This is a genomic window from Marinospirillum perlucidum, from assembly GCF_003336805.1.
GTDB classification, from domain to species: domain Bacteria; phylum Pseudomonadota; class Gammaproteobacteria; order Pseudomonadales; family Halomonadaceae; genus Marinospirillum; species Marinospirillum perlucidum.
In genome coordinates, this window is the sequence record NZ_QFWJ01000001.1 from 57546 (window position 1) to 169755 (window position 112210).

A 112210-nucleotide genomic window follows, 5' to 3' on the forward strand; every position below is an offset into this window, starting at 1 on the left:
GTAGCGCCGGTCAGCCAGGCGTTCATCCAGCCAGTCCAGCGCCTTGAAAAGCGGAACCACTGCCTCTTCATAAGCCGTCTGGGTGGTGGCAAAACCTGCCTTGTAAACCCCGTTATTGACCTCGTCATAGACCCGGGCATTGATGGCATCGATTTCCTCGCGCAGCGGCTCGGGGTAGTAGTCGCCTTCTTTGGCTCCCTGGCCATCAAACGCGGAATTGAACATGCGCAGTATCTCTGCCGATTCATTACTCACGGCTGTCTGTCGCTTTTTATCCCACAAGAGGGGCACGGTGACCCGACCGGTATATTGTGGGTCGGCTGCGGTATAGACCTGATGCAGAAAGCGGGCCTGATGCAGGGGATCGGGCTGCACACCAGGGCCTTCGGCAAAGGTCCAGCCATTTTCTCCCATAAACCAGTGGACCACAGAGAGATCAATCATCTGCTCCAGACCCTTGAGCTGGCGCAGGATCAGGGTGCGATGCGCCCAGGGGCAGGCCAGGGACACGTATAAATGGTAGCGGCCAGGTTCGGCTTCAAAACCGCCTTCCCCACTGGGGCCGGGGCGACCATCTGCGGTGACCCAGTTGCGGAACTGGCTTTCCGAACGCTGGAAGCGTCCACCGGTTGAGTCAGTGTCATACCACTGATCCTGCCATTGGCCTTCGACCAGAAGTCCCATGAGATCTCCTCTTGCTTGGGTTGTTTATTGGTCAGTATAGCGGATAGGCTGTCTGTGGACAGGATTGTAGCAGTAATGTATAAGAAACTCTCAACTCTTTGGATAGGAAACGGCTATGCCCAAGCAGGAACCCAAAGATCTGGATCACTTTCTGGGTGATTTGCGTCGTGCTCTCAAAGCTCAGGAACGCTATCTGCTCAATGTTTTTTTTCTTCTTCAGTTCCCTGAAGCCGAGGGGGGACTCGACCCTGGTTTTGATCCGCAAAGTGCTACGGGTTTTGTGCACTGGTTGGCCGATCACTATACCGAGGAGGTGCGCGATAATGTCTTTTTTCGTCGCCTTCTCTTGCAGCAGGAGGAGCTGGGGCGTCAGGCTAATCAACTCCTGCAAGCAGCCCGAGATCAGACCCTGCAAGCGGCTGACTATGCCAATTTCCTGCGCGCCATCCAGCGTTTCAATGAACTGGGTGACCAGTTGCGCACTGAAGTGACTTCCTCGCTGATTGAACTGGATGAATTGACCGGATTATTGAACCGCAATGTCATGGAGCGTGATCTGGGAGAAGAGCTCGAACATGTTCGCCGCAGTGGGCGTGATTTTTCAGTGGCCATGCTGGATCTGGATCATTTCAAGGCCGTTAATGACAACCATGGTCACACCTTTGGTGATTGTATCCTTTTGCAACTGGCAACAACGCTGGAAGCCAGCCTGCGGCCCTATGACCGTATTTATCGCTATGGGGGGGAGGAATTTCTGGTGCTCTTGCAGGATACTCCCTTGGATGAGGCCATGCCGGTTCTCGAGCGTCTGAGAGCGGAGGTGGCTGCCACACCGATGGGTGATAAGACGCAAAAAATCAATATCAGCATTTCCCTGGGCGTGGCGGCTGCCTCCAGCTTTTCACAGGTGCAGGATCTGGTTGAAGCGGCCGACCAGGCCCTTTATGCCGCCAAGGAGTCCGGACGCAACCGGGTCTGTCGGGCCAGCGAGTGATTCAGGCCGGAATGGCCATTTTAACCTGGTTACGGCCTGCCTGTTTGGCTTGGTAGAGCGCCTTGTCAGCCTGTTTAAGCAACTCCTTGCTGCTCTGGGCTGTTCCCGGCCAGCAAGCAATACCCAGGGAGATGGTGATCTGTCCCAGGTCTTCGCCCTGATACGCCAGAGGCCGGGCAGCGACCTTCTGCCTCAGTTCTTCAGCCCGGCGAGCGGCCGTTTCTGCGTTGGCTCCCGGCATGATGACAACAAACTCCTCACCGCCGAAACGGCAGGGGAGGTCGGTTTCGCGGAAATGCTCCAGAAGCACACTGGCCAGGGTTCTCAGGACCATATCACCGGCATCGTGACCAAAGTTATCGTTGAAGAATTTGAAGTGGTCAATATCGCAAATCAGGATCGACAGACTGGTTTTGTTACGCTTGGCCAGGGTTAGCTCCCTGTCCAGCGCATCATCCAGAAAACGCCGGTTTTTCAGGCCGGTTAGTGCATCCTCATAAGAGAGACGATGCAAATCCTGACGGATCTTGATGCCTGTCAGGGTCATGGCCAGGCGCTCACTGACCCGATTCATGAAGGCATCCAGTTGCTGTAACTGCTGCTGATCACTGAGCGAGGCATCTGGGTTGAGTTGCAGACGGGCAAAAGGACGCGCCCCCAGATTGAGATCTTCCAGAATCAGTGGCCATTGATAGGCGCTGCTGGTGTCACCCGTCAAGGAAGGACCAGGGTCATCCACTAGATGCAGGCTGACCTGATAGGGCTGGAAGAGCTGCGGCAACTTGTGAATCAGATAGTCGGTGGCTTCTTCCAGGGTGGTGGCTCCCTGTAACTGACTGACCAGACCTTCCAGTTCCTGGGAGTAACGATTTAGCAGCCCCAATTGGCTGGATCTCTGACGTTCCAGTTGGGCATAGGTTTGCAGGGTGCTGGTTCTTTCCTTGACTCTTTCTTCCAGGGTGGCATTGAGCTGCCGAATTCTGGCCTGGGTGTGCTGGTACTCGCGCAAGGCCAGCAGCATGACCGCCAGGGCAAAAATCAGGACGCCCACTGCCAGGGGGAAACGCCCCCAAGGCAGGAAGCCATGCGCTATGGCCATATCCACCAGCAGGAAGGCCGCCAGTATCCAGTAAGCCAGCATGACCAGCCGTTGATCGCTGTTAAGGCGACGGAAGTGGCGCCCGGTGATCAGTAGTAACCAGAGGAGACTGAGGGTGAAGAGTAAATCAAACACCGGATAGGTGATCGACAGTTGCACCAGTCCCAAAAGGGCTGCAGCCGGGGCCAGCAGGAGATAAACCAGGTGGACCCAGGCCAGATGTTGCAGGTGCTGGGTGAGTGGTGGTGGCAACCAGCAGGCCAGAAGGCGTGTAATGAACAGGGGCAAAGCAAAATAGGCGGTGGCTGCCAGATAGGTTTTCAGCAGGGGTGCCTGAATCACTAATTGCACGGCCTGATTTTCACCCAGTAGCAAAGCACCGGCCGAAAGAGTCAGCAGTCCCAGGTAGATGTAGGCTTGCCGATGCGGCTGCATGGCTGCAAAAGCAAAGGCTACCAGGGCCATCAGGCCGCAAAAACCGGCGACCAGTAAATCCAGCCAGGCGTTATCGAGGATCTCCAGAAGCAAATCGGATCTTTCCAGCAGCTTGACCTCACCCCAGAGACCGATATCCGTGTAGTCGGAGTAGACACGCACATATAGTTCCTTGCCGGAAAAATCGGCAGGCAGTTCGATCAGGTGCCAGGGCCAGCCCTGAAAAGAGCCGCCTTCCTCGGCATCCAGCTGCCCAAACTGATAGATCTTTTCTCCGTCGAGATAGAACTCTGCCAGCAGATCAATGCTGTAGATATAAATGACGGGGTCCTCCCAGGTATTATCCGGTAGCTGGGTGCGATACCAGACCCAGGTTTGGCCTTGACGCTGGGGCGGGTTGGAAGGGAAATCGATGGCCTGCCAGTCTTCAGGGTTAGCTGCTTGTGTCCATTCCGGTATGGCTGCGTTAAAGGGGGAATCTCCCCAGCGGTACTCCCAGCCCTTCAGGTGTTGGGGGGCATCAGCCAAGAGGGGTGAAGTCGAGAGCAACAATAATAAGAGCGCCGCTAAAAGACGCAAAACAACTGAAGGCAAGGTGAAGAGTCGGGACATGGCACATCCAAAGATTCTAATCTTTGACTGCTATTCTTCCTGATTTACTCTAGCTTTACCAGTCGTTTAGTGTTTTTTTGTAATCTTTTTTATTTGAAACAAAGTCAGACGCCTAGCCAGACGCGAATCTCGCGTAACCAGGGTAGATCAGCTGCTTTTTGCTTCAAGCGGATTTCCAGATCCTCGATCTCATCCAGGGGTAATTGTTCAGCCCGGTAAAAGAGGTCGACATCAATCTTCTGATCCAGATAATGCAGGGTGGTTTGATGGGGTTGTTCATAATGCTGATCCCCTTGCCAGCGCTTTTCCAGCAGTTCCAGAACATCCGGGCGCAGGGGCAGCATCTTGTCCGGATCCGGGTTGTCGGTTTCAGCATCGTCTTCCGGATCGATATGAAAAGTGATATCGGAGATGTGAGGAAAGGTTTCGCGCAGGCGATGGGCGACCCAAACCCCGATTTCATGGCCTTCAGAAACACTGGCGTGGGGAGCAACCTGCAAATGAATATCGAGCAGGCTGCGACTGCCCATGGTCCGGGTGCGCAGGTGGTGGAGGTCGCGTACGCCGGGTACGCTTTGCACGGTGGCCCGGATTTTGTTGACTTCTTCGGCAGGTAGGGCGGTATCCACCAGTTCCTTGAGGCTGTCCCAGATTAATTGCATGCCGATGTGTGCCACCATCAGGCCGACCAGGATGGCTGCAAACTGATCCAGCCAGGGAAAGCCGAGCAGAGCGCCGCCCACTCCGACAAACACCACGATCGAGGAAAGGGAGTCCGTACGGTGATGCCAGGCATTGGCTTCCAGGAGTTTGGAAGCAATACGCCGAGCAATTCTGCGGGTGTAGAAAAAGATCCATTCCTTGCTGAGGATGGAAATCAGGGCTGCAACCAGAGCCAGAACACCGGGAATAATGACTTCACCGGGTTCCAGCAGGCGGTTGATGCTATCCCAGATCAAGGCCCCGGCCACGGCAATCAAAAGCGTGCCCAGTATCAGCGTCGCCAGGGTTTCATAGCGGTCATGACCGTAGGGATGATCCTTGTCAGCACTTTGGCGTCCAAAATGCGAAGCAGCCAAGACTAGGATATCGCTGAGTAGATCTGACAGGGAGTGGATGCCATCAGCTACCAAGGAGTGGGAGTTGGCCCAGAAGCCAACGGCGATTTTGAAGGAGCCATTCAGGGCATTGACCAGGGCACCGATCAGGGTGACTTTTCTGGCGGCCTGAGCTTCCGTTTCCTTGGGCTTGGCTGTCATCAGAGGCGCTTCAGGTAGTTTTTAACCGGGTTGGCGTACATGGTCAGCCAGTGTTTACGGTATTCCGGCGGGCAGGCTGCCAAGTGTTCATTAAAGGCTGCCCGGGTGGCGGTGTCAAATTCCGGTAGCGCCATATCACCCAGTTCGTCCAGGGCTTCCAGAGCCAGATAATTGCTGGGAAAGAGGCGATAGAGCCGGCTGATCTGCGCATCGATGGCCTGGGCAGCGCTGGCCGGGGATTGCATTTCCTCATTGGTCAGGGGTTTGCCAAAGGCTACCTGTACCCGGCCCTTGTAACCGGCAATGCCCTGGGCAATGCTGGTGATGTCTTCAAACTCTGCCTTGGCATATTCGCCTTCTTCTTCCAGGGTGGCCAGTTCGCGTGCCTTCTGAACGCCCAGGGGATCATATTCGTAGCTGAGGGCGACGGGAATAATATTCAGGCTGCCCAGAATTTCAGCAAAAGACTTGTCCGATTTTTTCTCGGCCATGCAAAACATCTTGATAATGGCCGGATCGGTATGGTCGATACCATCCTTAGCGCGGCCTTCACGCTGGGCAATCCAGATGGATTGTTGTTCGTTTTTCAGGGTGTGGTGGATATATTCCGATAGCAGCTTGAAAGCGGCCATCATCTGGCGAACCCCCTTGGCCGAACGCTGGACCACAAAGCTTTTGTTCAGGCGCATCAGGTCGGTGACCCAGGGTTTTTGCAGCAGGTTGTCGCCAATGGCAATGCGGGCCGTGGTTTTTTCCCGGGTATGCAGGGCATAGTTGACCAGGGCGGGATCCATGGCAATATCGCGATGGTTACTGACAAACAGGTAGCTCTGGTCCTGATCCAATTCCTCCAGGCCATCAACGCTAAAGCCTTTGCTGGTGGTGGCCAGCATACGGGCCACATAACCGGCGACATAGAGTTGCAGATCATCAATCGAGTGGATCTTGGCCAGGCGCTTTTTCAGTACCCGACTCAGCAGCAATCTGAGCAAGGGGGCCACAAAAGACGTGGCTAGGCGGGGGAATTTAAAACGCAAAAGGGCGGTTAGCAGTTCCTGGTCTTCAGCCAGGCGCTCCAGCACCTCTTCAACTTCCTCGTCCCGGTAAGGGCGGATGGCATCAAAAGCCTCGGGTGAGGCATTCATCAGACGGGTTTCCATGGGTAAAGCTTAGCCTCGGATATTATTCTTGGTCAGCTGACTGCTGATCGTTCAAACCAGCGTGCAAGGACACCAGTTGGTCAACCAGACTGCTCAGGGTATTGCTCATCAGGATGAATTCAGCATCCAAAGCAATCAGGGGGTCCTGATCCGGATTGACATCTTCCGCTTCCTGTAACAGCTCATCAGCATACTTGAGGTTTTTAAGAAACAGACTATCAGTCAGAGTAAAGGTTAGCTGATCCTGCCAGTTGAGTCTGAGTTGAGTCACTCTTTTTCCGACGGTCAGATGCTGGGTGATTTCATCTCCGGTCAGGGGTTGGCCCTTGATACGGACCACAGCCTTGTCATCTTCGGGATCACGGAGTTCACACGCGTCCAGCAGTTCCAGGCTGGGTTCTGCTTCTTCCTGCAGCCAGGAGGTCATCACTTGGGTGGCTGGTTTCTGGGTACCCAGGGGAACAACCGGCAGACTGCCCAGCCCCTCGCGCAGCAGATTCAGGGCCTGTTCGCAAAGCTTGTCGGTGGTATTGTCGAGCAGTACCCGGTGATTCTGGCCATCCAGCCAGACCCAGAGATAGCGCGAACGGGTAAAGGCCCGCGGTAGAAGCTCAAAACGGATTTCTTCACTCAGGTTTTGACGTTCCTTGCGACCGGGTTTGCGGCCTTCCTGAGCTTCAATGGCTTCGGTTTTTTCCTGCAGGTGTTCACGAATAACGGTGGCAGGCAGGATTTTTTCTTCGATTTTTAGTTTCAGCAGCCAGTGATCCCCCTGGCTGTGTACCAGGGACTCAGTACCGCTGGGAGAGACCCAGCCGACCGAAACTTCTTCCTGGCTGGAGCAGTGGCGAAAAGGGCGACTGGCCAGGGCTTCCTGTAATTTTTCGGTACTCCAGGGTTGAGCGTTTCTGGCCTGGTAAATGCGTAAGGCTTTAAACCACATTAAAAAGTCCTTAAAGGAAATGGGCCGCGTATTATCCCTGATCCTGGCGCTTGAAGCCAATACAAAGCAAAAGACCCGTGCAGGGTAGCACGGGTCTGTCGGCGATTAACTTAACGGGTGGGATAAGTTCAGGAGGCGCCTGTCACCACAGCAGGGTTTTTGTGTATAGCCGATACGCCTCTCATGCCGGACCACATGTCTTCACGACCTTCGCGCCAACCATTCATCCAGTTGGTTCGCAGTTCGTCGGACTGAAGTGAGGGACATTTTTCTCTGGACTGGCCCTTCAGACCAGCCTGGTAGCCACGAGTGTAAACGCGTTGAGTACGATCTCGCTTCTGACTCTTCATAGATTACGGCCTCTCTTTTTCATGGCAGGGAATGCACGGCTTGCATCCAGCAGTCCCTTTTATTGTTAAGATACAGCGTTGGATCTACGGCAGGTCACCAGCCTGGCAAGTGCCTCATCTCTATTTGTAGGCTAGTTTGTCAGGGAAAGATAGCTTTTTTTATTTATCGTCTAGTGGGTTCTAATAACCCCATGCAATTGAGGCTCGGAAATCTTCATGGCTTTACTCAATCAGGTCTATACCCTTCACGCCACCTGTTCACGCGGACTGGAACAACTTCTGGCCGAAGAATTGTTGGAGTTGGGCTGGACTCAGGCGCGTCCAAGGGTCGGCCGGGTTCTGGGTGAAGCCACCTTGGCCCAGGCATACAAGGCGCTGATCTGGTCGCGTCTGGCTAATCGCTTGCATCTGCAACTGGCCGAAGCCAGCGTCACCTCGGCACGGGAATTACAAAGCTGGCTGGCTGCAATCGACTGGAGTGAGCACCTGCTGGCCGATGGCACACTGCTGGTGGATGCCAGTGGCACCACACCACAACTGCGCAATACCCATGACACCGCCTTGCGGGTCAAGGATGCGATTGTCGATTGGTTTCGCGAACGTGAAGGTACCCGCCCCAGTGTCGATCGAGTTCGCCCCGATGTACGCCTGCATCTGCGCCTGGAAAAGGGCAAGGCCCTGTTGAGCCTGGATCTTGGCGGTGGCAGCCTGCATCAGCGTGGTTACCGTCTGGAAACCGCCAAGGCACCCTTAAAGGAAAACCTCGCCGCCGGTCTTCTTTACCGGGCCGGTTGGCCGCAACTGGCTGCCCAGGGTTACAGTCTGCTCGATCCCTTCTGCGGTTCCGGCACTCTCTTGGCGGAAGCCGCCTTCATGGCGTTGGACATCGCACCCGGTCTCTTGCGTTCCTGGCATGGGGTGGAAAGCTGGCTGGGCCACCGCCCGCGCTGCTGGACCGAGGTTCTGGAGGAGGCCGAAGCCCGGCGAGATGCCGCAGCCGCACGGCAAATTGATATCCGTGGGCGCGATATCGATCCTCGAGTCATAGAAGTCGCTCGTGCCAACCTGCAGCGTGCCGGTCTGGCTGATCGCATCCAGGTCACCCAGGGAGCCATTAGTGATCTGCCTGCCGCCGATCAAGACAAGGGGCTGGTGATCACCAATCCACCCTACGGTGAACGCCTGGAGGATCTGCCCAGTCTCTTGCCGGTCTATTCAGAACTGGGGCAGCAGCTGCTCAGCAAGTATCCCGGCTGGCGCTTGGCACTCTATACCCTGAATAAAGAGCTGGCTTTCCGGATTCCCTGGAAACCCTACAAGACCTATGCCCTGCAGAATGCTTCTCTGGAGTGCCAACTGTATCTGTTTGATCTGCCCCAAGCCGGTGAGGCGGAACAGCAGGTCGCTGCAATAGAGCGTAAACAGCAGGAGCGCAGTGAAGCAGCGCAGCGCCCGCCGGTCTTGAGCGAAGGCGGCCAGATGTTTGCCAACCGCCTGCGCAAGAATCTGAAACACCTGGGGCGCTGGGTCAAACGTGAGGGAATCGAAGCCTATCGGGTTTATGATGCCGATCTACCGGAATATGCGCTGGCGGTCGACCTCTACGCTGATCAGGTGCACGTCCAGGAATATGCACCTCCGGCCAAAGTGGATCTGGACAAGGCTAATCAGCGCCTGGCCGATGCCCTCATGGCTTTACCCCAGGTGCTGGGGGTGTCGCCCCAAGCCATTCATCTCAAGCAGCGCCGACGCCAGACAGGTAAACAGCAGTATGAGAAGCTGGCCACCACTGGTGAGTTTTTTCCGGTTCGTGAGGGGCAGGCGCAAATCCTGGTCAACCTGACCGACTATCTGGATACCGGGCTTTTTCTGGATCATCGCCCCGTACGTCTGCGCATCTTTCAAGAGGCCCAAGGCAAGCGCTTTCTCAACCTCTTCTGCTATACCGGGGCCGCTACTCTTCAGGCTGCCCTGGGGGGGGGCCGGCGTACCACGAGTGTGGATCTGTCCAAAACCTACCTGGGGTGGCTGGAAAAAAACCTCAAGGAAAATAAAATCAACCCGCGCGCTCATCAGGTGATCCAGGCCGATTGCAGAGACTGGCTGAAGCAGGACCGGGAAGTTTACGATTTGATTTTCATGGACCCGCCGACTTTTTCTAACTCCAAGCGCATGCAGGGGACTCTGGATATTCAACGCGATCAGGTCGAACTGGTGGATTTGGCCATGCAGCGTTTAAGCAGTGAGGGGCTTTTGATCTTTTCTAATAATCTGCGAGGTTTTAAAATCAGCCCGGAACTGGAAGAGCGTTACGAAATCAAGGATATTACCCGCCAGACGCTGGACCCGGACTTTGAACGTAACCCACGCATTCACCAGTGTTTTGAAATCAGGAAACCTGCCCTATGACTCAGGAAACCCCGCAACTAACCCTTTACACCACGGCCGGTTGTCACCTCTGTGACCAGGCACTGGCGCTGCTGCAACCCTGGCTGGAGCGCGGCTTTGGTCTGGCCAAGGTGGATATTGCCGAAGATGACCTCCTGCTGGCGCGTTATGGCGAGCGTATTCCGGTTGTGGCCAGTCCCTGTGGTAGCGAAATCGGGTGGCCTTTTACCGCCGCAGAGCTGGAAGGCTGGATTAAACAGCTCAAGTGTTGATAAAGAAATGGCAGGGATCAGAGCCGGCTCCCTAGTCGTTGAAAGGCAGCTCACTTTTCATTTTGCTCTGTAATTCCGGCGGAATCTCATCCGGGTCTCTGGCTTCCAGGATTTTCTGGAAGCCCCGGCTTTCCTGGATATGGCGCACATCATCCACGAGAATGGCGGCTTCCTCGGGCGAGTTGACCAGAGTATGCTTGATCCCGCCGTACTGGGTGCCGGTCAGTCCCCAGACACGCGTCACCAGCCAGTCACCAAACATATCCTGGTGAACATGAACGAGATAATAATCCTGGCCTTTTTCCCAGCGAATAATCAAGATGACCTCTGAGTCATGTCAGTGAATAACTATCTGGATTGTATACTTTTTTTGACCCGGGTAAACAGTCCTTAAAAAAGGAGTCCCCGTCATGCAGCTGGTGCTCGATGAAAACCTGCCCTTTACAGAAGAATTCTTTGCCGATCAGGCCGAGTTGATCCGTCTGCCCGGCTCCGCGATTACCCCTGAGCAGCTCCAGTCAGCTGATGGCCTGCTGGTGCGTTCCGTGACTCGGGTGGATGCCGAGTTGCTGGCTGCTACTCCAGTGCGCTTTGTAGGCACTGCCACCATCGGTGTCGATCATATTGATCAGGCAAGCTTGCAGCAGGCCGGGATCGAATTTGCCAGTGCGCCTGGGTGCAATGCCGATTCCGTAGTGGACTATGTGCTTTCCAGCCTCTTGTGGCTGGCTCAGGAAGAAGGTTTTGCCCTGGCTGATCTGACGCTGGGGATCGTGGGTGTCGGCCAGGTAGGGGGACGCCTGGCCAAACGCCTGCAGGCTTATGGATGTCGGCTCTTGCTCAATGATCCGCCGCGCGAAGAGCAAGGGGATCAAGGTTTTCTGCCCCTGGAACAAGTGCTGGAACAAGCGGATCTGGTGTGTCTGCATCTACCACTGACCCGTAGAGGCCCTTTTGCCACGCAAAAACTGCTGGGTGAAAAGGAGTTGCGACTGCTGCAGGGCAAGCGCCTGCTTAATGCCGGTCGTGGTGATGTAATTGATCAGACCTCTCTGAAAAAGCTGTTGGCAGAGGGCCTGCAACTGACTTTATTGCTGGATGTTTTTGCCGGAGAGCCAGAACTGGATCGGGCGCTGCTGGGTTGGTGTCATCAGGCGACGCCGCACATCGCCGGTTACAGCCTGGAAGGTAAAAGCCGAGGAACCCAGGCGGTTTATCAAGCCTGGTGCCGGCATCTGGGCTTGCAGCCCGAAAAGAATCTGGATCACTTCCTGCCGCCACCACCGGTGAGTGAACTCCAGCTCAATCCGGGCTGGTCTGCAGAAGAGGCCTGTCGTCGGGCAGCCCTGCTGGTATACGACCCTCGCGCTGATGCAGCCCGCTTGCGTTTGGCTTTACAAGACTTGGCCCCAGCCGAAGCCTATCAACAACTGCGCAAAAACTATCCGCTGCGGCGTGAATTTTCTTCCCTGAAAATTCGAGGAGCCACCCCCGAACAGGCCCGCGCCCTGCAGGCCCTGGGGTTCAATCTGATCCAGTAGAAGCTGTCAGCCTCAAATCTTGAAGCGATGGATACGCTGGTTGAGTTCCTGGGCCAGTTGAGTCAATTCCTGGCCGGAGGAATAGGTTTGCTCGGTGGCGGCAGAGCTATCCTCACACAGGCCAACCAGATTGGTGACATTGCGATTGATTTCACTGGCCACGCTGGATTGTTGCTCGGCTGCCGTGGCAATCTGACAGTTCATGTCACGAATTTCTTCGGCCGCACGGGTAATGGAATCCAGTGCTGTTTCCGCCTGGCTGGAAGCTGAAATCGTCGATTCGGCTTCATCAATGCTGGCATCCATCATCCTTACCGCTTTTTGCGCACCTTCCTGCAAGAGGCTGATCATACGATGAATTTCCTCGGTACTCTGCTGAGTCCGGCTAGCCAGAGCCCTGACCTCATCAGCAACCACGGCAAAGCCACGTCCTGCTTCACCCGCTCGAGCAGCTTCGATCGCCGCATTCAGGGCCAGAAGATTGGTCTGCTCGGCAACATCCTGAATCACCTCCAGCACACTGCCGATATTGGTGGAGTCTTCGCGCAGTTGATGGATGACCTGGGTGGATTCCTTGATTTGTAACGCCAGATTGCTGATGGCCTGGCCCGCTTCATGAACGGCGGTGCGGCCCTGCACAACTTCATCATCGGCCGCAGTAGCCGCCTGCGAAGCTCGCTGGGCGTTATTGGCGACATCCAGAATCGTTTGGCTCATTTCGTGGATGGCTGTGGCCACCTGGTCGGTTTCCCGGGTTTGTTGATCCTGAGTGGTATAGCCCTGTTCCGCCACCTGGTTCAGGTCGCTGGCTGCGGCATTGAGGCGTCCCGAGACTTCACTGACACTGCGAACCATATCGGCCAGTTGCTTGACCATGGTGTTGACGGAACCCAGTACGCTATCGGGGCGGGCTTTCTGACCCAGGTTGATCTGGGTAAAGTCACCTTCAGCCACCCGGTTAACCAGTTGCCGGGCTTCGGCCACTTCACCGCCCAGTTGATTGAGCACCCAGCGGCGGATAAACATCGATAGGGCCCAAATTACGGTAATGACCGCCAGAGCCAGCAGGCCGATTTTCCAGGCCAGGGCCTGAAAGTGCTCGGTGATATCATCAACATAGATGCCGGAACCGATTACCCAGTTCCATTCGGGATCGAGTCGGATATAGGACAATTTAGTGAAACGCTCTTCAGTGACGCCACCTCCGGCTAGAGGTTTGGGCCACTGATACTCGACAAAGCCGGAACCAAAAGCTTTGACGGTTTGGGTGAAGGCCACGAAGATATTCTCGTTATCCAACTGGCGAACCTGGCTGCCTTCTTCATTACGCAGGAGCGTAGCGTAATTAAAACTGGGGCGATCCAAAGCCTGACCATTAAGTGCCGGAACCGTGGGGTGCATCAGCATGATCGGATAGGGCTCGGAGGTGTCATTGATCCAGACATATTCCACCTCTTCATACCTGAGGCTCTGGATGGCTTGCTGGGCAAGCCTTTTGGCTTCCTCGCTAGTGAGGACACCAGCGTCCGCCTGCTGTTGATAGTGGTCGACCAGGCCAGAGGCCATATCGATCACCGCCATGACCTTGGCTTCGCGATCCTCTTTCAAGGTGGTCTTGATTTCATTCAGGGCAACGCCTGCCAAAACAAGCAGTCCCAGCAGGGCGGCGGCAGGGAGTGCCAGCAAACGCCCACCAATAGTGGCCAGATTCAACATGATGATGCGGCTCCGTCTAGTTTGACTTCCCTGGAAATCCTCAAGCCTCTGGTACAGGAGTCAGAGTGCTTGGGGTTTCCTTGTCATGGATACTTCATAAAAAAGGGCTGGTATCACCAGCCCTGATTAACCTTTGCAAAGTTTATCCTAAAATTACTTATTTAGGCATAAGCCTTATTGCGTAGAGCCGCAATGCGCGCATCCAGAGGAGGATGGCTGGAGAAGAACTTCTGGATCATGCTGGTGGTCTGGCCCTTGTTAATACCAAAGGCAGTCAGGGTGTCCGGCATTTCATTGGGTAACTTTTGTTCAGCCTTGAGTCTTTCCAGAGCTGCAATCATGGCACCGGAGCCGGCCAGACGTGCACCTGCATCATCGGCACGGTACTCGCGGTAGCGGCTGAACCACATGACGATACCCGAGGCCAGAATGCCCAAAATTATTTCGGCAAAGATGGTGGTAACGTAAAAGGCAATGCCGTGGCCTTCCTCATTTTTGAATACGGCCTTGTCCACGGTATGGCCGATAATACGGGCAAAGAACATGACAAAGGTGTTCACCACGCCCTGAACCAGTGCCAGAGTAATCATGTCACCATTGGCCACGTGACCGATTTCATGGGCCAGAACAGCACGCACCTCATCACGGCTCATGCGCTGCAACAGACCCATGGAAACAGCGACCAGGGCGTTGTTGCGATTCCAGCCGGTGGCAAAGGCGTTGGATTGCTGGGCCGGGAAGATACCCACTTCGGGCATGCCGATGCCTGCCTTTTGCGAGAGCTCCTTGACGGTTTCCAGTAACCAGGCTTCATCCGCATTACGAGGCTGCTTGATGATCTGGGTGCGGGTGCCCATCTTGGCCAGCCATTTGGACATCAGCAGAGATACCACCGAGCCGGCCATACCAAAGACAAAACAGAAGATCAGCAGGCTGGTGAGATCCAGTCCGCCGGTCTGATTCAGATAGCTGCCCACCCCGAGCAAATTCAGGGTAATACTGGCAACAATGATGATGGCCAGGTTGGTGGCTAGAAACAAGCCAATTCGCATCATGGTGTTACTTCTCCTTTAAAGTGAACACTGTCTTAGATGGGGGCTGGAGCGTTTGGTTTCAATTCTACTGGCGATAGCGCGATAAAAAGCGTTCGATGCGGCCAATCGCATCTTCCAGTTGATCCACTCGGGGCAGAGTCACCAGGCGGAAGTGATCCGGTTGTCCCCAGTTGAAGGCTGTACCCTGCACCACCAGGAGTTTTTCCTGCTGGAGAAGATCCAGGGCAAACTTTTCGTCATCCTGAATATTGAACACCTTGGGGTCCAGGCGTGGGAACATGTAGAGAGCGCCCTTGGGTTTAACGCAGGACACACCGGGAATCTGGGTGATCAGCTCATAGGCCCGGTCGCGTTGAGCCAGAAGGCGGCCACCTGGAAGAATAAAGTCATTGATACTCTGGTAGCCACCCAGTGCCGTCTGGACAGCATGCTGGGCCGGTACATTGGCACAAAGGCGCATGGAAGCCAGCATATTCAGGCCTTCATTGAAATCCTGTGCCAAGTGCTTGGCACCGGAAAGAATCAGCCAGCCAGAGCGAAAACCGGCAACCCGGTAGCTTTTCGAGAGACCGTTAAAAGTACAGAAGAGGAGATCATCAGCCAGGCTAGCCAGAGAGATATGCTCGGTGCCGTCATAGAGAATCTTGTCGTAGATTTCGTCTGCAAAAATGACCAGCTGGTGTTCACGAGCCACTTCAATGATCTGTTCCAGCAATTCCTTGCTGTAGACCACACCGGTGGGGTTGTTGGGATTGATGATCACAATCGCGCGGGTGCGGTCGGTGATTTTCTTTTTGATATCATCAATATCCGGATACCAGTCACTCTGCTCGTCGCAAACATAATGCACGGCCTTGCCGCCGGCCAGGCGGGCAGCAGCGGTCCAGAGTGGATAATCCGGTGCTGGAATCAGGACTTCATCGTTGTCGTTGAGCAGGGCCTGCATGGCCATGACAATCAGCTCGCTGACACCATTACCCAGATAGATGTCTTCGATTTCGACATTGGCGATTTCCTTGCGCTGGCATTCCTGCATTACCGCCTTGCGCGCCGAATAGAGACCCTTGGAATCACAATAGCCCTGGGCCGTGGACAGGTTGCGCATGACGTCCTGAAGAATCTCATCCGGGGCCTCAAAACCAAAGGGAGCCGGATTACCGATATTCAGTTTGAGAACGCGATGGCCTTCTTCTTCCAGTCGCTTGGCTTCCTGAAGAACAGGGCCGCGGATGTCATAGCAGACATGATGAAGTTTGTTGGATTTGCGAATCGGTTGCATGCCAGGAATTCCAATAACAAAAAAACATGGCCTAGAGGGCGAGGCGAAAGATTAACAAGCCCCCAGCAGTTTGTCTGCCTTCGAATTGAAAAAAGTTGTCGCCCAACACTCAGGCGTAGGGATGAACCGGTGCATCCTGGGGCAAGTCCGCATCAATATAGCGATTGCGGCCCTGATTCTTGGCCATGTAAAGGCGGGAATCGACTCTTTGCAGAGCTGTTTCCAGCTTTTCATCCTGCCTGACTTCAGTGATGCCGATACTGGTGGTAAAAAAGACCTTCTGGCCATCGTGGGCCAGAACAAAAGCATGCTCACACTGCTTGCGGATACGTTCGGCTACTTCCAGTGAATCCTGCTTGGCCGTGCCGGGGAGAACCGCCATGAATTCCTCACCGCCATAGCGGGCAACCAGATCATTCTTGCGCAGTTCCGAGCGCAGTATCTGGGCAAAAACCTGCAGCGCCTGATCGCCCACCGAATGGCCGTAGGTGTCATTGACCTTCTTGAAGCGGTCGAGGTCGAACATCAGCAGGGTGATGGGGCTGGCTTCTTCCTTGTCTTCAACCTGCTTTTGGCGCTGCTCATACAGCTGATTCAATTGCTTCATCAGGATGCCGCGGTTCAACAGGCCGGTCAGGCTGTCCATACTGGCCTGGCGGTAGAGACGCAGGAGGGCACTAACCTGGGAATGGTTGGCCCAGAGGGAGATAATCAAAAGTGTGGCCAGTAGCCAGAGATCCTGCCAGCCATAGGCGGTGCTTAAACCTCCGGTAATGGATAGAGCCAGGAGTTCAACCACAAAAATCACCAGGCCGATGGCAGAGCTTTCCACCAGGGTCAGGGGGAAAACACTTAAAAAGGCAATCAACAACATGGGGATAAAGCTATAGCCCACCAGGGAGGAAAGCTGATCCCCGTAGGTGAGCACCAGATAGGCATAAAAAGCTGCCGGTGCCCAGAGAAGAAGGGCCAGAGCATTGCGTAATCGGTTGAGCTTATTAGGGTTGCGCCAGGCAGTGAAGAGCACCCCCACCAGCACCAGCATCAGCCCCAGGCGACCAATGATGATGGAATTGAGTAGCTCCTGAGGCAGCAGGAGATAGTCAACCAGCAGCCACAGGGGAGCCAGCAGAGTAAACACCAGGCCAACAAATAGTAAGCGGGTACGCAGGTACTCACTGCGTGCATAGTTGAAGTCACGCGAGTGGTAGCGGTTATTGATGGTGTCGCGCAAGCTGGCTGGCATCCATTGGGGTTCCCAGGGATTCTTCCAGCGGATGGCTAGTTGATGGCGGCGGCGCTCACCTTTTTCCACGTGTGACTCCAGGTTGGTAAAAGTTTACTGGCGGTAAAGAATAAAGGTCTTGTAAATAGATTGCATGTTTTTTTGTTTCTGAGTTTATTCCTGATCGTCAGTTTTCGCCATCATGCTTTCAATATCCCGAGGAGTTTCCAGGGTTAGGCGTCCCAGCTGGCCGCCACGCAAATCATGCAGCAGCACCTCGCAGGCGCGGTGATAATCAATGACACCGCCGGATCTTAATCCGCCTCTTTTTCTGGCGATGGCTTCCAGGAGTTGTTCGGCATTTTCAGGCTTTTCCTTGAGGCGGTAACGATCCAGCAGGGCCTGGGGGTAACGCCCCAACAAATCCTCGGCTGCCCAGAAGCCGACCTCTTCATAATCCAATGCCGTGTCACGGATGGCGCCGGAAGCGCCCAGGCGATAGGCAGATTCAGGGTTTTCAATGCGTGGCCAGAGAACGCCGGGAGTATCAATAATCTGCAGGCGATCACCGACCTGGATTTTTTGCTGGCGACGGGTCACGGCCGGTTCATTGCCAACCTTGGCAATTTTTTTTCCGGCCAGGGTGTTGATCAGCGTGGACTTGCCCACATTGGGGATTCCCATAACCAGAGCCTTGACCGAGCGGCTTTCGCGAACCTGGCTGGCCAGTTGCTGGCAGGTCTGGGCAATGGGTTTTAGTGTTTTGGGGTCCGTGGTCACCAGCGGCAGGGCACGTGTTAGTGCCGATTGCTCAAAATATTCTATCCATTCCTGGGTCAGGGTCGGGTCGGCCAGATCACTCTTTGACAGCAGCTTCAGGGTTGGCTTATGGCTGGCCAGCTTGCCCAGTACCGGATTGGCACTGGAAAAAGGCAGGCGGGCATCCAGCATTTCTATAACCACATCAATTTCCGGCAAGGCTTTTTTAATTTCCTTGCGGGCCTTGTGCATGTGGCCCGGATACCAATTAATCGTCATACAACTGCTTCTTCTTCCAGCTATCTTCTTCTTCCATCATTTCATCAACACTTTCAGCCAGCTCGTTGTTGCTCGATTCTGACTCCAGTGCAATGCGGTCTTCCAGTTCCTGAATGGTTTGGCGACATTCCAGCAGTGTCTGGTTGTGTACCCCGTTGGGATTGTTGCGGTTCAACTCACTCATGATGCGCTTGTAATGAACCACGGCAATACGCAGGTTGTTCTGGGCTTCAGCCTTGCGAGCCGAAGCACGAAAAACTTCAACCAGGGTTTGGGTAAAGCCTTGTTTGATCTCATTCAGATAGGTTTGGGCAATACGGTGAGCAATTTTTTTATCCTGATAAAGGCTGACGATCACCTTGTTCAACTGTTTGAGATTGCGGCGTACGCCATTGGCGACCTGAATATCCGTGACGGGTTCAGGGTCAGGCTGGTTGCTGCTGCGGATTTCATCAATCTTGTTTTGGGCGGCGGTCATTTCTTCCTTCAGTTTGGGATCGTTACTGCCCAGTTGCTGCTGTTCATGCAGAAGATCCAGCCACTGGCTGGCAACAAAAGCCCGCAAGTCCTGGGAAAGATAATGAGGGGGCAGTTCATCCAGGAGGATCTGCATTTGCCGACCACGGTCAGCGAGAATTCGGACGCGCCTTTGTGCCTCGATTTTTTTCTTTTCATTCTGCTGGCGGGCGAAGACAAAAAGCATCAGTCCCAGCGCGACGATAAAAATACCCACCAGAACAATCACTATAACCATTCTTAGCTCCTGCTTGGGATCCCTATTGAAAACCCTTGTTGACCCTTAAAGGGCTTAGTATCTAACAAAGCCTAGTCGACTGACAATAAAAGACTTATAAAGAAATTGGTTTTTTTACCCCCTGGCTCAGGAAAAATGAAATCGGGTGTTGACAGCTTTCAAATCGCTCATTAAGATACGCGCCATCCTGAACGGAGCAGCAGACACGTCCCATTCGTCTAGTGGTCCAGGACACCGCCCTTTCACGGCGGTAACAGGGGTTCGAACCCCCTATGGGACGCCACGCGGGAATAGCTCAGTGGTAGAGCACAACCTTGCCAAGGTTGGGGTCGCGAGTTCGAATCTCGTTTCCCGCTCCAGATTCTAAAAGCCAGCCTTCGGGCTGGCTTTTTTCGTTATAGATGAAAAAAACAAGGGCCTTTATCTAGAACTGAGAATCCAAATCTATCTTTTAAGCCTTTATCGACTCTTCTTCTGTTTGGCCTGTTATTCGGCCTTCTTTATGTCTGAAAAACATCAGCTACCACCACCGGAATCGCCAAAACCACCCCCCCCCTACGTCACCGCAACTCCCTCCACTATCACCAAAGCTATCGCAGTCTTCTTCATCAGGAGGTGCCAAAGTACTGCCTTGCTTGTCACCCTCTTGCGAATGATCCCGAACTAAAAGGTCATATAGATAGATATTGATAATAATCACCAGGCCCAAGCCGACTAAAAAAGGCTGGTCAGAAAAAATCATTGAATCGCTCCCCTCTAAAAACACTGTATAAAACCTACCCTAGGGGCTTCTCTTGTCCAGAACAAGCGATTCACCCAAGTTCAACCTCATCGAGATCATTAGCCTGATGCAGATCAATTATTCTTTGAAGTGTCTAGTTTTTCTGACAGTTGGAAGAATCAACTGTGATATAAAAGACAAGATTAAAAAATGCATCTACAACAGAAAACTTGAACTTACGAATCAAGACAGGGTCGTTACCAACCGGTAGGCATCACCTTGGGGCGGTAGCGTTCAAGGCGGATAAACAGGAAAGCAGCAATAGGCAAGGGGACTCACTTATGTTTTTTTTGTTTTGGTGTTTCTTTTGAAAAGCAATACTGTTTTTCCTAGATATGATTCCTGGCTAAAATCTTCTTTTTATTTTGTGTCGACGATGTTCTTTATTCATGTATTGAATTTTATTGGGAATGATGTTGTACGTCGTTTTTATGGTGATCCTAATGGGTTTGCTTTTGGTCAGTTTTTTAATGAGGTGTTATCGTTCACAGGGAGTTTTTCTTTTTATTTTTATTTTGTTGTGTTGTTTTTTGTTTGTGCTTCTTTTTTTTAATTATAAAAAAGATGAGAGTTGTTCTGTTAGTACTTGATTTTTCAACTTTATTGTCTTTGTTGTAAGTGTAAGAGCTAGGAAAACCATCATAAGAATATTAATAGACCTCTGTGTGACCAGATAAAGGCAATAAGAAAACAGGTACAGGAAATAATGGAGCGGGTTTGTGAGGAGTGAAAAAAGCTCTAAGAGGAGGTGAGTTTTTTCTGCAGAATTATATAAAATTAGTAATGGATAAGCTTGTTTTAATTGTTCGGGGTTCGTGTTTCAGATTGTGGGTTTTTTAATTTAAATTGAATTAACTATTGCTATGGATTTGTTTTATGAAAAAGTTTTTTTGTGTTGCTCTCTGTTTGTGTCTATTTTTTTTGTTCTCAAGTGTATGCTTCCAGATACAGTTTAGAAGTAAGGGTGGAACCAAAAGATGCACAAATAAGAATAATGAATATTGTGCCTAAGTATAGTTCGGGAATGATGTTGGAGGAAGGTGGGTATAATATAAGGGTCGATAAGCCAGGCTATAATACATATGATGAGTGGATTGAAGTTGATGGTAATACAATTCATAACGTAATCTTGGAAAGAGAGAGTGCAGATGATAAATATCCCAGTGAAATTTTAATTGATTCAGAAGAAGATTCTGTTAGCCAAACAATTCTGGCTGACCTTGATTTAACATATGATTATGAGTATTGGTTAACATCTGAAATCCCAAATACTGAGCAGGAAACAAAAGGACTTAATTTGGCAACATTTAAAATAGATTTTTCTAATGGAGGGTTGTCTCGGTGGTCTAGAGTATTGCCTAGCATTACATACAGGTGGACCCCTGATTCTAGCAGAGAGCAAAAAGAATTAATCAGAATATTAGAAGAAAATGAAAATAACGAAAATGAATTATTCAGCCTAAGAGGGGAGTCCAGGCTTCCAGTTGAATGGTATATCAATGGTATTGCTGAAGAAGACATTTTCTCTTCTGAAAATAATAATATGGCTTCTATTTACTTGGCATACCAAACCTCACATTTTTTTTACAATTTAAAGACCGAAGTTGATCGATATTATAATGATATACGTATAAAAGCAGGAGATGTTATATCCACAAGGGTGGATTTTGAGGAGTATACACTGGCTGGTGAGATTAAGAGTTATAAAGTATACGGGAATGAATATATAACAGATATGTATAGAGCAGGAATTTATTATGAGAAATATACTAAACCATGGACCGTGATGGCTCAGGGCGAAAATATCGACTCTTACAATTTATATGATTTTGACTTTGAAAACTTTGGTTTGATGATGGAGATGAGAAGCGGGTATAGTGATCATATTCAGTCAGTTTCTTTAAGACGATACCTCTCTTTACCTGTAAGTGGGAATATTGAAAATAAGACAGATGATGAATATTTTGAAAACATTGATTTGGGTTCGATAGCAGCCTTGACTTTGGGTTTTGATTTTAGCTATTACAGGGCTGTAATTCCTAGAGTGAAAGTGGGTGGTGGGTTTTCATATAAATTCACATACTTTTGGGAAAGAGTAGATAGTGATACGACTTACGGAGTTGAAAGTGAGCATATTTTTACTGTAAATGCAGGTGTTAATGTGATGTTGTAATTTTTTATTTAAAGATTTTTTCCGTCGAAAAGCATTCTGAAAACTGATACGAGTAAAAAATGAAAAAAACGACTCTCTACCTGTATTTTTGCCTGTTTATGTTTGTATTCGTTTCGAGCGGCTGTTCCTCGCAGCAAGCAGTTGATGAAGACTATCCTCTGGTCAAGCTTAATTCCACGAATGCCCCAGAGGTGTTTCAAGAGTTTTTGAGTTATGACCTGGGCGGCACGCTGGATGCTTTAGATCGTCATATCAACCAGCAAAAGGCGACCTTGGAGGACTCTTTTTTTGAGAGGCCAGTTAGTGAAGATGAGTGGATCAACAAACATCAATTCAGCTGCTCATCACAGGGTAGTCTTGCCTACACTTTTTCTCGAAATGCTGATGAAGAAGAGGTTTGGCAGTTTATCGACTGCAGTCCGGTTGAAGGGGTGGAGGGCAGTGTCACCGGGCGGATCAAGCTAGTGATGACTCGACCACAAGATGATGAGAATACTGAATCCAGAGAGGTTGACATCAAGGTCGAATCCGATCAAACGCAGGAGTTTATTCGTTTCTTAAACCAGTTTGAATGTGATCAGGATTCAAGCTATTGCGAGAGTCATTTTGAACTGGTTCAGCGTAAAACGAACCTTGAAGGTGATTTGCTACAAGGGTTTCATGGTGTCTTTACCGGTACGTTGAACCGCTTGGAGCAGTCGCCCAGCTTTGAAGATATTCAGGTCTATTTGCCGGATCACCAGGCCTGGCTGAAAGCTGAAATTCAGTCTCCTTCCACACTCAAGCTGGTGGGTCGCTCAGGTTGGATTAGCTTGGAGCCTGATAATGAAGGCTTGGTGGTAGATAGCTCCTGGTGTGATGAAGCCCAAATGACTCGTGAGGAATTTATGCAGGGAGCTTATTGCCCGGAATAATGCGGCATGAATGCCTTTGATTTAATCCCCCCTTTGCTGCGCTTGCTGATCAACCATCTCTTGCTACTCATCTGGTATTTGCAGTTGTTTCTGGCCTTTGCAGGCCAGTTGGATTGGCCGGTGGTGCCAACGCTTTTGCTGCCTTTGCTCCTGTTGGTTGGGGTGGGCTTCTGGATGAATTGGGCTTTTTACTACCCACGGCGTAAGCTGTTGTGGGTACACCTTGTCGGCTTTTTTGTGGGTGTTCTTGCACTGGCAGTTCATCCTGCCTGGGTTCCTGTGGCGTTACTGATCACCCTGGCGGCCATCGCCTACCCCTGTCACCAGTGCATTCGCTTGCAATTACCGGGTCATTTGCAAGAGGCCGATTCATGAGATCCCGGCTAGAGGTTTTGCACGCGCTGGATCGCCCGGAAGCGCTGATCACGGAAGCCAGCCAGCAGTTGGGGGAAGATCAGCAACAGGTAGAAGCCCAGTTTTATCTGTTGTTGGGTTTGATTGAGGCGCGGCGTTTTCAGGAAGCCGAAGAAAAGGCCAGGGCTTTTCAGAAAGACCTGGGTCTCAGCTCTTTTTTCTGGTTGCTGAAAGGTTATATTGCACTGGCCAGCGATGAGCTCAAAGCAGCGGAAGCGTCTTTTCTTGAGGGTTTAAAGCTGGATCCGCAGGATGCCGATCTGCTGGCCTATCTGGGCTTCGTACAGGGTTTTCTGGGTGATTTACGCGCCAGCCAGGCCCGTTTTGAAGCCTTACTGCGTCAAGATCCGCTGCACACTCAAGGTCTGTCTTTTATGGCGTTGGTGTATGGTGAAGTCTGTCACCGCCCAGATCTGGCGCGCCAGTTATTGCACCGCTGTTTGCAGATCAACCCGCAGGATGCGACGATCCTCTCCCTGCTGGCGGATTTTGAAGCGCTGCCTTGGCATAAAAGCCGCTTGTTACGCCAGGCTTTGGCGTTTAATCCCTTTGATCGTGATGCCCGCCAATCGTTGAAGCGCCTTGACTCTGCTTATCCTCGTCATGCCATTCTGGCCGGAGTGCAGCTTCTTCTGGCCATTCTCTTGCACCAACTCCCTTTGCCCACCACCTACTGGATGCCTGTTTTGCTGGGCAGTAGCTGCTTGCAAGCTGTTTTTCTCTTTCGCCATAACAAACACCTGCCGGGCTTTTTACTGGCTGGGTTATTGACCTTTATCTTCTTTCCCGTGCAGCAAATCGATCTGACGCGCTTCTTCATTGCTGGTGGGGCAGGTGCCTTGTTGGTGCTTCCCTGCTATGGTTTGCATCTGCTGTTGAGTCACTTTTTCACCGCCAAGGACAAGCCTTCATGACCCCTGAAAAGCCCCAGGCTCAGCCTGCTGAAACCCCCGGAGATTTCATCACCCGTTTTGAGCCCCTAGCGCCCAAAAACCGGATCACCTTTGAACAGGTCGGTGGGTTGGATGAACTCAAACGTCAGGCGCGGCTGAAGATCATCGAGCCTTTTCGTCACCCGGAGCTGTTCAAGAAATTCAAGAAACAAGCAGGTGGCGGGCTGTTGCTCTACGGGCCACCCGGCTGTGGTAAAACCTGGTTTGCCCGTGCGCTAGCCGGTGAGTGTGGCGCGGCTTTTTTTAATGTGGCCATCAGCGACATCCTGGATATGTGGATGGGCAACAGCGAAAAAAACCTGCAAGCTCTGTTTGCCACCGCCCGTGCCCATAAACCTGCAGTGATTTTTATAGATGAAATGGATGCGCTGGGGCGTAAACGCGAGCTGTTGCGCCATTCCAGCGGCATGAGCAATATGATTAACCAGTTTCTGGCCGAAATGGACGGCATCGACACCGACAACGAAAACCTGCTGGTGATCGGTGCTACCAATGCCCCCTGGGATGTCGATAGCGCTTTTCGCCGCCCCGGTCGTTTTGACCGCACCCTGCTGGTGCCGCCGCCCGACTTACCTGCCCGCAGCGGCATTTTGCAACAGCGTTTGCAGGAACTGCCCATTGCGCCACTGAATTATGCCGAACTGGCCGAAGCCACAGCGGGCTTTTCCGGTGCTGACCTGAAAGGGCTGGTGGATCGGGCATCAGAAACGGTGCTGGAAGCCATATTGGAAAACGGCAAGGATGAAAACATTACCCAGGCTTTGTTGCTGCAACTGACAAAAAGCATCCAGCCCAGCACCCTGGAGTGGCTGGACCTGGCACGCAATGTCGTGGAATACGCCAACCAGGGTGGGCAGTATCAGGAATTGGCTGACTTTCTTGAAACCCAGTCCAGCGGCAAAAAACGCCGTATGGGGTTCTTTTAGGTCGAGCCTATGTCTCTGGTCAGCCACAACACGCTTCATGCCATCCAGCTCAGTGTTGATGCTGCGCAACACAGCTTTATGCTGGCGGGTGAGTGCATCCCTTTTGATGAAGTCAAAAACTTTTATCAGAAATTCACTGAGGTCTATGTCAACCACATCTATATGGGCAAGCTGCTGGAAGTTGAACTTCATTTCCATACGGATCGAAAACCCTTCACTGCCTGCGTGGATACCCGCCACCCTTATGATTATGCTCGCTTGTATCAGCTGGCATATCACCTCAGTGAGTATCGTCAGCAGCAGCTTCAACACCACTATCAGCAGGGAGAAACCCAGCATTTCCCAGAGCGGGTCGGGCGTTACACCCTGAGTTTAAAAGGACCGCAACTGAGCCTGATCGACCAGCAAAATGAGGATGCCAGCAACCCACACGGCTGGATGGTCACTCAAGCCATTAAACTGCAGGGTAATCTGTTGGTGAAAGGTTCCAGCGGGCAAAAAGTGCATTTTAATCTACAGGCCTTTTCCGATGCCGAGGCGTTGCTATCCTTCCTGTCTAAGGTACCTGTATTTGAAGATGCCGACCGTCAGCTCACGCATAACAACCAGACCTTTGGCCGCCTCTCTCTTATAGGGCTACTGGTGTTCACCGCCTTTGCGGTCAATGGCTGGTTTGAACTCTGCTGCCTGGATAGTCTCTGGATCGAAGTGCCTTCACTGCTGGCACAAATCTTATTGCCGGTGACTTTAATGGTGCAACTGGTGCAATGGGCATGGCTGCAACCCAGCCAACGCAAACAAAAACAGCGCGAAGCGGAGCTGGAAGCCCAGGTGATCGCAGGACAACTGCCCCAACCACCCAACCCGAGCTGGTTTAAAAAGTGGCTTTGGCTGTGGATCAGCCTGGGGGCTGTTGGCTTGACTCTGGGGATGAGCCTTTGGGTGAGCCTATGAAACACCGACTTTACTTACTTCTACTATTCTTTCCGACCCTTGCTCTGGCGAACTCTGCCATGCTGGATCGCTTGATAAGCGAATCAGCTCACCGCTATGTACTTGAGACCGCCGTGGAGCCTCGACCACCGCGCTGGTATCCCTATAGCCTGCCGGATGAGATGCGTGATGCCGCCTATTCAGCTTACCCCTTTTCAATATGTGGGCTGGTTTATCACGGCGAGGAATCCGAAGAAAGATTCGCCTTTTTTTCACGAATGGCTAGCACGGCTTATCAGCTGGAATTGCGCTTGCAGGAAGATCTGACCTTTTCTCCCAGAACCTACCTGACCCATAAAATCAGGCTGGCCAGAAAGCGTCAATACGAGCAAAACGCCATTCTGGTGCCCATGATGGAGGCCCTGCTGGAAAAGACGCCACATAAATTGCAAATCAGCTATAGCCCCTGGATGCAGGCGCTGTTTCGGGAATCACTGGAACCCTACCAGCAGATGCGGACGGCTTATCAGGAAACCCTGCAGCAGGGCGTGGGTCTGCGGGAAGCTTGCCAGGCCAGCTGGGAATATCTGCCGGGTCGCAGCCGGCTGGTGATCTACCGGCACCCGAGCAGCCTGGAACAAGCGCTTAAAGGAACGGCGCGCGCTGATTTGATGGATGACTTTGAAGCCCGGCTGTTAAGAAGCCGCGTGGATGCCGCCTTGAAAAGACGTGACCTCAAGGCAGCACAAACGGCCTGGCAGCAGTTGATTCACTTTGAAGTGCACTACACCCGACGCCATCAACGCCTGTTTCCCAGCCTGCACGAATGGATGCTCTTTGTGGACACCTTTGAGCTGGATCGCCAGCAAACCAGCGAAATGATGCTGGAGACCCTGGAGGGTTTGTATATCAGCGACCAGAGCCATCTTCGCCTGCGGGAAAAAATGGAACAGAAACTCAGTACCTGGATGCAGTCTTCGCCACCCCTGGCACTGATGCCCTTGCCCCTGCAATGGCAAAACTGTTTTCAGGACCAAACAAACTGCAAGGAACTGCAATGGCCTTAAAACATAAAAAAGACTGGCGGGAATCGCAGACTGAAATCTTAACCACCACGGATGGCGACCCGCTCGCTTATCTGCCGGGAATGCCGTCGTTCCAGTGGGCGGGTCGTCATTATGATTTCAGTGAAGTCACGGCTTTTCAGGAGGAATAATGATTTACCGCTGCTCAGCCAGTTGCCTGAATTTTTGGAAAAAGAAGCCCCCGGCCTGACCAGGAAAAACCGCCTCTACTGGCTGCAAAGTTTTTTTCTGTATGCTGTGCTGCTCAACCAGATTTTCCGCTTTTATCCACCACCCAATGATGGGCTGATGGTGTTTTTTATGCTGCTGAGTCTCTGGGGCATCCTGCATATCTATGGCCAGATTATTCACCTGATTTTGAAGCCTTTAATGGACAGGTTTAACCAATGGACAGAAAAAAACTAAAACTCAGGCTGAAACAATTACCGGCCATGAAAGACGAGCCACTGCGTAAACTCTGGTCAGAAACCAGGGATTACTGCAATCAATGGGATCGGCCTCGGACTCTTTGGAAGGAAGAGGATACGCGGAATGTTGATTATTACCGGCTACGTCGGCTGGAAGCCGCCGCTCTTTTGTTGTTGCTGGGGCGGGGCGATTTGAAGCGTTTTTCCATGAGGGATGCAGCCCCACCCATTCTGGAATATTTCAAGCACGCGAATCAGGCTCCCATGAACGAAGGGGAGCCGCGAGAGTTACTGGAGTTTCTGCTGGCGTTCAAACAGGAGTATCCGGCACTGGAAAATGATGTGGATGGACTGCTGACCCGGATTGTCGATCAATGTCCCGATTTGCTCCAGCACAATTTCAAGGAAGACCCCCAGTGGTTTCGGTATTTTTTTGGTTTTGCCAAGGGCTTGCGCCATCGCAGCCAGGTTTATGCCCATGGCAAAATCATTCCCCAGTATCAACTGGTCGGAAAAATGCAAGACCTGTATTACGATTCCCTGGCCGAGTTATTGGAAGCCCTGGCAGCAGGTCTGGAAGAAGATGGCGAAGCGGATCGAGGCCGTCAACGCATCAAACTGGCTACTGCCCTGGAAGGGGCAGGTGGGCATCTGCGTCAAGCCGCCGAGTCGCTGAAGGAAGCCTGGCGTTATTGCGAACCCTATGTCGATAAAACACGCAAAAAGAGCCAGTTAGAACATATCTTTGACCCGGACGTGGTGCGAAATACCCGGATCAGTCACTGGGTTCATGGTTATCTGCTTGGCCTGCGAATGCAAGGCGAAACCTCAGATGTTCCCGTCGACCCTTTATCCCCTCTTCACGGTAAAAACTACCCGCAGGAAATAGCAAAAGATCCTGACTTTGAAGGCATGGTTGCCGCCTTGATTCCAGCTTTAAGCCTATGGACCGGGCAGGAAGAAAAAGAACTGGAGCAGGAAATCAATGCCCTGATCCAGCGTGATGTAGGGACCCATCGCCCAGGGAGTTTAAAATGACGACCTCAGCCCCCTCGTTTTTGCAGAAGATCAAAGTCCTGTTTTCCGGCAAGGCTCAGGATTCCTCTTTGCGGGATTCAGCGCCCCCATCCAAACAAGCCCCAGAGCCACCCGTATTGTTCCATTCGGGCATTCCGTTGCAGGAGGCTGCTTTTTCTGACCACCCCGCAGCCCAGTTTGAAAAGCAGTTGATGCACTTTTTGAGCGAACAAGGTTGGTTGGAAAACCTGATCGCCACTTCCGGCACCAACAGCCGTTACTGGATCGGGCTTTGCCCTGAACGCCAGGAATACCTGGAAATCAGCCTGGTTGCTGCGGGCTACAACACCGCAGCGAAGGTCAGTGAGAGTACCGCCTGGATGATCCGAATTGGGGAAAGTGCTAGCGAATTACTGGCCAAGCGTTTACAAGACCACTGGAACAAAAACTTCACCAGCCGTAGCCTGTCCGGCAAACAGCGCTGTCAGTTTGTATTCAAGCAGGAAGAAGCAGGGCAGCAGGGGTTTTGACTGGTATTTCTTGGCAGCTAAAAAGCTTATTAGGTTATAGTGAAAGAATGAAGTATTTTGAGGAGAAACGGCCATGGCGACTCATGCAAAAAAACAACCTCGGCTTTTGGCGTCATCAGATGCTGATATGAAAAAAGTACTGCAAACAGTGGCTGAGAAAGTCACTGCTTCTATGTCAGAGGCTAACCGCATCCACCGCGCCCGCTTACACAGGATTCATGCCTGCCATGCAGCCGAACAGCAATAAAAAGTCTGTTCTGGTGATATAAGATTCAAGTGTCTAGCTCTTTTCAAGGAAGCAAAGGGGGTGGCTCAACAAAGCCAACCAGCCACAGATTAACCCATGAGAACACTCAGCACCTGGCAGACCGCGCTGGCTTTTATTCCTCTGAGCCTGCTTCTTGGCTGGATTTTTCAGCAGCATGATGAGCGCTATCTGGTTTCAGGCCTCTTCTTTGCCGGTGCCCTGTTTTTCTACCTGTTCCTGGCTTGCCGCTGGTTTCGGTTTTCACCTTTCACCCTGGTACTGCTTTATGCTCTGACGCTGCTCAGCGCCTATGTTGGCTGGGCGCAGGAAAAAAACGCCGTCGTACTGGCTATTCTTGTCAGTTGGGCGGTTTTGCATTTTGGCCCCAAGCAACTGACTGCGCCAGGTGTTGCCTATGAAGCCAATCGAAAAAAACAGAGGCATCCATTCAGGGTGATTGCGGTGGTGGTTGCCGGGCTGCTGATATTGGGTATGACTGCTGGATGGCTGGACGCAAGGCTGCGTGAATGGACGCTGAGTGCGCGTTATGCTGAGAAAGGCTGCTCCCAGGTGGAGGTGTTGCGAGAAGCCTTGATTTGTCAGGATGCAGAAGGGGAAACGCAATGGATTGACGCCTTTTATGATTTCAAAGGTCGCCACATTCATTTTCGCATCTGGGGCATAGATCAGGATCGCGGCTTGATGGGCAGCGTCGATTATACCAGCGGTCGTTTATCGCACCGTAGTCAGGTGGATTTTGTGATCGAAGAGGGTTGGGTTTATACCCGTCGCAACGGCTACCAGGTTTATTTCGATGAAGAAGGTAAACCGGACCTAACCCGAGGAACCTGGGTTTTTGAAGATGACCAGTGGATGGGAACTGAAAAAGTGACCGAACAGCACCTAAAGGCGCTGCGTTTTGAGTAGCATCCACGAAGCAAGGGAACATCATGTCTGTCTGGGTTAATCAGTCCTTCCTGAACCTGCTGTTCTGGCTGCCAATAATTGCAGTCTTGTTTCTGTTTCTGGTGCCCAGAAAACACGCGGATGCCTACACCGACTTGCTGTTCAGCGTGGGTCGCTTCGTGGGGGCTCCTGCCTGGGCAGTGCGCCAGTTTGAGCAGGTTTACGATTTCAAAAGCAAGTGGCTTAACCCCGGCAGTTACCTTTGCATCTGGATGATGAATGCTTATCCAACCCTGCTATTGCTTTGGGTTATTAAGCTATTCGTCGCCTTTGGCTGGGTGCAGCCCCAGTGGAACCCACACAGCCCCTGGATGCTGGTGGAGTTGGCACGCTTTTGGCTGGAAGGCACCTGGGTGGTTTTTCTGTTTTTTGCTTTGATCCTGGATGTGGGGCGGGTGTTTCGCCCAGGCAGCAAACAAAACGCCAGGGTGATGGGTTTTATCCGCAGGAAGTTAAAGGCCGGTCAAACCCGAGAGCAGATCAAGACCGAACTGAATGAAAAGCTGCTTTATTACTGGCTGCAAACGCTACTGGCTCACTGGGTGGTGCTTCAGGTCTATGTGCTGATTTTTGGCTCCACCTACCTGATCAGTGATCAACCCCCGCTGGTGCTGGTTCCCCTGAGGTCAGTCACATGACTGAAAGGTCAGACGCCCCAGCTTGATCATTACTCGCTAAAAAAAGGATAAACCATGCGTAAGCGGAATAAGCGGAAAAAGAAGCAACAACAAAAGAAAGAAATCGAGTTACCGACGCCTCTTCCTGATACGCCCAAAGCTTTAGGCCGGTGTGTTTATGTTCAACCACGGAATGTTGAAAAAGAGTTGGCTTTCAAAAATATTAGCGTGGGTATGGAGATCTTCTTGTTCTTTCTTCTTCTGCTTTTTGGCCTATTTGGTATTTACAGCTGGCATGTAGACAATCTTGAAGAGTTTTATCTGTATCTTGGCATCCTATTGACTGGCTTGTCTGCTCTCTATTTGTGGGGTTCCTATCGGGAGATAAGCCGGGTCAGGGTTGGCTATGTGTGTGTCCAGGGTGTTGGCTTTTTCGAATTACGGGAAGATGGCAAGGTTGTGGGAGGGCAGGCCTATCGCTTCAACCCAGCAACCCGAATGTATGAGGTCAGCCGCACGGGTGGCACCATATCCAATCCACACAAGCATTGGCAACTGATGTTTCATGAGAGTGGGCAAATCATGTATACCATTGAATTTGGTGATATCGGACGCAGTGGTGAAGGAGGCTATGCCGCGGAGGACTCCCCCTTCAGGGCAGAGTTCCTGCATGCCAGAGCAGCCTTTAATCAATACCGGAAGACAACAAACCGATGAGGAAAAAGGTACAGGTGCATTGCAGGCGTGGCATAAAGGGTGCCTTTGAAGAGGTGGATTTGGGTAGAGGAAAGATTGCATGACCGCCTGGCCAAAGCCACCAGAGGATACACCAGAGATTCGTGATCGCCTTCATCAGGCTTTTTGTGAAACAGACAGTCAGCCTTATATTCTGAAACTGATTGAGCGGGGAGCTGATCCTTTTAAATGCAATGATGATGGCTTCAATGCTTTTGCGTTGGCAAGAAAACATGGCTACCCGGAAAGCTTTTGCGTTCAAATGGAAGAAGTTTTTTCCAGATGGCTGAGGCCTCTGAATGCTACTACCTCTATCTATATCACCCAGGATGCTCATTCTTTTATCGATACCCTGGAAGAGCAAGGCTGGCAGGTTTGGTGCAAAGGCACGGGCCAACTGGGCGCATTGCCCTGCCCGTGAAGAATGGAATCCAACTGACCACCTATTAGTGGAAGCTCTGCTGCCTATGTAGTAACCTACCTACATAAGTATTTGTGCAGGAGGTGTCACCATGACCATCACTACCTTATCCAGTCGAGAACTCAATCAGGATGTTGCCCGCGCAAAGAAGGCTGCTAAACAGGGGCCTGTGTTTGTCACGGATCGCGGCAAGCCTGCTCATGTGCTGTTGAGCTTTGAAGACTACCAGCGGCTGACAAAACAGCGTCGTAATCTTGCCGATGCTTTGGCAATGCCGGAGGCTGAGGACTTGGACTTCGAACCGCCGCGTGTGACCATCAATGCCCAACCAGCTGATTTTTCATGATGTTTGTTCTCGACACTAATGTCGTATCTGAACTGAGAAAAATTCGGGCCGGTAAGGCAGACCCCAACCTTGCAGCCTGGGTGCAAAGCGTTGATGCCAGTGAGCTTTTTGTCTCCACCATTACCATCATGGAATTAGAGCTGGGCGTCTTGTCGATTGAGCGTAAAGATGCCACTCAGGGTGCCCTGCTGCGCTCCTGGCTCGACCATCAGGTATTGCCTGAGTTCTCTGGGAGAACCCTGCCGGTGGATACGGCCGTGGCGCAACGCTGCGCCCGATTGCATGTCCCCGACAAGCGTGGTGAGCGGGACGCACTGATTGCAGCAACCGCCCTAGTCCACGGCATGACCGTAGCGACCCGCAATCGAGTCGATTTTGAGCCGACCGGTGTTCCTCTTATCAACCCTTGGGAAGCTAGAGGCTCCTGAACTGGTCAATGGAGCGGGTGACGGGATTCGAACCCGCACCACCGAGGGGGAACCTCGTTATCAGGCTCTGAAGGCCTGCGTGCTACCCTTACACTACACCCGCTGTTCACTGCCATATTCTAGTGTATCTCTTGGCTAGCGTTAAGTGCAGCAGCAGGCAAATGCTGCTTGAAGGGGTGTTTGACAAGCCTGCTTCAGCTGATATAAGTTAATGGCTTAATTTTCACCCCACACGCGATGCTTTGGGGTCTTGGCAGTAACACTACCCGCTTGTCCTTGGTGTTATAGGGCTCATCACCCTCACTGGCACCAAGGGGAGATCAAGCGGCAACCCGGTGGACAGCAAGTGAAGCGGTCAACGGCGGGTCAGGAAAAGGTGACGAGATTCGGTGCCCGGGGATAAGGCCTTGGGGAGGACACCGTCAATTAAGCGCCTTGGCTTGGTTTGCTTTGGATGGTGACCGTTCTCGGCAGGCGCACCGCAAGCTGCAGCGAGATAACGGCTCTGGTTGCACGGCAAGACACACCAACCCGCCTGTGGCTTTCACCTAAGAGATATGGCTATGCGTTGAAATTCCACCACTTGGCTCCAAAATGGCTGGCTAACAGCGGTTCAATCACCCGTGACCACTGCGTTTTTGGCGGTGTTTTTGGTTATTCTGACCTTATGAATCTCTGCCAGCCCTGTGCAGGCGATGGATTACGACCTCACTTACGACATTGAAGACGCTTGGCAAGCGCACCCAGACAACGCCGTCTATCAGCGCTTAAACGATGAAGGTCGTCATGAAGAAGCTCAAGCCCTGAAAAGGCAGGTGTTAATCCACCTGACGCGCACCGCTGTAAGAGATTTTATGCGCGATCAAGAGCGAAGACTCGATGATTATGTCATGAACAAAATCGATGAAGCCATCGCCCATACACGCGGATTTAATCTCCCTGAACCCACCCGCGAGCTCTTTAGGGAAGAGTACAAGCACCAACTCTATCTCTTTTTGATTGAATACTCGAATCGCAATGACAATAGGCTTCACCGTATGTACAGTGACTTGGGAGACAGAATCGGCAGCTGAGATCAGTTTTACGAACAAATCCACCAGTACACGACCTTGAATGCATCTTCCATAAGAACTAACTTAGGACAGATTGCTCGCAAGGCAGAGGATGAAGTCTTAACTCCAGAGGAGTTAGTAAAATACCGTGTAGCGATTATGGATTTCACTTAGGAGCTTCTAGCTCGATTAGAGTGAGAGTAACCCACCCAAACCCCATCTACCCATACACGCTCCGCCCCTGCGCCCTAAAAAAACCTCTATAGGCTTGCTGTCCCATCACTCTCTTGGTTAAGCCTGCTGATTTGACAAACCCTCACACTCGACCGTAATCTGCTGTGCTTATAACAATACTAGATGACTACACTATATAGAATGAATTTATAGATTTACTTAGGGGATATACGGCAATCTCGGCGGTAGATAATCCCTTCAAAACCCCGCAACCCCCGAGCTTAAACCAAGCTGTGTTATAATATCAAGTTCACACGGGGGCATGGTGTAACGGTAGCATACCAGACTCTAAGCCTGGGATAGGGGATTCCAACCCCCCTGGTAGAGGTTCGATTCCTCTTGTCCCCGCCAATTTTTCAGCGTAGCAGTTCAATCACTCGGAGTAGCAGTGATTCCAACAGCACCCTTAATGGTGGGAATTGATCCCAGCAGCGACATCACCGCCTTGTTAAACCTGGGTGTGCGCCAGTTTTTTGCTGGATACCTGCCCCCAGCTTGGCTGGAGTCCTATGGGGCGCAGTTGTCACCCAATCGCCGTTATCGCATCAAAGAACAGTTCACTGATGCGGCTGCTTTGCAAAGTATCATCAAGCAGATCCACCAAGCTGGCGGAGTGTTTAACCTCACCCTCAACACCCCCTGGAGCAATGCCCAGTTACAACCCGAGTTGTTGGTGCTGCTGGATCAGGCCGAAACCTTGGATGTGGATGGCGTGGTGGTCGGCAGCCTCTCCCTGCTGGAGCAGATTAAACAACGCGGGCTGCAAAGCCAGCTGATTCTCTCCAACCTCTTGGGGGTCTACTCTCTGCCTGCGGCTCAATTTCTGGCGGCGCGTTACCAGCCCAGCAAAATCGTGCTACCCCGCGACCTGAGCCTGGCTGAAATCACCCAAATCGCCAGCCAGACGCCGCAGATGCAATTTGAAGTGTTTTTGTTTGGTGATCATTGCCGCCTGAGCGAAGCCCAGTGTTTTGTGGAACATGGCTATGACTCGGTCGTCCAGCAGGACTTGTGCGGCTACGCCCAGCAAAAACGCCAGCACCACCGCCGCGCTCTGCCGGATTTCAAGCCCCGCCTGCTGGCCGACAAAGAACCCAGTGCCGAGTTAATGCAATCCCTGGCAGGGGAGAGCCTGGCCTTAACCGATCTGCTCGACCAGTTGGATCGGGCGCTGTTTGAACAAGACACCAGCCAACAGCAACGCCTGGTGGCGCGTATTCGCGTACAGGATACCCGCACACCCTTGTTGCGCAATCTTCTGCTGGGCTATCGCGCCCTCAACCTGCTGGCTCAAGTGCCAGCGGCAGCGGATCTGATCCCCCGTTTTCAGCAACAGCTTCAGCAAGTCGCCCCCGACCCGCAAACGGCCTACTTCAAACTCGACCGATCCGGTCTTCAGGCCGCGCTGGATACCTTTGCTGATCTGCCCAACATCACCTCCTACAAGGTGCCCATGCGCGGTCGCAAACTTCTGGAGGTGCTGCACGGCTTGCAGCACAGCGACCCTCAGGCCAGCGCCGATTTTCGTGCCCAGCTTTATGCTACGGAAGCCACCCCATGAAGCTCTATATCAAGCTCAACCAGCACCGCTTGTTTCGGCACTGGCAAGACCTATTGCCCAAAGGCTACTCCGATCTCCAGCCGTTGCTGAAAAGCCTGCAAGGCAGCCCTAATGCGCTGGATTATCACGCCAATGTGGAAGCCGGTGAGATCCTGACCCAACAAAGTGAGCGACTCTTTTACAAACAGGCACCGCTGAAGAAGCTGGTGACGGGGCTTTATTACGGTAACGACACCTGCGAACATCTGCTGCCCAGCCCTGAGCAGCTTACATCGGTGGTGGACGCTTGCCTGCAAGCCCACCTGCGCCTTGTGTTGGTGCTGCCGCCGCTGACTGCCCACAACCAGGCTGCGATGGAAGCCTTGTTTCCCTGCCTGCCCAGTGATGCCGAGGTGGTGGTCAATGACTGGGGTGCTTTGGCCTTGGTGCAAGCCCAAGAGGGCATTAAGCCCCTTGCCGGTCGGCTCTTTCATCGCGTGCAACGCTCGGCGTTTGTGGATGAACTCCAACCCACCGATGCCAGCCCTGAACAACTGGCACAGCAACAGCATTTGCGCCTGCTGCCGGAATACAGTGATCCCACCTTCAGAGCCGCCTTTAAGGAAATGGGGATTGGGCGGGTCGCTCTGGATAACGATAACCATCTGTTGGATTGGTGTGAAGAAGCGCCGCGCCTGCATCTGGATATCTACTATCCTTATCGCTACCTCTCACTGGCCCGCGCCTGCGACACCGCCGCTCACTATGATGCCCGCCACGGCCACTTCCCCCTCACCAGCTGCCCGCGCTATTGCGAAAAAACCGCGGTTTCCTTGCCTTCGGATACCCATCGCCACCTGCTGCAACGCAATAACGCCTTCTACAAGCTGGCTTTACCGCTGGATTTGCCCAGCGCCGTGACCCGCAACAAACGCAATCGTCTGATCTGGGAACCGATGTTGTAAGCAGGTTATAGCGCCTTGCAAAGCTATTCCCCCGCACGCCCCCAATGTCTTGACAGCCCATCACCGCCTGTCTTAGTCTGCTTTGAATGCAAACCCCGCACGCGATGCTTTGGGGTCTGGCAGTAACACTACCCGTTTGTCCTTGGTGTTATAGGGCTCATCACCCTCACTGGCACCAAGGGGAGATCAAGCGGCAACCCGGTGGACAGCAAGTGAAGCGGTCAACGGCGGGTCAAAAAAAGGTGACGAGCTTCGGTGCCTGAGGTTTACTCAGGATGGACACCGTCAATTAAGCGCCTTGGTTTGATTGGCTTTGGATGGTGATCGTTCTCGGCAGGCGCACCGCAAGCAGCAGCGAGATAACGGCTCTGGTTGTACGGCAAGACACACCAACCCGCTTGTGGCTTTCACCTAAGAGACATGGCTATGCGTTGTAACTCCACCAATCGGCTTCAGAATGGCTGGCTAACAGCGGTTCAATCACCCGTGACCACTGCGTTTTTGGCGGTGTTTTTGGTCATGCTGACCTTGTGAATCTCTGCCAGCCCTGTGCAGGCGATGGATTACGACCTCACTTACGACATTGAAGACGCCTGGGAAGTGCATCCAGACAAAGCCGTCTATCAGCGCTTAAACGATGAAGGTCGTCATGAAGAAGCTCAAGCCCTGAAAAGGCAGGTGTTAATCCACCTGACGCGCACCGCTGTAAGAGATTTTATGCGCGATCAAGAGCGAAGACTCGACGATTATGTCATGAACAAAATCGATGAAGCGATCGCCCATACACGCGGCTTTAATCTCCCTGAACCCACTCGCGAGCTCTTTAGAGAAGAGTACAAGCACCAACTCTATGTGTTTTTGATTGAATACTCGAATCGCAATGATAATGCACTGCACCGACTATACACTAGCTTCGGAAGGAGCCTATTAGAAGGTGACCGCTTCATTGAAGACATCCACCAGTACACGACCCGAAATGCCCACGGCATTAAAATAAACCTTGAGCAGATTGCCTACAAGGCGATGGATGAAGCCTTTAATAATGAGGAGCAAGAAGAATACTTTAACTCAGTATCACTTTTTAACCACGAGTTCATATCTCTTCTGATGTGACGATAAACTGATATGCTTTAATATCTTGAGCCACTACGCCTTTTGCTATTTAAAATAGAGCATCTCTACTTACATCTCCCTAAACCTACTCCACAAGGCGGCACTGAAGCCTAAATGGCTGTAAACTATCCCGCATGAGCAGAAAACTTCACCAGGTCGTTAATCCCATCAAACAGCAACTGGCGAGCAGTCAACGCCTGCGTCTGCCTGTTTCGCGTCAGGGCGAACTCTCCGCGCTCCTTCAGGTGCAGCTTCAACGCGGTGAGGCTTTGCTGGTACAGACCTTCTATGATTTTCTGGATCAGATCGGGCAGGTGAATCCAGAGGTGCAGCTTAAAGCCTGGCAGGAGATCCTTGCCAGCGGTAAACACCTCCTGGATCTTTCGCAACGCACGGGGTTAATCCAGTGGTTCGAGCATCCGCTAGACCCCATCCCCGAAAAAGCGGCTTATAAAAGCTGGTGCCTGCTGTTATTTCATTTGTATCAAAACCCGGATAGCGCAGCCTGGAAAGCAGCGACCGAGGGCTTTTACCGCCACTATTTTGCAGGGCTCTTCCCCAGCCAGCCTGTGCAAAAGACTTCCAGCCTGGATGACCTGAAAAAACAAGTCGCACGCCTGCTGCGCCAACGCTGGGGGCGAGGGGTCGAGCTTAAAGAGTCCTTCAAGGAAGAAGCTGACAAGGTAGCGTTTAGTTTAAGGTTTAAAACTCAGCACCATGCCTGGCAAACCCTGCTGACTCTGGAAGGTCGTCGCCTCAAACCGGTTCGCCTGCAAGCTTACAAGGAGCTCCTTGAGCAACTCCAGGCAGGCAAGGACCCCTCTGCCAAGGCGACTCCTCTGACACCGGTTGCCCCTAAAAGGAGGCATGTGTGGTGGTATCAGCAGCCGGAATGACCCGCTTGGAAACCCCAGATCCAGCTACAACTGATAAAAACGCAGCATCAGGTGCATCCAGCGATCATTCAATTCTTTGGCGGTTTGTAGTAGGCCAGGTTGAGGCCTTGCGTTAAGCGGAGTAATTATCTTGCCTCGTCAGCCTTCGGGCTGGCTTTTTTCGTTCTGGCCTCTTCTTTTAAGCGCCCTTATTTCTCTTGCAGTAACTCATAAGGCCTTCTTGCTGCTTCCATCACCTCGCCTAGAGAAAAAGCGCGGATAAATTGCGAGAAGAGCTGGCCTGCAAACCTGAGTTCAACCACCGGTAGTGAGAAGATGCTGTTGCTGGCACATAGCTGCAGGCTGGCACCCTGGCAGTCAAGGTAGGCAAGGGTCATGGCCGGGAACTCCTGCTTAAAGCTTGCTGCCAGTCGAGGTTTGATGGCCTGGCAGACACCACAGTTTTTGCCGCCATAGAGTACCAAGAGGGCAGGCTCTTCTGTCAGCAGGCGTTGGTAATCTTCCCGTGTGGTGATTTCCAGCATTTCGCGTTTCTTCCTAGGAAACCTCTGATTAACTACTGTGCTTGGTGATGCTGCGTTGAAATTGACCTCAAAATGCTCATTTACTTTATGTAAACTCCGCTTTCTCGGCCAATTTCGCTGGTGACCTACACGGATGTAGGAAGTGCTGGAATATATCAGGAATAAATTCAGCCCTGACCTGCGCTCGTGACGTTGATCAGAGGCTCCCTAGCTTGATTAGGAGGATTGTATTTTAGTGAGGTTGACCTCCTGTGTCAGCTTTTATCTGTCCCTGGGCGGTAGGGGGATCTTGTGTGGCCAGTCGTCGGGTACCAGAAAGCATCTGAGCCAGCCTTGATCCGCTTGCCTGATAGCCAGGAGCAGTGGTTGCTTTTCTTCCCTTATCTGCTGTTGCAGCTGTTTTTCCAGTTCTTGCAGAGGGATTAAATATTCATCACTGGGCGTCGCCAGCCAGTGGGGTTTTTGCAGGCGCTGGCCACGACTTCGGGGGTCTAGTTCTGCAAGCAAGTCTGCTAGCTGGTGGTGGTAAAGCCAGAGGCCTTGTTGGTGATCCAGGTTGCTGCCCTGAGGCGAGGGCAGGTGTTCCTGCCAGGGATAGAAAAGATAGCCGGGCAGGGCCAGATATTTTTCCACCGGCTCTTGGGGTGTCCATTGCAGCTCCTTCGGGCAGATGGCTTGAAGGGCCTCACGTGCCAAGGGGTGGTCACTCAAGGGCAGCTGGTGTTTGAGGGTGTGGCTGGCCTTATGGGCGAGGCTATCCATCCCGCCAGGTCCGATCCAGCGGCTGGCGGATGTCGCCTTGCCTGGCCCCAGGGGCAAACCCAGATAGAACTTGACGGCCACTTCCAGATGGTAAAGGCGGTGGGTTTGACGATCGGCAAAGACCAGATCCAGCTCGCCCAGGGTACGTTTGTTATGCCGGATTGGTAGGTTGTGTGCCAGCAACTCCACACCGGGCGAGGTTTGCAGTAAAAATTTCCAAAGGGCTTCATGGTAAGCACCCAAACGTGGACGGCTGAGTTGCCGGATCTTGGCTTCCAGAGCCTCTGGGTGTTGATCCAGCTGCTGAAGCCAGTCTTGCAGGCTGGTCTTCTCCCATCCTAGCAAGTCAGGCAGGGGCTTTTGCGGCCAGGGACTGGTGATTAGATCCGGCGTGGTCAGAATCCAGGCCAGGTCTCTAACCAGCGGGTGCTGATAGTCTTCCCAGAAGAAAACTTTTGGCTTAGGCATGATCAAACCTCAACTGATCTACGGGCTGGCAAACCCTCCTGCCTTGCAGGTGGGCTATGATAAAATGCGCGCTTTGATTGCATTTCGAGGTTAAGCCATGCTGGTTTCCGAAGCCAAGAAAGAGGCCATTTTTCAGGAGTTGAGTAAAACTCACGATCTGGATAGCAAGGCCACCATCTTTCGTATTGAAATGGTTCATGGCAACTGCACCATGCTGTGTCCGGGTGGCGTGCCGATACAAAAAGCCGTGGTCAGTGCCCTGAGTCGCTTTGGCGAAGAAAGAGTACTGCGCATCGAGCCTCAGTGAGAGTCTGCCGGCGGTTTGTCTTCTGCTTCTCTGGCCTGTTGGGCCCGGCCCAGTTTTTCCATCCGACTGATCATGCTGCGCAGTAATCCCAGTTCCTGAATATCCGGACGGGCACGACGAAAGAGGGTGCTGAGCCGATCCAGGGATTTATGCGAAGCCCCTCTTAACATGCCGCTGGCTTCCAGAGCTTTTTCCAGATGCCCTTCAAAGCCTCTCAAGGCTTCCAGAGTGGGGTAGTCGCGCTGTTCAGCGGCAGCTTGGGGCTGGGTGGTCTGGCTGGCCGTAAAAACTTCATAACAAAGCAGCTGAACGGCCTGGGCCAAATTGAGGATGGAGTAGTCAGGATTGCCGGGAATGCTCACCTGGTGGGTGCAGGAAGCCATTTCCTCGTTATGCAGGCCGGTGCGCTCGCGCCCAAACACCAGAGCGACTTCACCCTGCAGACTTGCCTTGCAGACCTCTTCACCCAGCTGTCGGGGCGTGACTTCCGTAAGTAGCTGGTTGCGCAGGCGCGCGCTGGCACCGATGACCATAGAACAGTCCTTGACGGCGTCATCCAGTTGCTCGCAGATGACTGCATTATCCAACAGGTCACTGGCTCCAGCTGCCATGCGGGTGGCTTCGGGGTCGGGGTAGCTGACCGGATTGACCAGATAGAGGCGTTCGACCCCCATGGTTTTCATGGCGCGGGCGGCAGAGCCGATATTGCCGGGATGAAAGGTCTGAACGAGAACGACGCGTAGCTTGGGAAACATCAAGGGGTATCACTTCCTAAAACAGTCGGGAAAGCTGCGGATTCTACCAGCATTTAGCCTTCGGGTTGGCGATTGTCGCCCTGTGCCAGTTGCAGCTGCTGGCGTTGCTGCTGTAGACGCCAGGCATAGACTTCACGAAAGGCCAGAATGCTTTTGACATAATTACGGGTTTCAGCATAGGTGATTTGCTCCACCCAGCGCGGGCTGGTGGTTTCACCCAGTTGTTGCTGCCAGAGGTTGGTGCGGGCCGGGCCTGCATTATAGGCCGCAGCCGCCAGGATAGGATTGTTCTCGTAGCGTTGCATCAACTGGCCCAGGTAGCTGATCCCCACGGGCAGGTTGTATTCCGGTCTCAAGAGGTCGCGTTCGGGTTGCAAGGGCAGCTGCAGTTGGCGTGATACCTGGGCACCGGTTTGTGGCATCACCTGCATCAGGCCTAAAGCACCTACGGCAGAGCGGGCCTGGGGATTGAACAGGCTTTCCTTGCGGATTAAAGCCAGGACCAGCGCCAGATCCAGTTCGGCCTCCTCGGCCAGTGGCTGAATCTGCTCCAGGTGGGCCAGCGGGAAGCGCAACTCCAGGGCATCGTCATCACCGGCTCGATGGACGGCATCGACACTGCGATCATGCCAGCCCCAGTGGCGGGCCAACCAGGCTGCCTGACGCCAACTGGTCGCATCGGCATCCCTGAGGGTGAAGTGCCATTCACGGCGGGCTTCTTCGATATAACCGGTCAGGTACAGTTCTCCGGCACGCTGGATACCCGGGCGGTCGGTGAGTTCCTGCATGGAGGCGGCGATCAGGGGGAGCGGCCGGGCATTCATTTGCGGTGGCTGCCCCAGCTCTTTGGCTGCCAAAAAGCCGTAGTAGCTGCGTACTTGAGCCAGTTGCCCGAGAAGATTTCTGGCGCGGAGGTTGTGGCCGTTTTCCAGAAGCGCGCGACCCAGCCAGTAGCGCCATTCATTGTCTTCCTGTAAAGCCGGTGGCAGGGCTTCTATCGCGGCAACCAGCGGAGCCCAGTTCCCCAGACGAACCAGGGTACGGGCATACCATTCACGCCCGCGACTGGAGCGATGCTCTACCGGCAGGCGTTGAAACAATTCCAGGGTGTTGGCATCCAGATCCCAGGCCGAACGTACGGCTCTTTCTTCCTGGATGGCATAAACCAGCTCCTGGGACAGCATCTCCTGTTGATAAAGACGCTGGGCCAGGTTTTCAGCCTTACGCGGTTGGCGGCTGGCCAGACGCAGGAGTAGGTCGTTTAGCAGTTCTTCCCGGAGATAATCCGGTGCCGGGGGTAGCTGGATGCGTTCTTCAGCCAGAGCGGTCAGGCGGTAATCGGGGTTAAGCCGCCCGCGTCGCCAGAAATCCAGAAAGTTGCGTTGGTGATCTGCAAGCTGGTGGCGCAGCGACCAAGCCTGACGGGAATTTTTGGCCCGCATCAGCGTTAGAGCAGCCTGCCAGTAATCCTCTTCAGTCAGAAAACCCAGCAGCTGCAGTTGCTCGACCAGCGGGGCACAGGCTGCAGGCAGGGGCTGATGTTGCCGCCAGAACTCGGCTGCTGCTTCCAGCCAGCTCAGGCTCTGGCCTTGCTGGTCGGCCTGGGCGCGGAGTCGGTAGCATTCCAGACGCGCCTGGGTTTGAGGCTGCTGGCCTGCATACTGGTAAAACGCTTCCCAGGCTTCCTGGCTGCCCAGGTATTCCAGCCATTCAGTTTCCAGCTGGTTTTGGAAGGCCGTGTCAGGGTGATGTTTCAGAAAGGCGGTCAGGGCTTGTTCGTCGACCTGGCCATAGGCAACCTGATTGCGGAAAAGCTGGTATTCCAGATAGGGCGTTAAAGGGTAGTTGTTCAGGCGTACCAGAGTGTCGCTTAACTCGGGTAATTGACCGCGTTTAAGCTGCTCGTAGGTGTCGGAGAAGAGCTGACGTTTTTCAGCCAGGGACATCTCGCTTGAAAGAGGTTGGCCGAAAAAGGCCGAGGAAGTGGAAATGCAGGAAAAGAATAACAGAAGAAGAACCAGAAACAGGCGGCTTTTCCGGAGCAGGTGGGACAAGAATGCAAATGATGGAAAGCGGTCCTGGGTTGCCATAGGCTACTTCTCTGGGGATCAAGCGGATGCCCTGAATCTTAGCGAAACCCGGGCGACAAGAGAAGAGAAAACTGCCTGCAGATTTTGATTGGATGTCTGCAGGCAGTCAGCCGCTAGCGGTTTCTTAGATGAGTTCGATAGCAACAGCTGTTGCTTCACCGCCACCGATACACAGGCTGGCAATCCCCTTCTTCTTGCCTTCCTGCTGGAGGGCATGCATCAGGGTGACCAGAATGCGTGAGCCGGTGGAGCCGATGGGGTGGCCCTGGGCACAGGCGCCGCCGTAGATGTTGGTCTTCTCGTGGGGAATGCCCAGACCATCCATCGCCAGCAGGGTTACCACGGCAAAGGCTTCGTTGATTTCAAACAGATCCACTTCATCCAGGGACCAGCCGGCTTTCTCCAGTACCTTCTCAATGGAGCCGATGGGCGCCAGGGTGAATTCGCTGGGTTCACGCGAGTTGGTGGCGTGAGCCGCAATACGGGCCATGGGCTTGAGTCCGCGCTTTTGGGCTTCGGATTCACGCATCAACACCAGGGCTGAAGCACCATCAGAGATGGAGCTGGAGTTGGCGGCGGTGATGGTGCCGTCTTTTTTGAAGGCCGGGCGCAGTGAAGGAATCTTGTCGATATTGGCCTGATGAGGCTGTTCGTCATCTTCAATGGTGACTTCGCCCTTGCGGGTTTTCACCGTGACTGCTGCAGTTTCGGCCTTGAGTTTGCCCTGTTCGATCGCGGTCATGGCCCGCTTCAGGGAGCTGATGGCAAAGTTGTCGAGAGATTCGCGAGAATAGCCGCGATCGTCGGCGATTTCCTGAGCAAATACGCCCATGAGTTTGCCGGTGCGGGCATCTTCCAGGCCATCCATGAACATGTGATCCTTGACCTCACCGTGACCCAGGCGATAACCGGAGCGAGCCTTGGTCAGCAGGTGAGGAGCATTGGACATGCTTTCCATGCCGCCGGCGACCATGATGTCGTTGGTGCCAGCCTTGATCAGGTCATGAGCCAGCATCACGGCTTTCATGCCCGAGCCACAGAGCTTGTTTACAGTGGTGGCACCGGTGGCGACGGGAATGCCGGCATTCATCATGGCCTGGCGAGCAGGGCCTTGTTTGACACCGGCAGGCAGCACACAACCCATAATCACTTCCTGGACATCGGTCGGCTGCAAGCCAGCACGCTGGATCGCGTCAGCAATGGCAATGCCACCCAGTTCGGGAGCGGTCAGACTGGAAAGAGCACCCTGCAAACCACCCATGGCGGTACGTGCACCGGAAACCAGTACAATTGGATCTTGCTGCATGGAAATACCTCGTTGGTTCTTGATGGTTGTTCTTCTATAGAGTGCCGCTTGACCTGGTCCTTGGCTAGGGGTAGTTTGTGACCCGCAAGTCATAACCAAGCAAGCGCTAGTTAACCAATATGAAGTTAAACAAGAATTCCAAGAGACGCAAGGAACTGGTCGCCGTGGCCGCGAGACTCTTTTGTGATCAGGGCTATGAGTCGACCACAGTACGTATGCTGGCCGATGCCATGGGGATCAAATCCGGCAGCCTGTTTCATCATTTTCAGGACAAGCAGGAAATCCTCTTTTCGGTGATCGAGTCGGGCATGGAGCATGCCATGCAGATTGCTGAAACAGCCCTGAAAAAAGCTACTTCTCCGCGTGAGCAACTCTGGTTACTGGCCCGTGCTCATCTTTCCACTCTGCTGGAAGACAAGGATGCCCACGTGGTTGCTATCTATGAATGGCGGAGTCTGACCGAGGCCTCGCGCCAGGAATTGGTAAAACTTCGCGATGCTTATGAAAGCCATTGGACAGCGACCCTGCAGGCCTGTCATCAGGCCGGATTGCTGTCGGGAGACCTGGGTCTGCAGCGGCGTCTGGCATTGGGAGCGCTCAACTGGACGGTACAGTGGTACCAACCAGGGGGTGGCCTGCATCCGGATGATCTGGCCGATGAGGTAGTGGCTATGGTTTTACGAGAGAAGGCTTGCGGGATGCCAGCGAGTGAAGTAGGCTAATTAAAACCAAGCGCTTGCTCGGCTTGTGGTTTTGTTTTTCATAAAACGGCAGGCCGCTGGCGGCTCAGGCAACAGAAAAGAATAAAAGCAAGGTGACCCAGGGTCGCCTTTATTTGGATTTACAAGTTGACGTTTACGTCAAGGTTATACAAAAACAACAAGCGATGACCGGAGGTATCAAATGGCTGAAATAGCTCAAGCACAGGATTACGCAGCCTTCATGCAGGACTTTCAGTTGGCGGATGTGGAAAGCAAACTGGAAGGCAGTCTCAAGGAAGGTTTTAACGCCTATACCGAATGCTGCGGTCGTCATGCCCGTGGCAGCAAGGCTGATCAGCCTGCCCTGATCCATGAATCGGCAGAAGGCAAGGTGACCCAACTGACCTTTGCTGAAATGGATCGGCTAACCGGCCAGTTGGCCAACATGATGAAAAGTCGTGGTGTGCAAAAGGGCGACCGCATTGCTGCGATGCTGCCGCGTACGCCTGAGCTGCTGGCGTTGATCCTGGCCAGCTGGCGTCTGGGTGCGGTTTACCAGCCCCTGTTTACCGCCTTTGGCTATGAAGCCATTGAATACCGCCTCAAGCAGGCCAAGACCAAGCTGGTCTTCACCGATGCCGAGAATCGGGAGAAATTTAAACCCATTACCGACCTGCCGGAAATGATTCTGTTGGGCTCGCAAAGCGAGGCCAGTGACTGGGGTGATCAGCATTACGCCAGTCTACTGGAAGGCCAGGCGACTGATTTTGAAGCTGAAGCCCTTGATGCTGAAGCGCCCTTCCTGCAGATGTTTACCTCCGGCACCGTGGGTAAATCCAAGGGGGTGGCGGTTCCCGTCAAGGCGCTGCCCGCTTTTTATATTTACATGCGCTATGCCATCGATCTGCAGGAAGGCGACAAATTTTGGAATATGGCTGATCCCGGTTGGGCCTATGGCCTCTATTACGCCATCACTGGCCCCTTGTTGCTGGGGGTGACCACCCACTTCAATGAAGCCGGGTTTACAGCCGAAAACACTCTGGAATTTTTGAAGAAACACGGAATTACCAATCTGGCCTCGGCGCCCACGGCCTACCGGATGATGAAATCCAGTGGCGAGTTGGACCAGAAGGCGGATGAGCTGCAGTTGCGCGTGGCCAGCTCGGCTGGGGAGCCCCTGAACACCGAGGTGGTGAACTGGGTGAGTGATAACCTGGGCTGCCGGGTAATGGACCACTATGGTCAAACTGAAACCGGCATGACCTGTTGTTGTCACCATGCCTTGACCCACCACAGCCCGGTCGGCTCTATGGGCATGCCCATGCCCGGTTATCGCCTGGTGATTTTGGATGCTGAATACCGCGAGCTGGAAGCAGGTGAAACCGGTCAGCTGGCCGTGGATATGGAGGCTTCTCCTGCCTTCTTCTTCCAGGGATACACCTGGCAGGAGAAAAAGCCCTTCCACGACAAGTATTACCTGACTGGTGATGTGGTGGAAAAACATGAAGACGGCACCTTCTGGTTTGCCGGTCGCGACGACGACATCATCACCACTGCTGGTTACCGCGTGGGGCCCACTGATGTGGAAAATACCGTGCTGGAGCATGCAGCGGTGGCCGAATCCGCAGCGGTGGGCAAGCCGGATGAATTGCGCGGCTTTGTGATCAAATCCTATGTGGTTTTGCGTGATGGCCATGAACCCAGTGACGGCCTGGTCAAGGATATCCAGGCGCTGGTTCGCGAGCGGCTGTCCGCACACGCCTTCCCGCGTGAGATTGAATTTGTCGAGGCGTTGCCTAAGACGCCCAGTGGCAAGATTCAACGCTTTATCCTGCGCAAGCAGGCTGAGCAGGAAGCTGAAGACTAGTTCAGAGTCCGAATTTCGATTCTGCTCAGAGGTAAGGGCAAGGTTGTTGGCAAGCAGTGAGCGAGGAAACCTCTGATTAACTATTGCGCTTGCTTATGCTGCGTTGAAATTGATCTCATAATGCTCATTTACTCGCTGTAAACTCCGCTTTTTCGTTCAATTTCGCCTTGCCTAACCTGCGCTCATCACGTTGATCAGAGGCTCCCTAGAAAAGCCGAATGCGATGAAGAGCCAATGACCTTGCAGGTAAAAAGAGGGCAAGGCACTGCGAGTCAGGACGCGTGAATACGTCCTGTTGCAGACAGCCTGACTCGACAGCAACCTGCCCGCCTGCGAGCGTTTGGTGGGCGTGAACTGAATCCCAAAAACTGACATAAGAGAACCCAGGCTGATGAAAATCGATCAACAAACCTTTCTGATTACCGGCGGTGCTTCCGGTCTTGGTGAAGCCACGGCCCGCTATCTCGTTGCCCGTGGTGGCCGTGTGGTGTTAGCGGATTTGAATTCCGAGGCAGGCGAAAAGCTGGCTGCCGAGCTGGGTGAAGTGGCTGCTTTCAGCCGCTGTGATGTGACTTCCGCCGAAGAAGTGCAGGCGGCGGTGGATCTGGCGGTCAGCCAGTTTGGTCGTCTCTCGGGGGTGATCAACTGTGCCGGTATTGTGGTCGTGCAAAAACTGCTGGATCGTGATTTAAACCCGGCTGATCTGGATGCCTTTAGCAAGGGTATCAATATCAATCTGGTGGGTAGCTTTAATGTTGCCCGTTTGGCCGCAGCGGCCATGGCCAAATGCGAGGCCCTGGAAGATGGTGAGCGGGGTGTGATCATCAATACCGCCTCCATCGCCGCCTTTGACGGTCAGGTGGGGCAGGCAAGCTATGCTTCCTCCAAGGCCGGAGTTGTGGGTCTGGCCCTGCCGCTGGCGCGTGAGCTCTCGCGTCATGGCATCCGGGTGATGACCATTGCCCCCGGTGTTTGCGGTACACCCATGATGAGCGGTATTCCCGATGAAGCCCGTGAACAATTGGAAGCGGGTGTGCCCTTTCCCAAGCGCCTGGGCAAGCCGGATGAGTTTGCTTCCCTGGCAGCCCACATCATTGAAAACACCTACTTGAACGGTGAAGTCATCCGCATGGATGGTGCCATCCGTATGGTTTGAGGAAGCTGTCCATGAATTTTGATCTGACCGAAGAACAAACCCTGATCCAGGATACGGCACGCCAGTTTGCTACCGAGGTCTTGGCACCCCAGGCTGCCGAGCTGGATACCACGGCAAATCCCGAGATTCTGAAAAGCCACCTGCAGCAGTTGGCTGAACTGGGCTTTATGGGACTGAACATCCATTCGGATTTTGGCGGGGCCGAGGCCGGGAGTCTGGCTTTCTCCCTGGCCATTACCGAGCTGGCCCGAGGCTGTGCCTCCACGGCAGTTTCCGTTTCGGTCAGCAACATGGTTGCAGAGGTGATCCAGGCCATAGGCACGGAGCAGCAGAAGCAGAATTACCTGCCCAAGCTGTGTTCAGGTGAATACTACGGTGGCAGTTTTTGCCTAACCGAGACCGAAGCCGGTTCTGATCCAGCGGCCATGAAAACCCGTGCAGTCAAGGATGGGGATGCCTGGGTGCTCAATGGCACGAAAGTCTGGATTTCCACGGCGGCCTTGGCCGGGGTTTATGTTGTCTGGGCGGTGACTGATCCTGAGGCTCCCAAGGGCAAGGGGATTTCCTGTTTTCTGGTTCCCGCCGGTACACCGGGCTTGGCCGTGGGCAAACCGGAAGAAAAAATGGGTCAGAAGGGTTCGGGCACCCATGAGGTGACCTTTACCGACTGCCGGATTCCGCTGGATGCTCTCATGGGGGAAGAAAATCAGGGCTTCAAGATTGCCGTGACCGAACTGGCGGGTGGGCGCATCGGCATTGCCTCCCTGGCCCTGGGGGTTGCCGGAGCTGCTCTGGACTATGCCCGTGATTACCTGCTGGAGCGCAAGCAGTTCGGACGGCCTCTGGCTGATTTCCAGGGTCTGCAGTGGATGCTGGCAGAACACGCCACCGAGATGGAGGCGGCCCGCCTCTTGACGCTTCAGGCAGCGGCGCTCAAGGAAGCTGGTAAACCCTTTGCTGCCCAGGCCTCCATGGCCAAGTTGATGGCGACCGAGAAGGGCAATCAGGCCTGTTATGCCGCCCTGCAAATGCTGGGTGCCAATGGTTACATGAAGGAGTATCCGCTGGAGCGTTATGCCCGGGATATTCGCGTGACCAGCATCTATGAAGGCACCAGTGAAATCCAGAAGCTGATACTCGCGCGCCACCTGTTGGCCTGATTCAAAATCGGGGTGTTCGGGCGGCTGCAATGGCCGTCACTGCCAGGGCACCCCGGTCTTTCAATTCCTGGGCTGCCCAGTGGCAACTGGCTCCGGTGGTGGCGACATCATCCACCAGAAGCAAACGCAGGCCTTCCACGTCCTTGCTTGCCTGAAAAGCCCCCTTGGGATTCTTCCAGCGCTTTTTCCGATCCAGCCCCTGCTGACTACTGCGGTTCTTGCGACGCTGCAGGAGTTGCGGGCGAAAAGGCAGTTGCCAAGACCAGGCTAGCCTGCGTCCCAGCCAGGTGGGTGCATGCAGGCTGCGTTGGTGCTGGTGGTTTTTCTGGGCGGGAAGGACGACCAAAGCATCCCAGTCTTGTCGAATTAAGCGGTTTTCCAGCTCTTGTCTGAGCAGGTCCACCAAGAGTCCCCCTGCCGTTCGCTGACCCCGGGTTTTGAATGCCAGGAGCAGACGATCCCAGGGCGGTTCGTATTTCAGGGGTGCCAGAAGTTGATCAAAAGCAGGGGGCTGTTGCTGGCAATTTTTACACAGCAGCGGGCTGTGGCTGATTAAATCCAGCGGCTGGCTGCATTGCCGGCAGCAGTCAGCGTTGTAGGGGAGTTCCTGGCGGCAGGCGGGGCAGAGATCCTCGGCGGTTTTTACCGGGCAGGCACAGAGCAGGCATTCGCCGGGCAGCAGGTATCTCAGCCGCTGGTTAAAGCGATAGCCGGGGGCGAGCAGCTTGTTAACCGTCGCTTGTATTTTAGTTGACAGCATTCCTGGCCTCCGGCATCCTTCCTTGTTAACTATGTTTGTTTTTAAAGTTTACAGGATGGCTCCATGACCGAGATTCGCCACGACTGGACTCAGCAGGAAATTGCCGAGCTCTTTGCCCTGCCGTTCAACGATTTGTTGTTTCAGGCCCAGACCTGCCATCGCCGCCACTTTGATCCCAATGATGTTCAGGTGTCGACGCTGATGTCGATCAAAACGGGCAGTTGTCCTGAAGATTGCAAATACTGCCCGCAATCCGGTCATTACAACACAGGGCTGGACAAGGAGAAGTTGCTGGAAGTCAACAAGGTGGTCAACCAGGCCAAGGCTGCGAAGGATGCCGGAGCCAGCCGTTTTTGCATGGGGGCAGCCTGGCGTTCACCCACAACCAAAGACATGCCTGCGGTGACGGAGATGATTCGTCAGGTCAAGGATCTGGGGCTGGAAACCTGCATGACGCTGGGCATGTTGAAGGATGGCCAGGCAGAAGAACTGGCCGCTGCCGGTCTGGATTACTACAACCATAATCTGGATACCTCGGAAGAGTTTTATAACGAGATCATTACCACCCGCACCTACGCAGACCGTCTGGAAACCCTGGACAAGGTTCGCCAAGCAGGGATGAAGGTTTGCTGTGGCGGGATCATCGGCATGGGTGAGGAAGCACAGGATCGCATTGGTCTCTTGCAGCAGCTTTCCAGCCTGCAACCGCATCCGGAAAGTGTGCCCATTAATATGCTGGTCAAGGTGGCGGGTACTCCCCTGGAAGATGTGGAGGATCTGGAGCCTTTGGAATTCATCCGCATGATTGCCGTGGCTCGACTGGTCATGCCTCGCTCGCGTATTCGCCTGTCTGCCGGTCGTGAAAATCTGGATGCCGCTCAGCAGGCCATGGCCTTTTTTGCCGGTGCCAACTCGATTTTTTACGGCGATAAGCTTTTGACCACCAGTAATCCCGAAGCGGATGAAGATCGCCAGCTTTTTGCACGCTTGGGCATCAATACTCATCAGCAGGCGTTGCCCGGTGGTGAGGCAGCACATCAGGCTGCCTTGAAAGCAGCCATGGAAGACAATTCCAGCCTTTATCAGGATGCCACCCGCAAGCAGGGCGAGGCGGTTACTAAACCCTGTGGTCTGGTGGTCTGAGCATGCCGGACCTGGCTTTTATCGAGCAGGCCCTGGCTGAGCGCCAAAAACAGCAACTCTGGCGTCAGCCACCCCTCCTGGATAGCGCCCAGGGTACGCAGATTCGGTGCCAGGGGCGGGAAATGATTAATTTCTCCAGCAATGATTACCTGGGATTGGCGGCTGATCCTCGTCTGGAAGCCGCCCTGATTGCTGGCGCCCAACGCTGGGGGACGGGCAGTGGTGCTTCCCACCAGGTTTGCGGTCACCAGCAACCCCACCAGGAGCTGGAAGAGCGGCTGGCAGACCTGACCGGACGTGAAGCCGCCCTGACTTTCAGCAGTGGTTATCTCGCCAACCTGGCTGCTGTTCAGACTTTGATTGGCAAGGGGGGTGAGGTTTACCAGGATAAGCTGAATCATGCCTCTTTGCTGGATGCCGGTCTGGCTAGTGGCGCTCGTTTTCGCCGCTATCGTCATCTGGATTCTTCCCACCTGAAAGGCCTGTTGGAAAAGTCCGGCAGTGGTCGGCGTTTGCTGGTCAGCGACGCTGTTTTTAGCATGGATGGTGATCAGGCCGAGGTGGCTGAATTGGCGCGTTTGGCCGAGGCTTCGCAATCCTGGTTGCTGTTGGATGATGCTCATGGCCTGGGAGTTCTGGGTGAAGAGGGAAGTGGCTTGGTGGGGCGGCGTTTCGGCAGCGACCAGGTGCACCTTTTAACGGCGACCCTGGGCAAGGCCCTGGGTTCGGCAGGTGCCTTTATCGCCGGGGATCGCCTGGTTATTGATTATTTACGTCAGTTTGCACGCCAGTATATTTATACCACGGCTCAGCCAGCAGCCCAGGCCTGTGTCAGTCTCAAGGCGCTGGATCTGTTGGCTGCTGAACCGCAAAGACGCCAGGATCTGCAGGATAATCTGGCCTTTTTCCGCCACGGGGCCAAGGCGCTGGGTTTGCCGCTCCTGCCATCACAAACGGCTATTCAGCCCCTGCTTCTGGGTGATAATGCGCGGGCCCTGCGCTGGTCGCAAGCTCTTAAAGAAAGCGGTTTTCTGGTGATGGCCATCCGTCCGCCCACGGTACCGCCGGGGACGGCTCGCCTGAGAATTACCCTGACCGCCAAACACCGTTATGACCACTTGGCACTTTTGCTGGAAGCCTTGGCTGAACTGGCTGCTGAAGAAGAGGCAAACAGCGATGTCGGATAAATTGCCCTGGGTTTTTCTGCCTGGCTGGGGTATGCCAGCCTCCTGTCTGGAAGGCCTGAAAGCGGCCCTCTATCCCTGGCCGGTTAAACTGCTGGACTGGCCTCGTGATGAAGCCATCTGGAAAGCGGTTCTAGCCGGGGACAGGGAACCCCTTTATGCGGCCTTGCATGCCCAGCATCCACAAGCCGCTCTCTGGGGTGGCTGGTCACTGGGGGCCTTGGTGATGAGTCAATTGGCCAGTCATCCGAACTATCAGGCCAGTTGCAAAGGATTGGTCAGCCTGGGTATGGGACCGGGATTTCTAGCAAGCCAGGACCAGTCCTGGGGATTACGAGCAGCAGAGCTTAGGGTGTTTGCACGCCGTTTCAAGCGAAACCCGTCAGCGGGATGGAAGCACTTTGTTAACTGGCAGGCCCAGGGCGATTATGATGCCAGCCACTGGACCCAACGCCTCGAAGAGCAGAATACCTGGTCACTGACGGCGCTGGAAGCCGGTCTGGATTTGCTGGCGCAATTACAAAGCTGGTCACTGTTAAAAGCGCCTCGAAGACCCTGGCTATTGGTCAGAGGAGCTGCTGATCCCCTTTGCCCGGATTGGAGTCCTCTGATTAGTCAATATCAGGATGAGCTTTTGCACTGGGAAACCCTGGCCGGTGCCGGTCACCTGCTGCCGATGACTCAGTCGCATGCTCTGGCTGAACTACTTCAGAATTGGGCGGAGCAGCCATCATGACCGCTTGGCAGCGAATTCAGACCTGCTTTGATCGTGCCGCCAGTGATTATCGTCAGCTGGCTGTGGCTCAGGAGCAGCTAGGCCAGTTGATCTGGCAGAGAAGACCCGCAACAGCGACCCGAATTGTTGACTTGGGTTGCGGCCCCGGCCATTGGAGTGCAGCGCTTCAGTCCGCCTATCCACAAGCTGCCGTGATGGGGGTGGATTTAAGTGAGGGGATGCTACGCCAGGCCCGACAGGATTATCCTCATTTGCACTGGGTTCAGGCCAATGCTGCACGCTTGCCTTTTGCGAAGGAGAGCCAGGAGCTGATTTTTTCCAATCTGGCTGTGCAATGGTGTTGCCACTTCCCCGGTTTTTTTGACCAATTGCAACGGCTGTTGGTGCCTGGAGGCCGGGCTTTAATGACCAGTCTATTACCCGGGAGCCTGGAAGAAATCGACCAGGCCTGGAGGCAGGCGGGCCTGGCCAGCCGGGTACTGCCATTCATGCCCCTGCAGGCATATCAGGGGCTTCTGGAGGCGGCTGGATTTGCCGGTATCCATCTGGAAGCCTCCCGCCAAGTCTTTTATTATCCCAGCAGTCGTGAACTGCTGAAATCAGTCAGTGGTGTGGGAGCCTCGGGTACACCAGGTCGCTTGCGCCGCGAGAACTATCGGCGGGTTCACCAACAGCTGGAAGCCCGGCGCACAGAACAGGGGCTACCTTTGACTTACCAGGTTTTGATCATGGAGCTAAGCGCTTGAAATACTTTGTCACAGCAACGGACACCGATGCCGGTAAAACCTTGATCAGTTGTGGTTTTTTGCAACTGGCCCGGCAGCAGGGATTATCCACCCTGGGGCTAAAACCTGTCGCGGCCGGAGCCGAGGAAAGTGACCAGGGGCTGGTGAATGAGGATGCTTTGGCCCTGCAGGCAGCCAGTAGTCTTGAACCCAGCTATTCTGAAGTCAATCCGCTGGTGTTCAAGGCGGCAATTGCCCCCCATCTGGCTGCGGCAGAAGAAGGCCGTCAGCTGAATCTGGAACGTCTGGCCGGGCGGGTCAGAGGACAGTTTTTGAAAAAAGCGGATTTAACCCTGGTGGAAGGAGCCGGGGGTTGGCGGGTTCCTCTGCAAGGCCAGCAGACCCTGGCCGATTTGGCGCGTCAGCTGCAATTGCCGGTAATACTCGTGGTGCGTATGCAGTTGGGCTGCCTGAATCATGCTCTTCTGACCGCTGAAGCCATTTTGCGTGATGGCTTGCCGTTGGCAGGCTGGGTAGCCAATACCACGGGAGAAGCCATGGCCCGCGAAGAAGAAAACTGGCAAACCCTGGCGCGCTTGCTGCCTGCGCCCTGCCTGGGTCGGGTTCCTTGTCTGCAAAATCCGGATCCGGAAACTGTCAGCCAATATCTGCAGTTGCCAGGAAGTGCTTGACTTGCTAACTGATTTCTATAAAATGCGCGGCATCTCTTCAGCGGATGTGGTGGAATTGGTAGACACGCCAGATTTAGGTTCTGGTGCCGCAAGGTGTGGGAGTTCGAGTCTCCCCATCCGCACCATTCAGTTTCAGGACTGAATCATGCCCTCCCCCGATTGCCCTCTTTGTGAGCAAGCCGCCAGCTCTCTCTGGCATACCGAAACGCGTAAACCCCTTCAAGGTCGTGAATTCTGGCGCTGTCATCTATGTGGCCTGGTTTTTGTGCCGGCTGAATTTCATTTGGATGGGGCTGCAGAAAAACAGGTGTATGAGCTGCACGAAAATAACCCGGATGATCCCGGCTATCGACGTTTTTTAAACCAGTTATTGCAACCCTTGCTGCCTTTTCTTGAAGCACTGAAAAACCAACGTGGAAGACCTTTGCAGGGGCTGGATTTTGGCTGTGGGCCGGGACCGACGCTGTCTCTGATGCTGCAAGAAGCGGGCTTTCTCTGTACTGATTATGATCCCTACTTTGCACCTGTTCCTCACTGGCAGCAGCCTTATGATTTTATTGTGAGTACCGAGGTTTTCGAGCATCTTTCCCGCCCGGGGCTAGTGCTGGAGCAGCTAAGTTCTTGTCTGCAAGAAGATGGCCTGCTGGTTATCATGACCCAGCGTCCCCGTGATCTGGAGGCATTTCGTCGCTGGCATTATCTTCTCGACCCGACTCACATCACCTTTTTCAGTGATGCCAGCCTGGATTGGATCAGCCAAAACTGGCCGTTACGCGAGGTTTATCGTGGCAAGGCCGTGGTTATCCTGAAGCGGCTGGCTTGTGAAGGAAAGATGGTTTCTGTATGATGCTTTGCTGCCGTTTCAACCCTTCAGCCTAACTCCATGTTTTCTTTTCGGGTTTTTGCTCCTTTTATTTTTCTGGCCGGTGCATCAGTTATTGCTCTGGTGTTTGCACTGATTCTTTTAGGGAATCACAGTGATTTGCGCGCTCAGGAAAGTCTCAAGCAGGAGCTGCGCTACCGACTGCAAGACCATCTCGGTGACATCCAACGGCTGGCCGAGCAGCTACGCGTTTTGCATGAGCAATTAACACCCCAGCGTTTCACCGAACTCCTGCCTTTGCATCTTGATGACCAGTGTTTGCTGTTCCAGAAAGGGGAGCAGCAGGAGCAACTATGCGGGAATTCGCCGCCGATCCGGCCTTCCTTGCTGGCTGAATTGGATTTTGGCGATCTAAGTCAGGGCTTGGTGCGAATTGAAGATCAGGTCTATTTCTTTTATTCCTCTGCCGGGTCGGATCAGCCTTTTGTTTTGCTGGATCCTTTGACAGCTCCCTTGTTGGCCAGCTGGCAGAGCAGTCATCAGCTTCCCCGGGTTAGCCTTAGCCTCAAGGGCGTTGTGGTGAGTGGTCAGGGGTTGCTGCCTTTGACCGGCCCCCAGGGCAAGACCCTGGCTTATTTGCGTTACCCTCTGCCGCGTCCGGGTCAGGAACTGGTGCGCACAGCCATGGTGCCTGCGTTGCTGGTATTGCTGTTTCTTCTCAACCTGGGCTTTTTTGCGGCCTATCAGCTTTCCAAGTTGATGCGTGGACGCGAACGCAGTGAAAAGCGCCTGCGTCAGGTAATTGATCTGGCTCCCCAGATGATTTATGCACGAGACAATGAAGGACGTTTTGTCCTGGCCAATCAGGCGACAGCCCGCTTTTTCCATGGCGAACCCTCAGACCTGATTGGCTCCAATCTGGCTGAGCTGACGGGGGACAACCAGGCATTCGAGCAGCAACTACGTCAGGAGCGTGCACTGCTGTCCAGCGGTGAAAATCTCTTTATGCAGGAGGAAGAAATTCCCGGCATGGGAGAGGAAGCTCCGCGTACCTGGGAAACAAGTAAACTGCATTTTACCGATGTCGACGGTAAGAGCGTTATTCTCAGTATCTCCCAGGATGTCAGTACTCAGCGGGAACAGCAGCAGCAGTTGCAACTCTTGTCCAGTGCTCTGGAACATAGTGGTAGTGCCATACTGATCTGCAATAGCCAGGGGCAGATTCGCTATACCAACACGCGCTTGTGCCAGCTGCTGGGACGGCAGCAGGAAGAGCTGCAGGACCAGCAGTTAGAAGATCTCTTGAAGGGGAATGTCAGACGCAGCCAGAGGCATCAGCTGCTTCGCGGAATGCGTGAACTGGGTCACTGGCGTGGTGAACTGCAGTTCCAGGTGACGGTTCAGCAACACTACTGGATGATGGTTTCCATGTCGCCGGTTCAACTGGCCAAGCAGGAGGAAGCCTTCTTCGTACTGGTGGCCGAGGATATCACCGCGCTCAAGCAAACCCATCAGAAGATGGAGCAGTTGGCTCTGTATGACACCCTGACAGGTCTGGAAAACCGCAGACTGTTCAAACAACGCCTGCACAAGGCGATTAAACTGGCCAAACGCCAACAGAGTCTGGCTGCTCTTTTGTATCTGGATCTGGATCACTTCAAGCGTATCAATGACACCCTGGGCCATGATTCCGGCGACCAGCTGCTGATCACTGTGGCTGAACGCCTGCGCACCTGTGTAAGAGAATCAGACAGCATCGCCCGTTTGGGGGGTGATGAATTTACCCTGCTGGTACACGATCTTCATCATGCCGATGCAGCAGCGGCGGTCGCTCGCAAGATCATAGAACAGTTGAGCCATCCGATTATTCTGGGCAACAAGAGTGTTATCGTTACCACCTCGGTGGGAATTGCCCTGGCACCGGAAGACAGCACCAGCCCGACCGAGTTGTTGAAAAATGCTGACTTGGCCATGTATCGAGCCAAAAGTCAGGGGCGTAATAACTACCAGTTCTTCAGCCATGAGATGAATGATCAGGCTTCACGCCTGTTGGAAGTGGAAACAGAATTGCGTACGGCCCTGGCTGAACGCAGTTTTGAAGTCTACTATCAGCCCCAGGTCAATCTGCCTTTGGGAACCGTGGTGGGTTTTGAGGCGCTGGTACGCTGGCATCACCCTAAACGCGGTTTGATCTCACCGGCTGAATTTATTCCCATTGCCGAGGAAACCGGGTTGATTGTTGAGCTGGGCCACCAGGTGCTGGAACAGGCCTGTCGTGATCTGGCCTGGCTGAATGAGCGCCTGGATTACCGTTGTTATGTGGCTGTGAATCTTTCACCGCGCCAGTTGAAGGACAAGAGTCTGCCCCAGCATCTGGATGCCTTGTTGAGCGATTACAACCTGCCGCCCCAGTACCTGGAGCTGGAGATCACGGAAAGCACCCTGATGGATCAAATGGATCTGAGTCTACCCATCCTGCATCAAATCGAGGATCTGGGAATCAGCCTGTCCATTGATGATTTCGGAACGGGTTATTCGTCACTGAGTTACCTCAAGCAGTTGCCTGTGCATTCACTCAAAATTGACCGTTCTTTTGTTCAGGATATTCCCGGTGACAAGGATGACATGGCCATTATTTCTGCAGTCAGTGCCATGGCCAGCAAGTTGAATCTGGAAGTTGTGGCTGAAGGGGTGGAAGAGCGCAAGCAGCTGGCGTTTCTGCGAGAATCCAATTGTCATCTGGTGCAGGGGTATTACTTCAGTCGCCCTCTTCCCAGGGATGAGGTGTTGGCAGCCTGCGACAAGATTGCACTCCAGCTAAAAGAGCTGTAACGGTTTCAGCGGTTACGGATGGCAAGCACAAAAAAAGCCCCTGCTCCAAGAGCAGGGGCTTTTTTCATACCTAGGCTAACACTGCTTATTCAGCGTAGAAGGCTTCTTCTTCCAGAGTCATCAGCACTTCTGCACCGGCCAGAATCTGTTGTTCCAGGGCCAGGGTGCGTGGCAGTACACGCTTCAGGTAGTGGTTGCTGACCTGGATCTTGGCGGCATAGAAACCGGAAGAGTCGGCATCCACTTCATCCTGGGCAACCTTGGCCATGCGTGCCCACATGTAGGCATAGGCCACCAGACCAAAGAGGTTAAGATAATCGACCGCTGCTGCGCCGATTTCTTCAGGATTTTCTGAAGCGGCCTTGATCACGGCTTCGGTTACACTTTCCAGGCGCTTAAGCTCGGTTTCCAGAGCCGTTACCCAGGGTTGCATGGCTTCCTGACCGGATACTTCCTGCAGGAATTCACGTACGTCCTTGGCAAAAATTGCCAGGAATTCACCCTTGTTGGCAAAAACCTTGCGACCCATCAAGTCCATGGCCTGAATGCCGTTGGTGCCTTCGTAAATCTGTGCGATGCGCGCATCACGAACGTATTGTTCAGCACCCCATTCGGAGCAGTAGCCGCTACCGCCATAGATTTGCTGGGCTTCAACGGTGGCGTCGAAGCCCCGGTCAGTGATGAAAGCCTTGGCGATCGGGGTCAGCAGGGCAACGAGATTAGCCGCATGCTTACGCGTGGTGTCGTCGGTGTGATACTTGCTGATATCCAGCTGCATGCCCACGTAGGATGCAAAGGCGCGGCTGGCTTCGTTGAAAGCACGAACATTCAGGGCCATGCGGCGTACATCCGGATGAACCAGGATGGGATCAGCAGCCTTGTCAGGATTTTTTGGGCCGGTGGGGGCGCGGGACTGAATGCGCTCCTTGGCGAAATCCATGGCACTCTGATAGGCAACTTCACCCAGACCCAGACCCTGGATACCAATGGACAGGCGTTCGTAGTTCATCATGGTGAACATGGCCGCCAGACCCTTGTGGGGTTCGCCAATCATGATGCCTTCGGAACCATCAAAGTTGATTACACAGGTGGCAGAACCCTTGATGCCCATCTTGTGCTCGATGTTGCCACAGTTGACCAGATTGTGGTCGCCCAGGCTTTCATCGGCATTGATCTTGAACTTGGGAACCAGGAACAGGGAAATACCACGGGTGCCCTTGGGTGCATCCGGTAGCTTGGCCAGAACCAAGTGGATGATGTTCTCGGCCAGATCATGTTCACCACCGGTGATCCAGATCTTGTTGCCGGTAATGCTATAGGTGCCGTCATCCTTGGGTTCTGCTTTGGTGCGAATCAGACCCAGGTCAGTACCGGCATGGGGCTCGGTCAGGCACATGGTGCCGATCCAGCGGCCTTCGTACATGGGCGGCAGGAATTTTTCCTTGATTTCCTCGCTGGCGTGAGAGTCCAGCAGGAGAGTCGCCCCGTTGTTCAACGCCGGGTAGAGCGTAAAGGAGGCGTTGGATGCATAGAGCATCTCTTCAAAGAGTACGGTCAGCATCTTGGGCATGCCCTGGCCGCCGTATTCGGGGTTGCCACCCAGACCCATCCAGCCACCTTCAGACAGTGCCTGGTAGGCTTCCTTGAAACCCTTGGGTGTGAAGACCTGGCCTTGGTCAAAACGGCAGCCTTCTTCATCACCAGACAGGTTAAGCGGGAAGAGTTCGTTTTCGGTCAGTTTAGCCCCTTCTTCCAAGATGGCATCTGCCAGATCGGGGGTGACTTCCTGAGTGGCTTCCATGGAAGCCCAAAGCTTGTCGGCTTCAAAAACCTCGTTCAATACAAATTGCATATCACGTAGGGGAGCCTTGTATTTTGCCATGGGTTTACCTCTATCCTGGGTTTAGGTGTTAAGTCATTGATACAGCAAGCTTACTCACTTTGCTGCACAGCACAAGAAATCTTTGTGACCTATGAGTCTCAGATCAGAGTAGCAGTTAAATGCAATCACGTTAAGAAATTGTGGCTTTTGTCTGGAAAGATTCATCAAGGAATAAAAAAGGGCGGCCTCAGGCCGCCCAACTACTCCTCTCACCCCCAGGCTAGGCCTGGTTGACAGCAATCAGACTTCAAAGCCCAGGCCAAAGGCTGCTTCATCCATGGCCAGCAGGCTGTCAGCACCAGCAGACATGGCTGCAGCGTGTGCCCGGGTACGGGGCAGCAGACGCTGGAAGTAAAAGCGTGCTGTGTCCAGTTTGGCCTGGTAGTAGGCTTTTTCATCGCTACCTTCAGCCAGTTTTTTCTGAGCAATTTCAGCCATACGCGCCCAGAAGTAGGCCAGGACGATGTAGCCGGCATAAAAGGTGTAATCGACAGCTGCAGCACCAACTTCATCACGGTTCTGCATCGCTGACATGCCGATTTTCATGGTCAGGTCACCCCATTCCTTGTTCAGTTCGGACAGGGGCTTGGTGAATTCGTGCATGCCTTCTTCCTGGCTGACAGACTGGCAGTATTTATGAATCTGCTTGGTAAACTTCTTCAGGGTTTCGCCCTGGTTCATGAGTACCTTGCGACCCAGAAGGTCAAGTGCCTGGATGCCTGTAGTGCCCTCATAGAGGCGGGTAATGCGGGCATCACGGACGAACTGTTCCATGCCCCATTCCTGGATGAAGCCATGACCACCAAAGACCTGCAGACCTTCGTTGGTGGCTTCAAAACCGACTTCGGTCAGGAAAGCTTTAACGATGGGGGTGAGCAGACCCAGGATTTCATCAGCCTCTTTGCTGTCCTCTTCACTACCGTGCTCTACCTTATCAACCAGTTGCGCGGTATAGAGGATCAGAGCGCGACCACCTTCACTGAAGGCTTTTTGAGTCAGCAGCATACGGCGCACATCAGGGTGAACGATAATGGGATCGGCTGCCTTTTCCGGAGCCTTGGCACCCGAGAGAGCACGCATTTGCAGACGCTCGCGTGCATAATCCAGTGAGTTCTGGTAGGAAGCTTCAATCAGGCCCTGACCCTGGATGCCGACACCGATACGAGCGGCATTCATCATGGTGAACATGGCAGCCAGGCCCTTGTTGGGTTGGCCCACCATCCAGCCGGTGGCTGTATCAAAGTTCATCACACAAGTGGAGTTGCCGTGGATGCCCATTTTATGTTCCAGCGCACCGCAGCTGACGCCATTGCGTTCACCGGCTTCACCCTGGGCATCGGGCAGGAACTTGGGCACTACAAACAGGGAAATACCCTTGCTGCCTTCTGGCGCATCGGGAAGTTTGGCCAGTACCAGGTGAACAATGTTTTCCGACATTTCATGGTCACCGGCAGAGATGAAGATCTTGGTGCCGCTGATTTGATAGCTGCCATCGTCTTGAGGCAGTGCCTTGGTCTTGATCAGGCCCAGATCGGTACCACAGTGGGGTTCGGTCAGACACATGGTGCCTGTCCAGGTGCCTTCGACCAGTTTGGTCAGATAAGTCTGCTTGAGTTCATCCGTACCATGGTGTTCCAGGGCGCTCATGGCACCGTGGGACAGGCCGGGATACATGCCCCAGGCCAGGTTGGAGGAGCAGATCATCTCGTTGAGAACCATGCCCAGTGAATGAGGCAAACCCTGGCCACCGTATTCAGGGCTTTGTGTCATGGAAGGCCAGCCACCTTCAACATACTGCTGGTAGGCTTCAGTAAAGCCTTCGGGGACTTGAACCTTGCCATCCTTGAGCTGGCAGCCCTGCTGGTCACCCTTTTGATTCAGGGGAGTCAGAATGTTCTCGGCAAACTTGGCACCTTCTTCCAGGATGGCATCCACCACCTCAACAGCTTCTTCACCGTCAGGCAGGGATTTGTAGTGCTCTTCATAGCCGAGCAGTTCATTCATGACAAAACGAATATCACGCAGGGGGGCTTTATAAGTAGGCATAGTCTTCTTGCTCCGTACCGCTTTTGTTGTTGGTGGATGAACAGGAGTTCAAACGTATGTTTGAAACTTAAGCCAAACGAAAGGAGGTGTCAAGAAATCTTGCACAAGTTTTTTGGCTTAGGCGACCAGAGTGATTTGTTCGCCCTTGTCGTAAGGCAGGCGGTTAGTAGCAGCCAGATCCAGAGTCTGTTGGATCGCCTCGGCTGGGCTGACGGGCGAGCTATTGCCGATCAGAGGATGACTCATGGCAACAGCAACAGCGAGGGGGCGACGCATGCCGAAACTGAAAGTGAAGGGCAGTTCGGGCCGCTGGTCGGCTGGTTTTTGCGGTGGGCGAGTGGTTTCGGGAAGAAATACCTGGGGTTCTTCAAAGCTGACCCCGTGAAGACTGAGAGTGAAATCCGGGCTGGTGGTTTCATTGAGCGCCTGGAGATCATCTTCATCATTAAGCGATGTACTGGCAGAAAAGGTTTCATCGGTCAGGGGTTTGAGGCCCTGTTGTGCTTGCTCGTCCTGTTTCTTCTCTTCGATACGGATGTAGCCTTCATTCTCTGCATGCAGCGGCTGGCCTTCCCGTGAAGCTTCCGTATCAAGCGTACGGGAGGCGATCGACGGGTTGGCTCCGGTCTTTTGTTTGGCCCAGGCATTGGATGAAGTGTCAACAGAAGAAATAACCATGACTCGTTTCCGGCAAAGCATTAAATCTAGATTGATTAATAGTAAACCTTAACCGGCAGCAAGGCGACACTTTTCTTTAACGCTTCAGACACAAACTGTATTCTCGCTGGCAGCTTCTTGAGGGTAAAATAAGAGAAAGTTGATAAATATCCAGGCTAACTATCGATCTGGGGAGCCTCTGTCAGTGCAGTTTAAACAAGCGCACGAGTGAATCAGAGGTCACCTGGTTGGCCGCCAATCAAGGGTAAACATGAGATCTGTTTTAATGGTCAAGGGTTTGAAATTACTCGTTATTCTGGCAGGTGTCCTGTTGTTGGGTGCTTGCCAGTCAACCGGTAAAACATCCAGTCACGTGTCCGTTGGTGTGGTCACAGGGCCGGGAGGGCAGAGTTTTCCTCAGGCTCGACCTCGCGGGCTGAATACGCAGGAAAACGAGTCGGTTCCTCAATCGGAGCCGGCTCCGCCCGCAGCTCCTCCCAGCCCCACCCGCGTTCAGGTGATGCCTGCCAATCCTGAGCAGGGGGTTCCTCTTGGGGATAATACCGAGGTGGAAATTACTTCCCTGCAGCCGACCGCAGCTTCTGATCCGGTGACTACGCCTGCTGAGGCGGAAGAAGGACCCGAAGAGAATACCTGGCTGCAACGTTTTCCTCATTTAGCTGAGGATATGCAGGATTACCAGGAGGTGATTAACCAACTGGAAAGCGAACTCCAGCATTACCGTCAGCAGCTTAATTCTTTGCGTCAGGAGGTGGCCAGTCGCTGGGGTTCAGATGAGGTTGCGACCAGTTCGGCACACCAGTTTGTGAAGTACACGGATTCCTACCAGAGCCGGGGCGAGATGGATTTTGATCAGGGGCGCATTCTGGTGGAAACCCTTGATCAGGAAAATCCACGTCAGCATCTCAAGCAGGCCATCGTAACAACGCTATTAACCCCCTATGATGCCGAGAATCCGGAGATTTATAGCGACCGTCAGATCGATTACAACGGCCCTGCGCTACTGGCCGGTCAAATCAAGGATCACGAAGGAGTGCCGGTTCGTTGGGAGTGGCGGGCCAATCGCTATGCTGACTACCTGGTCAACAATGAGGTCAAGGTGATCAACCGCGGTGGTCAGCGGGTTTATCAGGTCGAGATTCCGCTGGTGGCCAATCACAATCAGGTCAGGGGGCAGCAGTATGAACATCTGGTTCGAGCAGCTTCGGAGCGCTATGGCATCGATGAAGCACTGATTTATGCGCTGATGGAAACGGAAAGCCACTTTAATCCCTATGCCACCAGTCACATACCCGCCTATGGTTTGATGCAGATCGTACCGGCGACGGCCGGTCGAGACGTCTACCAGCGCTTGCGTCAGCGCAATGATCAGCCCAATCGTTCGGTTTTATTTAATCCGGCCGAAAATATCGACATAGGCACTGGTTATCTAACCATTCTTCGAGATGTCTATCTGAAAGATATTCGCCACCCCCTATCCAGGGAATATGCCATGATTTCCGCTTATAACGGTGGTGCAGGGAATGTGTTGAGAACCTTTGATTCGGATCGCAGGGAGGCGGTAGCGGTAATCAATCAACTCTCGCCGCAGCAGGTTTATAACCGCTTGCACCGTAACCATCCTCGTGCAGAAGCCAGGGGCTACATTAAAAAGGTGACGGAGGCTTTAGGGCGTTACCGCTCCCTGGCTTCAGCTAACTAGGTGTTGGCAAGCTGCCAGGTTGAATTGACTGGAAGGGTGGCAAGCTACTCGCTGATGCTCTCTTTCTGGAAACTAGCTTCTTTGGCAGTTTTGAAGCGAGGAGTGCAGGCATTTATTGGCAATAATTCAGTTTAACCTGCCTGCACTCATGGGGACCTTGCTAGGTTTCTTAGTTGCCACCGTTCAGCTGTTCTTCGATTCTCAAGCGGTTAGCTTCACGAGAAGCATTGTAAGCCGCTACCAGACTGGAAGCTTCTTCCAGCTTAACGGTGTAGCGACTGCTGGAGTTAAAGGTGATCTGGGAGCAGCTATTGCCTGAAGAAGTACACACTTGGCTAAGGCTGGCCGTTAACTCTGCAGCAATTTCCTCGGCAGTGAAAACATCACCGGTCATGCTGGGGCAGCGAAGACTGTGCGTGTTAAACTGCAGTTCGCCATTTTCCAGCCCGACATAAGCAGTGAGTACGCAGTTACTCAGCTGTTTTTCATTACTGGAGCTAATCTGAGCCGGATCGACTGCAAACCAGACATTATCCTTGCTTTCGCCATTCATCAGCTGAATTTCGCCAACACTGCTGACGTCCAGCAGGGTGCCTGAATTCAAGCTAATGGTGTCTTGAGCCATTATTGGCAAGGAAAAACCGATCAGGGCAAGACTTGCTATCAATTTTTTCATAATGCACTTAGTCCAGATTAAATGAGTGGATGCTAATTAGTATAACAGAGTGGAACGCTGGGTTATTGGTGTCAATTTGACGCATTATAGATTCTTGTGCTCCATCGTGGAACTCATAAGCTGAATTGATAGTAAAACCGAGTAAATTAGTCGGAAAAAGAGGTGGTTTTTAATAGCAAAAAAGTATACATTTCCTATACAAGATCCCTGGTCGAGTCCCTGACTCTAGGTGGCTAAATGAACGCGCTAACTCAACTTAAATCAATGAATGACAAGATAAACCCAGAAATGATCCATGAAAACCTGACGCCCTTGTATCGTGATCTCCTCAGCAATCTGGGTGAAGACCCGGAGCGTGAAGGCTTGCAGGATACGCCCAAGAGAGCTGCCAAAGCCATGCAGTATCTAACCCAGGGATATCACCAGTCTCTGGATGAGCTGGTCAATGGGGCGGTCTTTTCATCCGATACAGATGAGTTGGTGATCGTCAAGGACATTGAACTCTATTCGCTGTGCGAGCATCATCTCTTGCCTTTTATCGGTAAATGCCACATTGGTTATCTCCCCCAGGGCAAGGTTCTCGGTCTCTCCAAGTTTGCCCGTATTGTTGATATGTACTCCCGACGCTTACAGATACAGGAACTCTTGACCAAGCAGATCGCTGAAGCGATTCAAGAAGTGACGGGCGCTGCTGGGGTCGGGGTGATTATTGAAGCCAAGCATATGTGCATGATGATGCGGGGCGTTGAAAAACAGAATTCTTCCATGCGTACTTCCGTCATGTTGGGTCAGCTGCGGGCTTCACAGAATAGTCGTCAGGAATTTCTCAAGCTGCTGGATTAAACCTCTTGCCAAGGAACTCTTTGCATGCCACATCATGATCCCTATTCTCTGGCCAAGATTCGCATCAAGAATCTGCGCTTACGAACCTATATCGGTATCAAGGAAGATGAAATCCAGAATCGCCAGGATATCGTGGTTAACGCTGTTATTCGTTATGCAGCCAACCGTGCAGTTCAGTTTAATCGAATTGAAGAAGCCTTGAATTACCGTACCATTACCAAGCGTTTGATCGCCCATGTCGAGGAGGGGCGTTTTGCGCTACTGGAAAGGCTAACCAAGGAACTGCTGGAAATTATTATGGAGTACGATCAGGTGCTGGCCGCAGAAGTTGAGGTCGACAAGCCCCATGCCCTGAGATTTTCCGATTCCGTTTCTGTTACCCTCAACGCTAAACGTGAACAAGAGGATGCTTGAGTCTTCCATGAGTGATCCACAAACTCCCCGAATGAATCACAACCTTGCTATCCTGGGGCTGCTGCTTGCCTTGGGCGGGATGCTTTTGGTGTGGTTGTTGATTCCCTCTGTAATTGCTTCCGTGCTGGCCTATCGATCCATTCGGCGTGAACCTGAACGTTACTCGGGCATGCTTTTTGTAATCGCAGCCTGGGTTTTGAGTCTGGTTGTGGGTGGTCTTTACCTGGTTTTGAATGTTACTTGAAGATTTCAACAAAAGATAAAGACTCTTTACTGCTTTTTGCTCGTCTCTACCCCCATTCTTGGGTAAACTACCAGCAAAGACTAAACAAAACGGGAGTTTTACACCATGCGTAAACTGATCGCCGCTACCGGTCTGGCTCTAACCCCTCTGGTTGCCAGCCAAGCCCAGGCTGCTTTGAACCTGACAGCAACTGCCAACTACTGGGATGCCAGCCCTTCTGGTTATATTCAGGGCAATTCCAGCCAGCCACAACTGGATTTTACAGACGAACTAGGCTTGGGTGATGAAGGTCTGACTAATCTATCTCTGCAGTTTGATCACTTTGTTCCCCTGATTCCTAATCTGCGCCTGACCCAGACTTCGATGGAGTTTACTGGTAACCGCAATACCAGTTTTACCTTCCTAAACCAGACATTTACAGGAAACACTACTTCAACCATTGATCTGAGTCATACTGATGCCACGGCCTACTACCGTTTTCTGGATGGCCTGACTTCACTGATTCCTCTGGTTTCCCTGCGCGTTGAAGTGGGTTTGACTGCACGCATGTTTGATGGTGGTTTTGAAATCCAGGGTGACGTTGGTGGTAATACCCGTACTGAATCCGTGGATCTGAGCGTGCCTCTGCCCATGGGTTACCTGGGTGGGCGTGTATCCCTGCCGTTCGGTCTGTCTGTTGGTGCCAAGCTGAATACCATCAGCTACAGTGGTAATGGCGTGACTGATTTCCAGGGTGATGTGAGCTATGAGTTTGGTGGTTTGCCACTGATTACTCCTGGTGTCACTGCCGGTTACCGTGAATTCACCATGACGCTGGACGATCTGGATGATACCTACGGGGATCTGACCGTTGATGGTGCCTTCTTTGGTGCTTACGTTCGTGCCGGCTTCTAAGGCTTGACGAACGTTTGAAAACCCGGTTAGCCAACCGGGTTTTTTTATGACTTCATAATAGTTTTTAGCAATCAGTAAAAGAGTTATCTTTATCTGGATTTATTGATGAGAAGGTTTATCATTCCTATTAATAAACCGGCTGGAGATGACGATCATGTTGAAAACCCTGACCTTTGCAATCACTCATTTTACCGTGGCTTTCAGTGTTGTCTGGATGATGACCGGCAGTTTCTTAACCAGTAGCCTAGTGGCGCTGGTAGAACCCGGTATTAATACCCTGGCCTATTTTTTCCATGAAAGGATTTGGGAGGGGGTTAAAAAGAGAAAAGCTCAGGAGGCAGTAACAAAAGAAGCTTGGGTGGCCTGAAACAGGCCACCCGAGACGGGCTTAGTGGCGGAAGTGGCGCATGCCAGTGAAGACCATGGCAATACCGGCTTCGTTAGCAGCCTGGATGACTTCCTCATCACGGACGGAACCGCCGGGTTGGATGACGGCAGTGATTCCCGCTGCTGCTGCAGCATCAATACCATCCCTAAAGGGGAAGAAGGCGTCAGACGCCATGACCGAACCCTTCACTTCCAATTGCTCATCCGCTGCCTTGATACCGGCAATCTTGGCGGAATAAACGCGACTCATCTGACCTGCACCCACACCGATGGTCATGCCATCTTTGGCATAGACGATGGCATTGGATTTCACGAATTTACCCACCTTCCAGGCAAAGGCCAGATCCTTGAGTTCCTGTTCGGTCGGTGCACGTTCAGTAACCACTTTGAGGTCATCACGGCCAACAACGCCCAAGTCCTTGTCCTGAATCAGCAGACCGCCGGTGACTCGTTTGAAGTCCAGGGTTTGCTGGTGTTCGCCGGGCCAGTGCTCACTGGCATCCAGAACGCGAAGGTTTTTCTTGGTGGCCAGAATTTCCTGAGCGGCTTTATCGATGCCTGGAGCAATAATCACTTCGGCAAACTGGCGATCGACGATCGTGCGGGCCGTCAGGGCATCCAGTGAACGGTTAAAGGCCAGGATGCCGCCAAAGGCACTGGTGGGATCAGTTTTAAAAGCTTGATCATAAGCTGTTTTTAGATCTTCGGCCACGGCCACACCACAGGGGTTGGCATGCTTGACGATGACGCAGGCCGGATCAGTGAAGGCCTTGACACATTCAAAGGCCGCATCGGTATCGGCGACATTGTTATAGGAAAGGGCTTTGCCCTGGAGTACTTCTGCAGTCGCTACGCTAGCTTCTTGTTGCTGGGCTTCAACATAGAAGGCGGCCTTCTGATGAGGGTTTTCACCATAGCGCATATCCTGGCGCTTGATGAACTGGGTATTGAAGGTGCGCGGGAAGTCTTCATTGCCGCCTTCAGCCAGGCGCCCCAGATAGTTGGCAATGGCACTGTCATAGGCCGCCGTATGTTCGTAAGCCTTGACTGCCAGGTTGAAGCGGGTGGCCTGGGTGACTTCACCCTGGTTGGCATCCATCTCTTCAAGCACACGCGCATAGTCACTGGTATTCACCAGAATACTGGTATAGGCATGGTTTTTGGCACAGGAGCGAACCATGGCTGGTCCACCGATATCGATATTTTCGATGGCCATTTCCAGAGTGCAGTCATCACGAGCGATGGTTTGCTCAAAAGGATAGAGATTGACGACCACCAGATCGATGGCCTGGATGGCGTGTTCCGCCATAACTTCATCATCCTGGCCGCGGCGTCCGAGAATACCGCCATGGATCTTGGGGTGAAGGGTTTTGACCCGCCCATCCATCATTTCCGGGAAACCGGTATGCTCGGAGACCTCTTTGACCTCCAGTTGGTTTTCCTTGAGTAGGCGGTAGGTTCCACCGGTTGAAAGTAGCTCTACGCCACGGTCAGCTAGACCTTGAGCCAGTTCCACGATACCGGTTTTGTCGGAAACACTTAACAGGGCGCGACGGATTGGGTTTGCCATAAGCCAGTTTTAGCTCCTAACAGCTTAGATGAGATCGTAATGTTTGAGTTTTTTGCGCAGGGTGCCACGGTTGAGGCCCAGTAGACTGGAGGCTTGCGTCTGATTGTTATCAGTGTAGCGCATGACTGCCTCCAGCAGCGGGGCTTCCACTTCGGTCAATACCAGATCATAGAGGTTATTGACCGGTTGCCCGTCTAGCTGGGCAAAATATTTCTCCAGGGCACGATGTACACTTTCACGAAGCGGACGCTCATGTTCGGAAGTCTTTAAGCTTGTTGAATGTATGTCAGTCACTTTGCTTCAATTCTGATTCAGGTTTAGGCCGGTTTGCCAAGAAGTTCTTCGGTGGGCTGAAAGATTTCAGCCATCAGATTTAATTGCTGTTCCGGTGTTTCCAGCTGGTTGAATTGCTTGCGCCAAGAGTTCTGGCCAGCCTGCTGTAGGTACCAGCCGAAATGTTTACGGGCAATACGAACCCCCATAAACTCACCGTAGGTTGCATAGAGTCCTTGCAGATGCTTGCCAATGATCGCCTTGAGTTCCTGATAGTTTGGTGCTGGCTGCTTTTCACCTTTATCCAGCCAAGCCTTGATTTGGCGGAAAATCCAGGGACGACCCTGAGCAGCCCGGCCGATCATGACAGCTGCAGCCTCCGTGTTCTCAAACACCCAGGCCGCCTTTTCCGGTGAGTCAATATCACCGTTAGCAATAACCGGTATGTCGATCGCCTGGCAAACTTCAGCCAGGGTGGCGTATTCAGCCTCCCCTCGAAATCGGTCTTCTCGGGTTCGACCATGCAGGGTAAGAGCCTGGATGCCAGCAGCTTCTGCAAGCTTGCCGATTGTAACAGCATTTTTGTGTTTTGCTGACCACCCAGTGCGAATTTTTAATGTCACAGGGACTTCTACGGCTTTAACCACTGCATCCAATATCTCGGCGACCAGTTTTTCATCCTTGAGTAGGGCTGAACCGGCTGCTTTTTTACAGACTTTTTTGGCCGGGCAACCCATATTGATATCAATGATCTGGGCTCCCAGGTCGACATTGGCTCTGGCCGCATCGGCGAGCATCTGCGGATCCCCTCCGGCAATCTGAATCATCCGGGGTTCATCTTCCTGATGGTGAGGCAAGCGCAATCTGGATTTTTGTGTATGCCAGAGGGATTGGTCGGCCGTGACCATTTCCGCCACAGCCAGGCCTGCTCCCATTTCCCGGCACAGGGAGCGAAAGGGGGCATCGGTGATACCGGCCATGGGGGCCAGTACCAGCGGGGTATCAAGAGTAAAAGATCCCAGGGTTAACAAGAGGACTGCCTTTTAAGGTAGTGGGTTTATCCGTGCGTTCTGTACATAGGTTGAGGGGCGGTCGACCTCAACACTAAATTCCTTTTGGCTGCCGGGTGGCAGTTGGGGCTCAGCTGAAGGAAGGTCTTCAGCCTGCAGCGTCTGGCTGGCGATCACCTGTAAGCTGAGGTTTAACAGTTCCACCTCCAGATTAGGCCAAGGCAGGGGCTCAGTAGTGGGATTACTCAACTGAAAACTGACCTGCATTTTTTGGGGGTCCTGCGCAGGGGCGAGTTGAACCTGACTGATTTGGTAGTCACTGGAGGCCTGAGCACTAAAAAACTGCCAGCTACCCAGCCCTGTAGCCACCAGGATACCGGCCAGTAGCAGGCTGGCCAGAAGGGGTTGGCGATACCAGGGACGTTTGGCAGCAGTCGAGGGTTGCTCTTCCCTTTCCCTGGCCTCTTCGGCCAGTTCATTTTCCAGATTGAGATCTTCTGAATAGAGGTCCAGGGGTTCAGGATCATCAGTCAAAGGGTCAGAGGCTTCGGCGGAAGTCGTTGGCTCTGCATCTGCCTGAAAGGGGTCGGCTTGCTGGGTGAGAGTCTCTTCGGTATCAGAGTCAAGAAAGGCGGTTTCCAGCTCTGCTTCAAAAGCTTGGAATTCTCTTTCGATTTCCTCGTCCTCGGCAGTGAAGGCCTCTTCAAAGTCCTCTTCGCTCAGTGCTTCTTCCGGCCAGCTCCAGCCAGTCTCTTCTTCAGGCACGGGTACTGGATCACTTTTATCAGCCTGATACTGATCCCTGAGTGTGGGAATCGGATCGGGTTTTGAGTCATCCGTTGGGGAAGCTTCCTGGATCAGCTGATCCTCACTGGCTTCTAGGCGATGGAAACGGGCATTGAAGATCTTCATGCATTCACCACAACGAACAGCACCAAAGGCCAGCTCCAATTCCTTGTCGCTGACTTCAAATACACTGTCGCAGTGGGGGCAACGTGCCAGTTGTGTCATTCGAGTCTTGTTCATGCCCGTAATTCCCTAGCAAGCGTGTTATGGCTGGGGTAAGCGCTGACCGGTTATTCTGATCCATCCGTCTTTTTCCTGGAAGGCCTCAAGAGCAAACCAGGGACGGTAGGCGGCTGCTACTTCTTCAGCCTGATGGGAAAGAATACCTGATAATGCCAAGTGCCCGCCAGCTTTGACTTTCTCAGCCAGAGTGGGGGCCAAATCGATCAAAGGGCCAGCCAGAATATTGGCGACCAGAACATCGACCTGAAGTGGTGGACAGGTATCGGGATAATACACAGGAAAGGCATCTTTAGCCAAGCCGTTGCGTTCGGCATTCTGGGCACTGGCCTGGAGGGCTTGGGGGTCAATATCCACGCCCCAGGCTTGCTGGGCACCCAGTAGCAGACCGGCGATGCCGAGAATGCCCGAACCACAGCCGAAATCCAGCAGGCTGCGACCTTCAAGTGGCTGAGCATCCAACCAGGCCAGGCAGAGAGCAGTGGTGGGGTGGGTGCCAGTGCCAAAAGCCAGGCCGGGATCAAGCATAAGATTGACTGCTTGCGGTTGTGGAGGCTGATGCCAGCTAGGAACCACCCAGAGACGCTCACCCATCTGCAGGGGCGTAAAGCTATCCATCCACTCGCGAATCCAGTCCTTTTCTTCAAGAATTTCCAGGTGCAGGACCGGAGCTGGCTCTTCGGGGAATTCCTGTTGCCAACGTTGCAGGAGTTGAGTCTGCATGGCGTGGGCATCCTCCTGGCCATCATAAAGACCGGTAATACAGGTGGCTTGCCAGAGGGGGGTGGTGCCGCGAATCGGTTCAAATACGGGGTTGTCTTCGGCATCTGTCAGAGTAATAGCGCAGGCACCGGCTTCCAGCAGCCAGTCTTCCAGCGTGGAGGCCTGCTCGGGTCTGACCAGGGTTTTTAATTGCAGCCAGGACATGAAAATTTTCCGGGAAAGTGAAGAATGAAAAGGAAAGGGGTGCTCGGTCTTGCCAGTGAGGATTAGCCGTCACTGATGACTGAAGACGAAAAGGGCAGCGCTTCACGATCAGGAAGGCTGCCCTTTTTCAGGGTTCAAGCAGTGACAGCGATTACTGACTCAGCTTTTTCTCCAGATAGTGGATGTTAACACCACCCTTCTGGAAGTGCGTATCCCTTACCAGATCCTTGTGTAGATCGGTATTGGTCTTGATGCCTTCCACCAGCAGCTCGTCCAGAGCGCCGCGCATACGCGTCAGAGCCGCTTCGCGGTCAACTCCCCAAGTGATCAACTTGCCGACCAGGGAATCATAGTGGGGGGGTACAGAATAACCGCTGTAGATATGCGAATCCATACGCACACCCAGGCCACCCGGGGCATGGAACATGGTGATCTTGCCTGGAGACGGCATAAAGTTACGCGGGTCTTCGGCATTGATTCGGCACTCGAAGGAGTGGCCCATCACCTGAATGTTTTCCTGACGCAGGCGTAGGGGTTGTCCGGAGGCAATCATCAGCTGCTCCTTGACGATATCCACGCCGGTGACCATTTCACTGACCGGGTGCTCAACCTGAACACGGGTATTCATTTCGATGAAATAGAAATTGCCGTCTTCATAGAGGAATTCAAAGGTGCCGGCACCCCGGTAGTTGATGGTGTTACAAGCATCAACACAGGCTTTAAGTACTTGGCGGCGGGATTCCTCGTTCAGGTGAGGTGCAGGTGCTTCCTCGATGACCTTCTGGTGACGACGCTGTAGTGAGCAGTCACGGTCATAGAGGTGAACGGCATTACCCTGGCCATCAGCCAGAACCTGAACTTCCACGTGGCGTGGATTTTCCAGGAATTTTTCCATATAAACCGTGCTGTCGCCAAAGGCGGCACCGGCTTCGTTTTTAGTCACGTGTACGGCGTTTATCAGGGCGCCTTCAGAATGCACCACGCGCATACCGCGACCCCCACCACCGGCAGCAGCCTTGATGATGACCGGTAGGCCGATACGGTGTGCCGTTTGCAGAATGGCATCGGGATCATCAGGCAGAGGGCCATCAGAACCGGGAACCGTAGGAACCCCGGCCTTCTTCATGGCCGCAATGGCTGAAACCTTGTCGCCCATCAGGCGGATGGTTTCGGCTTTGGGGCCGATAAAGCTAAAGCCGGAACGCTCGACCTGCTCGGCGAAATCAGCGTTTTCGGCCAGGAAGCCATAGCCAGGGTGGATGGCGCTGGCATCAGTGACTTCACAGGCGGCAATCAGAGCCGGAATGTTCAGATAGGAATCCACCGAAGGCGCTGGACCGATGCAAACGGCTTCATCAGCCAAACGAACGTGCATCAGATCACGGTCAGCCTTGGAGTGTACAGCAACGGTTTTAATGCCCAGCTCGCGGCAGGCCCTGAGGATACGCAGGGCAATTTCACCACGGTTGGCAATAACAACTTTCTCAAGCATTGTTGTCCCTCATGGCGGTGTCAGCAACACCGCAAGGTTTAAGTGGATGACCCGAGAGGGGTTTAGACCAGAACGACCAGAGGCTGATCAAACTCAACCGGTTGACCATCTTCCAGCAGGATGGCTTCAACAACACCGTCCTTGTCGGCTTCGATCTGGTTCATCATTTTCATGGCTTCAACAATGCAAATGGTATCGCCCTTCTTGACAGCCGTACCCACTTCAACGAAGGGGCTGGCGCCAGGAGCAGGTGAACGATAGAAGGTGCCCACCATAGGGGATTTGATCTGGTGGCCGGAAGCAACGGGCTTGCTTTCTGCGGCTGGTGCCTCGGCAGCAGGAGCAGCCGGTGCTGCGGCTGGAGCAGGCATGGCTGGCTGCGCGTAGTTCTGGTAAACCGGCTGGGCAACAGCAGCACCGGTTGGGTGACGGCTGATGCGAACGGCTTCTTCACCTTCCTGAATTTCAATTTCGCTGATGTTGGATTCTTCCAGAAGCTCGATCAGTTTTTTTACTTTGCGAATATCCATAATAATATCTCTGATTAGTAAGGTGGTATGGAGTTGTTTGTTAGAAAACCCGGTTGGCCCTGCGGTAGTGCTCTGACCAAACAGATCTTCCTAGCCAGCTGAACCGGCTTGCTTGATTTTGTTATCAGCAGCCAGCAGGGCCAGCTGATAGCCCTGAGTGCCCAGGCCGCAAATAACGCCCTGAGCCAAATCGGAAAAATAGGAGTGCTTGCGAAAAGGCTCCCTGGCATAAACATTGGATAAATGGATTTCAATAAAGGGTAGCGCAACTCCTGCTAGTGCATCGCGAAGCGCAACACTGGTATGGGTAAAAGCTGCCGGATTGATCAGAATAAAAGCCGTGCCATCGTTGAAAGCCTGGTGGATACGATCAATCAGTTGGTGCTCAGCATTACTTTGAAAGGCGTCCAGCTCATGGCCCAATTCCCGGGCTTGCTGGATCAGCTGGCTATGAATTTCATCCAGAGTGGTGGATCCGTAGATTTCGGGTTCACGCTGTCCTAACAGATTCAAGTTGGGGCCCTGGAGCAATAAAATTCTAGCCATGAAAGAAAAAGTCGCTCGCTCAGTTTTAACAATAAATATCTAATCAAAAAGTAACTAAATGCTGTGAACTTGCTGGCCTGACTGGGTAAAAACTAGCCTAATAGCCAAGAAATAGCCATGTGGGGGTGAAGTTTGCCTAAAGTCGAACTTCTTGTCCAGCTTTGCACTGTTTAACTTTGTTTTTTTTGTAGTTAAACGCACGTTTGATGCTTTTTGCCGTTACTTGCCACCAGTTTGCCAGGATTAAAGATTTTTCTGGAAGGCTTGCAGGTGGCGGGCCATTTCCGCCGCGTTCATCTCGCCCTGAATGCGCCAATTGCGGGCTTCCTGGCCTTCAATATAGAAAAGAAAGCTGGGTGGGCCAAAAAGCTGGCGCTCATTCAACCAGTTTCTTTTTTCGGGTGTGATATCAGTGAGATCCAGTTTGACTCGGGAAATCCCCTGCATTTGCTCAATCACAGTGGGATCCGGAAAGACTTCGTTTTCCATGACCTTGCAGGAAATACACCAGTCAGCATAAAGGTCCACAAGCACAGGTTGACGACTGGTATTAATCAGGGTGTCCAGGGTAGCTATCTGGTCAATCAGAGGGATGGGTTCCAGGGATGCTGGCGCTTGATTCGAGCCTTCCAAGCCTGCCAGGGGTTGCCAGGGGTTGTGGCTGCCAGCCAGTGCACCTACTAGCAGACTGGCACCATAGATGATCAAGGCCAGTCCCAGGGTGAGGCGTAATTTCTGCCAGCCACCCTGAAGTTGAAATTGCAGGCCACCCAGAAAGATGCCACCGCCCAGTGCCAGGAGTCCCCAAAGAGCGAGAGTCATCGGTGCGGGCAGGAGGCGCTCGACCAGCCAGATGGCTACTGCCAGCAACAGGAAACCAAAGAAAGCTTTAACCTGGTTCATCCAGGCACCGGCACGGGGCAACCAGCTGGCACCAAAAGTGGCGATTAGCAACAGGGGAAGCCCCATACCCAGCCCCATGGCCAGTAAGGCCCAGGCTCCGGTCAGGGCGTCTTCAGTCACCGCAATAAAAGCCAAGGCACCGGCCAGAGGTGCGCTCATGCAAGGAGACACCACCAGCGTGGAAAGAGCCCCCATCAGGGCTACATTAACCAGGGTGCCCCCTTTGGGTTGTTGCAGGGCTTGGAGACGCTGATCCAGCCAGGCAGGCAGGCGTAATTCCCAGATGCCGAACATGGCCAGCGCCAGAAGCAGAAACAGCAGTGCGAAGGGCACCAGCACCCAGGGGGATTGGAGGGCTGCCTGGAGATTCAATCCCGCTCCGAAAAGTCCCATCAGGGCACCCAAGAGTGCATAGGTCAAGGCCATCCCTGTCACATAGGCGGCAGAGAGCAGAAAGCCCCGTAAACGTCCCGAGTTTTGAGGTTGATCACCCTTGCCCACCAGGATTGCACTTAGAATGGGAAGCATAGGGAGTACGCAGGGGGTAAAGGTAAGTCCCAGGCCGGCGGCAAAGAAAAGGCCGAGTATCAGCCAGAGATCACCGCTTTGCAGAGTGGATGTCAGGCGGCTGCTCAGATTTTCCGGGGGTTGGCTGGCCGGTGACTCAGTGGTGGCTGTTGGTGGAGAAACCTCATCCAGTTTTACTGGTGTAGTTGAGGTATCCAGCTGGCTGCTATCCAGATTCAAAGTGGTGTACTGCGGAGGATAGCAAAGGCCTTCATCGGCGCAGCCCTGGTAGCGGATTTTAACGGCCAATTCTTGCAAGTCCGTTGATCCCTCAAGGGTGGCGGCCATCAAGGCAGTCGAGTAGTAGACCTGGCTGACCCCGAAATAGTCGTCTTCCTGAGTGACCGCTGGAGCAAACTCCAAGGCTTTGACTGTCAGGCTTTCAGGGCCTTCGGGAAGGGTGACGGCAAACTGTTTCTGATAGAGGTAATAACCGGGCTCCAGATCCCAGCGAATAAAAATCTGGCTGCCCTCTATCCAGGCTTCCTGCTTGAAGGCTTCTTCGGGAGGAAGAAACTGCGGGCTAGCTTCTGAATCGCTAAACCAGGAATTCCAGGAGGATTGGGAAGAATTAAACAGGCTGGATGCCGAAATGGATGCTGAACCGAACATCAAGACCAGCAGGCAAACAAAAGCAAAAACAGAACGCTTGGTGGCTGTCACAATTAAATTCATCCCTTCTGCATCCAATATCAAAAAATCAGTTTTATCAGACCCCGGAAAACTGAGGGTGTTCCCCTTGGGCCGCTATTGCTGCCTGTTTGGGGACTAGTGGCTGAAAAGCCCTCTAGTTTACATGAGCCAGACAAAGGATGAGGGAAAGATGTCGAAACAAGTCCAGGTGGACCCAGGCTATTGCATTATTTCTTCCACGGATCTTCAGGGAAACATCATTGCCTGCAATGATTATTTTGTTGAAATCAGTGGCTACTCACGGGAGGAGTTATTGGGAGCGCCCCATAATATTATTCGTCACCCGGATATGCCGGCTGCTGTTTTTGCCGATCTCTGGCAGCATCTTGAAGCTGGTTTCAACTGGATGGGGCCTATAAAGAATCGTTGCAAAAACGGTGATTACTACTGGGTAAATGCCTTTGTATCACCGGTTGTCGACGACGGCGAGGTGGTCGGCTACCAATCGGTACGTCATCCTTTGGAGCCTCAGGATCAGGAACAGGCCGAAGAAATTTATTCCCAGTGGCAGGCCAAACAGAAAATCCAACTGCCCTGGTACAAGCGCACCAACACCACCTTGCGGCTTTTTCTGGGCATGTTGATTCCTTTCCTGGGATTGTTGTTGGGCTGGTCCTATCGGGTTGAACCTCCGCTGATCGACCTGCTGATCATCCTTCCGGTTTCCATACTTTTTACAGCGCTTCTGGCCTACCGGCTGACCCTACCCCTGCGTGAAGTCATGGAAAGGGCTTTGCATTTCTATACTAACCCCGTTACCCAGCGCATATATACTGAGCGTGGTGATGAATTGGGGGCCTTGGAACTGGCCCTGCGCTATGCCGAATTGAAAAATCTGACAGCGATTAACCGGATAGGCCATTCAGCGGATCACATAGGTCAGCATCTGAATGAGCTGGTGGATCAGGTTCAGGGATCGGAAAACCTGGCGGGCGGCCAGCATCAGCTTTTGGAAGAGGCACAGGAATCGATGCAGGCTGTCAATGCGGCTTCTTTGTCCGTCAATGAGCGGTGTCAGCAGGCAACCCGGGTTGCCGAGGAAGCTGAGCAGCAGGCTTCCCAGGGACAAAAACAAATTGATCAGGCGATAGCAGGTTTTAAGTCCAGCCTGGATCAAATGCAGCGCCTGGATGACAAGGCGAGCCAGCTAGCCAGTCGTGTTGCTCAGATCGATGAAATGCTGGAAATGATCAATGCCCTGGCTGAGCAGACTAATTTGCTGGCCTTGAATGCAGCCATAGAAGCGGCCCGGGCCGGTGATGCCGGACGAGGTTTTGCCGTGGTGGCAGATCAGGTGCGCCAGTTGGCTGCCAGCTCGCAAGAAGCTTCGGGACGGATTCAGGAGCAGGTTTCCGGCTTTAGTCAACTGGCCTCGACCCTGTCGCATTCCCTGATTACCAGCGTTGAAGACTTGGGCTCGACCATGCAGGAGCTGGAAACAGCAGGTCAGCAAATCGGCCGCTTGCGTGAAGGGGTGATAACAGTGGAGCAGTTGAACCAGGAAACTTCACGCGCGGTGGTTGAGCAGATGCAAAGTCTGGATAGTCTCAAGGAGGGGTTGCAGGCCGTTTATCAGCGGGCCGAAGAGTTGGCGGCTAGCGCCCAGGAAAGTCGCACTCAGGGGCAAGGCGTAGAGAGCATGCTACAGGAGATGGAAGGCTTGATTACCCGGTTTGAGCACTGATTGCAAAAAGAGGAAGTTGGTGGCTATGCCCTGATTTGAACAGGGGACCCCATCATTATGAGTGATGTGCTCTAACCAGCTGAGCTACATAGCCACACAAGCGGCGCAATATTAAGCTTGGCAACACCTCCTGTCAAGCCTCTTGGGCAGTCAGGAGGTGTTGGTTCGGCTAATCAGACATTAAAGCGGTAGTGCATGACGTCGCCATCCTGGATGATGTAATCCTTGCCTTCCAGGCGCCATTTACCCGCTTCCTTGGCACCCTGTTCGCCCTGGCAGGCGACAAAATCATCATAGGCGACCACTTCAGCGCGGATGAAGCCCTTCTGGAAGTCGGTATGAATCACGCCAGCCCCTTCAGGTGCGGTTGCTCCTTTTTTAACCGTCCAGGCACGTACTTCCTTAACGCCAGCCGTAAAGTAGGTCTGTAGTCCCAGGAGTTCAAAGCCAGCACGGATAACACGGTTCAGGCCAGGTTCCTCCAGGCCCATGCTTTCCAGGAACATGGCTTTTTCTTCGGGGTCGTCCAGCTCGGCGATTTCCGCTTCTATCTTGTTGCATACGGGCACCACGACCGCTTCTTCCTGTTCGGCAAGCTTGCGCACGACATCCAGATGCGGGTTGTTTTCAAAGCCCTCTTCATTGACGTTGGCAATGTACATGGTCGGCTTGAGGGTCAGGAAACCGTAGTTTTTGACCAGTTTTTTCTCTTCATCACTGAGGCCAAAACTGCGCAGGGGTTTGCCTTCTTCCAGATGCGGCTGCACTTTTTCCAGAATGGCTTTCTGGGCGATGGCTTCCTTATCGCCACCTTTGGCCAGACGTACCAGCTTCTGAATCCCTTTTTCAACAGAATCCAGGTCAGCCAGTGCCAGTTCCATATTGATAATTTCAATATCGCTGGCCGGATCAACCTGGTTGGCCACATGAATGACATTGTCGTCTTCAAAGCAGCGGACTACGTGGGCAATCGCCTGGGTTTCACGAATATTGGCCAGAAATTTATTGCCCAGGCCTTCACCCTTGGAGGCCCCGGCAACCAGACCGGCAATATCCACAAACTCCATGGTTGTGGGCAGAACTTTTTCGGGTTTGACGATTTCTGCCAGGGTATCCAGGCGGGGGTCGGGCAGGGGAACGATGCCCGTATTGGGTTCAATGGTACAGAAGGGGAAGTTTTCTGCATCGATGCCTGACTGGGTCAAGGCATTAAACAAGGTGGATTTGCCGACGTTGGGAAGGCCGACGATACCGCAATTAAAGCCCATAGTTATCTGTCCTGTTCAAAAAGTCTTTGCAAACAATATTCGGGATGGCTTGGCTAGTCGCCTGTAATCAGGCCATGAGTCTATTCAGCTTTGAAGCTATGCAACTGATTCATGGCCCGAGTGGTGTCACCGCTGACGATCAGTTCCAGATGACGCAGGCATTCATCAACGGCGGCATTGATTTTCAGTTGTTCATCCTGGGGGGGCTTGCCCAGAACATAGCCGGTTACTTTGCTGGCTTGTCCCGGATGGCCGATGCCGATTCTCAGACGGTAAAAATCGCGATTATTGCCCAGAGCGCTGATGGTATCACGAAGGCCATTATGTCCACCGTGACCACCGCCTTTTTTTAAGCGGGCGACGCCTGGATCCAAATCCAGTTCATCATGGACAACCAGGATTTCTTCGGGATTGATTTTGTAGAAGTTGGCCAGGGCGGCAATGGATTGGCCACTGCGATTCATGAAGGTGGTGGGGATCAGAAGATGCAGCTTGTGACTGCCCAATAGCAGCTGACCATGCAATCCTTGGAACTTGCTGGTAGTGAGGGGGAGCTGATGCTGGGCGGCCAGGGCTTCGACCAACCAGGCTCCGGCATTATGCCTTGTCGATGCATATTCTTTTCCGGGATTGCCCAGACCGACAAGCAGTTGAATCCCTTTAGCCATAGGCGCTTTCTCGGTGATCAAAAATCAGGTTTTAGATGTGAAAAACCCAGGTAGCCTCCTAGAGGCTGCCTGGGCAAAACGGCCAACAACTGAGTTTTATTCTTCAGTTGCTTCTTCGCCGCCTTCTTCATCTGCATCGTCAGACTTACCGCCTTTCTTGGCATGAACGCTGACAACACCTGTGTCGCCGCCGTGGGCCAGAGCAGTGATGTTAACGCCTTCGGCCAGTTCCAGGTCGGACAGGTGAATGGTTTGACCGACTTCCAGTTTGCTGACATCAATGTCGATGGACTGGGGCAGGTTCTGAGGCAGAGCAGTTACCTCAACTTCGTTCAGCAGGTGCTGAATTTTACCGCCCTGCTGCTTGACGCCAACACAGTTGTCTTCGTTCTGGAAGTGCAGAGGCACTTGAACGCTAACAGTGTGAGTGGAATCAACGCGCTGGAAGTCAACGTGCAGAACCAGAGGCTTGAAAGGATGGCGTTGCATGTCTTTCATGATGACCTGCTGCTTCTTGCCATCGATATCCAGGTTCAGAATCGAGGTATAGATGGCTTCCTCGGTTTCCAGAACGCGGTAGAACTCACGCTGTTCAACAGCGATAGGCTGAGGAGCTTCTTCACCGCCGTAAATGATAGCGGGGATGTACTGCTTAGCACGACGCAGGCGGCGGCTCGCACTCGTACCCAGGTCGTTACGTGCAGTGGCTACAAAATTAAATTCTGACATTATCTTGTCCTCATGGACGGTTATCTAAAAGTAAACACCAGGTGCCCGCGACCAGGCAGTCTGGTGTTCATGGGTTTTCCCTTTTGAGGGAAAGCTTTACCTGATCAGCTCCGGAACATGGAGCTGATGGATTCTTCATTACTGACACGGCGTACGGCTTCAGCCAGCAGGCTGGAAACCGTGAGCTGGCGGATTTTACCAGAATTAACGGCAGCCGTGGTCAGAGGAATCGTATCGGTTACGATCAGTTCATCCAGCATGGAGTTGGAGATGTTGCTGATTGCAGGACCGGAAAGAATAGCGTGAGTGGAATAGGCGACCACCTTCTTGGCGCCACGGGTCTTCAGGGCCTCGGCTGCCTTGCACAGGGTGCCGGCAGTATCTACCATGTCATCGACCAGAACGCAGGTGCGGTCTTCAATGTCACCGATGATGTGCATGACCTGAGACTGGTTGGCCTGGGGGCGACGCTTGTCGATAATCGCCAGGTCGGTGTCGTTGAGTTCCTTGGCAATGGCGCGGGCACGAACTACGCCGCCAACATCGGGAGATACCACGACCATGTTGTCGTAGTTCTGGCGCTCGATATCATCCAGAAGCACTGGCGAGCCATAGATGTTGTCAACGGGGACATCAAAAAAGCCCTGGATCTGATCGGCATGTAGATCCATGGTCATGACTCGACTGACGCCAGCGGCACACATCATGTCGGCAACCAGCTTGGCAGAGATGGGAACCCTGGAGGAGCGAACGCGACGATCCTGGCGTGCATAACCGAAGTAGGGGATAACCGCAGTAATACGGTGAGCTGAGGCGCGGCGCAGAGCATCGACCATCAGCATCATTTCCATGATGTGGTCATTGGTGGGCGCACAGGTGGATTGAATTACAAAAACATCCTTACCCCGGACATTTTCATTGATTTCAATAGCAATCTCACCATCGCTGAATTGACCAACGGTGGCATCGCCCATACGGATATCAAGACATTCTACAACTTTGCGCGCCAGTTCCGGGTTGGCATTGCCCGAAAAGACCATCAAGTTAGACACGGATTCACCCTAATGACAGAGGTTTCGCGAAGGAAAGGGGCTTCCGGTAACCGGAAACCCCTTGAGGAAAGCTGAATTGAGTGGCTGGGGTAGAGAGATTCGAACTCCCGAATGCCTGGACCAAAACCAGGTGCCTTACCACTTGGCTATACCCCAAACTCAATGGCTGCGCATTATAAACAAGGAATATTTGTTTGTGAACCCCTGGCGTCTGTCGGTTAAAAGTTGTTAAACGCGGCAAACTACGGGGTGGTTCAAACCGTGATTACTAGCTGCTGAATGAGCATATAGCTCAGGGTTCCCGCCATCAATGAAAGCAGGGCATTGCGCTTCCAGAGATGCAAAATTACCACCAGGAGAGCTGGTCCCAGTGCATCCATGCCCAATACCGGGGCCTGCCAGTTTCCTGAGCGCAGCAGAAAAATTACCACCAGTAAGGCCATGATGCCGGCAGGCAGGTAGCGCCCGAGGTGCTGGACCAGAGGGTGGTTACGCTGCCGCCCTAAAAAGGCAAAGGGAAGCAACCGGGTTAAAAAGGTTGCGGCGGCGGCGGCCAGAATAAAACTGAGTAAATAAAAGGTATCACCGTTCATGCTGCTGATCCTGATTGATCGCTGTGTAGAGGTGTTTGCGGCTGGGGTATTGCCAAAACAGTGCTACTACCACCAGGGTGATGGCGATCAGTAGCTGTTGGCTGGCTGGAAAGAGGAGTGCGGCCACCAGAGCTGCTATAGCCCCCGCCCAGATGGCAAAGTGGGATTGCAGTGCCTTGTATTGCTCTATGCAGAGGACGATAAACAAGGCCACCAGAGCAAAGTCTATCCCGGTGGAATCAAAAATGAGCGTGCGGCCTAGCCAGGCACCTAGTGCACACCCGAGTATCCAGTAAATCTGGTTACACAGGGTGATAAGAAAATCCACTTGCTGCTCCAGGGCTTTGTTGCGGGTTCGGGGGCGACTGGTTAGCAGCGAGTAGGTTTCATCGGTCAGTCCGAAAATCAAGTAGGGTTTGCGCCATCCTGCTCCAGCAAAAGCATCCAGCAAGGATAAGCCGTAGAAGACATGGCGGGCATTGAGCACCAACATGGCAATGAAGACTTCAATCAAACCGGTGGAAGCCAGCAGCAGACTGACCGCAAGAATTTGTCCGGCACCGGCATAGATTACCAGCCCCATCAGCGGGGCAAACCACCAGGCGTAATCCAGCTGGGTGGAGAAAAGAACACCAAAAGCCATCCCAAGAGGAAGGTAGCCGAATAAAACCGGTAAGGAGAGGCGCAGGGCTGTCGTTAAGGGGGAAGATTGCATTCTTATCAAGCTCCATCTCAAGAAGCGGCGCATTCTAACAAACTCCCGCAGCAAGCGGACACTTGTTTGATCCTTGTGTAAATTCTTGCATTTTGATGGCAGGTCCATGACAAAGAAGTAAAAGCTACCCCTGTTCATGCAAAGTTCACTCGGGTAAACTTCCTTGCATCCCTTAACATTAATCACTGCTCACAAGGCAGTTAGCGACTCAAGGCAGCGAGATGATCCCCGCACCTGAACTCCAGAAAAATAGCCAAGACGACTCCCTTCCTGCTCTCCAGGTAGACGACCTGCACAAGCGTTACGGCCAGCATGAAGTGCTCAAGGGGATTTCGCTGACTGCCAACCAGGGTGATGTTATTTCCATTCTTGGGTCCAGTGGTTCCGGTAAGTCCACTTTACTTCGCTGTCTTAATCTTCTTGAAAAACCCTATCGCGGTAGTATTCATCTGGCCGGTGAACAGCTGGCAATGAAAGCCAATCGTGATGGCGAACTCCAACCCGCTTCGCGTCGTCAGTTGGAAAGCTTTCGTGCCCGCATGGGCTTTGTATTTCAGAATTTCAATCTTTGGCCGCATCTGACCCTGCAGGACAATGTCGCTCTGGCACCGACCCAGGTATTTGGCAAGAGTAAAAAACAGGCTCGCGAAGAAGCGGTGGCCTTGCTGGACAAGGTGGGCCTGGCAGACAAGCGTCTTGCTTACCCGCTGCAGCTTTCCGGTGGTCAACAGCAGCGAGTCGCCATAGCACGTACCCTGGCCATGGAGCCTGAAGTCCTGCTTTTTGACGAGCCCACCTCGGCGTTAGACCCGGAATTGGTCAATGAAGTCTTGGGCGTGATGCGCAAGTTGGCTGATGAAGGCCGCACCATGCTGATCGTTACTCATGAAATGCGTTTTGCCCGTGATGTGTCTTCGCAGGTGATGTTCCTGCACCAGGGCCAGGTTGAGGAGTTGAGTCCCCCGGACGTCTTCTTCACCAATCCGGCTTCCACCCGTTGTCGTGAATTTTTGTCCAGCCACCTCTAGGCTAGGCTTAAATACGCGTCTTTTTATCAAGCTAACTGAAGGATATACCGTGATGAAAGTGTCTGTACGTTTTCTGACAGGACTTCTGCTGGTCCTGGGTTCTTTTGGCCTCCAGGCTGATACGCTGCGTATTGCAACCGAGGGTGCCTACGCGCCTTTCAACTTTATTGATAGCAGTGGTGAGCTTCAGGGTTTTGATGTGGATATCGCCCGTGCCCTCTGTGAAGAGATGCAGACCGAGTGTGAAATCGTCGGTCAGGATTGGGATGGGATTATCCCCGGTCTGAGAGCGGGTCGTTACGATGCGATCATTGCTTCCATGTCAATCACGCCCGAGCGTTCACGCGTGGTGTCCTTTACTGATCCCTACTATTCTAACGTTCTGGCTTTTGTCGGTCCTAAAGATGAAGAGCTGGGCACTGATGCAGCCAGCCTGGAAGGCAAGACTCTGGGTGCCCAGCGTGCCACCATTGCCGGTCAGTACCTGCAGGACGAACTGGGCCGTCACGTAGAGGTGCGCCTCTATGATACCCAGGACAATGCCTACCTGGATCTGGCTGCCGGTCGCCTGGACGGCCTGGTTTCCGACAAGTTCCCGGCTTACGACTGGCTGCGCACTGAAGCCGGCTCCGACTTTGAGTTCAAGGGTGAAGACATTGATATCGACGACAAGATCGCCATTGCGGTACGTCGCAGTGATCAGGAGCTGAGAGAGCGTTTCAATGAAGCCCTGGAAGCTATCGTTGAATCCGGCCGCTATGCCGAAATCAATGCCAAGTACTTCCCTTTCTCCATCTACTAAAATGGCCTGAAGCGGTTTATGGATTTACACGGTTTTGGGCATCTGCTCCTGGCAGGCACCTGGGTGACCCTGAAGCTGGCTTTTGTCAGCTTGGTGTTCGGCTTGTTGCTCGGGCTTCTTGGGGCACTGGCCAAGCGCTCCTCTTTCTTTCCCTTGCGTTGGGTGGGTAACCTCTATACCACCCTGATGCGTGGACTGCCCGAGTTGTTGCTGGTGCTACTGATTTATTTCGGAACCAGCCAGTTGCTGGAACTGACTTTTGGTGTTTACGTCGAAATCAGTGCTTTTGCTGCCGGGGTCGCTGCTCTTTCCATTGCCTTTGGTGCTTATGCCACCGAGGTTTTCCGTGCCGCTTTACAGGAACTACCCAAGGGGCAGGTCGAAGCTGCTCAGGCACTCGGCCTGTCTCCCTGGCAGACCTTCTGGCATGTCATGCTGCCGCAGCTCTGGCGGCTGGCGTTGCCGGGTCTGGGGAATCTCTTCCTGGTACTCTTGAAGGATACTGCGCTGGTGTCCGTGATTGGCCTGGAAGATATCATGCGTCAGGCCTATGTGGCTTCAGGTTACACCAAGCTGCCCTTTACCTTTTATCTGGCCGCTGCCGGTATCTATCTGACTTTGACCATCGTCTTTATGCAGTTACTGGGCTGGCTGGAAAAAAGAGCCGGTCGGGGTCACCTGGAGGCTAGTCGCTGATGGACTGGATTTACGCTTTATCCGACTGGTTGCAGGCGCTGGCCGCCGGGAATGAACCCTGGAACAGCTACGCCCGCTATCTCCCCCAGTTATTGGAAGGGGCCTGGCTGACTCTCAAGCTGGTGGTTTTGTCCGGTATTGTGGGTATTCTACTGGCCTTGCCTTTGGCTTTGATGCGTACCTCAAAGAATCCCTGGCTGTGGAGTTTTCCCTATGCCTATATTTTCTTTTTCAGGGGAACGCCGCTGCTGGTACAGATCTATCTGGTTTATTACGGGCTCTCCCAGTTTGAATCCCTGCGCTCTCTGGGATGGCTATGGGATGAAGTTCTCTCGCAGCCCTACTGGTGTGCCATTATTACCTTCAGCCTGCATACCGCTGCTTATATTGCCGAACTCTTTCGCGGAGCCATTCAGTCGGTGCCGCGCGGCGAAATAGAAGCGGCCATGGCCGTGGGGCTTTCCAGGCGTCAGCAGTATCAAAAGATTATCCTGCCGCGTGCCTTTGGCATGATCCTGCCTGCCTATGGCAATGAAGTTATTCTGATGCTCAAGGGCAGTGCTCTGGCATCCACCATCACTCTGCTGGATTTAATGGGGGCGACGCGTAATGTGATCTCACGTACCTATATGAATCTGGAGTTTTTCCTGATGGCCGGGGTGATCTACCTATTGATTGCTGCCCTCTTTATCGGTTGTTTCCGGCTGTTGGAAAACTACTTTAATGCCCATCAAAAAGCGACGCATCTGCCGACCGGAAAACTGGATGTGCAGGTGCAGGATGAGCATCTCAAGGATACGGCCCGCTAACCTGTTTTTTCTCAAGAGGTCACCGGTTTCCCGATCTGTTGCTGAATCGGGTCTGGCCGGAATTGTTATCAAGGAACGTCTTTTATGCAATTAATCGAAGCTGATTTAAATCTGTCTCACCATGTCAGAGCTCTGGTGGCACTTATGGATGAATATGCCTGCCATCCCATGGGCCAGGGCAAGCCCTTGTCTGATGAGGTTAAAGCCTGCCTGCCAGAAGCCCTAAAAGCGCGTAGCGATAATTTTCATGTGTTGGCTTTTGATGGCGAGCGCCCCGTGGGCCTGGTGAATTGCTTTGAAGGCTTTTCCACCTTTGCTTGCAAGCCTCTGGTCAATATTCACGATGTCATCATTACTGCTGATTACCGAGGGCAGGGGCTGACCCGCTTGCTGTTCGATAAAGTGGAAGAAATAGCCCGGCAAAGAGGCTGCTGCAAGATCACCCTGGAGGTGCTGGAAGGCAATCAAGTGGCTCAACAGGCTTATCGGGCCCAGGGTTTTAGCGGTTATGAACTGGACCCGCAAATGGGGCAGGCGCTTTTCTGGGAGAAAAAGCTGTAAGCAGGCATTAGGTGTTTTTTATAGCCCGGGCAGAGACCTGAGTTTTATTGGCCTGGCCGCTTTTGGGCGGCCAGCAGGAATTCCTGATTGCCATCGCCCCCCTTAATCGGGCTAGCCAGCCAGTGTTTTATGTCTAATCCCAGCTTGTCCAAAAGCTGACTGATTTTCTCTTTGACCTCGGCAAAAAGCAGGGGATTTCTGACCAGGCCGCCTTTGCCAATATTTTCTCTTCCTACTTCGAACTGGGGTTTAACCAGTGTCATGATCCAGCCTTGTTCATTTAAGAGTGCGGGTAGCCGCGGCAGGATCAGGGTTTGCGAGATAAAGGAAACATCCATCACGATCAGATCATAGGTCGCTGGGAGGTCTGCTTCCTGCAGCAGGCAGGCTTCCAGATAACGGGCATTGACCTTCTCCAGACTGGTGACACGAGGATCACCGGCCAGACGGGCATCCAGTTGGGCCTGGCCGACATCCAAACCCACGACCTGACGCACTCCGGCCTTGAGTAGATAATCGGTAAAACCACCGGTTGATTGTCCAATATCCAAAGCCAGCCAGCCCTCCAGTTCCAGTCCGCTGGCTTCGACCACCGCCTTGAGTTTCAGAGCACCACGGGATACGTAGTCATCTTCTTCCCGGGTTTCCACCTGCAGTTGGCTATCATCAGGCAGTTTGAGACCTGGCTTGCTGACCCCTTGCCAGCGCCCCTGTTTGAAAAGCTCTACGCGGCCCTCGCTTAAAAATTGTTGGGCCTGGGTACGGCTGGTAGCCAGTTGCTGTTTTACCAGTAGGAGATCAAGGCGCTGCATGCAAGGCTCGTAGGTTGAAATCGGTTAATCTCATCAGTATAACCCAGCAAGCCCTTGTATTGGCTTTGATTTTTACATTTTTGCTTGCCTGCTTCGGTAGAGGCTGCTAGTATGCACGCCTCAGTTGGGGCAAGCCCAACGAGTTCTGTGGTGGCCCCTGTTGGTCCTCCCGCAACACGAAATCGTGAACCCCGCCAGGCCCGGAAGGGAGCAACGGTAGCGATGGATGTGTGTGCCGGGATGTGGCTGGCAGGGGCCATCTCCATTTCAGCTCCTGTAAAACCTTTGCAGCGAGCGGCCTGGCCTTGTGGATACCCCGTCGAATTAAGCTTTAGTCATCCCTTGTTTTGATGGCTGTAAAGCTGCTTCCCTGTTCGATCGCCACCTCTTTTTGTCGCATGGCTTTACCTAAAGCCAAGGCCAGTGCTTCGACGTCTTTACTTTCTGCGGTCGCCACCTTGACCAGGAGGGTTGTTACGGGTCGACCCTGATAGTAACCCTCGGCATCAAGCAGGGTAAAACCATCGAAATAGCGGCTCGTGATTGTAATGATGCTTTGGCGTTCATCCTGAGTAAAAGCCTTGCCCTGGGGCGAGCCTAGATAGAGGGTGTGCATCATGCGAAATTATTTTCCTGAATAGTGCTTGTGGGAACTCAGGCAGTCTAGATGTATTTTAGAGGCCTGTCATTGACCGGTTGTCCACTTAGCTTCTGTGCTTGCTGGGGTTTAGCGGCCTTTTGCCGCTGGAAACTCCCCGCCTTTACCTCTAGTCTGTGCCTACTAGGATGAATAACTGGACTTGCTCATGACAGGGGTATTGATGAATGTGGGATGAACGCTACGCCGGTGAAGACTATGCTTATGGTCGTGAACCCAATGAATTTCTGGTTGAACAGCTGGATGAGTTGTATTCCCTGAATGCGCCTGCCCGGATTCTCTGTGTGGCAGAAGGGGAAGGCCGCAATGCCGTGTATCTGGCCAGATTGGGTCATGAGGTGACCGCTGTGGATTTGTCCCGGGTCGGTCTGGATAAAGCCTTGTCTCTAGCTGAAGAGTTTGGGGTAAGTATTCGTGATCACCAGGCCGATTTGGCCAGCTATGAACCGGAAGAAGACTATTACGATGCCATCGTCATGATCTTCGCCCATACCCCTTCAGCTGTTCGTAAACCCCTCTATGCCCGCCTGATGGCTGCCTTGAAAAATGACGGTCTCTTGCTGCTGGAAGGCTATACACCGGATCAGTTGGGTCGGGGTACTGGTGGTCCTCCCTCTGAGGATATGATGTTTACCCTGGCCGAATTGCGGGACTACCTGCAGGATATGAGTTTTCTGCATGCAGTTGAAAAAATCCGGCCTCTGCATGAAGGCCATTTGCATACGGGCGAGGGTGCCGTGGTTCAACTGGTCGCCCAAAAACAGCCACCAGGCAGCCGCTATCTACCACAACTGGATTCCAACCCTTGAAGTAAAGCCGTATCACCTTCAGGTCTTAAGTAGTGATCGCAAGAAAAATATTGAGCAATTGTTAGTTGTTATCAATCTCATTAAAAAGGTTGATTTTCTTAATTCTTGATTGGCAGCTATAACTAGTAATCAAGAAATGTCTGCTGGCAATTCGAATACTTTCAATTTCACACTCAAGGCTTGAAGGAGGTTTTATGAGCTCGCAACAAGCTGCAGCAGGGGGTTGCCCGGTAATGCATGGTAGCCGTACCCAGAAACAGGTTGGCGGTGGTAGTGCTCAGGACTGGTGGCCGGAACAGCTGAATCTGGGTATTTTGCACCAACATTCCTCAAAAGCTGATCCGCGTGGGGCTGACTTCAATTATGCTGAGGCCTTTAAAAAGCTGGATTTGAAAGCTGTTAAGAAAGATCTGGCGGAGTTGATGACGGCCTCCAAGTCCTGGTGGCCTGCCGACTATGGTCACTATGGCCCCTTTATGATTCGTATGGCCTGGCACTCGGCGGGTACCTACCGTACCGCTGATGGTCGCGGTGGTGCCTCTACCGGTAACCAGCGCTTTGCGCCCATTAACTCCTGGCCGGATAACGCCAACCTGGATAAAGCCCGTCGGCTGCTCTGGCCGATCAAGAAAAAATACGGCAATCAGCTAACCTGGGCGGATCTCTATATTCTGGCCGGTAACGTAGCGCTAGAAAGCATGGGTCTGAAAACCTTTGGTTTTGCCGGTGGCCGTGATGATATCTGGGCTCCGGAAGAAGACATCTACTGGGGGGCCGAAGAGGAATGGTTAGCCACCAGTGACCAGCCCAAAAGCCGCTACTCAGGAGACCGTGAACTGGAAGAACCCCTGGCCGCTGTACAAATGGGTCTGATTTACGTGAACCCCGAAGGGCCGGACGGTGAACCTGACCCCTTGGCTTCTGCCAGGGATATTCGCGAAACCTTCAAGCGCATGGCCATGGACGATTATGAAACCGTTGCTCTGACCGCTGGCGGGCATACCTTTGGCAAGGTGCATGGTGCCGGAGATGCCGAACTGGTGGGTCCTGAGCCAGAAGCTGCCCCCCTGGAGCAGATGGGGCTAGGCTGGAAAAGCAGTCACGGTAGCGGTAAGGGACGAGATACCATTACCAGTGGCCTTGAAGGTTCCTGGACACCCACACCCACCCAGTGGGATATGACCTATTTTGATGTCCTCTTCAAATACGACTGGGAGTTGACCAAGAGTCCGGCTGGTGCCTGGCAGTGGGTTCCCAAGAATCTAGCCGATGAAGACAAGGCGCCGGATGCCGAGGATGCCTCGCAAAAAGTGGGCATCATGATGACCACGGCGGATATGGCCATGCGCGAAGATCCTGAATATCGCCGTATTTCCGAATACTTTCACAAGAACCCGGAAGAGTTTGCTGATGCCTTTGCTCGTGCCTGGTTCAAGTTGACTCACCGCGACCTGGGGCCTAAATCCCGCTATTTGGGACCGGAAGTGCCTGACGAGGATTTGATCTGGCAGGACCCGGTTCCTGCAGTGGATCATCTATTGATCGACAAACAGGATGCCAAACAGCTGAAACAACGGATTCTGGATTCGGGTCTCTCTGTTCCCGAGTTGGTGGCTACGGCCTGGTGCTCGGCCTCTACTTTCCGTAATTCGGACAAACGTGGCGGTGCCAATGGTGCCCGTATCCGCCTGGCTCCTCAGAAGGATTGGGAAGCCAATGAGCCGGAACAGTTGGATAAGGTCCTGCATTGTCTGGAAGATATTCAATCCGACTTTAATGCCTCCCAGTATGGCGACAAGAAAGTCTCGCTGGCCGATTTGATCGTTCTGGGTGGGGCGGCTGCTTTGGAAAAAGCCTCGGCTGATGCTGGCTACCCGGTGGAGGTGCCCTTCTACCCCGGGCGTACGGATGCCGAGCCAGGCCAGACCGATAATGACTCCTTTGAATATCTCAAGCCCGAAGCGGATGGTTTCCGCAATTACCGGCGAACCAAATTTACCGTGGCGGACGAAGAGATGCTTCTGGATAAAGCGCAGTTGCTCAACCTGAGCGCCCCGGAAATGACGGTCCTGGTCGGGGGGATGCGTAGCCTGGGAGCCAACCATGGTGGTTCACGTCATGGTGTGCTGACTTCGCGGCCGGGAACCCTTAATCCAGATTTCTTCACCAACCTGATGGACATGGAGGTTGAATGGAAGCCTTCAGAAAAGGAAGAGGATATTTACGAAGGCTATGTGCAGGGTGAAAGTCAGCCTCGCTGGACGGCAACCCGTGTGGATCTGGTATTCGGGTCCAATTCCCAGCTAAGAGCCTTGTCTGAAGCCTATGCACAGGACGATGCCGGTTGGCAATTTGTCAAGGATTTTGTGGATGCCTGGAACAAGGTGATGAATGCCGACCGCTTTGATTTGGCAGACTGAAGACTGAAGAGGGAACAAAAAAACGGTGCTCCAAGGAGCACCGTTTTTTTATATACGGCCTGGCGCTAAAGTCGGGAGATTAGTCCAGATCACTCAGCGTGGCATTAATGTCGCGGCGGGAGACATCGACATTCCAATAGGTGTAGCTATCGCCGTCTTCATCCACCAGCTTGATGTCGAATAGAGGGCTCTTGTAGCCACGCAGATTAACCCGTTGGGTGTTACCGTTGGGGAGGATATCGTTGCCCAGTACATCTTCTTCCCAAGTCTCTGCATCAGATGGGCTGACGTAGACGTACATGATGGTATAACCGGTGTTGTTGGTTATATCGACATAGTAATCCCTGGCCTGAACAGCGACTGCAAAGAGCAGGGTAAACAGGAAAACCGCAAGATGCTTGGCGCGCATGATCTTATCCTCATGATGTTAAGTTCTGTTTAGTTGAATTCTTATTATATGAAATTTTGATCATTTTTATAGGCTTAGGATCAATTTTTATTTGATAAAAAATCTTTTATTTAGATGGAAGTGAGTTGATTAGGCCCTGAAAGTAATTGAAGTGCGAGGAACGTGAAGATTGCTTGTCCAGTGCTATTGCTGGGGTGAGCTGACCTGGTCTTGGTGGAAATCAGCTTGCTTGGCTAGCCTTCACTAGATAGGCACAGGCCGATTATGAATGCTTTGTCATTGACTCAAATTGGGGAGAGTTACTGATGAATTATTTTTTGGATGCTTGGAGTGAAGCGGCACTGACCAGTCTGGGTTTTTTCTGGATGGCGCTCTGGGCTTTTGCCCTGGGCTACCTGATCTCCAGTTTGATACAGGTGCTGGTCACTCGCTCGCGCATGCAGAAAATGATGGGGGACACCGGGTTTAAGAGTATATCTCTGGGAACCTTTTTTGGTTTTATTTCCAGTTCCTGCAGTTTTGCTGCGCTTTCCGGCACTCGTGCCCTCTTTCAGCGAGGTGCCGGTCTGGTGCCATCTCTGGCCTTTTTGTTGGCTTCGACCAATCTGGTGGTGGAGCTCGGCATTGTGATAGCCCTGTTTCTGAGCTGGCAATTTGTCGTGGGTGAATATATCGGTGGGCTGTTGTTGATTATTTTTGCCTGGCTGTTTGTAGCCTGGACCCGGCCGGATCAGTTGATTAAAGAAGCACGTCAGCGGCTGGCAAAAGAGCATCAGGAAGATGAAAAGGAAAGCCAGAACTGGAAGCAGAAACTCTTCTCCTCCACTGGCTGGCAGCAGATCGGTAAGAAGTACGTCATGGAATGGCAGATGGTGTGGAAGGATGTCTTGATCGGTTTTACCGTGGCTGGGGTTATTGCGGCTTTTGTTCCTGATGCCTTTTTTGAAACCCTGTTTATCGGTTCGGGCGGTGAGCAGGCACAAAATCCGGGCTTTGGTGCCGTTTTGGCACAAACACTGATCGGTCCAGTCGCTGCTTTTTTTACTTTTATCGGCTCCATGGGCAATATCCCGCTGGCCGCGCTTCTGTTTGATCAGGGCGTCAGCTTTGCCGGGGTGATGGCTTTTATTTTTTCTGACCTGGTCGTTCTGCCCATCCTGAGAATCAATGCCCGCTATTATGGCTGGAAGCTGGCTTTGTATATTTTGGTGCTCTTGTTAACCTGCTTGGTGGCCGCTTCTCTCGTGCTTCACTACAGCTTTGCCTTTCTGGATCTTTTGCCTTCAAGCGATCTTCAAGGGCAGCTCATGCAAAGGGATAAGTTTGCTATTAATACCGGTTTTTTCCTGAACCTGATTTTTCTGGCCTTTAGTGGCCTTCTGGGCTGGCAGGCATGGAAAGCCAAAAAAGCAGCAGGTCATGAGCACCACCATCACCATCATGGCAGTGTTTCCTTGACCGATAGAATCCTGCAGCTGGTTGCGGGTGCCGCTGCCATCTGGTTGGCTGCAGGTCTGTTGATCGCTCTGGTGGGGTAACAGGACTCAGGAGGATCTGCCGGGAGAGCAGGCATGCGCCTTGAGGTGTTTTAAAGACAGGATCTTTAAGGTGAGTTCATGGGTGCTTTCCAGGCAGACCGGAGGAGCCACACCAGCCTGACGGGCTTCTTCCCAACGCAGGGCACACAAACACCAGCGATCACCGGGTGCCAGGCCCGGAAACCCCATTTCCAGGCGTGGCGTACTGAGATCATTGCCTCTTTCCCGGCTGAAGTTGAGGAACTCCTCGGTAACCTGGGCACAAACCGTATGCATGCCAATGTCTTCGGTACAGGTGTGGCAGTAGCCATCGCGGAAAAAACCGGTTTGAGTATCAAAGCTGCAGGGTTGCAGCAGGCCACCCAGGACATTGCGGGTCTGTTCAGATTTCATGAGAGCCTTGATTGTTGAGGAATTAGCCTTTCAGCTTAGGTCAAACTTAGCCTTTCGCCTAGTTTTCAGGGTGTTCGACAACAAGCAGTTCCTGCAAGTTGAAACCGGCTGCTTGCGCTTGCTGACGAAAGTCGTTCAGACGCTCCGGGGTGACCTGGGAGCTGCGGGCTAAAAGCCAGAGGTAATCCTTGTCCGGCCCGGAAACATAGGCGTAGTCATAGTTTTCACCCAGCTCAAAAATCACATAGCTGGCATAGAAGGGTCCAAAAAAGGAAACCTTCAGGTGGCCGCGAGTGGGGTCGTCAACCGGATAGGCCTTGCCGACGGCTTCTTCCCACTCCCCGGTTTGGTCATTGAAACCGCGATTGACCACCCGGATGCTGCCATCATCCTGTAGGGAGTAGTCAGCAGTCACCTGGCTCAAGCCTTCTTCAAAGGAATGATCCAGGCGGGCAATTTCATACCAGCGTCCCAGGTAGGCATCAATTCTGAAGGGCTCAACCGGCTGGACGCCTTCAGGTATGCCGGTACAGCCAGTTAACAGAGCGGCTAGTAGGCAGGAGGCGAGTAGTGCTCGAATGGGCATTAGAATCTCCTAGTCACGTTGGACACGGCTCATTAACAGAGCTGCACCCATGAAGGTGCCACCAAAAGCCCGGTTCATCCAGATCTGGTGACTGGGCTGACGCAGTAGGCGCAGGACTTTGGCCGCCAGTCCGGTGTAGCCAGCCATTACCAGTAGATCCACTGCGGTCATGGTCGCCAGCATCAGGAGGTATTGTTCCAGCAGGGGACGAGCCGGATCAAGAAACTGGGGCAGGATGGCGAGAATAAAAATAATCGCCTTGGGGTTACTGGCATTGACCAGAAATCCACGCAGAATCAATCCAGAAATGGGAGGTTGCGAGGCGGTTTGCTTCTCTTCGGACAGGGCTGCGGGTGGGCTCGACCACTGTTTCCAGCCCAGGTAGGCCAGGTAGGCGACGCCGCACCATTTGATCAGGGTAAAGGCCATTTCCGATGCGGCCAGCAGGGCACCCAGGCCAGCAGCGACCAGAGCCACCTGAACCACCAGGGCCAGTTGCAGGCCCAGAGCATTCCAGTAGCCGGTACGAAAACCATAGTTCATCCCCGAAGTCATTGAGGCCAGGGCACCGGCTCCCGGTGTCAGGCTGATCAAAAGGCAGGCCAGAAAAAAGGCAATCCAGGTTTCCAGTGACATCATTGCTTCCCTTGAGTATCCAAAAAGCCAGTTTACAGGAAAAAGCCGCTCGTCAGGCCCTTGCTCTTTTCGGTTATTGTTCGGCTTCATGTTATCCTTGCGCCTTTAAGCTTCTTTAGCAGCCGCGGAATCTCCATGAGTTATCAGGTGCTGGCGCGTAAATGGCGTCCCAAGAATTTTCATCAGTTAATCGGCCAGGATCATGTCAGCAAGGCCTTGATCAATGCCTTGGATACCGACCGTATCCACCATGCCTATCTATTTACCGGCACGCGCGGGGTGGGCAAAACCACCCTGGCACGTATTCTGGCCAAATGCCTTAACTGTGAAGAGGGGGTCAGCAGCCAGCCCTGTGGTGTCTGCTCTTCCTGCCAGGAAATCGATGCCGGGCGCTTTGTCGACTTGATTGAAGTGGATGCAGCCAGTCGGACCAAGGTGGAAGATACCCGGGAGCTGCTGGATAACGTCCAGTATTCGCCCACCCGTGGACGCTTCAAGGTGTACCTGATTGACGAGGTGCACATGCTCTCCAGCCACAGTTTCAATGCTCTGTTGAAAACCCTGGAAGAACCGCCTCCCCACGTCAAATTCCTGCTGGCAACGACCGATCCGCAAAAGCTGCCGGTCACGGTATTATCCCGCTGCCTGCAATTTCAGCTCAAGAATATGCCACCGGAGCGGGTGGTGGAGCATCTGCAGAATATTTTGCAGCAGGAAGGTGTGACCTATGAAGAAGCGGCCCTCTGGCTGCTGGGCCGGGCGGCGGATGGCTCCATGCGTGATGCCTTGAGCCTGACCGATCAGGCGGTGGCTTTTGGTCAGGGCCAGCTGGATGCTGCCCAGGTGGCAGAAATGCTGGGCGTGCTCGATCATCGCCATATCATGGAATTGCTGGAATCCCTGGTCAATCAGGACGCCGCCGCTTTGATGCAGGTAGTGGGCCGGTTGGCCGAACAGGCCCCTGATTTCAGTGCTGTGTTGGAAGACTTGTCGAGTTTGCTGCACCAATTGACTCTGGCGCAGCTGGTGCCTGAAGCCTTGCCAGGTAACAGCCAACAGCAGGCCAAGCTGCAGGAACTGGCAGCAGGAACCACGGCTGAAGAGGTACAGCTGTTTTACCAGCTGGCTATTGAAGGACGGCGGGATTTACCGCTGGCACCGGATCCACGCACCGGCTTGGAAATGACCCTGTTGCGAATGCTGGCCTTCCGGCCCCAGGGGATTCCCGATTTGCCGGAAACCGAGCTAGCGGCTTCGCCCCCAAAGCCCCGGCCCCCTGAGTCGCAAGCCCTGGAAGCAGCGGCTGCTCAGGGGGTAGAGGTTGAAAGCCCGGCACCGCAAGAGCCCCCCGTTGCTTCCAGTCAGCCGCCACTAGCAGCGCCTTTGGCTGCACCTGAACCTCAAGTAGAGCCGCCAGCGGTTGTGCCTAATCCTGAACCGCCTCCCTCAGCGGTTACCCAGGTGCCAGCTGAGCCAGCAGCCAGCAGCGGAGGTTTGAACAACAACGAGGATTGGCTGGCGCTTTTTCCTCAGTTGGCATTAAGTGGTTATGCTGCCTCCCAGGCACGTAATCTTTGTCTCTGGGAGCGCCAGGGACAAAGGCTGATTTTTGTGGCTAGCCCGAAAGCCATGGCATTGCTGGATCAGGGGTTTCGCGATCAGCTTCATGAACAGCTAACCGGCTTGCTAGGCGAGGCCTTGGAACTGGTTTTTGAAGCTCACGAAAATCCACAATTGGATAATTTTTCCCAGCGTCGGGAAAGGCTGCGTCAGGCCGAGCAGGCCAGACTGCTGGAGCAGCTTGATAATCATCCCCAGGTGCAGGAGTTAAAAGCTCGCTTTGGGGTCAGTGTAAATCCCGAGAGCGTTGTTTCTGCAAGTGAATTGCAGGAAAATAGACTTCATTGATAGCCGTTAATTCAGGAGACGCAAGCATGTTTAAAGGTATGGGTGATATGGGCAAAATGATGAAGCAAGCCCAGGAAATGCAGGAAAAAATGCAGAAACTGCAGGAAGAAGCCGCCAATGCAACTGCTGAAGGCCAGGCTGGTGCAGGCATGGTCAAGGTGACCATGACCGGTCGCCATGATGTTCGCAAAGTGGAAATTGACCCCAGTGTCATGGAAGAAGACAAGGAAATGCTGGAAGACCTGCTGGCGGCAGCGGTGAATGATGCCGTACGCAAGGTGGAAACCGCCAGCCAGGAAAAAATGAAAGAACTCACGGCCGGCATGCCCTTGCCTCCCGGCTTCAAGATGCCTTTTTAAGCCCAGGTCATGCAATTCAGCCCCCTGATCGAAGAAATGATAGAGGCCCTGCGCTGTTTGCCCGGGGTGGGTCCCAAGAGTGCCCAGCGAATGGCACTTCACCTGCTGGAAAGGGATCGCTCCGGTGGTGAGCGTCTGGCCGAAGTGCTGGGCCGTTCCATGCAGGAAGTGGGTCACTGCCGTAGCTGCCGAACCCTGACCGAAGAGGAGCTCTGTGCCATCTGTGCCAGCGGCAAGCGCAAGTCCTCGGTGCTTTGTGTGGTGGAGACCCCGGCAGATATGCTGGCTCTGGAACAAACCGGTGCCTATGACGGCCAGTATTTTGTTTTGCTGGGTCATCTGTCTCCTCTGGAGGGAATCGGTCCGGAGGATCTGGGGTTCGACGAACTGCTGAGTAAACTCGACGCAGAACCGGTGGAGGAAATCATTCTGGCGACTAATCCTACCCTGGAAGGCGAAACCACGGCCCAGTATCTGGCTGAACTCCTGTCATCACGAGCAGTAAAGGTCACCCATCTGGCCCAGGGAATCCCCTTGGGCGGCGAATTGGAATATCTGGATGGCGGCACCCTTTCACGTGCTTTTGCCGGGCGTCTGGGTTTTAACCGGGAAAATCAATAATGCCTTCTAATTTGCAAGAAGCCTTACCCCATATCTGGGTCGATCAGGATGAGCAGTTGGCTGATCTCTGTACTCGCTGGCAACAGCTGGATGAACTGGCCATGGATACCGAGTTTATCCGCACAGATACCTTTTACCCGCGCCCTGCATTGCTTCAGGTCGGGGATGGCCAGGCTTGTTACCTACTGGATGTATTGTCGCTGAAGGCTTTACAGCCGCTGAAAAACTTGTTGAGCAGCGGCCCCTTAAAAATTTTTCACAGCTGCTCGGAAGACCTGGAAATGCTTTATCACTGGCTGGGTGTGCTGCCTCAGCCGCTGGTGGATACCCAGGTGGCCGCAGCCTTTGCGCTCAAAGATACCGGCATGGGTTACCAGCGGCTGGTGGAAGAGCTCTTGGGTTTGCAACTGGAAAAGGGGGAAACCCGATCCGACTGGCTGCAGCGCCCTCTGACCGCCTCTCAGAAAAAATATGCAGCTCAAGATGTTGAATACCTGCTGCCGGTCTGGCAGCGGCTCAAGATTCTTTTGCAGGACAGTCTCTGGCTGGATGCGGTTTACCAGGAAGGTCAGTGGCTGGTAGATGATGCAGGTCAGCAGTTACCGGAAGAAGCCTGGCTGAAATTCAAGCAGGCCTGGCAACTGGATGCGCGTCAGTTGGCGATTCTTCAGGCCCTGGCAGAGTGGCGGGAGCTAACCGCCCGAGACAAGGATCGCCCCCGAAGCCGCATCGCCAGTGATGCACTCTTGTTGACCCTGGCTCAGCGTCAGCCCGGGCACCCGGCTGAGCTGGCCAGTCTACGCGATGCCTCGCCCGGCTGGGTCAAGCGTTATGGTCAAGACGTTCTGGCTGTGATTCAGCAAGCTCAGGCTGTTGCGGATGATGATTTGCCCGAGGTCAGGGTGTCTCCTATTACCCGTGAATACAAGGCTGCCCGGAAAAAGCTGCGCCAGGCCCTGGCCGAGCAGGCTGAACATCTGGACATTCCCCAGGAAATTCTGGCACGTAGAAAACAACAGGATGCCTGGCTACAGGCACTCTTAACGGACCTGGCTCCTCAAGTCGACCCCCGGAGCCCCAGCTGGCGTCAGCCCTATCTCAAGGCAGCGCTGGATCAACTTCAGGTTAAAGAAGCATGAAAGTACTCACAGAAGTTTTTCGTAGTCCCAGACGGGATGAAATGTATTTGTACATCGACAAGCAAAAGGGAATGAAAGAGGTTCCTGAGGAGCTGCTGGAGTATTTTGGTCAGCCGCAAGCCGTGATGACCCTCCTGTTGACGCCGGCCAAAAAACTGGCGCGTGCTGAAGCCAAGGATGTCTGCCTGGCTTTGATGAGCAAAGGCTATTATTTGCAAATGCCGCCTGCCCGTGAAGAGTATTTGTTGGATCTCTATCGTGCTCCCACGGAGTCGCGTTACTGATGCGGGAAGAATTCTGGACGCTACCGCTTTCGGAGCTGACCACTCAGGAATGGGAGGCTCTGTGTGACGGCTGCGGGCGCTGTTGTCTGCATAAGCTTCAGGATGAGGAGGATGATCAGGTTTACTATACTGATGTGGCCTGTCATTTGTTTGATCCAGCTACTTGTCGTTGCCGGGATTATTCGGGAAGATTGGCTCAGGTTCCCGATTGCATGTCGATTCGTGAAGAGGGTGAGGAGGTTTATCAATACCTGCCTCGAACTTGTGCCTATCGTCTGAGGCATGAAAATCAGCCGTTACCCTTCTGGCATCCGTTGATTACCCGCCAGGAGGAGGCCATGCGTCTGGCGGGAATTAGCGTGCAGCAAAAAGTCATCAGCGAAGCTGATTTGCCGGACGATGCCGATCTGGAAGAAAGAATTATCAATTGGGTAGAGCTTTAAGAAACCAGGGGTAAACGAAAGCGCTGCAAGTGATCATGCATTCATGATGTTGATCCCGGGCTCTTTAACCCCATAAAAATACAAAGATTACACCCTGTTTCTTTTCTTATGGGGCCTAGATCTCTAGTATGAGCAAACTAACTTAATTTGAGTAAACACGAAACGATTAATCATGGACAGTCTTGTACTCCTCAGCTGGATCGCCTACCTGATCTGTAGCTTTCTTTTGCTGCTGGCCAGCTGGAAGCTACTCTATTGGTTGCCCTTTACCTTAAAGTGCGGTGTTTTCTTGACCCAGTTGGCCATTCTGGTGGTGCCGGCAGCGGTCAATGAAACGGCCCTGGCACCGGCATTTATCGTGATCGTGCTGGATATTCTCATGTCTGTGCCCAGGGATGTCTGGATACAAAAAGCGGTTCCCTTGCTGGTAGCTCTGGTTGCGGCCTGGCCCCTGGCCTATGTCTGGGGCCGTCTCTATCGTTTATACCTGACGCGTCAGGAAGCCCGGCAGTCTCAGGAAGACACCCCAGAAAACGAGCAAACAAACTAAAATAGCCTAGAAACAGGAAAAAGTATCATGGTCGGATTTGTAATTGTTTTAACTCTGGTTATGTTGATCGCTGGTATATTCGGCGGTTTGATCAACTACTATCTGCTTAACCAGGATAACAAAGACACTACAGGCATGCTGAGAAGTGTCGTGGTCGGCGTGGGTGCTGCCTTCCTGGTTCCTGTAGTGCTGGATTTGATCGGTAGTAGCATCATCACCGAAAGCCAGGCTGATCCCGGCCAGTTGCTGATCTACACCGGCCTTTGCCTGATTGCGGCGATAGCTTCACGGGTGGTGGTGACCAACGATAGCGATCGTACTCGCAAAGCTGCGGAAGCGGCCAAGCAAGAAGTTGAAAAACTTCAGGCTCAGGTTCGTCATCTTCAGGTAAGTCTGCAACCGCTGATTGAAACCGAAACCGAGATGGAAGGAACCCGAGAAGAAGAACAGGAAGTTATGGATAGCCTGGACGTAGCTGCGACCCAGGTACTCAAGGCATTGGGAACCGGCCGCTATATTTTCCGTACTCAGGAGAGCCTACTGAGCGAGCTGGATATGCCCGAACAGGATGTAATGAAATCCTTGCAGATCCTTGCTGGCAAAGGCCTGGCGGGTAAAGTGAATTCTGAATGGGGCCTGCGTTGGCATTTGTCCGAACGTGGTCGTCGTCTGGCGGAAGCCAGTCTGTAAACCTTCTCTGCGCTTGGGTATTGGCAGGGGGAAGTGATGCCTGGATGGAATAAAATGAAAAAAATATACTTACTGCTTGCTCTGATCTTTTTTAGTCTTCTGGGAAGCCAGGCCGTTTTGGCCCAGAAGGATGTGCGGGTGGTGGTTGATATTTCCGGCAGTATGAAGCGGACCGACCCTAATAATCTGCGCATACCTGCGGCAAAAATGTTGGTTGATCTCTTGCCAGAGCAGACACAAGCAGGGCTCTGGACCTTTGCCTCCCAAGTTAACATGCTGGTGGATCATGATCCGGTTACTGAAGCCTGGCGGCGCCAGGCCAGACGGCAGCTGGAACAAATCAACTCCGTCGGCCTTTATACCAATATTGATGAAGCCCTGGAAACCACAACCTGGGATGCTGGGTGGGAGGATGCCGAGGGCACGGACAGGCACTTGATCCTGCTGTCCGATGGCTTGGTCGATGTTTCTACGGCAGCAACCCAGGAAGAGCGGTCTGCTGAAAACCAGGCTTCCCGGGACCACCTGCTTCGTGAACGCCTGCCGCGTCTGGTCGATGCCGGTTTTACCATCCATACGCTGGCCTTGTCTGATGAAGCCGACCAGGACTTAATGGCAACCCTGGCCCAACGCAGTGGAGGACTTCATGCCGTCGCCTATGAAGCTGACGACCTCATGCCCTTGCTGCTACAGATCCTGAACCGCCTGCTGGATTCGGATCAGGTTCCTCTGGAAGGCAATCGCTTCTCGATTGACCCGCTGATCAATGAATTTACTGCGCTGGTATTCCATCAACCAGGTGCTGAAGTGGTTTTGCAGACACCCGCTGGTGAGCGTTTCGATAAGGCTAGCCGTAATGCGGCCTTGAACTGGCATGACAATGCCCGCTACACGCTGATTACGGTAATGGATCCTGAAGCCGGGGAATGGCAGATAGAAACACCGGAGCATCCGGATAACCGGGTGACGGTGGTCTCGGATCTGGAGCTGCATACCAGTGATTTCCCCGCTACTGTTTATCGCGGTTTTTCCGATGAGGAACAAACCCTGACGGCCTGGTTTACCGAAGAAGGTCAAAAAATTGACCGACGCGAATTCCTGCGTCTGCTGGATGCCAGTGCCCGTCACGCTCAGGATGGCCAGCTGCTGCGCGAAACCCCGATGGACTTTGCCGAAGCAGAGTATGAATTTCAGGTGACCGTGGATGACTTTGATCGCCTGGGTGAGCAGCAGCTAACGGTTCTGATTGATGGCCATACCTTCCAGCGCCAGGTGACCCATAGCTTTAATGTTCAGGATGTTGTGGCGGCCAGCTTACAGTTACCTGAAGATGGTGGCGCACCTCGTGTTGTCTTGCGTGCTCAGCATCCCGATCTGAATCCTGATTCCATTGATTTCCGGGTTCTGGCCAATGGTGATCCCCAGTCCTTGAATTATCGCGGTGATGGTGAATGGCAGGTGAATTTGACTAATCTGCAGCCTGGGCGCGAATACCGCATTGAAGTGGATGCCCAGGGGCGTTTGCAGGGCAAGAATTTCAGTATTCAATTGCCGCCGCTGCAACTGGAAGAAGGCAGCGTTCGTGCTGATGACCGTCCTGAAACAACGCCGGTAGAAGACAACGAAGTTGCCGAGCCGGAAGTGATTCCCAATCCTGCACCTCAAGTTGTTCCCAGTCCGGTGATTCCCAATCCGGTCGCCGGGGGTAGCAACCAGGGTGCTGAGCAGGAAACCACGCAGGAACAAGCACCTGAAGAGGAGATGCCAGTATCTCAGGAAGAAGAAGCCACAGACGAAGAGGCAGGTCTGCTGGGACTGAATTTCTCGCCCATCGAGAGCTGGGATGATCCACGCATGCTCTGGGTTTATATCGCCCTGGGTGTCGCCAATATCCTGCTTTTCCTGATCGCCTTCCTGATGTACCGCCGTTTTATCAAGAGACGTCGGGCGCGTCATGATGCGCAAACCCATGATGACGAGGAAGAAGTTCCTGAGCTCGACGATCTGGAATTCGATCTGGATGAAGACCTGGGTCGCTAACAGGCATAAGAGGTAGCGGATTCCATGTGTGAACTTCTGGGTATGAGTGCCAATGTACCCACGGATATGACCTTCAGTATGGCGGGCTTCTTCCGCCGCGGTGGGGCCACTGGCCCTCACCGTGACGGCTGGGGCGTAGCCTTCTACGAAGATCAGGGCTATCGCGAGTTCAAGGATCCGCAACCCTCTATTCAGTCACCACTGGCTCGACTGATGCTGGAGTACCCGATCAAGAGCCATATCGTCATCAGCCATATCCGTCAGGCCAATGTCGGTGGCGTTAATCTGAGTAATACCCATCCCTTCTCACGTGAACTCTGGGGCCGCCATTGGTGCTATGCGCACAATGGTCAGCTGGCCAATTTCCGTGAACAGCTACCCTTGAGTTTTTACCTGCCGGTGGGTAGTACTGATAGTGAATGGGCCTTCTGCTGGCTTTTGGGTGAAATCAGGCGTCAGTTTCCCCAACCCCCTGAAAACCCTGTAGCCATGCAGGAGCTGATCCATCAATCCTGTGAAAAACTGCGGAGCCTGGGGGTTTTTAACCTCTTGTTCTCCGACGGCCAGTATCTTTATGCTTACTGTTCGACCAAGCTGGCGCATATCACCCGTAGGGCCCCCTTCGGCCCGGCCCTCCTCAAGGATACCGAGCTGGAGATCGATTTTGCCGCCTGTACCACGCCCAAGGATGTGGTCAGTGTCCTGGCGACCGAACCCCTGACTTCCAATGAAACCTGGCACATCATGCAGCCGGGCGAGCTGGTGGTTTTTGAAGAGGGTGAGGTGGTCGCAGAACGCACCAGTCACGCTGCAGCTTCCAACTGAGCTTCCAGAATTTGAGACTCGCCTCCGCCCGGAGTAGACTCAAAAGCTTTTCTTCCTCCTTTCTGCAAAGATTAAAGAGAGCACTATGCAATTTACCGGTTCCCAAAATTATGTTGCTACAGATGAACTTCAGGTTGCGGTCAATGCGGCCTCCACCCTGCAGCGCCCTTTGCTGATCAAGGGGGAGCCAGGTACCGGCAAGACCCTGCTTGCGGAAGAAGTTGCAGCCGCTCTGGATATGCCGCTGATCACCTGGCATATCAAATCCACCACCAAGGCCCAGCAAGGCCTTTACGAGTATGATGCCGTTTCCCGTCTACGTGATTCCCAATTGGGTACGGACAAGGTTCATGACATCAGCAACTACATCGTGCCCGGTAAGCTCTGGGAAGCCTTTACCAGTGATAAGCCAGCGGTACTGCTGATTGACGAGATTGATAAGGCGGATATTGAATTCCCCAACGATCTGCTGCTCGAACTCGACCGCATGGAGTTTTACGTTTACGAGACTCAGGAAACCATAAAGGCCCATCAGCGCCCTTTGGTCATCATCACCTCCAATAATGAAAAAGAACTGCCGGATGCCTTCCTGCGCCGCTGTTTCTTTCACTATATCCGCTTCCCCGACCCAGACACCATGAAGCAGATCGTTGAAGTGCACTTTCCCGATGTCCAGAAAAAACTGGTGGAAAAAGCTCTGGAAGTCTTTTACGACCTGCGCGAAGTGCCCGGCCTCAAGAAAAAACCCAGTACTTCAGAATTGGTGGACTGGATCAAATTGCTGATGGCCGATGATCTGGCCCGCGAAGTCCTGCTGGAAAAGGACTCAGCCAGCGCCGTGCCACCGCTATGCGGTGCCCTGGTAAAAAACGAACAGGACACCAGTCTACTGGAACGCCTGGCCTTTATGATGCGACGCCAGAACCGCTAATCCAGCTGTAGGGCGCAGGGGGTTTTGACCCTGACTGCTTTTGTAAAACGCCGGGCTGTTTACTGGTGGCCTTAAAGCTTAGGCCTGTTTTGTTGCCCGGTGTTGTTAGCCTTGGCTGGGTGATGGTGATCTAGCCTTTTGCCCCTGTTATGGTGTTTGTATGTTGATCGATTTTTTTCAGGAAGTGCGAGCTGCCGGCGTCCCCGCAACGCCGCGCGAACTGCTGGATTTGATTCGTGCCCTGGAGGCAGACCTGGCGTTTGCCGATATGGAAGATTTTTATCTGCTGGCACGCACCTGTCTGGTCAAGGATGAAAAATTCTATGACCGCTTTGATCTGGCTTTTTCCAGCTATTTTCAAGGCATTGGCAGCCTGGATGAGTTACTGGAAAAGGTGATTCCTGATGACTGGTTACGCCAGACTTTTGAAAAATATCTGAGCGAAGAAGACAAGAAGAAGATCAAGAGTCTGGGTAGCCTGGACAAGCTCATGGAGGAGTTCAAAAAGCGCCTGGAGGAGCAGGAAAAACGCCATGCCGGGGGCAATAAATGGGTGGGCACCGGGGGTACTTCTCCTTTCGGTCACGGTGGTTATCATCCTGAAGGTATCCGGGTGGGGGGCGAATCCCGCAATCGTCGAGCCGTGAAAGTCTGGGAAAAGCGGGAATTTCGCAACCTGGATGACTCGCAAAGCCTGAGCAATCGCAATATTCAGGTGGCTTTAAAACGTCTGCGCCAGTTTGCCCGTACCGGTGCGAATGAAGAGCTGGACCTGGAAGGGACCATTCGTGCCACGGCGCGCAATGCCGGTCAGCTGGATTTGAAGATGGTGCGCGAAAAGCACAATTCGGTGAAGGTGCTTCTGCTGTTGGATATTGGTGGCTCCATGGACGACCATATCGAAATGCTGGAAGAACTCTTTACCGCTTGTCGTACCGAGTTCAAGCACCTGGAACATTTCTACTTTCATAACTGCCTCTATGAATCCGTGTGGAAGGACAACCGCCGCCGCTTTAACGAGCGGACTCCGACGATGGATCTGATCCACAAGTATGCTGCTGACTATAAGGTGATCTTTGTCGGCGATGCCTCTATGTCCCCCTATGAGGTTGCCATGCCGGGCGGAAGTGTCGAGCATTTCAATGAAGAGCCGGGCCAGACCTGGATCAAACGGGTAACTTCCAACTGGGATAAGGTCGTCTGGTTGAATCCGGTTCCCCGTCAATACTGGGAATACACCCAATCTATAGGCATGCTGCGCCAGTTGCTAGATGACCGCATGTACCCCCTGACCCTGGAAGGCTTGGATGCCGCCATGCGCGAACTGGTGAAATAAGCCGGTTGCAAAATTCCATTAGTGTTACAGCTGATAAGCTGCTTGAATAAAGACTCAGCAGAAGCTTTTCGTTTCTGCCTTGAGAGGTAACCGGATAGATGACGCGCGTGTTGGACCTAGTGCCAGAAAACACCCGGGGGCGGGATTTTGTTGTCGGTGATTTGCACGGCTATTTTCAGTCGCTGGAAGAAGCCTTGGCGAGGGTTGACTTTAATCCTCAGCAGGATCGGCTTTTTGCGGTCGGAGATCTGATAGATCGTGGTCCGGATTCGCTGCTCTGCCTGAATTTGCTGCACCAGCCCTGGTTTTTTTCTGTTCAGGGAAATCATGAGCGTTTTCTTTTACGCAGTCTCCAGGGTGATCTGGAAGCTCGTCGCATTTGGTTGGCCAATGGTGGGCGCTGGAGCCTTGAAGTAACTCCGGCCCAGTTGCAGGAAGCCGCTGAACTGATTTTGACTCACATGCCCCTGGCTCTGGAAATTCCCCTGGGCGATTACCGGCTCGGCCTGGTGCATGCTGAGGTGCCCGAAGATGACTGGGATCATTTGCGATTCAGGGCAGAAGAGGCCGATTCTGATCTGATTGAGGCCCTGACCACGTGCCGAAACCGTTTACGTCAGGAATTGACCCACCCCGTTGCCCATATCGATCGAGTTGCCTGTGGCCATACCCTGGTGGAGCGACCGACACGGCTGGGTAATGTCTGTTACCTGGAAACTGGCGTCTGTGCCATCCATCAGGGCGGGTATTTGACCCTGGTAAGCACCCAAGAACTTCTGGAACCCTGAGTTTGAAGAAGTAACTGTTTAGCTGGGGAGATTGGCCGCTTGCTGAATCGGCTTTAAGGCCACGAGAAGCGCGAGGATGGAACCCAGGCACATCCACACCAGCAAAGTCTGGAAGTGTACACCGGTATCCAGTAGCCAGCCCAGCAAAGCCGGGGTCAAGCCGGTGGAAAAAACCATGCAGGCGGATTTGACCGAGCGTACCCGGCCCAGGTGTTGGCTGCCCCAGAGGTGCACCAGCAGGCTATCCAGAATCGGGCCCTGCATCCCCATGGAAAGCCCGCTACCCAGCATTAATAGCCAAATCCCCACGTCACCCTGAAAGCTGGCAGCAGCAGCCAAACCAAGTATAAAAGGCAAGAGGTAGAAGCGGGCCAGGCGAGTCACGCCCCAGTGATCAATCCAGCGGCCACCCAGCAAAGATCCCGGAAAACGTGCCAGCCCCATGGCTGTCAAAGCCAGTGCGTAGGTCGTGGTACCGGCTTCCAGGTCTTCAGTCATAGAAGCCTGATAAATGAAAATACCGGTCATGATAATGGGGATGGCCAGCAGCAGGGGCAGCAATAGCCAAAAGCGGGTTTCCTTAAGCGGATTGGGGCCCTGGGGGCGACTGCCGCGTGCTGGTGGCTGCTGGGGTGCGCTTGGCCAGTTGACCCGGAACCAGACCGCTAGCCAGAAAAGGGCAAGAAGCCCGAGGAGGAACCACCAAGCCGTTTGCCAGCCCACAATCACCAGAAGCAGGGCAAGAATCGGGGGCAGGATGATTTCGCCCAGCGGCATGCCCAGGGTGACCAGACCCAGAGCGCGCCCCCGATTCTGAGTGAATTCACGTCCGGCCAAAGTCGAGCCCATATGGGTTAAAAGCCCCTGACCACAGAGACGCACCATGCCCAGGCCTAGCAGAGCCCAGTCCCACCAGGGCGCCAGGGTCAGTAAGAGGCTGCCGGCGAGAAGACCGCTCAGTACCAGCAGTGCATAGCGTCTGGGGGCAACCCAATCAATACTGGGCCCCAGTTTCAGAACCAGAAAACCACTGAGCAGGGTAACTGCTGAATAAATACTGCCAAACTCACCGGCGCTCAGGTTCAAGCGCTCACTGATAGGAGCCTGAAAGAGGCCGATAAAGAAACTTTGCCCCAGGTTGCCGGTAAAAATGGCAAGAAAGGCTAATCCCAGCATTCCGGGATGGTTCAGCAGTAGTTGCCGGTAGTTTCTGGCGGGTGGGTTAGACATGCTGACCCCAGGCGGTGAGAAAAGCCCCGGGCAAGGCCCGGGAGCTAGGAAACCTCTGATTAACTATTACGCTTGCTTATGCTGTGTTGAAATTGGCCTCAAAATGCTCATTTACTACTTGTAAACTCCGCTTTTTCGTTCAATTTCGTCTTGCCTAACCTGCGCTCATCACGTTGATCAGAGGGTCCCTAGTAGGAGGGTAATTAACCGATTTTAATTTCAGGCAGTTGGGGGGCTTCCAGTTCCACTTTTTCAGAAGGCGCAATCACCTTGGCGGTGCCCGTGACAACCTTTTCATCTTTCTGGTTGGTGACCAGGCAGTCAATCACAACGATCTTCTTGGCATCCTGCTTTTCTTTTACGGTCAGCGTCACGGTCAGGGTGTCATTGAGCTTGACCGGGCGGCGGAAACTTAAATCCTGGCCCAGATAGATGGTGCCGGGTCCTGGCAGGGTAGTGGCCAGGGCAGCCGAGATCAGGGAGCCGGACCACATGCCGTGGGCAATTCGTTCACCGAACATGCTGGTTTTGGCAAATTCAGCGTCCAGATGTACCGGGTTGACATCACCGGATACAGCGGCAAAAAGAACCAGCTCCTTTTCAGTCAGCGTTTTTTCAAAGGTAGCACTGTCGCCTTCCTTGAGGGTGTCGTAGGGGCGGTTTTCAAGTTTGCTCATGGTTTTTCCTTTTTTTGGATTGCAGATAACGGCTTGCTTTAAGGGCCAGAGGCCAGCCCGGGCCTTGCTGGTGCTTTTGCATCCTCTGCCTGCTTTTTTGATGCAGGTCTCTTGGCAGAAGATGGTAACTCTTGGCATCATGAGAAGCCAGTCGAGCGCTTGCTCGGGTTTGGGTCGCTGTCAAGGAGTCGATCACTGACCTGGCCAGCTCTTCAGACTGGTAAACCAACACGATAAGGTGATAAGAGATCACTATAAAAATCCCTTGCCTGCATCTGACAATACGACAAGAGTCGTATGTTTTTGCACTGCAGCATAAGGCTAAATAGGTGCCATGTAAATTTTTTACACTAGCCGTATTGCTTCTGAAAAACTACTCATCAGAAATAGATAAGAGGCCCTTCTATGCAGCACACCAATATTTATGACATGGGTTTGGAGCGTAACGCTGCCAACTTTGCCGCCCTGACACCCATTTCCTACCTGCAACGCGCTGCCAGCGTTTATCCTCAGCGTGTTGCCCAGATTCACCATGGCCAGACCAAAACCTGGCAGGAAACCTACAGCCGCTGCGTACGCCTGGCCTCAGCCTTGGATAAAACCGGCCTGGGCAAAGGGGATACGGTTTCTTTCCTGTCACCCAACATCTATGCCCTGTTTGAAGCCCACTTTGGCGTGCCCATGTCAGGTGCAGTTCTTAACGCTATTAACACGCGTCTGGATGCTGAAGCCATTTCCTTTATTCTGCAGCACGCCGAAACCAAGATTCTTTTTGTTGATCGTGAATTTTCCGAAGTGGCTTCGCGTGCCGTCAAAATGCTGGGTGCCCAGCGTCCTCGCGTCATCGATATTGACGACCCCTTCTTTGAAGGTGGCGAACTGATCGGGGAAATGGATTATGAAGCCTTCCTGGCCACTGGTGATGACAGCTTTGATTATGTCATGCCTGCCGATGAGTGGGATGCCATTACCTTGAACTATACCTCCGGCACCACCGGTAACCCCAAGGGGGTGGTTTACCATCACCGCGGTGCTTACCTGAATGCGGTTTCCAATGCCGTTTCCTGGAATATGGGTGAGCACCCCGTTTATCTGTGGACCCTGCCCATGTTCCACTGCAATGGTTGGTGTTTCCCCTGGACCCTGGCAGCTACCGTGGGTACCAGCGTCAGCCTGCGTCATGTGCGTGCGGATGATATTTATGCAGCCATCAAAGAGCAGCAGGTCAATCACTTCTGTGGTGCTCCGATTGTACTCAACATGCTCAACAATGCTGATGCCCAACTGAAAGAAGGCATCGAGCATCAGGTCAAGGTGATGACCGCTGGTGCTGCGCCCCCCGCAGCCGTTATTGAAGGCATGGAAAACATGGGCTTTAGCGTGACTCATGTTTATGGTCTGACGGAAACCTATGGTCCTTGCGTGGTTTGTGCCTGGCATGATGAGTGGGATGAGAAGACCCTCTCGGAGAGAGCGCGTCTGAAAGCCCGCCAGGGTGTTAAATCACCCATGCAGGAAGGCCTGATGATCGCCGATCCGGAAACGCTGGAACCGGTTCCCCAGGATGGTAAAACCATGGGTGAGATCTTTATGCGCGGTAACCTGGTGATGAAAGGTTATCTGAAGAATCCTCGGGCTACCGAAGAATCCTTCGAAGGTGGCTGGTTCCATTCCGGTGACCTGGCGGTGTGGCATCCCGATGGCTATATCGAGATCAAGGATCGCTCCAAGG

General features: G+C 53.2%; 114 protein-coding genes, 5 tRNA genes and 1 other RNA gene (2 of these 120 only partly in view). 72 read left to right on the forward strand and 48 right to left on the reverse strand.

Translation table 11 applies throughout. The features are described from left to right. Window positions 1-684 carry the 5' portion of a glutathione S-transferase family protein gene (locus DFK18_RS00255; protein WP_114416203.1) on the reverse strand. The gene continues 303 nt to the left of window position 1, outside the view, so only the first 684 of its 987 coding nucleotides appear in the window; it begins with the start codon at window positions 682-684; the stop codon falls past the left edge of the window. Window positions 685-799: 115 nt separating this feature from the next. Between DFK18_RS00255 and DFK18_RS00260 the strand changes: the two genes are divergently transcribed. Next, the gene (locus DFK18_RS00260) at window positions 800-1678 is read left to right on the forward strand and encodes a diguanylate cyclase (protein WP_114416204.1); all 879 of its coding nucleotides are present in this window, start codon (window positions 800-802) and stop codon (window positions 1676-1678) included. Window position 1679: 1 nt separating this feature from the next. Here the strand turns inward: DFK18_RS00260 and DFK18_RS00265 are convergent, their stop codons facing one another. The 5 genes from DFK18_RS00265 to rmf form a co-directional block, all read right to left on the reverse strand. Then, complete coding sequence (locus tag DFK18_RS00265) at window positions 1680-3824, reverse strand: GGDEF domain-containing protein (protein ID WP_114416205.1); 2145 nt, start codon at window positions 3822-3824, stop codon at window positions 1680-1682. 104 nt (window positions 3825-3928) lie between these two features. Then, window positions 3929-5083, reverse strand: a complete 1155-nt coding sequence (locus DFK18_RS00270) for a cation diffusion facilitator family transporter (RefSeq protein WP_114416206.1) — start codon at window positions 5081-5083, stop codon at window positions 3929-3931. Continuing rightward, window positions 5083-6243 carry a 1-acyl-sn-glycerol-3-phosphate acyltransferase gene (locus DFK18_RS00275; protein WP_114416207.1) on the reverse strand — a complete coding sequence of 387 codons (1161 nt, stop codon included), beginning with the start codon at window positions 6241-6243 and terminating at the stop codon, window positions 5083-5085. The genes DFK18_RS00270 and DFK18_RS00275 overlap by 1 nt, the downstream gene beginning before the upstream one ends. A gap of 22 nt (window positions 6244-6265) precedes the next feature. Next, on the reverse strand, window positions 6266-7186 hold the full coding sequence (locus tag DFK18_RS00280) for a recombination-associated protein RdgC (protein WP_114416208.1): 921 nt from the start codon (window positions 7184-7186) through the stop codon (window positions 6266-6268). Between the two features lie 128 nt (window positions 7187-7314). Next, window positions 7315-7536 (reverse strand): ribosome modulation factor, encoded by a 222-nt coding sequence (rmf, locus tag DFK18_RS00285; RefSeq protein WP_114416209.1) that lies wholly within the window; start codon window positions 7534-7536, stop codon window positions 7315-7317. A 216-nt stretch (window positions 7537-7752) separates the two neighbouring features. Here rmf and rlmKL point away from each other — a divergent pair, with 216 nt between their 5' ends. Both rlmKL and DFK18_RS00295 read left to right on the forward strand, forming a co-directional pair. Then, complete coding sequence (gene rlmKL / locus DFK18_RS00290) at window positions 7753-9945, forward strand: bifunctional 23S rRNA (guanine(2069)-N(7))-methyltransferase RlmK/23S rRNA (guanine(2445)-N(2))-methyltransferase RlmL (protein WP_114416210.1); 2193 nt, start codon at window positions 7753-7755, stop codon at window positions 9943-9945. Next, entirely contained in the window at window positions 9942-10196 is a 255-nt protein-coding gene (locus DFK18_RS00295) for a glutaredoxin family protein (RefSeq protein WP_114416211.1), read from the forward strand. Before rlmKL ends, DFK18_RS00295 begins: the two co-directional genes overlap by 4 nt. A 31-nt stretch (window positions 10197-10227) precedes the next feature. On the opposite strand, the gene DFK18_RS00300 is transcribed toward DFK18_RS00295, so the two are convergent. Next, window positions 10228-10515, reverse strand: a complete 288-nt coding sequence (locus DFK18_RS00300) for a WGR domain-containing protein (RefSeq protein ID WP_114416212.1) — start codon at window positions 10513-10515, stop codon at window positions 10228-10230. A 91-nt stretch (window positions 10516-10606) separates the two neighbouring features. Between DFK18_RS00300 and DFK18_RS00305 the strand changes: the two genes are divergently transcribed. Continuing rightward, on the forward strand, window positions 10607-11737 hold the full coding sequence (locus tag DFK18_RS00305; protein WP_114416213.1) for a 4-phosphoerythronate dehydrogenase: 1131 nt from the start codon (window positions 10607-10609) through the stop codon (window positions 11735-11737). Between the two features lie 12 nt (window positions 11738-11749). On the opposite strand, the gene DFK18_RS00310 is transcribed toward DFK18_RS00305, so the two are convergent. The 6 genes from DFK18_RS00310 to DFK18_RS00335 all read right to left on the reverse strand — a co-directional run bounded on the left by DFK18_RS00310 (window position 11750) and on the right by DFK18_RS00335 (window position 18804). Further along, window positions 11750-13453, reverse strand: coding sequence for a methyl-accepting chemotaxis protein (locus DFK18_RS00310; protein WP_114416214.1), 1704 nt, complete (start codon window positions 13451-13453; stop codon window positions 11750-11752). A 161-nt stretch (window positions 13454-13614) separates the two neighbouring features. After that, on the reverse strand, window positions 13615-14508 hold the full coding sequence (gene htpX, locus DFK18_RS00315; protein ID WP_114416215.1) for a protease HtpX: 894 nt from the start codon (window positions 14506-14508) through the stop codon (window positions 13615-13617). Between the two features lie 64 nt (window positions 14509-14572). Continuing rightward, window positions 14573-15787 carry a pyridoxal phosphate-dependent aminotransferase gene (locus tag DFK18_RS00320; protein WP_114416216.1) on the reverse strand — a complete coding sequence of 405 codons (1215 nt, stop codon included), beginning with the start codon at window positions 15785-15787 and terminating at the stop codon, window positions 14573-14575. 109 nt (window positions 15788-15896) lie between these two features. Next, window positions 15897-17102: a GGDEF domain-containing protein gene (locus tag DFK18_RS00325; RefSeq protein WP_114416217.1), complete on the reverse strand. Its 1206-nt coding sequence runs from the start codon at window positions 17100-17102 to the stop codon at window positions 15897-15899. A gap of 84 nt (window positions 17103-17186) precedes the next feature. Further along, window positions 17187-18050 carry a ribosome biogenesis GTPase YlqF gene (gene ylqF / locus DFK18_RS00330; RefSeq protein WP_114416218.1) on the reverse strand — a complete coding sequence of 288 codons (864 nt, stop codon included), beginning with the start codon at window positions 18048-18050 and terminating at the stop codon, window positions 17187-17189. Then, window positions 18040-18804, reverse strand: a complete 765-nt coding sequence (locus tag DFK18_RS00335; protein ID WP_114416219.1) for a hypothetical protein — start codon at window positions 18802-18804, stop codon at window positions 18040-18042. The genes ylqF and DFK18_RS00335 overlap by 11 nt, the downstream gene beginning before the upstream one ends. Window positions 18805-19011: 207 nt before the next feature. On the opposite strand from DFK18_RS00335, the gene DFK18_RS00340 reads away from it, so the two are divergent. The 25 genes from DFK18_RS00340 to DFK18_RS00460 all read left to right on the forward strand — a co-directional run bounded on the left by DFK18_RS00340 (window position 19012) and on the right by DFK18_RS00460 (window position 38497). Beyond that, window positions 19012-19087 (forward strand) — tRNA-Glu (locus DFK18_RS00340). Window position 19088: 1 nt separating this feature from the next. Continuing rightward, window positions 19089-19163: transfer RNA gene (locus tag DFK18_RS00345), tRNA-Gly, on the forward strand. Between the two features lie 1386 nt (window positions 19164-20549). Further along, on the forward strand, window positions 20550-21758 hold the full coding sequence (locus tag DFK18_RS00355; protein WP_162299640.1) for a hypothetical protein: 1209 nt from the start codon (window positions 20550-20552) through the stop codon (window positions 21756-21758). A 59-nt stretch (window positions 21759-21817) separates the two neighbouring features. After that, window positions 21818-22672 carry a hypothetical protein gene (locus DFK18_RS00360; protein WP_114416222.1) on the forward strand — a complete coding sequence of 285 codons (855 nt, stop codon included), beginning with the start codon at window positions 21818-21820 and terminating at the stop codon, window positions 22670-22672. A gap of 6 nt (window positions 22673-22678) precedes the next feature. Next, complete coding sequence (locus DFK18_RS00365) at window positions 22679-23047, forward strand: hypothetical protein (protein WP_114416223.1); 369 nt, start codon at window positions 22679-22681, stop codon at window positions 23045-23047. Next, window positions 23044-24000, forward strand: coding sequence for a tetratricopeptide repeat protein (locus tag DFK18_RS00370; protein ID WP_114416224.1), 957 nt, complete (start codon window positions 23044-23046; stop codon window positions 23998-24000). The genes DFK18_RS00365 and DFK18_RS00370 overlap by 4 nt, the downstream gene beginning before the upstream one ends. Further along, window positions 23997-24965, forward strand: coding sequence for an ATP-binding protein (locus DFK18_RS00375; RefSeq protein ID WP_114416225.1), 969 nt, complete (start codon window positions 23997-23999; stop codon window positions 24963-24965). Before DFK18_RS00370 ends, DFK18_RS00375 begins: the two co-directional genes overlap by 4 nt. Before the next feature lie 9 nt (window positions 24966-24974). Beyond that, on the forward strand, window positions 24975-25919 hold the full coding sequence (locus DFK18_RS00380) for a hypothetical protein (protein WP_114416226.1): 945 nt from the start codon (window positions 24975-24977) through the stop codon (window positions 25917-25919). A 59-nt stretch (window positions 25920-25978) separates the two neighbouring features. Next, complete coding sequence (locus DFK18_RS00385) at window positions 25979-26965, forward strand: hypothetical protein (protein WP_114416227.1); 987 nt, start codon at window positions 25979-25981, stop codon at window positions 26963-26965. After that, window positions 26956-27114, forward strand: coding sequence for a hypothetical protein (locus DFK18_RS14450; protein WP_162299641.1), 159 nt, complete (start codon window positions 26956-26958; stop codon window positions 27112-27114). Before DFK18_RS00385 ends, DFK18_RS14450 begins: the two co-directional genes overlap by 10 nt. Then, entirely contained in the window at window positions 27077-27388 is a 312-nt protein-coding gene (locus DFK18_RS00390) for a hypothetical protein (protein ID WP_162299642.1), read from the forward strand. Before DFK18_RS14450 ends, DFK18_RS00390 begins: the two co-directional genes overlap by 38 nt. After that, the gene (locus DFK18_RS00395) at window positions 27370-28428 is read left to right on the forward strand and encodes a hypothetical protein (RefSeq protein WP_114416229.1); all 1059 of its coding nucleotides are present in this window, start codon (window positions 27370-27372) and stop codon (window positions 28426-28428) included. The genes DFK18_RS00390 and DFK18_RS00395 overlap by 19 nt, the downstream gene beginning before the upstream one ends. Next, entirely contained in the window at window positions 28425-28937 is a 513-nt protein-coding gene (locus DFK18_RS00400; RefSeq protein ID WP_114416230.1) for a hypothetical protein, read from the forward strand. Before DFK18_RS00395 ends, DFK18_RS00400 begins: the two co-directional genes overlap by 4 nt. Before the next feature lie 73 nt (window positions 28938-29010). Then, a complete protein-coding gene (locus DFK18_RS14455) occupies window positions 29011-29184 on the forward strand; it encodes a hypothetical protein (protein WP_162299643.1) in 174 nt (57 codons plus the stop codon). A gap of 96 nt (window positions 29185-29280) precedes the next feature. Next, window positions 29281-30111, forward strand: coding sequence for a hypothetical protein (locus DFK18_RS00405; protein WP_114416231.1), 831 nt, complete (start codon window positions 29281-29283; stop codon window positions 30109-30111). A 23-nt stretch (window positions 30112-30134) separates the two neighbouring features. Continuing rightward, the gene (locus DFK18_RS00410; protein ID WP_114416232.1) at window positions 30135-30788 is read left to right on the forward strand and encodes a hypothetical protein; all 654 of its coding nucleotides are present in this window, start codon (window positions 30135-30137) and stop codon (window positions 30786-30788) included. Between the two features lie 54 nt (window positions 30789-30842). Beyond that, a complete protein-coding gene (locus DFK18_RS00415; RefSeq protein ID WP_114416233.1) occupies window positions 30843-31484 on the forward strand; it encodes a hypothetical protein in 642 nt (213 codons plus the stop codon). 79 nt (window positions 31485-31563) lie between these two features. Then, window positions 31564-31923, forward strand: coding sequence for a hypothetical protein (locus tag DFK18_RS00420; protein ID WP_114416234.1), 360 nt, complete (start codon window positions 31564-31566; stop codon window positions 31921-31923). A 91-nt stretch (window positions 31924-32014) separates the two neighbouring features. Next, window positions 32015-32269, forward strand: a complete 255-nt coding sequence (locus DFK18_RS00425; protein ID WP_114416235.1) for a type II toxin-antitoxin system Phd/YefM family antitoxin — start codon at window positions 32015-32017, stop codon at window positions 32267-32269. Then, entirely contained in the window at window positions 32266-32697 is a 432-nt protein-coding gene (locus DFK18_RS00430) for a type II toxin-antitoxin system VapC family toxin (RefSeq protein ID WP_178006163.1), read from the forward strand. The genes DFK18_RS00425 and DFK18_RS00430 overlap by 4 nt, the downstream gene beginning before the upstream one ends. Window positions 32698-33392: 695 nt before the next feature. After that, window positions 33393-33770 (forward strand): hypothetical protein, encoded by a 378-nt coding sequence (locus DFK18_RS00440; protein WP_114416236.1) that lies wholly within the window; start codon window positions 33393-33395, stop codon window positions 33768-33770. A 601-nt stretch (window positions 33771-34371) separates the two neighbouring features. Beyond that, window positions 34372-35544, forward strand: a complete 1173-nt coding sequence (locus tag DFK18_RS00445) for a U32 family peptidase (protein WP_162299644.1) — start codon at window positions 34372-34374, stop codon at window positions 35542-35544. Next, entirely contained in the window at window positions 35541-36488 is a 948-nt protein-coding gene (locus tag DFK18_RS00450) for a hypothetical protein (protein WP_114416238.1), read from the forward strand. The genes DFK18_RS00445 and DFK18_RS00450 overlap by 4 nt, the downstream gene beginning before the upstream one ends. A 558-nt stretch (window positions 36489-37046) precedes the next feature. Continuing rightward, on the forward strand, window positions 37047-37601 hold the full coding sequence (locus DFK18_RS00455; protein WP_114416239.1) for a hypothetical protein: 555 nt from the start codon (window positions 37047-37049) through the stop codon (window positions 37599-37601). A gap of 134 nt (window positions 37602-37735) precedes the next feature. Further along, on the forward strand, window positions 37736-38497 hold the full coding sequence (locus tag DFK18_RS00460; RefSeq protein WP_114416240.1) for a hypothetical protein: 762 nt from the start codon (window positions 37736-37738) through the stop codon (window positions 38495-38497). Between the two features lie 188 nt (window positions 38498-38685). Here the strand turns inward: DFK18_RS00460 and DFK18_RS00465 are convergent, their stop codons facing one another. Beyond that, window positions 38686-39021 carry a thioredoxin family protein gene (locus DFK18_RS00465; RefSeq protein ID WP_114416241.1) on the reverse strand — a complete coding sequence of 112 codons (336 nt, stop codon included), beginning with the start codon at window positions 39019-39021 and terminating at the stop codon, window positions 38686-38688. A gap of 261 nt (window positions 39022-39282) precedes the next feature. Next, complete coding sequence (locus DFK18_RS00470; RefSeq protein ID WP_114416242.1) at window positions 39283-40251, reverse strand: DUF1853 family protein; 969 nt, start codon at window positions 40249-40251, stop codon at window positions 39283-39285. A gap of 97 nt (window positions 40252-40348) precedes the next feature. Between DFK18_RS00470 and DFK18_RS00475 the strand changes: the two genes are divergently transcribed. Continuing rightward, window positions 40349-40558: a hypothetical protein gene (locus DFK18_RS00475; RefSeq protein WP_114416243.1), complete on the forward strand. Its 210-nt coding sequence runs from the start codon at window positions 40349-40351 to the stop codon at window positions 40556-40558. Here the strand turns inward: DFK18_RS00475 and DFK18_RS00480 are convergent. The 3 genes from DFK18_RS00480 to DFK18_RS00490 form a co-directional block, all read right to left on the reverse strand. Then, window positions 40552-41313: an RNA methyltransferase gene (locus tag DFK18_RS00480; protein WP_114416244.1), complete on the reverse strand. Its 762-nt coding sequence runs from the start codon at window positions 41311-41313 to the stop codon at window positions 40552-40554. The two genes, DFK18_RS00475 and DFK18_RS00480, sit on opposite strands and share 7 nt — an antisense overlap. Window positions 41314-41366: 53 nt before the next feature. Beyond that, the gene (locus DFK18_RS00485; protein WP_114416245.1) at window positions 41367-43403 is read right to left on the reverse strand and encodes a lytic transglycosylase domain-containing protein; all 2037 of its coding nucleotides are present in this window, start codon (window positions 43401-43403) and stop codon (window positions 41367-41369) included. Between the two features lie 124 nt (window positions 43404-43527). Beyond that, complete coding sequence (locus DFK18_RS00490; RefSeq protein ID WP_114416246.1) at window positions 43528-44709, reverse strand: acetyl-CoA C-acyltransferase; 1182 nt, start codon at window positions 44707-44709, stop codon at window positions 43528-43530. 119 nt (window positions 44710-44828) lie between these two features. On the opposite strand from DFK18_RS00490, the gene DFK18_RS00495 reads away from it, so the two are divergent. The 4 genes from DFK18_RS00495 to DFK18_RS00510 all read left to right on the forward strand — a co-directional run bounded on the left by DFK18_RS00495 (window position 44829) and on the right by DFK18_RS00510 (window position 49593). Beyond that, a complete protein-coding gene (locus tag DFK18_RS00495; RefSeq protein WP_114416247.1) occupies window positions 44829-45431 on the forward strand; it encodes a TetR/AcrR family transcriptional regulator in 603 nt (200 codons plus the stop codon). A gap of 181 nt (window positions 45432-45612) precedes the next feature. Next, window positions 45613-47277 (forward strand): AMP-binding protein, encoded by a 1665-nt coding sequence (locus DFK18_RS00500; RefSeq protein ID WP_114416248.1) that lies wholly within the window; start codon window positions 45613-45615, stop codon window positions 47275-47277. A gap of 391 nt (window positions 47278-47668) precedes the next feature. Next, on the forward strand, window positions 47669-48433 hold the full coding sequence (locus DFK18_RS00505) for an SDR family NAD(P)-dependent oxidoreductase (protein WP_114416249.1): 765 nt from the start codon (window positions 47669-47671) through the stop codon (window positions 48431-48433). 11 nt (window positions 48434-48444) lie between these two features. After that, window positions 48445-49593: an acyl-CoA dehydrogenase family protein gene (locus DFK18_RS00510; RefSeq protein ID WP_114416250.1), complete on the forward strand. Its 1149-nt coding sequence runs from the start codon at window positions 48445-48447 to the stop codon at window positions 49591-49593. 1 nt (window position 49594) lies between these two features. Here the strand turns inward: DFK18_RS00510 and DFK18_RS00515 are convergent, their stop codons facing one another. Then, window positions 49595-50353 carry a ComF family protein gene (locus DFK18_RS00515; protein WP_114416251.1) on the reverse strand — a complete coding sequence of 253 codons (759 nt, stop codon included), beginning with the start codon at window positions 50351-50353 and terminating at the stop codon, window positions 49595-49597. Between the two features lie 63 nt (window positions 50354-50416). On the opposite strand from DFK18_RS00515, the gene bioB reads away from it, so the two are divergent. The 8 genes from bioB to DFK18_RS00555 all read left to right on the forward strand — a co-directional run bounded on the left by bioB (window position 50417) and on the right by DFK18_RS00555 (window position 58488). Beyond that, complete coding sequence (bioB, locus tag DFK18_RS00520; RefSeq protein WP_114416252.1) at window positions 50417-51496, forward strand: biotin synthase BioB; 1080 nt, start codon at window positions 50417-50419, stop codon at window positions 51494-51496. 2 nt (window positions 51497-51498) lie between these two features. Then, window positions 51499-52683, forward strand: coding sequence for an 8-amino-7-oxononanoate synthase (gene bioF, locus DFK18_RS00525; RefSeq protein ID WP_218563863.1), 1185 nt, complete (start codon window positions 51499-51501; stop codon window positions 52681-52683). Then, the gene (locus tag DFK18_RS00530) at window positions 52673-53416 is read left to right on the forward strand and encodes an alpha/beta fold hydrolase (RefSeq protein WP_114416253.1); all 744 of its coding nucleotides are present in this window, start codon (window positions 52673-52675) and stop codon (window positions 53414-53416) included. The genes bioF and DFK18_RS00530 overlap by 11 nt, the downstream gene beginning before the upstream one ends. Continuing rightward, a complete protein-coding gene (locus tag DFK18_RS00535; RefSeq protein WP_114416254.1) occupies window positions 53413-54162 on the forward strand; it encodes a methyltransferase domain-containing protein in 750 nt (249 codons plus the stop codon). The genes DFK18_RS00530 and DFK18_RS00535 overlap by 4 nt, the downstream gene beginning before the upstream one ends. Further along, window positions 54159-54833 carry a dethiobiotin synthase gene (bioD, locus tag DFK18_RS00540; protein ID WP_114416255.1) on the forward strand — a complete coding sequence of 225 codons (675 nt, stop codon included), beginning with the start codon at window positions 54159-54161 and terminating at the stop codon, window positions 54831-54833. Before DFK18_RS00535 ends, bioD begins: the two co-directional genes overlap by 4 nt. Window positions 54834-54873: 40 nt before the next feature. Continuing rightward, a tRNA-Leu gene (locus DFK18_RS00545) sits at window positions 54874-54958 on the forward strand. Window positions 54959-54978: 20 nt separating this feature from the next. After that, entirely contained in the window at window positions 54979-55680 is a 702-nt protein-coding gene (locus DFK18_RS00550; protein WP_114416256.1) for a class I SAM-dependent methyltransferase, read from the forward strand. A 36-nt stretch (window positions 55681-55716) separates the two neighbouring features. Continuing rightward, a complete protein-coding gene (locus DFK18_RS00555) occupies window positions 55717-58488 on the forward strand; it encodes a putative bifunctional diguanylate cyclase/phosphodiesterase (RefSeq protein ID WP_114416257.1) in 2772 nt (923 codons plus the stop codon). Between the two features lie 85 nt (window positions 58489-58573). On the opposite strand, the gene DFK18_RS00560 is transcribed toward DFK18_RS00555, so the two are convergent. The 3 genes from DFK18_RS00560 to DFK18_RS00570 form a co-directional block, all read right to left on the reverse strand. Further along, window positions 58574-60370 carry an acyl-CoA dehydrogenase C-terminal domain-containing protein gene (locus tag DFK18_RS00560; RefSeq protein ID WP_114416258.1) on the reverse strand — a complete coding sequence of 599 codons (1797 nt, stop codon included), beginning with the start codon at window positions 60368-60370 and terminating at the stop codon, window positions 58574-58576. 240 nt (window positions 60371-60610) lie between these two features. Next, a complete protein-coding gene (locus DFK18_RS00565; protein ID WP_114416259.1) occupies window positions 60611-62416 on the reverse strand; it encodes an acyl-CoA dehydrogenase C-terminal domain-containing protein in 1806 nt (601 codons plus the stop codon). A 117-nt stretch (window positions 62417-62533) separates the two neighbouring features. Beyond that, on the reverse strand, window positions 62534-63094 hold the full coding sequence (locus tag DFK18_RS00570) for a hypothetical protein (protein WP_114416260.1): 561 nt from the start codon (window positions 63092-63094) through the stop codon (window positions 62534-62536). A 250-nt stretch (window positions 63095-63344) separates the two neighbouring features. Here DFK18_RS00570 and DFK18_RS00575 point away from each other — a divergent pair, with 250 nt between their 5' ends. After that, a complete protein-coding gene (locus tag DFK18_RS00575) occupies window positions 63345-64796 on the forward strand; it encodes a murein transglycosylase domain-containing protein (protein WP_114416261.1) in 1452 nt (483 codons plus the stop codon). A gap of 169 nt (window positions 64797-64965) precedes the next feature. On the opposite strand, the gene DFK18_RS00580 is transcribed toward DFK18_RS00575, so the two are convergent. Continuing rightward, window positions 64966-65472, reverse strand: coding sequence for a hypothetical protein (locus tag DFK18_RS00580; protein WP_114416262.1), 507 nt, complete (start codon window positions 65470-65472; stop codon window positions 64966-64968). Between the two features lie 288 nt (window positions 65473-65760). Here DFK18_RS00580 and folE point away from each other — a divergent pair, with 288 nt between their 5' ends. The 5 genes from folE to DFK18_RS00605 all read left to right on the forward strand — a co-directional run bounded on the left by folE (window position 65761) and on the right by DFK18_RS00605 (window position 68234). Continuing rightward, complete coding sequence (folE, locus tag DFK18_RS00585) at window positions 65761-66315, forward strand: GTP cyclohydrolase I FolE (RefSeq protein WP_218563881.1); 555 nt, start codon at window positions 65761-65763, stop codon at window positions 66313-66315. 24 nt (window positions 66316-66339) lie between these two features. Beyond that, window positions 66340-66729: a dihydroneopterin triphosphate 2'-epimerase gene (gene folX / locus DFK18_RS00590; RefSeq protein ID WP_114416264.1), complete on the forward strand. Its 390-nt coding sequence runs from the start codon at window positions 66340-66342 to the stop codon at window positions 66727-66729. A 7-nt stretch (window positions 66730-66736) separates the two neighbouring features. After that, entirely contained in the window at window positions 66737-66973 is a 237-nt protein-coding gene (locus DFK18_RS00595) for a hypothetical protein (RefSeq protein ID WP_114416265.1), read from the forward strand. A gap of 105 nt (window positions 66974-67078) precedes the next feature. Then, window positions 67079-67867 (forward strand): TIGR04219 family outer membrane beta-barrel protein, encoded by a 789-nt coding sequence (locus DFK18_RS00600; RefSeq protein ID WP_114416266.1) that lies wholly within the window; start codon window positions 67079-67081, stop codon window positions 67865-67867. Between the two features lie 154 nt (window positions 67868-68021). Beyond that, complete coding sequence (locus DFK18_RS00605) at window positions 68022-68234, forward strand: DUF2061 domain-containing protein (protein WP_218563864.1); 213 nt, start codon at window positions 68022-68024, stop codon at window positions 68232-68234. Window positions 68235-68255: 21 nt separating this feature from the next. Here DFK18_RS00605 and purH read toward each other — a convergent pair whose 3' ends face one another. From purH to dsbD, 9 genes are all read right to left on the reverse strand, one after another. Beyond that, window positions 68256-69824, reverse strand: a complete 1569-nt coding sequence (purH, locus tag DFK18_RS00610) for a bifunctional phosphoribosylaminoimidazolecarboxamide formyltransferase/IMP cyclohydrolase (RefSeq protein ID WP_114416267.1) — start codon at window positions 69822-69824, stop codon at window positions 68256-68258. A 24-nt stretch (window positions 69825-69848) separates the two neighbouring features. Next, a complete protein-coding gene (fis, locus tag DFK18_RS00615) occupies window positions 69849-70118 on the reverse strand; it encodes a DNA-binding transcriptional regulator Fis (RefSeq protein ID WP_114416268.1) in 270 nt (89 codons plus the stop codon). Between the two features lie 23 nt (window positions 70119-70141). Next, window positions 70142-71128 carry a tRNA dihydrouridine synthase DusB gene (dusB, locus tag DFK18_RS00620; protein WP_218563865.1) on the reverse strand — a complete coding sequence of 329 codons (987 nt, stop codon included), beginning with the start codon at window positions 71126-71128 and terminating at the stop codon, window positions 70142-70144. 12 nt (window positions 71129-71140) lie between these two features. Beyond that, window positions 71141-72133, reverse strand: coding sequence for a DUF3426 domain-containing protein (locus DFK18_RS00625; protein WP_114416269.1), 993 nt, complete (start codon window positions 72131-72133; stop codon window positions 71141-71143). Between the two features lie 24 nt (window positions 72134-72157). Beyond that, window positions 72158-73060 carry a 50S ribosomal protein L11 methyltransferase gene (gene prmA / locus DFK18_RS00630; protein ID WP_114416270.1) on the reverse strand — a complete coding sequence of 301 codons (903 nt, stop codon included), beginning with the start codon at window positions 73058-73060 and terminating at the stop codon, window positions 72158-72160. Between the two features lie 151 nt (window positions 73061-73211). Next, complete coding sequence (gene accC, locus DFK18_RS00635; protein WP_114416271.1) at window positions 73212-74552, reverse strand: acetyl-CoA carboxylase biotin carboxylase subunit; 1341 nt, start codon at window positions 74550-74552, stop codon at window positions 73212-73214. A 62-nt stretch (window positions 74553-74614) separates the two neighbouring features. Further along, window positions 74615-75082: an acetyl-CoA carboxylase biotin carboxyl carrier protein gene (gene accB / locus DFK18_RS00640; protein WP_114416272.1), complete on the reverse strand. Its 468-nt coding sequence runs from the start codon at window positions 75080-75082 to the stop codon at window positions 74615-74617. A 90-nt stretch (window positions 75083-75172) separates the two neighbouring features. After that, entirely contained in the window at window positions 75173-75628 is a 456-nt protein-coding gene (aroQ, locus tag DFK18_RS00645; protein WP_114416273.1) for a type II 3-dehydroquinate dehydratase, read from the reverse strand. Window positions 75629-75871: 243 nt separating this feature from the next. Continuing rightward, complete coding sequence (dsbD, locus tag DFK18_RS00650) at window positions 75872-77773, reverse strand: protein-disulfide reductase DsbD (protein WP_114416274.1); 1902 nt, start codon at window positions 77771-77773, stop codon at window positions 75872-75874. A 148-nt stretch (window positions 77774-77921) separates the two neighbouring features. Here dsbD and DFK18_RS00655 point away from each other — a divergent pair, with 148 nt between their 5' ends. Beyond that, complete coding sequence (locus tag DFK18_RS00655) at window positions 77922-79475, forward strand: methyl-accepting chemotaxis protein (RefSeq protein WP_162299645.1); 1554 nt, start codon at window positions 77922-77924, stop codon at window positions 79473-79475. A gap of 17 nt (window positions 79476-79492) precedes the next feature. Here the strand turns inward: DFK18_RS00655 and DFK18_RS00660 are convergent. The 8 genes from DFK18_RS00660 to DFK18_RS00695 form a co-directional block, all read right to left on the reverse strand. Beyond that, window positions 79493-79569 (reverse strand) — tRNA-Met (locus DFK18_RS00660). A gap of 79 nt (window positions 79570-79648) precedes the next feature. After that, complete coding sequence (ychF, locus tag DFK18_RS00665; RefSeq protein WP_114416276.1) at window positions 79649-80743, reverse strand: redox-regulated ATPase YchF; 1095 nt, start codon at window positions 80741-80743, stop codon at window positions 79649-79651. An 80-nt stretch (window positions 80744-80823) separates the two neighbouring features. Then, on the reverse strand, window positions 80824-81411 hold the full coding sequence (pth, locus tag DFK18_RS00670) for an aminoacyl-tRNA hydrolase (protein WP_114416277.1): 588 nt from the start codon (window positions 81409-81411) through the stop codon (window positions 80824-80826). Between the two features lie 96 nt (window positions 81412-81507). Further along, a complete protein-coding gene (locus DFK18_RS00675; RefSeq protein ID WP_114416278.1) occupies window positions 81508-82140 on the reverse strand; it encodes a 50S ribosomal protein L25/general stress protein Ctc in 633 nt (210 codons plus the stop codon). A gap of 104 nt (window positions 82141-82244) precedes the next feature. Beyond that, window positions 82245-83192, reverse strand: a complete 948-nt coding sequence (locus DFK18_RS00680; protein WP_178006164.1) for a ribose-phosphate pyrophosphokinase — start codon at window positions 83190-83192, stop codon at window positions 82245-82247. 81 nt (window positions 83193-83273) lie between these two features. Beyond that, window positions 83274-83348 (reverse strand) — tRNA-Gln (locus DFK18_RS00685). A gap of 98 nt (window positions 83349-83446) precedes the next feature. Next, complete coding sequence (locus DFK18_RS00690) at window positions 83447-83785, reverse strand: branched-chain amino acid transporter permease (protein WP_114416280.1); 339 nt, start codon at window positions 83783-83785, stop codon at window positions 83447-83449. After that, window positions 83775-84500 (reverse strand): AzlC family ABC transporter permease, encoded by a 726-nt coding sequence (locus DFK18_RS00695; protein ID WP_114416281.1) that lies wholly within the window; start codon window positions 84498-84500, stop codon window positions 83775-83777. The genes DFK18_RS00690 and DFK18_RS00695 overlap by 11 nt, the downstream gene beginning before the upstream one ends. A 221-nt stretch (window positions 84501-84721) precedes the next feature. On the opposite strand from DFK18_RS00695, the gene DFK18_RS00700 reads away from it, so the two are divergent. The 5 genes from DFK18_RS00700 to DFK18_RS00720 all read left to right on the forward strand — a co-directional run bounded on the left by DFK18_RS00700 (window position 84722) and on the right by DFK18_RS00720 (window position 88396). After that, window positions 84722-85528: an ABC transporter ATP-binding protein gene (locus tag DFK18_RS00700; RefSeq protein ID WP_114416282.1), complete on the forward strand. Its 807-nt coding sequence runs from the start codon at window positions 84722-84724 to the stop codon at window positions 85526-85528. A 52-nt stretch (window positions 85529-85580) separates the two neighbouring features. Next, window positions 85581-86330 carry an ABC transporter substrate-binding protein gene (locus tag DFK18_RS00705; RefSeq protein ID WP_114416283.1) on the forward strand — a complete coding sequence of 250 codons (750 nt, stop codon included), beginning with the start codon at window positions 85581-85583 and terminating at the stop codon, window positions 86328-86330. Window positions 86331-86348: 18 nt separating this feature from the next. Beyond that, entirely contained in the window at window positions 86349-87026 is a 678-nt protein-coding gene (locus DFK18_RS00710; protein WP_114416284.1) for an ABC transporter permease, read from the forward strand. Beyond that, window positions 87026-87835 carry an ABC transporter permease gene (locus tag DFK18_RS00715; protein WP_114416285.1) on the forward strand — a complete coding sequence of 270 codons (810 nt, stop codon included), beginning with the start codon at window positions 87026-87028 and terminating at the stop codon, window positions 87833-87835. The genes DFK18_RS00710 and DFK18_RS00715 overlap by 1 nt, the downstream gene beginning before the upstream one ends. Window positions 87836-87919: 84 nt before the next feature. Continuing rightward, window positions 87920-88396, forward strand: a complete 477-nt coding sequence (locus DFK18_RS00720) for a GNAT family N-acetyltransferase (protein WP_114416286.1) — start codon at window positions 87920-87922, stop codon at window positions 88394-88396. Window positions 88397-88440: 44 nt separating this feature from the next. Here the strand turns inward: DFK18_RS00720 and DFK18_RS00725 are convergent, their stop codons facing one another. Further along, window positions 88441-89208, reverse strand: a complete 768-nt coding sequence (locus tag DFK18_RS00725; protein WP_114416287.1) for a TlyA family RNA methyltransferase — start codon at window positions 89206-89208, stop codon at window positions 88441-88443. A 158-nt stretch (window positions 89209-89366) separates the two neighbouring features. Here DFK18_RS00725 and ffs point away from each other — a divergent pair. Further along, window positions 89367-89463, forward strand: an RNA gene (ffs, locus tag DFK18_RS00730) — signal recognition particle sRNA small type. A 76-nt stretch (window positions 89464-89539) separates the two neighbouring features. Here ffs and DFK18_RS00735 read toward each other — a convergent pair. Next, window positions 89540-89827 (reverse strand): hypothetical protein, encoded by a 288-nt coding sequence (locus tag DFK18_RS00735; protein ID WP_114416288.1) that lies wholly within the window; start codon window positions 89825-89827, stop codon window positions 89540-89542. A 206-nt stretch (window positions 89828-90033) separates the two neighbouring features. Here DFK18_RS00735 and DFK18_RS00740 point away from each other — a divergent pair, with 206 nt between their 5' ends. Further along, complete coding sequence (locus tag DFK18_RS00740; protein WP_114416289.1) at window positions 90034-90675, forward strand: class I SAM-dependent methyltransferase; 642 nt, start codon at window positions 90034-90036, stop codon at window positions 90673-90675. A gap of 194 nt (window positions 90676-90869) precedes the next feature. Then, window positions 90870-93095 (forward strand): catalase/peroxidase HPI, encoded by a 2226-nt coding sequence (gene katG, locus DFK18_RS00745; RefSeq protein ID WP_178006165.1) that lies wholly within the window; start codon window positions 90870-90872, stop codon window positions 93093-93095. 79 nt (window positions 93096-93174) lie between these two features. On the opposite strand, the gene DFK18_RS00750 is transcribed toward katG, so the two are convergent. Next, a complete protein-coding gene (locus DFK18_RS00750) occupies window positions 93175-93504 on the reverse strand; it encodes a hypothetical protein (protein ID WP_114416290.1) in 330 nt (109 codons plus the stop codon). A 305-nt stretch (window positions 93505-93809) separates the two neighbouring features. Here DFK18_RS00750 and DFK18_RS00755 point away from each other — a divergent pair, with 305 nt between their 5' ends. Further along, window positions 93810-95042, forward strand: coding sequence for a permease (locus DFK18_RS00755; RefSeq protein WP_114416291.1), 1233 nt, complete (start codon window positions 93810-93812; stop codon window positions 95040-95042). Between the two features lie 6 nt (window positions 95043-95048). Here the strand turns inward: DFK18_RS00755 and DFK18_RS00760 are convergent, their stop codons facing one another. Genes DFK18_RS00760 through DFK18_RS00770 form a run of 3 tightly spaced genes read right to left on the reverse strand, consistent with a single transcriptional unit; the run spans window position 95049 to window position 96657 of the window. Further along, window positions 95049-95435: a DUF2237 family protein gene (locus DFK18_RS00760; RefSeq protein WP_114416292.1), complete on the reverse strand. Its 387-nt coding sequence runs from the start codon at window positions 95433-95435 to the stop codon at window positions 95049-95051. 58 nt (window positions 95436-95493) lie between these two features. Further along, window positions 95494-96021, reverse strand: a complete 528-nt coding sequence (locus DFK18_RS00765; RefSeq protein WP_114416293.1) for a lipocalin family protein — start codon at window positions 96019-96021, stop codon at window positions 95494-95496. Window positions 96022-96030: 9 nt separating this feature from the next. Then, on the reverse strand, window positions 96031-96657 hold the full coding sequence (locus DFK18_RS00770; RefSeq protein ID WP_114416294.1) for a LysE family translocator: 627 nt from the start codon (window positions 96655-96657) through the stop codon (window positions 96031-96033). A 135-nt stretch (window positions 96658-96792) separates the two neighbouring features. On the opposite strand from DFK18_RS00770, the gene dnaX reads away from it, so the two are divergent. The 13 genes from dnaX (at window position 96793) to DFK18_RS00835 (ending at window position 108571) form a co-directional block, all read left to right on the forward strand. Next, window positions 96793-98565 (forward strand): DNA polymerase III subunit gamma/tau, encoded by a 1773-nt coding sequence (gene dnaX / locus DFK18_RS00775; RefSeq protein ID WP_114416295.1) that lies wholly within the window; start codon window positions 96793-96795, stop codon window positions 98563-98565. A gap of 26 nt (window positions 98566-98591) precedes the next feature. Continuing rightward, entirely contained in the window at window positions 98592-98924 is a 333-nt protein-coding gene (locus DFK18_RS00780) for a YbaB/EbfC family nucleoid-associated protein (RefSeq protein WP_114416296.1), read from the forward strand. Window positions 98925-98933: 9 nt separating this feature from the next. Beyond that, window positions 98934-99545 (forward strand): recombination mediator RecR, encoded by a 612-nt coding sequence (gene recR, locus DFK18_RS00785; protein ID WP_114416297.1) that lies wholly within the window; start codon window positions 98934-98936, stop codon window positions 99543-99545. After that, complete coding sequence (gene rnd, locus DFK18_RS00790) at window positions 99545-100684, forward strand: ribonuclease D (protein ID WP_114416298.1); 1140 nt, start codon at window positions 99545-99547, stop codon at window positions 100682-100684. The genes recR and rnd overlap by 1 nt, the downstream gene beginning before the upstream one ends. Next, entirely contained in the window at window positions 100681-100968 is a 288-nt protein-coding gene (locus tag DFK18_RS00795; protein WP_114416299.1) for a YcgL domain-containing protein, read from the forward strand. The genes rnd and DFK18_RS00795 overlap by 4 nt, the downstream gene beginning before the upstream one ends. After that, the gene (locus tag DFK18_RS00800) at window positions 100968-101411 is read left to right on the forward strand and encodes a YcgN family cysteine cluster protein (protein ID WP_114416300.1); all 444 of its coding nucleotides are present in this window, start codon (window positions 100968-100970) and stop codon (window positions 101409-101411) included. The genes DFK18_RS00795 and DFK18_RS00800 overlap by 1 nt, the downstream gene beginning before the upstream one ends. Before the next feature lie 172 nt (window positions 101412-101583). Beyond that, complete coding sequence (locus DFK18_RS00805; protein WP_114416301.1) at window positions 101584-101961, forward strand: hypothetical protein; 378 nt, start codon at window positions 101584-101586, stop codon at window positions 101959-101961. 27 nt (window positions 101962-101988) lie between these two features. Beyond that, complete coding sequence (locus DFK18_RS00810; protein ID WP_114416302.1) at window positions 101989-102651, forward strand: YEATS-associated helix-containing protein; 663 nt, start codon at window positions 101989-101991, stop codon at window positions 102649-102651. A gap of 54 nt (window positions 102652-102705) precedes the next feature. Next, on the forward strand, window positions 102706-104691 hold the full coding sequence (locus DFK18_RS00815) for a VWA domain-containing protein (RefSeq protein WP_162299646.1): 1986 nt from the start codon (window positions 102706-102708) through the stop codon (window positions 104689-104691). 24 nt (window positions 104692-104715) lie between these two features. Further along, window positions 104716-105516, forward strand: a complete 801-nt coding sequence (locus DFK18_RS00820; RefSeq protein ID WP_114416304.1) for a class II glutamine amidotransferase — start codon at window positions 104716-104718, stop codon at window positions 105514-105516. A gap of 85 nt (window positions 105517-105601) precedes the next feature. After that, the gene (locus DFK18_RS00825) at window positions 105602-106447 is read left to right on the forward strand and encodes an AAA family ATPase (protein WP_114416305.1); all 846 of its coding nucleotides are present in this window, start codon (window positions 105602-105604) and stop codon (window positions 106445-106447) included. Between the two features lie 160 nt (window positions 106448-106607). Further along, on the forward strand, window positions 106608-107783 hold the full coding sequence (locus DFK18_RS00830; protein ID WP_114416306.1) for a vWA domain-containing protein: 1176 nt from the start codon (window positions 106608-106610) through the stop codon (window positions 107781-107783). A gap of 98 nt (window positions 107784-107881) precedes the next feature. Then, window positions 107882-108571, forward strand: a complete 690-nt coding sequence (locus tag DFK18_RS00835; protein ID WP_114416307.1) for a metallophosphoesterase — start codon at window positions 107882-107884, stop codon at window positions 108569-108571. 18 nt (window positions 108572-108589) lie between these two features. Here the strand turns inward: DFK18_RS00835 and DFK18_RS00840 are convergent, their stop codons facing one another. Beyond that, window positions 108590-109801, reverse strand: coding sequence for an MFS transporter (locus DFK18_RS00840; RefSeq protein ID WP_114416308.1), 1212 nt, complete (start codon window positions 109799-109801; stop codon window positions 108590-108592). 203 nt (window positions 109802-110004) lie between these two features. Next, window positions 110005-110478 carry a MaoC/PaaZ C-terminal domain-containing protein gene (locus tag DFK18_RS00845; RefSeq protein WP_114416309.1) on the reverse strand — a complete coding sequence of 158 codons (474 nt, stop codon included), beginning with the start codon at window positions 110476-110478 and terminating at the stop codon, window positions 110005-110007. Between the two features lie 405 nt (window positions 110479-110883). On the opposite strand from DFK18_RS00845, the gene DFK18_RS00855 reads away from it, so the two are divergent. Continuing rightward, a protein-coding gene (locus tag DFK18_RS00855) for an acyl-CoA synthetase (protein WP_114416311.1) crosses the window boundary here: on the forward strand, window positions 110884-112210 show its 5' portion. The gene runs 305 nt beyond the window's last position; only the first 1327 of its 1632 coding nucleotides appear in the window; the start codon lies at window positions 110884-110886; its stop codon lies beyond the right edge, outside the window.

Excerpts from the sequence above, each read along its gene's own strand:
- DFK18_RS00260 (WP_114416204.1), top strand. The coding sequence starts at position 800 with ATGCCCAAGCAGGAACCCAAAGATCTGGATCACTTTCTGGGTGATTTG.
- DFK18_RS00265 (WP_114416205.1), bottom strand. The coding sequence starts at position 3,824 with ATGTCCCGACTCTTCACCTTGCCTTCAGTTGTTTTGCGTCTTTTAGCG.
- DFK18_RS00270 (WP_114416206.1), bottom strand. The coding sequence starts at position 5,083 with ATGACAGCCAAGCCCAAGGAAACGGAAGCTCAGGCCGCCAGAAAAGTC.
- DFK18_RS00275 (WP_114416207.1), bottom strand. The coding sequence starts at position 6,243 with ATGGAAACCCGTCTGATGAATGCCTCACCCGAGGCTTTTGATGCCATC.
- DFK18_RS00280 (WP_114416208.1), bottom strand. The coding sequence starts at position 7,186 with ATGTGGTTTAAAGCCTTACGCATTTACCAGGCCAGAAACGCTCAACCC.
- rmf (WP_114416209.1), bottom strand. The coding sequence starts at position 7,536 with ATGAAGAGTCAGAAGCGAGATCGTACTCAACGCGTTTACACTCGTGGC.
- rlmKL (WP_114416210.1), top strand. The coding sequence starts at position 7,753 with ATGGCTTTACTCAATCAGGTCTATACCCTTCACGCCACCTGTTCACGC.
- DFK18_RS00295 (WP_114416211.1), top strand. The coding sequence starts at position 9,942 with ATGACTCAGGAAACCCCGCAACTAACCCTTTACACCACGGCCGGTTGT.
- DFK18_RS00305 (WP_114416213.1), top strand. The coding sequence starts at position 10,607 with ATGCAGCTGGTGCTCGATGAAAACCTGCCCTTTACAGAAGAATTCTTT.
- DFK18_RS00310 (WP_114416214.1), bottom strand. The coding sequence starts at position 13,453 with ATGTTGAATCTGGCCACTATTGGTGGGCGTTTGCTGGCACTCCCTGCC.
- htpX (WP_114416215.1), bottom strand. The coding sequence starts at position 14,508 with ATGATGCGAATTGGCTTGTTTCTAGCCACCAACCTGGCCATCATCATT.
- DFK18_RS00320 (WP_114416216.1), bottom strand. The coding sequence starts at position 15,787 with ATGCAACCGATTCGCAAATCCAACAAACTTCATCATGTCTGCTATGAC.
- ylqF (WP_114416218.1), bottom strand. The coding sequence starts at position 18,050 with ATGACGATTAATTGGTATCCGGGCCACATGCACAAGGCCCGCAAGGAA.
- DFK18_RS00335 (WP_114416219.1), bottom strand. The coding sequence starts at position 18,804 with ATGGTTATAGTGATTGTTCTGGTGGGTATTTTTATCGTCGCGCTGGGA.
- DFK18_RS00360 (WP_114416222.1), top strand. The coding sequence starts at position 21,818 with ATGAAAAAAACGACTCTCTACCTGTATTTTTGCCTGTTTATGTTTGTA.
- DFK18_RS00365 (WP_114416223.1), top strand. The coding sequence starts at position 22,679 with ATGAATGCCTTTGATTTAATCCCCCCTTTGCTGCGCTTGCTGATCAAC.
- DFK18_RS00370 (WP_114416224.1), top strand. The coding sequence starts at position 23,044 with ATGAGATCCCGGCTAGAGGTTTTGCACGCGCTGGATCGCCCGGAAGCG.
- DFK18_RS00375 (WP_114416225.1), top strand. The coding sequence starts at position 23,997 with ATGACCCCTGAAAAGCCCCAGGCTCAGCCTGCTGAAACCCCCGGAGAT.
- DFK18_RS00380 (WP_114416226.1), top strand. The coding sequence starts at position 24,975 with ATGTCTCTGGTCAGCCACAACACGCTTCATGCCATCCAGCTCAGTGTT.
- DFK18_RS00385 (WP_114416227.1), top strand. The coding sequence starts at position 25,979 with ATGCTGGATCGCTTGATAAGCGAATCAGCTCACCGCTATGTACTTGAG.
- DFK18_RS14450 (WP_162299641.1), top strand. The coding sequence starts at position 26,956 with ATGGCCTTAAAACATAAAAAAGACTGGCGGGAATCGCAGACTGAAATC.
- DFK18_RS00390 (WP_162299642.1), top strand. The coding sequence starts at position 27,077 with ATGATTTCAGTGAAGTCACGGCTTTTCAGGAGGAATAATGATTTACCG.
- DFK18_RS00395 (WP_114416229.1), top strand. The coding sequence starts at position 27,370 with ATGGACAGAAAAAAACTAAAACTCAGGCTGAAACAATTACCGGCCATG.
- DFK18_RS00400 (WP_114416230.1), top strand. The coding sequence starts at position 28,425 with ATGACGACCTCAGCCCCCTCGTTTTTGCAGAAGATCAAAGTCCTGTTT.
- DFK18_RS14455 (WP_162299643.1), top strand. The coding sequence starts at position 29,011 with ATGGCGACTCATGCAAAAAAACAACCTCGGCTTTTGGCGTCATCAGAT.
- DFK18_RS00405 (WP_114416231.1), top strand. The coding sequence starts at position 29,281 with ATGAGAACACTCAGCACCTGGCAGACCGCGCTGGCTTTTATTCCTCTG.
- DFK18_RS00410 (WP_114416232.1), top strand. The coding sequence starts at position 30,135 with ATGTCTGTCTGGGTTAATCAGTCCTTCCTGAACCTGCTGTTCTGGCTG.
- DFK18_RS00415 (WP_114416233.1), top strand. The coding sequence starts at position 30,843 with ATGCGTAAGCGGAATAAGCGGAAAAAGAAGCAACAACAAAAGAAAGAA.
- DFK18_RS00420 (WP_114416234.1), top strand. The coding sequence starts at position 31,564 with ATGACCGCCTGGCCAAAGCCACCAGAGGATACACCAGAGATTCGTGAT.
- DFK18_RS00425 (WP_114416235.1), top strand. The coding sequence starts at position 32,015 with ATGACCATCACTACCTTATCCAGTCGAGAACTCAATCAGGATGTTGCC.
- DFK18_RS00430 (WP_178006163.1), top strand. The coding sequence starts at position 32,266 with ATGATGTTTGTTCTCGACACTAATGTCGTATCTGAACTGAGAAAAATT.
- DFK18_RS00440 (WP_114416236.1), top strand. The coding sequence starts at position 33,393 with ATGGATTACGACCTCACTTACGACATTGAAGACGCTTGGCAAGCGCAC.
- DFK18_RS00450 (WP_114416238.1), top strand. The coding sequence starts at position 35,541 with ATGAAGCTCTATATCAAGCTCAACCAGCACCGCTTGTTTCGGCACTGG.
- DFK18_RS00455 (WP_114416239.1), top strand. The coding sequence starts at position 37,047 with ATGGATTACGACCTCACTTACGACATTGAAGACGCCTGGGAAGTGCAT.
- DFK18_RS00460 (WP_114416240.1), top strand. The coding sequence starts at position 37,736 with ATGAGCAGAAAACTTCACCAGGTCGTTAATCCCATCAAACAGCAACTG.
- DFK18_RS00465 (WP_114416241.1), bottom strand. The coding sequence starts at position 39,021 with ATGCTGGAAATCACCACACGGGAAGATTACCAACGCCTGCTGACAGAA.
- DFK18_RS00470 (WP_114416242.1), bottom strand. The coding sequence starts at position 40,251 with ATGCCTAAGCCAAAAGTTTTCTTCTGGGAAGACTATCAGCACCCGCTG.
- DFK18_RS00475 (WP_114416243.1), top strand. The coding sequence starts at position 40,349 with ATGCTGGTTTCCGAAGCCAAGAAAGAGGCCATTTTTCAGGAGTTGAGT.
- DFK18_RS00480 (WP_114416244.1), bottom strand. The coding sequence starts at position 41,313 with ATGTTTCCCAAGCTACGCGTCGTTCTCGTTCAGACCTTTCATCCCGGC.
- DFK18_RS00485 (WP_114416245.1), bottom strand. The coding sequence starts at position 43,403 with ATGGCAACCCAGGACCGCTTTCCATCATTTGCATTCTTGTCCCACCTG.
- DFK18_RS00490 (WP_114416246.1), bottom strand. The coding sequence starts at position 44,709 with ATGCAGCAAGATCCAATTGTACTGGTTTCCGGTGCACGTACCGCCATG.
- DFK18_RS00495 (WP_114416247.1), top strand. The coding sequence starts at position 44,829 with ATGAAGTTAAACAAGAATTCCAAGAGACGCAAGGAACTGGTCGCCGTG.
- DFK18_RS00500 (WP_114416248.1), top strand. The coding sequence starts at position 45,613 with ATGGCTGAAATAGCTCAAGCACAGGATTACGCAGCCTTCATGCAGGAC.
- DFK18_RS00505 (WP_114416249.1), top strand. The coding sequence starts at position 47,669 with ATGAAAATCGATCAACAAACCTTTCTGATTACCGGCGGTGCTTCCGGT.
- DFK18_RS00510 (WP_114416250.1), top strand. The coding sequence starts at position 48,445 with ATGAATTTTGATCTGACCGAAGAACAAACCCTGATCCAGGATACGGCA.
- DFK18_RS00515 (WP_114416251.1), bottom strand. The coding sequence starts at position 50,353 with ATGCTGTCAACTAAAATACAAGCGACGGTTAACAAGCTGCTCGCCCCC.
- bioB (WP_114416252.1), top strand. The coding sequence starts at position 50,417 with ATGACCGAGATTCGCCACGACTGGACTCAGCAGGAAATTGCCGAGCTC.
- bioF (WP_218563863.1), top strand. The coding sequence starts at position 51,499 with ATGCCGGACCTGGCTTTTATCGAGCAGGCCCTGGCTGAGCGCCAAAAA.
- DFK18_RS00530 (WP_114416253.1), top strand. The coding sequence starts at position 52,673 with ATGTCGGATAAATTGCCCTGGGTTTTTCTGCCTGGCTGGGGTATGCCA.
- DFK18_RS00535 (WP_114416254.1), top strand. The coding sequence starts at position 53,413 with ATGACCGCTTGGCAGCGAATTCAGACCTGCTTTGATCGTGCCGCCAGT.
- DFK18_RS00550 (WP_114416256.1), top strand. The coding sequence starts at position 54,979 with ATGCCCTCCCCCGATTGCCCTCTTTGTGAGCAAGCCGCCAGCTCTCTC.
- DFK18_RS00555 (WP_114416257.1), top strand. The coding sequence starts at position 55,717 with ATGTTTTCTTTTCGGGTTTTTGCTCCTTTTATTTTTCTGGCCGGTGCA.
- DFK18_RS00560 (WP_114416258.1), bottom strand. The coding sequence starts at position 60,370 with ATGGCAAAATACAAGGCTCCCCTACGTGATATGCAATTTGTATTGAAC.
- DFK18_RS00565 (WP_114416259.1), bottom strand. The coding sequence starts at position 62,416 with ATGCCTACTTATAAAGCCCCCCTGCGTGATATTCGTTTTGTCATGAAT.
- DFK18_RS00570 (WP_114416260.1), bottom strand. The coding sequence starts at position 63,094 with ATGGTTATTTCTTCTGTTGACACTTCATCCAATGCCTGGGCCAAACAA.
- DFK18_RS00575 (WP_114416261.1), top strand. The coding sequence starts at position 63,345 with ATGAGATCTGTTTTAATGGTCAAGGGTTTGAAATTACTCGTTATTCTG.
- DFK18_RS00580 (WP_114416262.1), bottom strand. The coding sequence starts at position 65,472 with ATGAAAAAATTGATAGCAAGTCTTGCCCTGATCGGTTTTTCCTTGCCA.
- folE (WP_218563881.1), top strand. The coding sequence starts at position 65,761 with ATGATCCATGAAAACCTGACGCCCTTGTATCGTGATCTCCTCAGCAAT.
- folX (WP_114416264.1), top strand. The coding sequence starts at position 66,340 with ATGCCACATCATGATCCCTATTCTCTGGCCAAGATTCGCATCAAGAAT.
- DFK18_RS00595 (WP_114416265.1), top strand. The coding sequence starts at position 66,737 with ATGAGTGATCCACAAACTCCCCGAATGAATCACAACCTTGCTATCCTG.
- DFK18_RS00600 (WP_114416266.1), top strand. The coding sequence starts at position 67,079 with ATGCGTAAACTGATCGCCGCTACCGGTCTGGCTCTAACCCCTCTGGTT.
- DFK18_RS00605 (WP_218563864.1), top strand. The coding sequence starts at position 68,022 with ATGTTGAAAACCCTGACCTTTGCAATCACTCATTTTACCGTGGCTTTC.
- purH (WP_114416267.1), bottom strand. The coding sequence starts at position 69,824 with ATGGCAAACCCAATCCGTCGCGCCCTGTTAAGTGTTTCCGACAAAACC.
- DFK18_RS00625 (WP_114416269.1), bottom strand. The coding sequence starts at position 72,133 with ATGAACAAGACTCGAATGACACAACTGGCACGTTGCCCCCACTGCGAC.
- prmA (WP_114416270.1), bottom strand. The coding sequence starts at position 73,060 with ATGTCCTGGCTGCAATTAAAAACCCTGGTCAGACCCGAGCAGGCCTCC.
- accC (WP_114416271.1), bottom strand. The coding sequence starts at position 74,552 with ATGCTTGAGAAAGTTGTTATTGCCAACCGTGGTGAAATTGCCCTGCGT.
- accB (WP_114416272.1), bottom strand. The coding sequence starts at position 75,082 with ATGGATATTCGCAAAGTAAAAAAACTGATCGAGCTTCTGGAAGAATCC.
- aroQ (WP_114416273.1), bottom strand. The coding sequence starts at position 75,628 with ATGGCTAGAATTTTATTGCTCCAGGGCCCCAACTTGAATCTGTTAGGA.
- dsbD (WP_114416274.1), bottom strand. The coding sequence starts at position 77,773 with ATGAATTTAATTGTGACAGCCACCAAGCGTTCTGTTTTTGCTTTTGTT.
- DFK18_RS00655 (WP_162299645.1), top strand. The coding sequence starts at position 77,922 with ATGTCGAAACAAGTCCAGGTGGACCCAGGCTATTGCATTATTTCTTCC.
- ychF (WP_114416276.1), bottom strand. The coding sequence starts at position 80,743 with ATGGGCTTTAATTGCGGTATCGTCGGCCTTCCCAACGTCGGCAAATCC.
- pth (WP_114416277.1), bottom strand. The coding sequence starts at position 81,411 with ATGGCTAAAGGGATTCAACTGCTTGTCGGTCTGGGCAATCCCGGAAAA.
- DFK18_RS00675 (WP_114416278.1), bottom strand. The coding sequence starts at position 82,140 with ATGTCAGAATTTAATTTTGTAGCCACTGCACGTAACGACCTGGGTACG.
- DFK18_RS00690 (WP_114416280.1), bottom strand. The coding sequence starts at position 83,785 with ATGAACGGTGATACCTTTTATTTACTCAGTTTTATTCTGGCCGCCGCC.
- DFK18_RS00695 (WP_114416281.1), bottom strand. The coding sequence starts at position 84,500 with ATGCAATCTTCCCCCTTAACGACAGCCCTGCGCCTCTCCTTACCGGTT.
- DFK18_RS00700 (WP_114416282.1), top strand. The coding sequence starts at position 84,722 with ATGATCCCCGCACCTGAACTCCAGAAAAATAGCCAAGACGACTCCCTT.
- DFK18_RS00705 (WP_114416283.1), top strand. The coding sequence starts at position 85,581 with ATGAAAGTGTCTGTACGTTTTCTGACAGGACTTCTGCTGGTCCTGGGT.
- DFK18_RS00710 (WP_114416284.1), top strand. The coding sequence starts at position 86,349 with ATGGATTTACACGGTTTTGGGCATCTGCTCCTGGCAGGCACCTGGGTG.
- DFK18_RS00715 (WP_114416285.1), top strand. The coding sequence starts at position 87,026 with ATGGACTGGATTTACGCTTTATCCGACTGGTTGCAGGCGCTGGCCGCC.
- DFK18_RS00720 (WP_114416286.1), top strand. The coding sequence starts at position 87,920 with ATGCAATTAATCGAAGCTGATTTAAATCTGTCTCACCATGTCAGAGCT.
- DFK18_RS00725 (WP_114416287.1), bottom strand. The coding sequence starts at position 89,208 with ATGCAGCGCCTTGATCTCCTACTGGTAAAACAGCAACTGGCTACCAGC.
- DFK18_RS00735 (WP_114416288.1), bottom strand. The coding sequence starts at position 89,827 with ATGATGCACACCCTCTATCTAGGCTCGCCCCAGGGCAAGGCTTTTACT.
- DFK18_RS00740 (WP_114416289.1), top strand. The coding sequence starts at position 90,034 with ATGTGGGATGAACGCTACGCCGGTGAAGACTATGCTTATGGTCGTGAA.
- katG (WP_178006165.1), top strand. The coding sequence starts at position 90,870 with ATGAGCTCGCAACAAGCTGCAGCAGGGGGTTGCCCGGTAATGCATGGT.
- DFK18_RS00750 (WP_114416290.1), bottom strand. The coding sequence starts at position 93,504 with ATGCGCGCCAAGCATCTTGCGGTTTTCCTGTTTACCCTGCTCTTTGCA.
- DFK18_RS00755 (WP_114416291.1), top strand. The coding sequence starts at position 93,810 with ATGAATTATTTTTTGGATGCTTGGAGTGAAGCGGCACTGACCAGTCTG.
- DFK18_RS00760 (WP_114416292.1), bottom strand. The coding sequence starts at position 95,435 with ATGAAATCTGAACAGACCCGCAATGTCCTGGGTGGCCTGCTGCAACCC.
- DFK18_RS00765 (WP_114416293.1), bottom strand. The coding sequence starts at position 96,021 with ATGCCCATTCGAGCACTACTCGCCTCCTGCCTACTAGCCGCTCTGTTA.
- DFK18_RS00770 (WP_114416294.1), bottom strand. The coding sequence starts at position 96,657 with ATGTCACTGGAAACCTGGATTGCCTTTTTTCTGGCCTGCCTTTTGATC.
- dnaX (WP_114416295.1), top strand. The coding sequence starts at position 96,793 with ATGAGTTATCAGGTGCTGGCGCGTAAATGGCGTCCCAAGAATTTTCAT.
- DFK18_RS00780 (WP_114416296.1), top strand. The coding sequence starts at position 98,592 with ATGTTTAAAGGTATGGGTGATATGGGCAAAATGATGAAGCAAGCCCAG.
- recR (WP_114416297.1), top strand. The coding sequence starts at position 98,934 with ATGCAATTCAGCCCCCTGATCGAAGAAATGATAGAGGCCCTGCGCTGT.
- rnd (WP_114416298.1), top strand. The coding sequence starts at position 99,545 with ATGCCTTCTAATTTGCAAGAAGCCTTACCCCATATCTGGGTCGATCAG.
- DFK18_RS00795 (WP_114416299.1), top strand. The coding sequence starts at position 100,681 with ATGAAAGTACTCACAGAAGTTTTTCGTAGTCCCAGACGGGATGAAATG.
- DFK18_RS00800 (WP_114416300.1), top strand. The coding sequence starts at position 100,968 with ATGCGGGAAGAATTCTGGACGCTACCGCTTTCGGAGCTGACCACTCAG.
- DFK18_RS00805 (WP_114416301.1), top strand. The coding sequence starts at position 101,584 with ATGGACAGTCTTGTACTCCTCAGCTGGATCGCCTACCTGATCTGTAGC.
- DFK18_RS00810 (WP_114416302.1), top strand. The coding sequence starts at position 101,989 with ATGGTCGGATTTGTAATTGTTTTAACTCTGGTTATGTTGATCGCTGGT.
- DFK18_RS00815 (WP_162299646.1), top strand. The coding sequence starts at position 102,706 with ATGAAAAAAATATACTTACTGCTTGCTCTGATCTTTTTTAGTCTTCTG.
- DFK18_RS00820 (WP_114416304.1), top strand. The coding sequence starts at position 104,716 with ATGTGTGAACTTCTGGGTATGAGTGCCAATGTACCCACGGATATGACC.
- DFK18_RS00825 (WP_114416305.1), top strand. The coding sequence starts at position 105,602 with ATGCAATTTACCGGTTCCCAAAATTATGTTGCTACAGATGAACTTCAG.
- DFK18_RS00830 (WP_114416306.1), top strand. The coding sequence starts at position 106,608 with ATGTTGATCGATTTTTTTCAGGAAGTGCGAGCTGCCGGCGTCCCCGCA.
- DFK18_RS00835 (WP_114416307.1), top strand. The coding sequence starts at position 107,882 with ATGACGCGCGTGTTGGACCTAGTGCCAGAAAACACCCGGGGGCGGGAT.
- DFK18_RS00840 (WP_114416308.1), bottom strand. The coding sequence starts at position 109,801 with ATGTCTAACCCACCCGCCAGAAACTACCGGCAACTACTGCTGAACCAT.
- DFK18_RS00845 (WP_114416309.1), bottom strand. The coding sequence starts at position 110,478 with ATGAGCAAACTTGAAAACCGCCCCTACGACACCCTCAAGGAAGGCGAC.